Below are 115,343 nucleotides of genomic sequence, written 5' to 3' on the forward strand. Positions count from 1 at the left end.
GACAAGGTTGACCGCATGATAGGTGTTTACGGTACCAAAGAAGGTTTGGAAAACGAGCCTGATGGTATCTTCCTTCCGCCACCAAAACCCAGGTTAAATGAATTGTATATTAAACAAGGAGCTATAAAAGCGGGCGTCACTACAATTGCTGGTCGTGGTTCGGTTTTAACCGAGGCACTGCCAGGTAATAAAGATCGTGGCGCATGCTTCTTCTGCGGACAGTGCGGTCGGAGCTGTAAGGTTTACGGCGATTTTTCGGCATCATCATGTTTAGTTATCCCTGCTGTAAAAACCGGCAATCTAAAGGTGATTACCAATGCCATGGTGCGTGAGGTGTTGACCAATAAAGAAGGCCTGGCTACGGGTGTGTCATACATCAGTAAAGAAGATATGCAGGAATACCAGGTAAATGCTAAAGCGGTAGTACTTGGTGCCAGCGCCGGTGAATCGGCACGTATCCTGCTGAATTCCAAATCAGCGGCGCATCCGGGCGGTTTGGCCAATAGCAGTGGTGTAGTTGGTCGTTACCTGCATGATTCAACCGGATCAAGTGCGGGTGGTTTCCTGCCGCAACTGATGGATCGCAAACGCTACAACGAAGATGGTGTGGGCAGTGTGCACATTTACTCGCCATGGTGGCTGGATAATAAAAAACTGGATTTTCCTCGCGGCTACCACATTGAATATGGTGGTGGCTTACACATGCCATCATACGGTTTTGGCGGCGGCATCCATAATATGAATGGCGCGGTGCCCGATCGTAATGGCAAAAAGAAAGAAGCCGGTGGTTATGGCGCTTCATTAAAAGATGACTACCGTCGTTTTTATGGTACACAATTTGGTATGGCCGGTCGTGGTACAGCCATTGCCCGCTATGATAACTATTGCGAAATTGACCCCAATGTGGTAGATAAGTACGGTATCCCGGTACTGCGTTTTCATTATAAATGGGCCGATGACGAGATTAAGCAAGCCAAACACATGCAGGAAACCTTCCAGGAGATCATGCATAATATGGGCGCCATTTATGGGCCTCCTCAGGGTGCCGATACCAATTACGGCTTAGAGGCCCCGGGTAAGATCATCCACGAAGTAGGAACCATACGTATGGGCGATGATCCTAAAAAATCGGCTTTAAACAAATGGTGCCAGGCGCATGATTGCAAAAACCTGTTTGTGGTTGATGCGGCTCCGTTTGTTCAGCAAGGTGATAAAAATGCCACCTGGACTATCCTGGCCCTGTCTATGCGTACCGCCGAGTATATTTTACAGGAAAGAAAAAAATTAAACGTTTAACAAGCCCCAATAAAAATTAGTTATGAACAGACGTGACTCCCTAAAAGCTATAGGCTTTGGTACACTCTCAGCAGGATTATTACTGGAAGCCTGTAAAACCGATACTAAAAAAACAGGTGAAGAGGCAGCATCCGCGCCAGCAGCACCTGAAGCCGGTCGCCAGCCATTTGAGGTTGAACGCGATAAAAAGCTGAATGCCGATAAATTCTTTACACCGGCAGAAATGGCTACCATAACCGTATTGGTAGATATTATTATTCCCAAGGACGAGAAATCGGGCAGCGCGACAGATGCCAAAGTGCCTGACTTTATTGAGTTTATTGTAAAAGATATGCCTTACCACCAAACGCCTTTGCGTGGTGGTTTGCGTTGGCTCGATCTGCAATGTCTCAACCGCTTTGGCAAAACATTTACCGATAGCAGCCATGCACAGCAAATAGAGGTGATTGATGATATTGCCTATCCCGCAAAAGCAAAGCCTGAAATGGCTCAGGGCGTAGCATTTTTTAACCGCATGCGCGATTTAACCGCATCAGGCTTTTTTACCAGCGAAATGGGTGTTAAAGATATTGGCTATGCAGGTAATGCCCCAGGTAAATGGACAGGCGTACCAACCGATATACTGAAACATTACGGTATGGAGAATGTATAATATGGCGTTTGCCAACAAATAGTATTAAAACGCCGGGTGATTTGTCGCCCGGCGTTTTTTTGTATAAAATTCAAATCAGGGGTAAATTTTTTCACCTTTAGGAAAATTTACAAATATCTGATAATTAGGTTGTTAATATGGATTTGGTGGTTTAATTATCATTATTTTGTCAATTAGTGGCAGGTTAATATACCATTTTGGCAATTTGATACGTTTATCTACTTTGTAGGTTCACACCTGCAAATAGTGATAAGGTTTAGGTTTAAAGCCCCCAAGCAGCGAGTGCAAGGGGGCTTTTATTTTATTTTATACCGGATTTTGTCTCTTTCCTCCTGATAATAAATTGCTTTATTTGCTTTTTGGGAAATAAATATAATGTCACCGTATGATAGCTTTTCATTATTTCCTTACTGTTGAAATTTAATCATATACATGAGCGATCTGAAAAAGAAATTGCATGAGGCCTGCGTAAATTATGTACGCAAAAGCATGGATGCTGCCGAGCTGGGGATCAAAGAAGCACAAAAAGCATCAAACGAAGATACCAAAAGCAGTGCCGGGGATAAATATGAAACCGGCAGGGCCATGATGCAGCAGGAAACCAACCGTAATTTAACCCAGCTGAATGAGGCCAATAAACTCATGGTGGCCCTTAACCGTATCAATACTAATGGCATAAGCACTAAAGCCGAAACCGGCAGTGTGATCACAACCAATAATGGTAATTTTTACCTGGCTATAAGCGCCGGAAGCCTCTCTGTTGAAAGTAAAAGCTACTTTGCAGTGTCCCCTGCCTCCCCTATTGGTACTCTGCTCATGGGTAAAACAACGGGAGATAGTTTCAATCTCAATGGCAAACTTTACATCATTGAGTCTGTAAATTAGACGATTGGGCCCAAATTGCACGAGTGTTTTTAAGGGAACCCTTTAACGCAAATGGGTGTTATTTTGTTTTAGTTAAATGATATTTTAATTATTAAAAAAAAATAAAAACGTTCATTCACAAATTCTTGCAGTAATCATCAAATATCTATTACTATATTTGATGTTAACAAAACGAGGCAAGTAAAAAAGAACCTTGCTATTATAAATTAAAAATTGATGAACATATTTGCAGGAAGTCTTCCTTTTCAATTAGAGGAAGCCGATTTAAAAGAGCTTTTTGAAGCGTACGGTGAAGTAAGCACTGTAAAAATAATTATTGACAGGGAATCCGGAAGAAGCAAGGGTTTTGGATTTGTTGAAATGCCTGATGACGAGGCTGCCCAATTAGCTATTACCGGCTTAAATGGCTCTGAAGTTAGAGGTCGTTCAATAGCAGTAAGCCAGGCCGAAGAGAAAAAAGCAACCGACCGCAGAGGCGGTGGTGGCGGCGGTTACGGTGGAAACCGTGGCGGCGGTGGCGGCTACGGCGGTGGAAACCGTGGTGGTGGCGGCGGCTACTCAAAAGATAGTAACAGAGGCGGCGGCGGTGGCGGTCGTTGGTAAATTATAAGTTAAAACAAAACACCGGGGCTACATTACCCGGTGTTTTGTTTTAAAAAAATACTGTCCCTGGCTTATTTTTGATCATTTTTGTCGCTGGTTAACATACCGGCAGTATATTCCTATATACAATTGGTAGTTTAGGTTTTGCTCCAGTTACTTATATTCCTGAAAAGGATCTGTTTGCTTGCTACTCTGGCAAAACAGCTTTTTTTAAACATCCCCTCCCTCCTTATTTTTTGGCTGTATACTGAATGGTTTTGTGAGGTGCAAAATAAATACCGGGCACGAACTAATTAAACCGGTTAACGTTGTAAATTTATTTACACAAACACACAACCAAAACCGTTTAGTCACGTATTGTTATTGTATCACTTATACTATTAACACTAAAAACCGTCTATGAAAAGATTAACTTTTTTAACCCTGTTTATTTGCTTGGGCGTTGTTGCCTTTGCACAGCGCAGGGTAGTTTGCTGCAGCAAACCTTCGGCAACCAGGCAGTTTGCCATGCTGGCATCCAGCGAGAAATTCAGAGCTGCCCACAAAAATCCGTTGCCCATTCATTTTCAAAGTACCATTGGTACAGCTATCACCTATAAAACCGCTGATGGTAAAGAATCAACCGCGTATTTGCTGAAAGCCAAAAAGGCCTCCAATAACTATGTCCTGGTAATACACGAATGGTGGGGATTGAATGATTTTGTAAAGAAAGAATCTGAAAAGATCTACAACGACCTGGGCAATGTCAACGTGATCGACCTTGACCTTTACGATGGTAAAGTGGCCACCACAAAAGAAGAAGCGGGTAAATTTATGCAGGCTGTAAACGAAGACCGCGCGAAGGCTATCATCAATGGAGCCATCGCTTATACGGGTCCTAAGGCACATATTGCTACCGTTGGCTGGTGTTTTGGTGGTGGCTGGAGCCTGCAAACCAGTTTGCTGGCTGGTAAAAAAGCTGCCGGTTGCGTAATGTACTACGGAATGCCGGAGCAGGATGTTAACCGGTTAAAAACATTAAATGCTGATGTATTAGGTAATTTTGCCAACAAAGATCAATGGATAAACCCTAAGGTGGTTGCTAAATTTGATGCCGACATGAAAAAGGCCGGTAAAAAGCTATACCTGCATCAATATGATGCCGATCATGGTTTTGCAAATCCCAGCAATCCTATTTACGACAGTAATGCAACCAAAGATGCCTATGCCAATACCATAGCTTTTTTAAAAACGCGATTAAAATAAACAAAACATATACTATAATGTGATGTTATACCGGGCAAGCGAAAAGCTTGCCCGGTTTTTTTGTAACATTGCATAAAATTTACCTTTGACTACTTCTACAAAAAAAATAATTTCCATTTCGCTTAAAGCGGCTGTGTTGGTCATGGCCGGCTGGTATATATATCACCAGTTTTATAAAAAGAATAACGATCTCAAACAGTTTCAGACTTTAACCGCTCAAATAAACAGTACCCATGTGTTAGTAGTTATGGGCATAGTGGTTTTACTCATGGTAGTTAACTGGGTGCTGGAGGCGTTTAAATGGCAATACCTGGCCAAAAGATTGGTCAATATTTCTATATGGGAATCAATAGAGGCTGTCTTTTGCGGACTTACATGGGCTATTTCCACACCGAACCGGGTTGGTGAATATGGCGGCCGGGTTATGTTTTTGCCCAACCGTAAACGGATACATGGTGTTTTTGCCATGGCAGTTGGCGCTTTTGGGCAAATTATTATGACCAATCTTTTAGGTTTGATAGCCATAGTGTGGCTTTTTTATAATTACATCCCGGTAAGTACCTGGTTATTTGTGGCCATCATCCTGATATCAGCGTTAACCCTTGCCATATTGCTCATCTGCTTTTTTCACATCAAAGGCATCATTAATTTACTTAACCGGATAGCTTTCCTCAGAAAATATAACAAGTTTTTTGAGATCATGGGGCGGTATAGAACCAATGAATTGGTGCGTATTCTGGGCTTTAGTATGGCCCGTTATGTTACATTTACCATCCAGTACTGTATTGTGTTTCACCTGCTTATTCCGCAATTTGCGTTTTTCCCGATGGTGATGATGCTGTTTGTTTATTTCTTTGTAACCTCGGCTGTTCCCTCGCTTGATCTGCTCGATGTGGGTGTACGCAGCTTTACCGCCTCGCACTTGTTTGCCTATGTAACCGATCAAAAAATAGCTATAATTGCAGGCGTATCGTCTATATGGCTTATCAATTTAATTATTCCGGCCATTTTAGGGTCTTTATTCGTTTTTAAACTCAAATTCTTTGATCGCACTGCATAGTTTCGTTTCGCTGTTTTTAACAGGTATTTACCTGCTATTATTAATTTATTTGATACGTGGGTGGAGCAGGGTAAAGGTTACTCCAGCGAAGAACACACCCTTTCAAACCAAAGTTACCATATTGATAGCGGCCCGGAACGAGGAAGAGCGGATCAGTTTAACCATTGATGATGTTTTAGCACAGGATTATCCTAAACACCTGTTTGAGGTGATCATTGTTGACGATCATTCTACTGATAATACCGCGGCCATTATCAGCAGTTATGCCGACCGTGGAGTTAAATTGTTGCAATTGCAGGAAGAACGCGCGCTCAATTCTTATAAGAAAAAAGCCATTGCCGAAGCCATCAAATTATCTACTGGCGAACTCATGGTGGCCACCGACGCGGATTGCCGTATGGGGCAGGCCTGGCTATCATCTATAGTGGGTTATTACGAAACCAATAACCTGGTCATGGTATCATCGCCGGTAACTTATTTTGAGGAGCGTTCGTTATTTGAATTGATGCAAACCCTGGAGTTTGGCTACCTGATAGGAATTGGCGCCGCATTTATTGGCAATGGCCGTGCATCAACTTGTAACGGGGCAAATTTTGCCTATCGTAAAGATGTATTTTATGAAGTTGGCGGCTTTGCCGGTATTGACGACCTGGCTTCGGGTGATGATGAACTGTTATTGCAAAAAGTTGCTGAACGCTATCCCGGCAGGATCGGATTTTTAAAACGAACCGAAGCTGTGGTGTATACCCACGCCAAACATACTCTGCAGGAGTTTATGCAGCAAAGACGGCGCTGGGCATCCAAATCAACCAAGTACAAGGATAAAAAAGTGGTGGTCTTTGGCTTATGTATTTGGCTGTTTAATGTTTCCTTGCTGGTTAACGCCGCATTGGGTTTTTATGACCTGTACTTTTTAAAGCTTTTCCTGGTTCAATTTTTACTAAAATACCTGTTCGAGATCCTTTATCTGCTCCCTATAACTACATTTTTTAAGCGTACCTATCTGGTAAGTCTGCTTATTTTACTGATCCCATTGCACATTGTATATTTTGTGGTAATTGGGCTGATGGGCAACAATCGCAAATACTTGTGGAAAGATAGAGTTGTGAAATAATAAGGCAACGTAAAAAGCCTCGCCTAACCGGTACAGCCCTCATGTAATAATCCTCTCCAAAGGAGCTATTGTGTGGACACATCTCGAAAATAACCAACAGGATAATATGCTCCGTTAGGAACTACCTGTTCGTATCACTTAAAATTTATACCTCTTTGCCTCTACGAGCAATGTCATTAAATTAAAGAATTTTGCAAACCCCATCGGGGTTAAAGCTTTGTAGAAAAAAGGCAATTCCAATTCAGTGCCGTAGGTACTGCACTCAGGTTGCATACCTACGGCATGCTAAATGATTGTTGTTTGTTTTCTACAAAGCTTTTACTCCTACGGAGTATCCTTAAATAATGACATTGCTCTACGAGGCTACCCCATAATGACAAATGCGATTATCTGTTAATTAGAGGTTGCACCTACGGAGCAATCTTGTTTTTTGATTTGATCTGCTACAAACAGGTAGCTCCTAACGGAGCATAGCAACTTGTTTACGCACGGTAACCAAAGGAGAGAGAACATAAGCACGGCCAAAAAACAAGCCATTGTAAAGATTGACTTACCCGTTTGTTAATTGTCTTTTTTTAAGTGATATTTAGCCGAAAGCAAAATTACTATTGGCAGAACTTACTCCATCAAAACGTACCTGGCAGGCGTTTAAACGCAATAAGATTGCCCTTGCCGGGCTTGTTTTTATTATATTGACCTTATTAGTGGCCATACTGGGTTATTTGATCATGCCCGATCAAAGTCCGCATGCCAATAATATGACCATACAGCTCAGTATCAAGAAACCAGGGTCTTCTTTCATGATGTTGCAGATACGTAAAAGTGAGCCGGTTGATACTGTTGGTTTCTTTAGCCGGATGCTTTTTGGCCAGCCATCGTTTTACCGGGATGTTCCCATAACCTGGTATCATTTCGTTCAGGACTCTATCGTTGTAAATGAATACATAGGCGATGAGGACAAACCCGAAAGAAAAGCGTATAATATTTTTGAAGTGGTGAACGGTATTAAACCCCGGTATCATTATGGTTCGGTATTATTAAATCCTGGCATTTCGATCAACAGGAGCAAAGAGATATATAAACGTTTTACAGATAAGATAGTGGCCGACCAGATCGTTTCTCGCACCTTTTGGCTGGGCACCGATATTTACGGGCGGGATATGCTGAGCCGGATGTTGCTGGGTACCCGTATATCGCTGGCCGTAGGTTTAATGTCGGTACTAATCAGTATGCTGCTTGGGGTAACCATAGGGGCTATTGCAGGTTATTTTGGTGGTTGGATAGATGCTTGCCTGAGTTGGTTGATGAATATACTATGGTCATTACCCGCCCTATTGCTGGTTATTGCCATATCTTTTGCTTTAGGTAAGGGACTGTGGCAGATATTTATAGCGGTAGGCTTATCCATGTGGGTTGAAGTTGCCCGCCTGGTTCGCGGCCAGGTGATGAGCCTTAAACAGGTAGAGTATATTGAAGCAGCCAGGGCATTGGGGTTTAACAATACCCGTATCATTACCCGGCATATCTTACCTAATATAACCGGACCTATCCTGGTGCTGGCGTCATCTAATTTTGCCTCAGCTATCCTGCTCGAAGCCGGACTTAGTTTTTTAGGTTTTGGCGCGCAGCCACCCATGCCCACCTGGGGCGGAATGATAAAAGAACATTATGGCTATATTGTCATGAACTCGGCGTACCTTGCCATCATTCCGGGTTTGGCCATTATGTTATTGGTGTATGCTTTTAACCTCGTTACCGTTGGTTTGCGCGATGCCTTCGATATAAAATCACAAAGTACACGCATTTGAAAATATTTTTTTACTTTAGTCAGTGACTACTAACAACAGATGCAATACATAGAAGATAATTCTGGTGAAGATGAATTAATCAGCTTGTTGCTCAAAAGACAGTCGGAGTTAAACTCCCTGTTAGAGATTACCCGGGCCATTAATAAAAACACCGCTACTCCTATACTCATACAAATGCTCGAAGTGATCTTGCAGAGTTATCTGCAGGTTGGTAAGCTTCGCTTTTTTATTGAGAAGGAAAATAAGTTTGTCTGTATTTCCAAATATGGCGGTGAGATCGAGTCGGCCATTCTGTTGAGCCGCGCCTGTAATAAATTAAGCAAGATCAAATCGCCCGTTGCTATAACGGGTCATCACGATCCCCTTCTCCAAAAATATAATTACTTTATCCCCATACATCACAAAAGCAAAGTCTTAGCCTACGCGCTCATTGGTGATTTTAATACCTCTGGCGAGATGCTTAACAACGACCTGAACTTTATTCAAACGCTCATGAATGTGATCATTGTGGCGCTGGAGAATAAGAAGTTGTTTCGTGAACGTTTGCAATCAGAGCGTTTTCAGCGCGAAATGGAGCTGGCTGTTGAGGTACAGAATATGCTGATCCCGCTGCGGATGCATAAGGATGACAGTGTAGAAATTGGCGCTAAATATCTGCCGCATCAGAATATAGGGGGCGATTATTTTGACTTTATCAGGCTGAACGAAAACGAATTTTTATGGTGTATTGCCGATGTGTCTGGCAAGGGTATTTCAGCCGCTTTGCTCATGGCCAACTTTCAGGCCAGTCTACATGCCTGGGCTGCGGTAGAGGAAGACCTGACCAATATTATTGACCGTCTGAATAAAATAGTACTGAGCAACACCAAGGGCGAACGGTTTATAACCTTGTTCCTGGCCCGGTACAATGAAAAGAAACGCAAGCTCAACTATATTAATGCTGGTCATAATCCCAGCATCCTATACTCAGACGGAGAAGCCGTACATTTAAAATTAGGCACAACCATGATCGGGGTTTTTGAAGAGCTGCCGTTTTTAAATGAGGGCGAAATAGATATGGAGCCGGGTAGCCTGATATTTAACTATACCGATGGACTGATGGATTTTGAAACTACCAACACCAAGATCTGGAACGAAGATAAGTTGCTTGATTTTGTAAAAGCTAATGGTCACCTTTCACCCGATAATTTTAACGATACCCTCCTGGAGCATTTGAACCATGTAGTTAAAAGCAAATCCATTGATGATATTACCCTGCTTACTTTAAGGATTTTTTAGATGAAGTGATTTTTGGAGTAAGGATCCTTGGAGCAAAGAACAAGGACGAGAGGAGCAAGGACTTTGAGTGTAAAGACGATCTCTAAGCTATCCCTGTTTCTGAATCTATATATCTTTGTTCCTTGCTCCAAAAGTCTTTGTTCCAAAATCCTTACTCCCAAAGTCCTTGCTCCCAAAGTCCCAAACACCTATATTTGCCCATATGTTATCAGCCAGGTACCAGTATGATTTGATTGAGGCGGGATGTGATGAAGCCGGACGTGGCTGCCTGGCGGGGCCTGTATTTGCCGCCGCGGTAATACTTCCACCAGATTTTGACCATAACTTGCTGAACGACTCCAAACAACTATCCGAAGAGGTAAGATATCAGTTACGTACCGAGATAGAGCAATGTGCTATTGCTTATGCCGTGGCATCGGTTGATAACCTGGAGATCGACCAGATCAATATTTTAAATGCCTCCTTCCTGGCGATGCACCGGGCTATCGAAAAATTGCATTTAGTCCCTCAGTTTCTAATTATCGACGGCAACCGGTTCAAAAAATATCCTAATATCCCGCATGAATGTATTATACAGGGCGATGGTAAATTTTTCAGCATAGCCGCGGCTTCCATACTGGCCAAAACCTACCGCGACGACTATATGCTGCAGATAGCCACCGAGCATCCTGAGTATGATTGGCATAGCAATAAAGGCTATCCTACTATCAAGCATCGCGAAACCGTAATGAAGATAGGGTATACCCCATATCACCGCCGTACATTCCGTGTTACCGACCCGCAATTAAGTATTTTTTAACGATGCCTTTGATTAAGGCGTTTTGGTTGGTATTTTTGCACTAAACCAGGTATCCAATTGAAAATTCTTATTTTAACTCACCGAGTGCCGTTTCCGCAAAACGGAGGCTATGCCATTGTGGTGTGTAACACCATAAAAGGCCTTGTTGCGCTTGGACATAAGGTATCATTGGTAGCGTTGAATGCAAAAAAATATAACGGTAACCTACAAGAGGTTACTGATGAGCTGCTGACTAAAATAAATTATACCACTTACAATATCGATATCAGCGTATCTGTGCTTGATGGGCTGATAAACCTCATCAGTAAAAAGTCAAATGATATTGACCGGTACTATGATGCTGAGTTTGAAAAATTATTGATCCGCGAGCTCCGTCAAACAGCTTATGATGTTATTCAGTTTGAGGGTTTGTTTGTAACGCCTTATTTAGGGGCTATACGTAAACACTCCAAAGCCAAATTGATTTATCGCTCGCATAATATTGAGCATCAGGTATGGCAGCGGCTTGCGCAGCAAAAAAGCGATCTGTTTAAAAAATGGTACCTGCGCATGCTGGCCCGGCGGGTAAAAGATTATGAGCTGCAGCAACTCAATAAGGTTGATGCCATTGCCGTTTTTACAACCGAAGATAAAAACACCATCCTGTCATACGGAACCACTATCCCGGTTGAAATATTCCCCGTAGGGATCGATCTTACCCAATACCGGCCGGATTTTGAAAAAACAGAATTTCCAAGCTTGTTTTTCCTGGGGTCGCTGGATTGGCTGCCAAACCGCGAAGGTATCGAATGGTTTATTGACCATTTTCATAAAGACTTGACCGATGGCGATCTGCGTGTAAAATTTTATGTTGCCGGCCACAATATTCCGGAGCGCTTTGATGATTACGAGGTAATGGGTAAAATATTTATCCAGGGCGAAGTGGATGATGCTTTTGAATTTGTGAATAGCAAAGCTATTATGATAGTGCCGCTTTTATCGGGCGGGGGTATGCGGGTAAAAATCGTGGAGGGTATGGCCATGCAAAAATGTATCATTTCCACATCGCTCGGAGCCGAAGGCATAAATTTCGAGAATGGTACCAACATTATTATAGCTAATGACCAGGATGAGTTTTATGATGCCATTGAGCGTTGTATTACCGATGAAGAGTATTGCCGTACTATAGGCATAAACGCCCGGAAGCTGGTTGAACAACAACATGATGTAAATACCGTGGCCTATGACCTGGCACAGTTTTACGAAAAGCTCACTCCTTTTTATCAGGGTTAAGCGCCCTTACAAGATGCAATGAGCCGGTTGCTATCCGGTCTCAAAAATCAACCTTTATCGGGTCCGCAAAATTCCCGTCAGAATAATTACTTTTGCGCCATAAACGTTAACGATGAAGAACACTGCCTTAACAGATACACACATTAAAGCAGGTGCCAAAATGGTGCCCTTTGCTGGTTATAACATGCCTGTGCAATATGCCGGGATAAACGCCGAACACGAAACTGTACGTAAAGCGGTAGGTGTATTTGACGTAAGCCACATGGGCGAATTTATTTTAAAAGGCGACCATGCCCTTGACCTTATACAACAGGTTACCAGCAACGATGCTTCCAAACTATATGACGGCAAGGTACAATACTCCTGCCTGCCTAATGCGGATGGTGGTATTGTGGATGATTTGCTGGTTTATCGTTTAGATGAAAAAACCTATATGCTGGTGGTTAATGCTTCCAACATTGAAAAAGATTGGGACTGGATTTCCAAATATAACACCATAGGTGTGGAGATGAAAAATATATCAGATCGCACCTCACTGCTGGCTATCCAGGGCCCCAAAGCAGCCGAAGCATTGCAAAGCCTTACCGATGTTGACCTGGTATCGATGGAGTATTACACTTTTAACAGAGGGAAATTTGCCGGTGTTGATAATGTGATCATCTCCGCAACAGGCTATACTGGAGCCGGTGGTTTTGAGATCTATTTTGATAACCAATATGCCGATCAGATCTGGGAAGCTATTTTTAAAGCCGGCGAACCATTTGGTATTAAACCAATTGGTTTAGGCGCGCGTGATACCTTACGCCTGGAAATGGGTTTTTGCTTATACGGCAATGATATTGATGATGCCACTTCCCCACTGGAAGCCGGTTTGGGTTGGGTAACCAAATTCAACAAAACATTTACTAATTCCGAAGCCCTTCAGCAACAAAAACAAGCAGGCGTAAGCCGTAAGCTGGTTGGTTTTGAAATGATCGAGCGCGGTATCCCACGTCATGATTACCCTATTGTTGATGCTGAGGGTAACAACATAGGCAAAGTAACTTCCGGAACACAATCGCCATCCCTACAAAAAGCCATTGGCATGGGCTATGTGAATACAGAGTTTGCCAAGGAAGGCGCTGAAATATATATCAGCATCAGGGATAATAAAGTAAAGGCTAAAATTGTAAAGCCGCCTTTCTATAAGTAGAAACCCCTAACCCCCTGAAGGGGGAACTATAAACAGGGTCTCTTAATCATTTATTTAAAATTATGTCTGATAATATTGATAACCCAATACCCCCTTCAGGGGGCAAGGAGGCATACGTTTGCCTTACCCCAGCATTGCTGCCGTTGTATAATGTAGCAGAGTACATTGTAGTGGTTATTGATATTTTCAGGGCAACATCATCTATATGTTATGGTATTGAAAACGGTGCTGAGGCTATTATCCCGGTATCACAGGTTGAAGAGTGTTCCGCGTATAGAGAGAAAGGGCTGGATTACCTGCTGGCAGCAGAGCGTGATGGAAAAGTAGTAGACGGCTTTGATTTTGGCAACTCGCCATTCTCTTACACCGCCGAAAAGGTGGCCGGTAAAACGGTAGTGCTTACTACTACCAACGGCACTCATGCCCTGCATTTATCACGCAGTGCCAAGCGCATTGTTATCGGTTCGTTTTTAAACCTTACGGCACTAAGCAACTGGTTAAAAACCCAACACGAAAACATATTACTGGTATGTGCCGGCTGGAAAAACAATTTTAACCTGGAAGACACCTTGTTTGCGGGCGCTGTAATTGAACAGCTAAAAACCGAAGACTTTGTATTGGATGATGCAGCCATTGCCGCCAATGATCTTTTCCAATTAGGTAAGGATGATATTAACCTTTATCTCAAAAAAACATCACACGGAGAGCGGCTTAAAAAATTAGGTATCGAAAAAGATATTGAGTTTTGCCTGCAGGTTGATATTACAACCGCAATCCCCGTGTTAGAGGGAGAGCGGTTGGTGAGGTTGGTTTAGGTAAGGTTCTGCTTATTGTAGTCTAACCACCACGTCATTGCGAGGTACGAAGCAATCTCTATACTATACAGAGCGGATCTGCTTGCCGGGGATTGCTTCGTGCCTCGCAATGATGCGCGGAGATAATGGAGGCAATTATTCCACTTTTTTAGCTTCTCTTTTCTTTCCCGAGTTTTTAAATATGAAGTAAACAATCCCTATAATTATCAGTAGTGGCCATATCGAAATTATCCCGAAGAACACGTTTTTTATAAACACCCACCCGGCATTAATTGATGTTTTAAATTTATTGGTAAACCGGTCATCAACATTCTGGGCGGTTGCTTTAGTATAAAAAGTGATATCTAAGGAACTATAGGCAACTTGTTTATTCAGGTAGTTCAACTGGCCCTGGGCCGATTCAATATCGCTGCGGATCTCGGTTAGTTTATTTTCAATCTCCAGCAGGTCCGAGATTTTTGTCCCTTTTTTGAGCAGTTCCAGATACCGGTTCTCCAGGATCTTTTTATTGTCCAGCCGGGTTTTCATGTCGATGTACCGGGTAGTAACATCGGTTATAGAAATGTTTTTGGTATCGATCTTATCAGCCGATGCCGATACCGAATCAACCAGGAAATCGAAATACCCGGCCGGGATACTTATTTTTAAATTATACTCCTTACGGTTTATATCGCTGTTGGTGGTTTGATTATCCTCATCCACATAGCCCCCATATTTTTTGAGCGATTGCAGGATCTTTTTACGGGCAGCATTAATATTGCTGGCTTCAAACTGAATAGTGCCGGTTTTAACGATCTTTTTTGTGGTATCACGTATCTGACTGGTGTTATTAGAATTGCGTGATGGCTCCGCAAGGGCGATATCCTGCATAACAGGAGCTTTTTCAAGAGCTTCTTCATCAGCTTTTACAACTGGCGGAGCAAACAACCTGGTTTGTGCTTTTTCTTTTTGCTCTTCAGCTTTATGTCCGCAGGCAGACAGGGTAATTAATAGGGTAATCGAAATAAGATACGCTTTCATAACAAGGCTAATTAATGTGTTACCATAAATTCTGATCGGCCTTGTAAATCTACATAAAAACAAAATTAAATTCCAAATAAATTATTATTTCAAAATATAATTCTGTTTTGTTGCCTTATTTCAGCTTTTCATTATTCTTATGCCGGTCGGCATCACGGATGCTTTTCTTTTCCATATTCTTCTCCAGCGCATCCGTGAGGTCAATTCCGGTTTGGTTAGCCAGGCATATCAATACAAACAACACATCAGCCATTTCATCAGCCAGATTCACCTCTGTATCCGATTTTTTAAATGATTGCTCGCCATACTGCCTCGCCATAATGCGGGCCACCTCACCTACCTCTTCCATCAAAATGGCCGTATTGGTAAGCTCATTAAAATACCGGATACCCATGGTTTTTATCCACTTATCTACAAGATGCTGCGCTTCTTTGATTTCCATAAATTTTTTTCACTAATTACACGAATTTTGTCGAATTACACGAATTGACTGGCCTGGAGCCTGACTATTAGAATATTACTCTTTGATAATTTAAAGACGGTGCACCGAAATTAATGGTTCTCTTTATCCTTTGTATCCATAATGATGGTCACCGGTCCATCATTTACCAGGCTGATCTTCATATCTGCTCCAAAAATACCTGTGGCTATCCTTTTTCCGGTTAATGTTTCCAGCGTTTTGATCATTTGCTCATACATCGGTATCGCCTTATCGGGCCTGGCCGCCTTGATAAACGATGGTCGGTTGCCCTTCTTAGTTTGGGCAAACAGGGTGAATTGAGAGATAAGCAGTATCTCCCCGTCAACATCGGCCAGCGCTTTATTCATCAGTCCGTTTTCATCGCCAAAAACACGCATGCCCACAATTTTATTGGCCAGCCAATTCAAATCATCCTCTGTATCGGCCTCCTCAATACCCAATAAAACCAGGAAACCCAGCTTAATCTCACCTGTAATTTTGCCATCGACTGTACAGCTGGCCTGGGTAACGCGTTGTAATACTGCCCTCATAAATAATTATTAAATACGAATTAACACGAATGGGTTCGAATTTCACGAATAAAACATAAAATCATTCAAATTAGTGTCAATTCCAACCCATTTGTGAAATTCGTATCAGTCAGTTTGTGAAATTTGTGCCTATTTCATTAAGTTCGCAACCACTATTAATTAAGCATGAACTAACGCGAATAAGGCCGGACTACAGGAATTCAATATCAATTCGTGTACATTCGAACCTGTTTGTGAAATTCGTGTCTATTAAGATTATTAACATGACAACAAAAAGAGGCTTTACCACTACCATTTTACATGACGACCGTTTAGGTAAACCAGAGCACGGCTCATTGCACAAGCCCATACATACTTCGGTAACTTATGGGCATGAGGATGTGCAGGACCTGGTTGATATTTTCCAGAACAAGAAAAAAGGATATGCTTATTCGCGCCAGGGTAACCCTACCGTTACCGCTTTGGAACATAAGGTAACCAATATGGAAAAAGGATTATCATCTGTTGCTTTCTCAACCGGTATGGCGGCAATTTCGGCTACGGTAATGGCCCTTATAAAACATGGCGATCATATTGTGGCCAGCTCATTTCTGTTTGGTAATACCCGCAGCATATTTCAAACCTATATTGATATGGGGTTGGATATTACTTTTGTTGATGCTACAGATGTTGAAAATGTGCGCAACGAAATTAAAGCCGGCACCAAAATGGTATTTGTGGAAACCATTGCGAACCCAGCCACGCAGGTAGCCGACCTGGAAGCTATCGGCGAACTTTGCGCGCAAAAGGGGATCATATATATGGTTGACAACACCATGACCTCGCCTTATTTGTTTAACCCTATTGATGTTAAAGCAAGTTTAATAATCAACTCCTTAACTAAATACATTGGCGGTCATGGCGATGCTTTGGGCGGCTGTGTTACCGATACCGGTTTGTTTAACTGGAGCAACTACCCTAATATTTTCGAGACCTTTAAAAAACAGGTAAAACCAGAAACGTTGGGTCTTACCCAGATCCGCAAAAAAGGATTGCGCGATTCTGGTGGTACGTTATCGCCCGAGGCTGCACATACCATTTCTGTAGGTGCCGAAACACTGGCTCTGCGTTTGGAGCGTGCCTGTAACAACGCGTTTGCATTGGCACAGTATTTTGAGGCTCACCCTAAAATTAAAAAAGTATTTTACCCGGGTGTCGCAAGTCATCCGCAACATGAGCGTGCAGGCAAACTGTTCAGGAAATTTGGTGGTTTGATGAGCATCGAGCTGGATGAAAGCATTGATTGCCTGGAATTTTTAAATAAGCTGAAACTGGTTATAAAATCAAGCAACCTGGGCGATACCCGTACGTTGTCTATCCCCGTTGCCCAAACTATATTTTTTGAATTGGGCGCCGATAAACGTGCCGAAATGGGAATCCCCGAAACCATGATCCGCCTGTCGATAGGCATTGAAGACCTGGAAGATCTGATGGCTGATTTTAAAGCCGCTTTGGACTAAGATCAAGGACTTTAGGAGCAAAGAATAAGGATTCATGGAACAAAGATTTTTGGAATAAAGAACAAGGCAAATAAGACGCTAACGATGAAAAAGATTATCCAAAAGTCTTTGCTCCTTGTTCCAGAAATCGTTACTCCCCGCTCTCCTGTCCTTGTTCTTTTTATCTTTATTCTTTGCTCCATCATAGGCTCTTGCCTCTCCTCCTGCCACCGGCATGACCGGGTTGTTAATACCTCTTTTTATTTCTGGAAAACGGTTTATAAAAGTAACCAAACCGAACCAAGTTATTTGAATCATCTGCACGCTCACAAGCTGTATATGCGCATCATGGATGTGGATATGGACGAGAGTGGTATCATCCCTGTTCCCGTATCGCCTATCGCTTTTCAGACCAAGCTTCCAGATACGGTTGAAATGATACCTGTAATATTCATTGTTAACAATATTCTAAAAACCACAACCCACCCACAGCTTGATGCATTGGCCGCTAACATCGTTCGCTTTGTAAATGGCAAAGTGCAGCAGGCTGGTAAAACTTCTTTTACCGAATTACAGATAGATTGCGACTGGACAGCATCAACCCGCGAAAACTATTTTTACCTGTTGGAACAATTGCGTAAAGTTAAAGAGCTAAAGGGAAAAATCATTTCGGCAACGCTGAGGCTGCACCAGTTAAAAAATCAAAAGGGGAGCGGTATTCCGCCCGTAAACCGTGTAATGCTGATGTGTTATAACATGGGCAATCTGCGCAAATACGGAGAGCAAAATTCCATCCTGGAAATAAGCGAACTGAAAAAATACCTGGGCGACAATGTGACCGCCTACCCCATGCCGGTTGACATAGGCTTACCGCTGTTTAGCTGGGCGGTAGCTTTCCGGGATAAGGAATATATCGGTATTGCCAAAAGGATCTCGACAGAGGATCTGAATAATAAAAATCAGTTTATCTTTATAAAAAATAACATTTACCGGGCTAAAACCAATTTGCCCGATTACGGTTTAAAAACCAACGACGAGCTGCGCTGGGAAAATGTATCAGCCGGTAATTTACAGGCTGCGGCCGGTTATTTATCACCGCTGATAAAAGCGGATACGGTAAACGTTATTTATTTTCACCTTGACGAAGCTACTATAAAAACCTACACCTATGACAACCTCGAAAAAACTGCTCATTTGTTCCGTTAGTTTAATCGTTTTCTTTTTTGCCGAAATTGCCATCAATGTTGCCTGCGGCGGCGAGGGTGATCCTTATGATTATTATGTTTCTTTTTTTCATAATGACATACAACGTACGCAGGAATATAGGCCCTTTTATTTTACCTCCTACAGCTTTTTATATGACGATGAAGAACAGGTAAGCGAGGCTACCCTCAACTCAAGGGAGTGGGCAGCATATTTAGGCCACTCTGTAAAGGCCGAAGATGTTGAAAAAGCGATGTATCATTTAAAAGGCCATGCTGATACTGTGCTATATAATGGCTATTTAGATGGAAAAGGTGCGTTGCCCGATAGTTTAAAAAATAATAGCTTCCTGCAATCCCTTGCTTCAAATAAAAGCGCATTAAGTTATTATCAGTTCGCTAAGGGCGTTGAACCTATCGCAAACGTCAAATCTGAATACTGGAATCCAAAAGAAATGGATACGGACGCTTTGAAAAAGGCCGGCGAAGAGGCTTTATCAAATGCTAATACCGAAAAGGATAAATTTATTAAGCTGAGATATTTATACCAGGCACAGCGCCTGCTGCATTATGGTAAATATTATAAGGAAGCCGCTGACGTGTACGATAAATACCTGGTTAATTACAAAACCGACAGCCATGTAAAAGGGTGGGCATTGGCTTTAAAGGCGGGTGAGTCACGCTGGCTGGGCGATACGGTAAAATCGGCCTACCTATTTTCAAAAATATTTGCCGCATATCCCGAAAGGCGGGTTCAGGCTTATCGTAATTTCAATTATATCAATGCTAAAACAGAAAATGTTTTGGCATTGGCTGCCAATAAAAATGAGAAGGCCGTTATTCATGCTATTGATGGTTTCAATGACCCTGCACTTAATATAAACCCACTAAAAGAGGTTTATGAGTATGAGCCATCTTCGGATATGGTAGGTGTGCTGCTTATCCGTGAGATTAATAAGCTGGAGGAACAGTATTTAAGCGCAACGTTAATTCCGGGCCCAGCAGTGCCAAGCTATTATGGCAACCTGCCAGACAGCAGCAGGAACAAAGCTATAGCGCACATTAAGCAATTGAAAAGCTTTTGCCAAAAATTATCGGCCGAGAAAAAATATCCGGAATATAACTTAGGCAATCTTGCACAGGCTTATTTAGCATGGATGCAAAAAGATACCAAAGCCGGACTTGAATATCTGGCAGCATTAAACGGCGAAAAGCTAAGTTCAAAGTTTAACGATCAAAAACAGATTATACAGTTATTGTTAACCGCACAAGGAATACAACAATACAACGAGGTAAATGAGGCCACTCTGCTGCCATCATTAAAATGGCTCGATGAGAAGGTGGCACATGAAATCACAAGCAATACCTCGTATAATTTAGGCTATTATGGTCTGTCGCCATTTGCAATAACGGCCCGCAATTTTTACCAGGACATTATGGCGCCCGTTTATTTAAAACAGGGCGATACCAGTAAAGCAGCCATTGCTATGTTACAGGGTGATGCAAGCGGAAGTAAAGTTACTGTGGCCAGCAGTCAGACAATCAACTATTGGCAAAACTATCTGCATTCATCGGCATTAAATAAAATAATTGCCTGGAAAAAAACGCCTCCCGCAAATCCTTACCTGCATTTTTTAACACAAAAATTGGGTCGTTACCGTAATGATGACCTGTATGAGTTACTGGGTACGGCATATCTGCGCGAGCATAAATATCCCGAAGCGGCTACAGCGCTGAACCGGGTTAATGAAAAAGAACTGAATAAATTCCCGACCAATTTTTACGACGAAAAAGCAACCGGTGCCGATCCATTCATCAGCCAAATGCCTGATTATCCAAAACTGCTGCTGAATAAAAATGGCAAAGGATATAATAAGCGACAGTTTGCGCAAGCCATGGTGGCTTACCAAAAGCAAATTAAGGCTAATCCTAAAAATGCCGCGGTCAGTTACTTTAATATGGCTACTGCCATATACAATACCTCAACCTATGGTAACGCCTGGTATCTGATCAGCTATGACTGGTCGTCGACAGATTATGGCCGCAAATCGTTGTATTATTATGACACCGACTATGTAAAAACCAGCAATGCCGAAAAGCTGTTTTTACAAGCCAGGCAGTTAAGCACCAATGCCGAATTTAAAGCCAAATGCACCTTTATGGCGGCCAAATGCCGTCAAAAACAGATCAAGATGCCATCCTACTCAGATTTTCCGGATTACAACTATACCAAGCTCCAAAATGCTGAAAAGAGTTATGATCAGGCTGTGCGCAATAACCCTTACTTTGCCGAACTACAAAAAAACTATGGCAAAACAGCTTATTATAGGTTGGCGGTAAATGATTGCAGTTATTTGAGTGATTTTTTGAAAGCAAGTAAGAAGTAGTTTAAGATCAAAGATTGGGGCATGTCGAACTTTTTGCGGCATATCCACATGCCAAGTTTGTATTAACGAAGGTGGTTGTCCTGGGGACGACGACGACTTCTCTTTTGTCTTAATTCTTGACTCTTATCTCTTGTTTCCCCAACCTACGCTCTTGTATCATTACCATGATAAATGCTCAGGTAGCTTTCGTAGCGGGATAGTTCGATCTCGCCGTTTTCCAGGGCTTCCAGTACGGCGCAGCCGGGTTCGTTAATGTGTCGGCAATTGTTGAAACGGCACTGGTTCATTCGCTCACGCATTTCGGGGAAAAAGTGGCTTAGTTCCTGTTTTTCGATATCGATAACGCCTAACTCACGAATGCCGGGGGTATCGATGATAAAACCACCTTGCGGCAGCTCAAACATTTCGGCAAAGGTAGTAGTGTGCATGCCCTTGTCGCTCCATTCAGATACCATGTGTGTGCGCAGGCCAAGACTGGGCAACAGGCTGTTAATGAGGCTTGATTTGCCCACACCCGAATGGCCGGAGAACAGGGTCACCTTATCTTTCAATAGCTCCTGTACCTGGTCGATGTTGGTACCATCCAATGCAGATACCTCAAAGCAGGGGTAGCCGATATTTTCGTATATAGCTTTATAATCGGCCAGTATTTCCAGACCCTCGTCGCTAAACAGGTCGAGCTTATTAAATATCAATCTGGCTGGTATGTCATAGGCTTCGGCAGTCACCAGGAAACGATCAATAAAGCCCAGTGAGGTACGGGGCGATGCCAGGGTAACCACCAGCAGGGCCTGGTCAAGATTGGCGGCAATGATCTGCGCCTGCTTACTCAGGTTGATGGCTTTGCGAATAATATAATTTTTGCGCTGTTGCAGGTTGGTGATCACCCCGTTTTCGCTATTGGGCTCCATTTCAAAATCAACCACATCTCCAACAGCCACCGGGTTGGTGGTGGTAATACCGTTCATCCTGAACTTACCCTTAATGCGGCAGTCTATACGTTGCCCATCGGGGGTTTGTACCTGGTACCAGCTTCCGGTTGATTTGGTGATTAATCCCTGCATATTATAACCCCAAAAGTAATAATTAATTGGCCATTGCTTTATTTTAGGGTATAATGCTCAAAAATTATGGTAAAAGCCAGCAATTAGTATCCACTTTTTTAGCATTCAAGCAATTATATGATACAAATCAGCCTTTTTATTCGCTTTTTCATAAAAAATAAAATAATCCTTGCTAATTAAAGATTAATCTACTTACTTTACGGACATTATATATGACACTTAACAGCACCATTATTACCATTATTATTACCACCGGCATAAAACTCGGAGGAAGATAATCGTATGGTGTAAAACATAAAAAAAGAAACCAAATGAAAGCCTTCCTCCGCAAAGAGGAAGGCTTTTTTGTTTAACAGCCTCACCCTGCCCTCTCCGAAGGAGAGGGTTCTGGAAATAAATATGGAAGTCCTCTCCTTTGGAGAGGATTAGGTGAGGCAAATAGGGGATATAAAATTATTATTGATACTAAACCATAAATGAAAGTTCTAAAATTTGGCGGTACATCCGTAGGATCGATCAAAAGCATCCAAACTCTTTTAAACATCCTGGGCGATGAGTTTAAAAATCCGGAAAAACCGGTAGTCGTATTATCTGCCATGGGCGGGGTAACCAACCTGCTGGCTTCTATGGCCGAAGACGCAGCCAATGGCAACGAATTTACCGCTGCCCTGGCCGAACTGGAAAAACGCCATTTTGATGTGGTGAAAAGCCTGCTGGATGTGCAAAACCAAAATCCGGCGTTTACCCGTTTAAAAATTCACTTTAACCAGCTGGAAGAGTTGCTGCAAGGGGTACTGACCCTCCGCGAGCTGACCCCCAAAACCCGCGACCAGATACTGAGCTATGGTGAACGCTGCTCCACCATTATGGTGAGCAAAATAGCAGCTCAACATTTTAAAGACGTGCTTTTTGTTGATGCTGCCGAAGCGATTAAAACCGATAGCGCATTTGGAAACGCCAAGGTGAATACCGAACTATCCGAAATGCTGATCCGTAACCTGTACGAGGCTAATAAAGATAAAATGCTCATTGTGACCGGCTTTATAGCAGGCAACGATGCAGGGCAAACCACTACTCTGGGCCGGGGCGGCAGTGATTATACCGCAGCTATATTTGGCTCGGCGCTTAATGCTAAGGAAATACAGATCTGGACGGATGTTAACGGCATGATGACCGCCGATCCGCGGATGGTGAAAAAGGCATTCTCCTTAACGGAGCTTACCTATACCGAAGCTATGGAGCTTTCCTACTTCGGCGCCAAGGTGATCTATCCGCCAACCATGATCCCGGCTTTCCTTAAAAAGATCCCTATCGTGATCAAAAACACTTTTGAACCTGAATTTGAAGGTACGGTGATCCGTCACGATTGTAAGGCGTCGAGCCTGCCCATTAAAGGTATTTCCTCTATCAATAATATCAGCATCCTCAACCTGGAAGGCAGCGGCATGGTGGGTAAATCGGGCTTTAGCGGCCGGTTGTTTTCGTTGCTGGCTCGTGAGCAGATTAACGTGATACTGATCACCCAGTCGTCATCAGAACATAGCATCACCTTCGCGGTACAGCCTCAGGATACCGAACGCGCCAAACAAGTGATAGAACAAGAGTTTGAACTGGAACTGGCGGCCAAAAAGCTGGAGCATTTGGTGATTGAAAAGAACCTGGCCATATTGGCCATCGTAGGCGAAAACATGAAACAAACGCCGGGCATGTCGGGAAAATTATTCCATGCGCTGGGCCGTAACGGGGTTAACGTAAGGGCTATTGCGCAGGGTTCGTCGGAGTATAATATCTCGGTGATCATCTCGGCTAATGACCTATCCAAGGCCTTGAATGCGGTGCATGATGCCTTTTTTGTGCAGCTTACTAAAACGCTGCATGCCTTTTGCCTGGGGACCGGCAATATCGGCAAAACACTGTTTAACCAACTGAATGCCCATAGTCAGTATCTAAAAGATAACAACGGTATACAGGTAAAAATAGCGGGCATCAGCAATACCCGTAAAATGACTTTCAACAGCGATGGCATATCGCTGGATAGCTGGCAGGATGATCTGCAGGCTTCGCCTTATGAGGCCGATCTGCAGAGCTTCATCAGCAAGATGAAAGAGATGAACCTGCCCAACTGCGTGTTTATTGACAACACGGCCAGTCCCGTGCCGATAGGCTTTTATGAGCAGGTTTTTAAGGCCAATATTTCGGTGATCACCTGTAATAAAATAGGCAACTCGGGCAGCTATCAGCAATACCGCACCTTTAAAGATACCGCCCGTACCCATGGGGTCGACTTTTTCTATGAGACCAACGTAGGTGCCGGTCTGCCGATCATCAATACTCTGAAAAACCTGATGAACAGCGGCGACCGGGTACAACGTATCGAGGCTATTTTGTCGGGCACCATATCGTTCATCTTTAATAACTTTAAGGGCGATGCTAATTTCCACGATGTGGTGAAGGAAGCACAGGAAAAAGGCTATACCGAACCAGATCCGCGCGATGACCTGAGCGGCAAGGATTTTATGCGCAAAATGCTGATCCTGGCGCGCGATGCCGGTTACGCTATGGAAGAAGCCGATGTTGAGATAGAAAGCGTATTGCCTAAAGCCAGCCTGGAAGCAAAATCGGTAGATGATTTTTACGCCACGCTAAAAACTGAGGATGCTCATTTTGCCAAACTAAAAGATCAGGCCGAAAAAGATGGTAAGGTTCTGCGCTATATAGGTAAACTGGAAGATGGTAAAGTAACGATTACCCTGCAAATGGTTGATGAAAACCACCCGTTCTACATGCTGTCGGGCAGTGATAACATTATATCGTTTACCACAGATAGGTACAAGGAACGCCCACTGGTAGTAAAAGGCCCCGGCGCGGGAGCAGAAGTTACCGCCGCCGGCGTATTTGCTGATTTAATTAACATGGGTGCTGATTAGGAACCCCCTAACCCCCTGAAGGGGGAACTATAGTTTGATAAGTCTGGCTTTAAAAAGCTAAATAGTTTGATATTGAAAATGGAAAATAAAATAGAAGAGTTAAAAACCCCCACGCAAGTAGCACCCCCTTCAGGGGGTGGGGAGGGCATTCACGTTTTTGCCCCGGCCACCGTTGCCAACGTGGTTTGCGGTTTTGACGTGCTGGGTTTTGCCGTTAATGAGCCCGGCGATGAAGTGATCATGCGTATGACCGGCAAACCGGGCATCACCATCAGCAAAATTACGGGCGATGACGGTCGCCTGCCGCTTGATCCCGCTAAGAATACAGTGAGCGTAAGCGTGCTGCATTATTTGCAGAGCATCGGTCGCACCGATGTTGGGCTGGATATAGAACTGCACAAAAAAATGCCGATAGGCAGCGGGCTGGGTTCAAGCTCGGCCAGTACAGTTGCGGGCTTATTTGCCATTAAAACCCTGCTGGGTGATGAATCTGATCCGATAAACCTGCTACCTTTTGCGATGAAAGGCGAGGAAATGGCTTGTGGTCAGGGCCATGCGGATAACGTTGCCCCTGCCCTGTTTGGCGGCTTTGTATTGATCCGCAGTTATGAACCGCTGGACGTGGTAAGATTGCCGCATCCCAAGAATCTTTACTGCGCCATCGTATTTCCGGATGTAGATGTACCTACCCGTGAAGCCCGCCAGATCATCCGTAAAAACATCCACATGAAGGATGCTGTGACCCAGTGGGGCAATATTGCCGGCCTGGTAAGCGGTTTATTTATGCAGGATATTGACCTGATAGGCCGCAGCATGAAAGATGTACTGGTTGAGCCCGTACGCTCCATGCTGATCCCCGATTTTTATAAGATGCGCGAAATAGCTATGGGCATGGGCGCGGTAAGCTTTGGCATTTCAGGCTCTGGTCCGTCGGTTTTTGCATTTACCAGGGACGAGGAAACAGCCACGCTCATTACCCAAAAATTGCAGCAACATTTAACGGGATTGAAAATTGGCTCAAACACCTATGTATCCACCATCAATGATGCCGGACCGAAGGTAATAGCGCGATTTTAAGTTAAAATCAAAAGTTAAAATTCAAAAGCACAATACCCCACACGTCATTGCGAGGAACGAAGCAATCCCCAATATACAGAGCGAATAAGCATGTCCTAAAGAGATTGCTTCGTTCCTCGCAATGACGCGCGGAGAAGAAATAAATCAAAAATGAAACTCTACAGTACCAACAACACCTTATCAGAAGTATCTTTTAAAGACGCGGTTTTTAACAGCATGCCGCAGGATAAAGGTTTATATATGCCTTATAGTATCCCTCGTTTGGATGCTGATTTTGTTAATAACCTGGATAAATACAGCCTGCCCGAGATTGCATTTAAAGTAGCGCAAAATCTCCTGGGCAATTCTATTCCGGAAGCTGATCTGAAAGCACTGATAGATGATGCCATCAACTTCCCTGCTCCCGTTGTAAAACTGGATGATAACGTGCATGTGCTGGAGCTTTTCCATGGCCCGTCATTGGCTTTTAAAGATTTTGGCGCCCGTTTCATGAGCCGGGTGATGAGCTATTTTTTAGAAGAAGGCGAAAAGCAACTGGATGTGCTGGTAGCTACCAGCGGCGATACCGGCGGCGCGGTAGCTTTGGGTTTTTTGGGTGTACCCAATACGCGGGTAACCATATTATATCCGCAAGGCAAAGTAAGCGGTGTGCAAGAGCAGCAATTAACTACCAACGGCCAAAACATCCGTGCGCTGGAAGTGGATGGTACCTTTGATGATTGCCAGGCCCTGGTGAAACAAGCTTTTACTGATGCCGAGCTGAATGCGAAATTCCGTTTAACATCGGCCAATTCCATCAATATAGCCCGGCTGGTACCGCAAACTTTTTACTATTTTAATGCTTACGCGCAGTTGTTAAGACAAGGTGTTAAAAAAGTGATCTTCTCGGTACCGAGCGGAAACTTTGGTAATATCGGAGCAGGTTTACTGGCCTGGAAAATGGGCTTGCCTGTCGAAAAATTTATTGCTGCAACCAATGCTAATGATACCGTTCCGGAGTTTTTAAAAACGGGTGTTTATCAGCCAAAACCATCGGTGGCTACCTTATCAAATGCTATGGATGTAGGTAACCCAAGTAATTGGGTACGCATTGCCGATCTGTTTAAAGATGACATGGACGAGTTAAAAAAGCTGGTTGTTGGCTTTAAATATAACGACGAAGAAACCCTAAAAGCCATTAACTGGGTATTTGATACTTATGGCTATGTGGTTTGCCCGCATACAGCTATAGCCTGGCAGGCGCTAACAGATTATCAGCATGATCATAGTAGCGTGGATACCGCCGGCGTATTTTTGTCGACCGCTCACCCCTGCAAGTTCCCAGATGTTTTCAGCGAAGCCATAAGCGCTAAGATCGAGATACCGGAACAGGTAAAAGAGCTGCAGCATAAAACAAAACTGGCTGTACCGCTGAGTAAGGATTTTGCGGATTTTAAGGCGTATTTGCTGGGTGCTGAGTAAGGATCTTCTAAAAAAAAGGCGTCATTGAGGAGGAACGACGTGGCAATCCCCAATATGTGGAGCGCCTCTGTAAGTCGGGGATTGCCACGCTGCGCTCGCAATGACGATCGTTAGTAAAACGCTCTATTCTATCATTTACAAAGCTCGTTAATCGAATCTTACTATATTTGATCAATGATTTTTAATGCAATGTTTAATAAAAAAACAATCTTACTATTCTGTTTAATCGCCCTGTCTTTCGCGGCGTGTAAACGTAATATAAAATTTGATCGTGAAAATTGGGACTATGGCGATGGGTTGGAATTTCCAAACAGGGATAAAATGCTGAATGACCTGCTAAAAAACTATAAACTCAAGGGCTTAAAGTACCAGGAAGTGATCCATCTGTTGCACCGTCCGCAGGTGAGCAATACCACCGAAATGGTATATGATATTGATGAGATAACCAAGAAAGGTAAAACTACTTATGTTAAAAAGCTGATCCTTTCCCTGAAAGATTCCGTAGTGACCGATGTTAAAGTTTACGAACATTCCGATAAAAAGAAATGATCGATACCATCATATTTGATCTGGGTGCGGTCTTGATCGACTGGAACCCGCACTACGTGTACCGTACCTTGTTTACCAACGAGCAGGAAATGAAAGATTTCCTGGCAACGATTTGTACATCCGACTGGAACGAGGAACAGGATGCCGGTCGATCCTTGCAGGAAGGAACGGATATACTGGTGGCCCAATACCCGCAGCACGAAGCCTATATCCGGGCGTTTTATGACCGCTGGGAAGAAATGCTGGGTGAGCCCTTTTACGATACGGTTGAGCTATTCAGAAGGCTAAAAACAAGTGGTAAATACAAAATATATGCGCTCACCAACTGGTCGGCTGAAACTTTCCCGGTGGCCTTGGCCCGGTATGATTTTTTAAGCTGGTTTGATGGTATTGTGGTATCAGGTGTCGAGAAGATGCGAAAGCCCGCACCGGAGTTTTACCAGATCCTGCTTGATCGTTACCATGTTGATCCGCAAAACGCCTTGTTCATCGATGATAATTACCGCAATATAGTAGCCGCCGAAAAAGCAGGCATTAAAAGTATACATTTTACTTCGGCCGGGCAGTTGGAAAAGGAATTGGAAGCGTTGGAGTTGTTGTAATGGATATAAAAGAATTGCGCTGTTCGAAGCCTCTGACTTAGAACGATTATGCCCGTAGTCTTCAGACTACCTGGTAGTTGTAAACTACAAGCATAATGATCCGAAGTCAAAGACTTCGGATAGCGGACATGTCAGTCTGAGCTTGTCGAAGACTCGCGCGCAGAGCCTACCCACCATGCTTCGACGGGCTCAGCATGGCACCATAAAAAAAACAAAAAAGGCTTTGGAAATCTCCAAAGCCTTTTTACATATACTGTCCACTATCGCGGATTAACCACCGTGCTGTTCCTCATGAATTTCTTCCTGGCGGAACAGTTTGGCGCTGAAATAATCGTTATTCATACGTGCGATGTTAGTCAGCTTAATTTCTTTAGGACATTCCGCTTCGCAGGCACCGGTATTGGTACAGCTACCAAAACCTTCTTCGTCCATCTGGGCTACCATAGATTGTACACGACGGTAACGCTCTGGCTGACCTTGAGGTAACAGGCCCAGTTGCGTAATCTTGGCCGATACAAAAAGCATAGCCGAAGCATTTTTACAGGCCGCAACACAGGCGCCGCAACCAATACAGGTAGCCGAGTTAAATGCCTCATCAGCAATAACCTTTGGTATCGCTATCGCATTACCATCAGGTACGCCGCCGGTATTTACAGATACATAACCACCGGCTTGCTGGATACGGTCGAACGCCGAACGGTCAACAGCTAAATCTTTTACGATAGGGAATGCCGAAGCGCGCCATGGCTCGATCGTAATGGTTTCGCCATCATGAAAAGTACGCATGTGCAGCTGGCAGGTTGTAATGCCTCTTTTGGGGCCATGCGGGTGGCCATTGATATATAGCGAACACATACCGCAAATACCTTCGCGGCAATCATGATCAAAGTTAATGGGCTCATCGCCTTTATGGGTCAAACTTTCGTTCACCACGTCAAGCATTTCCAGGAATGACATATCAGGCGAAATGTTTTCGGCCTTGTAGGTTACGAATTTGCCCGCGGTTTGCGCATTTTTTTGACGCCATACTTTAAGCGTCAGGTTCATATTTCCGTTACTCATCTTTTTTGAGATTTAGTATCAAGTAGCTAGTGTATATAGTATCAAGTAGTTAGTATCAAGTGTCAAGACTTTTGCCAAGTATCTTAACAGATGCAGCTGTCTTGATACTTGATACTAATTACTTGATACCTCTTAAGCGTAATTCCTTTGTGATAAATGTACCGATTCAAATACCAGCGGCTCTTTGTTCAGTACTTCTGGTTGGTTTTCGCCTTTAAATTCCCAGGCGGCAACAAATGCAAAGTTTTCATCATCACGTTTGGCTTCACCATCTGGTGTTTGCGACTCAACCCTGAAGTGGCCACCGCATGATTCCTCGCGCATTAAAGCGTCATCAACCATCAGTTCGCCCAGTTCAATAAAGTCGGCAATACGGCCTGCGCGCTCTAAAGAAGCGTTTACTTCTTCATTCTCACCGGTTACAATGGCATTTTTCCAGAAATCAGCCTTCAGCGCCTGGATCAGGCCTTTGGCTTTTTTCAAGCCTTCTTCGGTACGTGCCATACCGCAATATTCCCACATAATGTGGCCAAGCTCGCGATGATATTCGTTAACCGTTTTGGTGCCTTTTAAAGCTAATAACTTATTTACGTGCTCAATCACCTCTTTTTTGGTTTGATCAAAAGCAGGGTGACTGGTATCCACCTTTTTAGGGCCGATGGTAGCCAGGTAATCGCCAAGCGTATAAGGGATCACAAAGTAACCATCAGATAATCCCTGCATCAGTGCAGATGCACCCAGGCGGTTAGCGCCGTGGTCGCTGAAGTTACACTCGCCCAAGGCATATAGACCTGGTATGGTGGTCATCAGGTTATAATCAACCCACAGGCCGCCCATGGTATAGTGTACCGCAGGATAAATACGCATGGGTTGTTTGTATGGGTTCTCGTCGGTGATCTGTATGTACATATCAAACAAGTTACCATACTTAGCCTTAACGGTTTCTTCGCCAAGACGCTTAATGGCGTCGGCAAAGTCAAGGAATACGGCAAAACCAGAACCGCCAACACCGCGACCGTCTTCAACCATTTCTTTGGCGTTACGTGAAGCCACGTCGCGCGGGACAAGGTTACCGAAGGCCGGATATTTACGTTCCAGGAAATAATCGCGGTCGTCTTCTTTAATCTGATCGGCTTTCAGCGTGCCTTTGCGCAATTGCTCGGCAAGCTCAACCGTTTTTGGAGCCCAAACACGTCCGTCGTTACGCAGCGACTCAGACATCAGCGTTAATTTTGATTGATGGTCGCCGGTTACCGGGATACAGGTTGGGTGAATTTGGGTATAGCATGGGTTGCCAAAGAAAGCGCCGCGTTTGTGGGCCCTCCAGGCAGCTGTTACGTTTGAACCGATAGCGTTGGTCGACAGGTAGAACACGTTGCTGTAACCGCCTGTACATAACAATACCGCGTGACCTGCATGTGTTTCAATTTCGCCGGTAAGCATGTTACGGGTAACAATACCTTTGGCATGGCCATCAACCACAACCACATCCAGCATTTCGGTACGGGTATACATTTTTACTTTGCCGGCATGTATCTGGCGGTTTAATGCCGAGTATGCGCCTAATAGCAATTGTTGCCCGGTTTGGCCGCGGGCATAAAACGTACGCGATACCTGCGAACCACCGAATGAACGGTTATCCAGCAAGCCGCCGTATTCGCGGGCAAAAGGAACGCCCTGTGCCACGCACTGGTCAATAATATTTACAGATACCTCGGCCAGGCGGTAAACGTTTCCTTCACGGGCACGGTAATCGCCACCTTTAATGGTATCGTAGAATAAACGGTAAACGCTGTCGCCGTCGTTCTGATAGTTTTTTGCCGCGTTGATACCACCCTGCGCCGCAATAGAGTGCGCGCGGCGAGGGCTATCCTGAAAGCAAAAAGATTTTACGTTATAACCCAGCTCGGCTAATGAAGCCGCGGCCGATGCGCCCGCTAAACCGGTACCTACAATAATAATATCGTATTTGCGCTTGTTGGCAGGGTTAACCAGCTTCAGGTTAAATTTATGCTTGCTCCATTTTTCGGCTAATGGGCCTTGAGGAATTTTAGCATCTAAACTCATTTCTCGTATAATTTATATTAGTGAGTGGCTGATGTAACTCAACCATTTAACTTAATCAACTTAAATTACCCTCTGTGGGTTATATAGTAATACCACAACGGCATAAGTGCAAAACCTATGGGTATAATAACTGCGAAGAACCATGCGCCAATGCCGTATACTATAGGGGTATACTTACGATGTACCCATCCAAGGGTGCGGAAAGCGCTCTGGAAACCATGCAACAGGTGGAAGGATAACGCACCCATGGCAATTACATAGATCAATACATACCAGATGTTGCCAAAGGTGTGCGCCACGCGTGCATGCAGGTCTTTTACCCTTACTATCTCTACATTGTTTTCGGTAGAAACAGAGTGGTTGAAATCGGCAGATACAGGTGTATAGTCCGATACAGTAGTTTGGTCTGTAGCCAGGTCGGTGCGGTACTCCTTAAAGCCAACTTCATGGGTGTATTTGTATTTGAACCAGAAATCGCCCATATGTATCACGATAAATACAAGCAGGATTGAACCCAGCAGCCCCATGTTTTTTGATGACCAGCTGGCGTCTGATTTTGCTGCTATGGCGTAACCAACCGGACGCGCCTTACGGTTTTTTACCGTTAAGATAAGCGCGTATACTGCATGTACCGCTATCGACGCGTATAAGAGCCACGCGATAACCTCAATTGGTGGAAAATGTGTCAGGAAGTTTGCATACACATTAAAACCAAAACCATTATCGTCCTTAAACAACAGCAGGTTGCCCCCAAGGTGTACAATTAAAAAAGTACACAAAAACAAGCCTGTTAAAGCCATGATCAGCTTTTTTCCCAGTGATGAGTTAAAGGTTTGTTTGAATTCGCTCATTATGAAATAGATTTATTTTAGGCAAAAGTATTTATTATATGCCAAAAGATAGAAATGCTTTCGGCTTATTGGCGGTGAAAAGTCTATTTAGAATCAATCTAAGAAATTACATTCAAATTACACAGGAGGAGGAGAATCAGGAATTAAGAATCAAGAGGTAAGATAAGCTTCACCGGGCGGGGGATGTAAGAAAATGCGTCATTGCGAGGTACGAAGCAAAAGCCTCTCCCAACCCTCTCCAAAGGAGAGGGCTTTGAAAGTTTTTTTTGATCCCCCTTTGGGAGAAATTATTACATGAGGGCTTCGCCGTTTAGAGGAGACTTTTGCTTCGTGCCTCGCAGTGACGCGTGAAGAAAGTTTTACCCTTGTATAAGTTTGGTTAATTTCTAAATCTCGCTCCCACTCTCACATCCCACTCTATTGTCTAATCAATCGCCAGCACCTTGTCTTTCAAAACCGCGAAGATCCTGTCGGTTTTTTGATTGCGGATAGCCACCTTGCCGGTAAATTTACCAAATGAAGGCAATACGGCCTGTTTACTGCCGAAGGCAAAACAAGGCAATGTGATGGATTGCCTGCCGCGGCCGCTCAGATTAACGCCCGGATGTATATGTCCGCAAAACACGTAGCCCTCCGCGTTTTGCAGGTGCTCATCAACACATGGATGGTGCTGCATTAAAAATGGGTGCATCAGCAATTCGTCATGCAGTTCAATATCTAATTGCTGGTAGTGTTTGTCGGGTATAATATCATGGTTGCCCCGTACCAGGATGATCTGCAGGCTGGGGAACTGACTTCGCCACAGGATAAACCAGTCCCAGTCGTTATTCATATCGCTGTGGAAAAGATCGCCCAGGAACAGTAATTTTTGAGGCTGATATTCATGGATCAGGTCTGATAGCGTAGCCAGGTCGCTTTGCTCCATATCCCGTGGAATAGCAATGCCCGCTTTGCGGAAATGCCCCACCTTGCCCAAATGCACATCGGCAATAATGAGGGCTTTTTGCTGCTCCCAATAAATCGCTTTTTGAGGGAGTAACAGTAGGTTTTGCCCAAGTAAATTAAATGAAGTTGCCGCACTGATCATCATACAAAAGCAAAGTTAAAATTTATTTCCGACGATGTGTATCGACCCACGATGTCGCTGCGCTTGTCACTTCTTCCATCCGCCAGCTGGCCGAGATAGACCGGTGTGTCGGCTCTGCGATTTTCTCCCGTTGCCTGTGTCCTCACAGGCAACTCATGGTTCCCAAATATAAAAGCAAATCGCCTGTGAGGACACAGGCGATGGCGGGGACGCAAGGGGCCTGCGCTATTCCCCTCTTGAGAAAGTAAGTTAACCCATAAAATCTAAATGAGAACTAAAGAGTACCTGGAAGGCATGTTCACGATCAGGAGACTCCGCCGGAGTCCAATTTCTTTAAACTTTTCTATAAACAGGAGGCTTCTCTGAGGCCGAATGGCGGTCCGAGTACACCATTATAGTATAATCGCACTGCCAGCCCCGACGGGCAATGTCATTAAGTTAAAGAAAAACAGAAGTAGAAATAATATCGAATAATGAATTTCGAATGCCCAATGTTGAATGTTTTACTTCATTATTCGATATTGGATGTTCAGTGTTCGATATTAAAACTAACCTTAAATCACTAACTTAATGACATTGCCCGACGGAGCCACGTGTTTATAGCCCTAAAACGGCATGCTTTTTGGCTCTGTAGGCGCCTCCTGTTGAAATTTTAGATTGGCCTTTTATGGGTTAACTTAAACTTGAGAGAGGTGGAGGGGTGTGTTCCGTTGCTTTATAAGCAAACCCTTACTACTACACAACCCTATGCGCGCCCTCCCCAGGGGTTACCGTGCGTACACAAGTTGTTATGCTCCGTTAGGAGCTACCTGTTTGTAGCAGATCAAATCAAAAAACAAGATTGCTCCGTAGGTGCAACCTCTAATTAACAGATAATCGCATTTGTCATTATGGGTAACCTCTACGATCAATGTCATTATTTAAGGATGCTCCGTAGGAGTAAAAGCTTTGTAGAAAACAAACAACAATCATTAGCATGCCGTAGGTATGCAACCTGAGTACAGCACTACGGCACTGAATGGGAACCGGGTTTTTTCTACAAAGCTTTAACCCCTAAGGGGTTTGCAAATTTTTTAAATAATGACATTGCTCTACGAGGCAAAGAGTATAATTTTAAGTGCTACAAACAGGGAGCTTCTAACGGAGCATATTATCCTGTCGGTTGTTTTCAAGATGTGTCCACGCAGCAGCCCTCAAGAGGGAAATTGTATACCCCCAACCTTAATTTTTATTATTTAATGTTAAGCAATGTTAACAGAATGTACAGGCTGCTATTGATGTATTTACTTTTATCTTCATCAATCCATTAATCATGAAAAGGAAACTTAAAATAGTACTGGTCTTAATAACAATATCGTTAACAGGCATAGTTATCTTCCAAACTTATTGGAGCGTCAATGCTTATGGAATAAACAAAAAAAGCTTTGATGGCAATATAGACGTCGCCATGCAGCGTGCTATGGACCGGTGTAAAAAGGATTATTTTGATTCGATCAGGATGGTATTAATAAGAAGGCTTTCTGAACCAAGCAGTATCATTACCATCGATACTCCAGCAAGGGTAGAGCCGGAAATGTATAAAGATAACCCCGGCCTTAAACCCGATGCTAAAAATCCCTCGCATAATAAATTGTTAAAACAGTTCCATTTTACTGCGGGCAGCTCTTATATACATTCAGGAGCAGCACTAAGAGCTAAACAGGACAGTGTAAACCCTTTGCTTAATATCTGGCTCTCCTTTCATGGATCAATAAACAGTAACCCATTTGAAACCGATGCTGGCGTATATAATTATTACAGAGCAAAGATCAATCACAAGGCCACCGTTCCCGAAGTGATCACCGAGATGTCCTTTTATGTTCCTGCGTTAATGACACAGCTTACCACATTTTTAGGTATTGATGAGATCATGCGCCCCTCGCAAAAAGATGGCATATACGCATTGCCCGGGAACTATAAACAGGCAGATAGTTTAAAGCTAAGCCGGTATTTTACAGATGAATTGAAGAAAATGCATATCTATGCGCCCTTTAATTTAAGTTTAACCAGTAAGCCTGCCCCATCGCAAAAACCAAATGCCTATTATAGCGAAACGAATGAATATACCTATCAATACCATGGCTTTATATTGGTTTTAAACCATTACACCAGGCAAAAGGAATTCACTTTATACGCTCGCGCTGTTTTCCACAATCCGCAATATGTAGTCATCAAAGGGATGATGATCACTCTGCTATTGTCGGCACTGCTGGTATTGTTCACCATATTTTGCTTTTATTATATTATCAAAATAATCAATCAGCAAAAAGCACTGGGCCAATTGAAAGATGATTTTATCAACAACATGACGCATGAGTTAAAAACACCCATAGCCACTATTACTGTAGCCATTGAGGGCCTGCAAAAATTCAACGCCCTTAATGATCCCGAAAAAACACAGCGCTACCTGCAAACCTCCCGTAATGAACTGGTGAAACTAAACGGGTTGGTGAGCAAAGTGCTTGATGTAGCGGCTTTTGAACGCGATAAAATAACTTTACTGAAAGAGAAAATACAGATTGATGCCCTGATGAATGAGCTGATAGCCACGGAAAAAGCCAAAGCCGGTAAAACGGTTACCGTTACCTATAATAACAGGGATCGGGTTGAGCAGATTGTAGCTGATAAATTGCACTTTGGTAATGCCATATTGAATATTTTAGATAACGCAGTTAAATATTCCACCGAGCCGGCCGATATCAAGATAGAGGTATACCGGGATGGCAACATGATCGTTTTTTCGATAAGCGATAAGGGCATGGGCATCCCGGCGGCGCATCAGGAACGCATTTTTGAAAAATTTCACCGGGTACCTACCGGTAATGTGCACAATGTGAAAGGTACCGGGCTTGGTTTAAGCTATGTGAAGTATATTGCAGAAGCGCATGGCGGCCAGGTAACTGTGAAAAGCGAAGTGAATACAGGCAGCCAGTTTATACTATCAATACCTATACAACATGATTAAAATACGCTTGTTGCTGGCCGAAGATGAGCTGGCTCTGGCTCACATTGTACGCGAAAGCCTGGAAGAGAATGGTTTTGAAGTGATTCTTTGTGCCAATGGCGAACAGGCCCTGCAAAAATATAAAAATGATAATCCGGATATTTTAGTGCTGGATATTATGATGCCAAAAATGGATGGCTTTGAGGTGGCCCACCGGGTAAGGGAAACCGATAAAATAACACCGATCATATTTTTAACGGCTCGCTCGCAGCCTAAGGATGTGGTGGCCGGGTTTGAATCGGGCGCTAATGACTATTTAAAAAAGCCTTTCGCTGTGGAGGAATTGGTGATACGCATTAAAGTATTGCTGAGCGATAACCGCCTGCTCCGTACCAGCAAGCCTCCGGGCGAAAGCCATCAGATAGGCAGTATTACTTTTAACCCACTTAAAAATACGGTTCAGCAGGGCGTAAACCAATGGACTTTAACCAGCCGGGAGAGTGAGATATTAAGATTATTGTGTAAAAACCAACAGCAAATATTATCGCGAAAAAACCTGCTTGAAACCATTTGGGGCGATGACAGCTTTTTTAACGCCCGCAGCCTGGACGTATTCATCAGTAAACTCCGCACACATTTAAAAGCCGACCCCAATGTGCAGATCATTACTGTACGGGGGCATGGGTATAAATTGGTTTGGTGATGGAATCACAAGTGCCAGGAAGAAATCAAAAGATTGTCATTTCGACGAGGAACGAGGAGAAATCTTCTGCGATGTGCAATTAGATTTTATATACATTAGAAGATTTTTCATTACTGCTCAAGAGATAGTTTCTCTTTCGTACGGGGCCTAACTATATGACTTCCGATGTGCAAATATGATCGGGGGATACATGTTGAAAGCACACACGATACGTGGCTGTTGCGCAACGAGGCTTTAGACAGGCGATAATTTTATCCGGAATTGATTGGTGGCAGTTTTAATAGCGATAAGGTTAAATATCGCTTGAGGCTCTAATAAGCTTATTATCGCATCCCAAAAGTTCGTTCCTCCGTATTTGATCAACTTCTTAAGGTTATATGCGATTCCTGCCATTATCATACACTTATTAGCCAGTTTTATCCCAATTGTATTTACTTTTCGCATACCCAGGTATTCGATCAGGTTCCCAATGACAGGTTCAACGGTACTTTTCCGTATGGTCATCATCTGTTTACCGTAATCATCGTTCATGCGTTTGTGCATTTCCTCAAATAAAGGTTTAGTTATGGAACTGGTCAACATTTTATAGGTTGACTTACCAAGACATTTCATGCGAATAGGGCACTTTTTGCAATCGGACCGTTTGCTCATGTATGTCTTTGAAACGCCATGATGATTTTTGTAACCAATGAACTTTAATGTGTTTCCCTGACTGCATTTGTAAACATCATTTTCTGCATCGTATGCAAACCCATCACGTTCCTGTTTATAAGTTCCGGTATTGGGAATATAGCCGGTAATACCTCGTGAGATAAGGCTTTCCAGTACGGATGAACTACTGTAGTTGGCATCAGCAATGACTTCTTCTACCGTTAAGCCATATTCCTTTAGGTTATTATCTATCTTGTCAATTACCGCATCAAGGCATTGGCTATCTTTCTTATCTGCATGGAAAGCCCCGATACTGGTAATAATATAGCTGGAGGTATCAACGCTAAGCTGGCTAAGGTAATTTAGCTTCATTACTTTGCCCGGCTTTACGGACATCCTTGAATCAGGATCGGTTGTGCTGACGCGATTTGCATTAGTGCGCTTTTGAGGTTTAGGATCTTCGGGCTTATCGGATATTTGATCATCATTATTACCCTGTTTTGATTCCTCATCTTTTAACTGACTGGTAAAGGCCATAGCGTCTTCCATGATAGCCTTCTCCTTTATACTGTCCAAAGCCGCATTGGCCTTTACATATACACTATCAACGGCCTGCCTTTTACCGGTTAACATTCCTTTGTCGATGCATTGCTTTAATACTTGTTTGAATAGTTGGTTAAATACATCTTCATCATAAAGCTGACGGGTACGGCTTAAAGTAGAGTGCCAGGGCAATTCTTCGTCAATATCATAACCAATAAAATAGAGAATATCAAGGCGCATAGCGGCTGCATTAACAATACGCCGGTCACTTGGTTGATTTTCTAAGTAACCAACAAGCAACAGCTTAAAGAAAACAATCGGATCAATGCTTTTTTGTCCATCTTTCCCGTAATACTTCGAGGTAGCAGAATATAAGAACTGTAAATCCAGTGTTTCCTTAAGTTTACGATATATATTGTCCACAGGAACACGGTCGGACAGTTGAAAATTAGTAAAGAGCTTCTCTTGATAATGCTTCTTTCCTTGCATGACATTAAGATACTAAAAACCAACATCTTGCCATAATTATTGTGTAAATAAATGATGCGTTGCGCAACAGCCACGATACGCGTGCGCCAGCAGGAAGCATTAAAGGCTTCTGAGACATTAGATGTCCTTTTTATTGAGTGGGTATAGAAAAAGACTTGCCTTTTCGTCCCATATTTATTGTATGATCAATCGAAAGTTTTTATTTTCAACAATGGATGATAAATACACTGTTTTTTTTGATGAGGTAAAAAAAATCATATTAGGTTTAGGCATTGAAACCAGGAAGGACGTAGAAGGATGCACAAAGAATGAGATTATAGAGATAGAAAGCAAGTTTGGTAAACTCCCACTTGCTTACAAAGCATATCTGAAAAGTTTTGGACGGAATTTTTTGTTTTCATTTTTTGATGGTGAACAATTTTCATACGATGACTATGACGATATAAGCGAATTTGTGAGCGATACGTTTGAGCGTGAAAATTTTGAGATAACAAGGCCATTCATGCCGATATCACATTATCGATATGATTATTTTCGTTTTATCTATTTAGATGAAATTCAAAATGAGAATCCTAAAGTTTGGATATATGTTCCGTATGCCCAGAAAGATGAAGAAAATCCTCAAACTACAGGGAATAGATTTACAGATATAATTCTTTCTTTTTTCAGAGGGACACTCATGAACCATACTGCAAGTTTTCATTGGGTAAGTCCTGATGAAAAAAGTATGAATGAAAATATAGTTCAAGATAGATACAAAGATTGGGCCCGCAAAATAATTAGTGTAATTGACTATATTAATGCAGTAGCCAATATAAACTCTTCTTCAACCGAAAATGAGTTTGTAAAGGACATTCATAAAACATTGCAATCCTATTTTGAACTTCAGGAAGAAAGTATCAAAAAACTTGCAAAGGGTGAGTCTTAGTTATTTTTTTTCCTCAGGCTCTCTTGAAAGGGCTCCTTTCATCAAGGAAAAGTAACTGGCCCTACCGCGGCCAAGAGCGGGTATACGCCATACATGCCCTTCCTATTCATCAATTCCGAAAAGGATTTTCATCAACCTGTTACACAAACGATCCATCAACCGTAATAATTAAAAAACCAAATTTATGAAAACCCCTGTCTTTTTAATTTTACTGTCCGCTACACTAAGTTTTACTGCGTGTACTAAAAATAAAGTAACTCCACTTTCTAAAAAATTAGATGGAAGCTATACCGGGGCATTTACCTCTTCTGGTCCCGGCTCAATTAATACAACAGCTAATGTTATTATTTCCGGTAAAGCCTACCAGGGATCATTGAATACCACCTTCGGCGTTTTAAGCCGGGGCAGTTATGTAGTTAATAATAATCAAATAACTTTTACCGACAGTACAGTACATACCGCCAATTTTAACTGGGGCCTGCTGCTTAACGGGATCTATACCGCAACAACTAAAGGCGATAGCTTGATCCTGGTGAAAAAAGGCACGGATTATACCTACCGGTTAAAAAGACAGTAGTTTGTTTTTACAAGGTTTAAGTTATCGATCAGACGCGATACGGAGTATTATCATGAAGGCCTTGTTGGGTTCATTTACGGCGCTTCGGCACCAGCGACGTCGACTCACCCCGACTACGCTACGCTGGTCGACCCTCTCTTCGCCTTTGGCGGAAAGAGGGTAGGGAAATAAAAAAAGAGTCTCCCAAACCCCTCTTTGCGGCGCAGCCGGAGAGAGGGTGCCCGAGCGAAGCAATGGGCGGGTGAGTCGATGCCGCCAGACAAATTACAACGTATCCCATTGTAATCCCCGAATATTTTTTATACATTTAAGTACATCATTCCGCGGCCCTGCTTACTTTGAAAAACGTAAGCAGGGCTGTTTGGTTAAATAGCAAAAACGACTCAAAGATCAACTGTTTGGTATGTTGTTATTTGAATATCAATCCTGTAAATCTTTTTAAATCATATAGATCCTGTTCAGAATTTGTTAAAAAGTGTTAAAATCGATGGTTTTGAATAAGTTTCGAACAGTTTTTAACCGGTTTTTGCCCTCATTTCGAACAAAAAAGTGTTAAAACAGAGCTTTAAAAAGTTTTTACGAAGGATAGGCAGTTTGAATTTTATAAGATTGATTTTTGCCGGACAAGGGAAAGGCGGAAGTCAAACATTGTATACTCGGTAACAAAATCCGAAATCAAATATCCGACATCCGAAATATTCACGGCTTTCTTATTACTTTTACGTCAACCAATACGGTTTACATGAGTAATACCTTTAACCGACCAATCCGTGTTTTAGTTGCCAAAGTAGGTCTTGACGGGCACGACCGCGGCGCACGTATTATTGCTACCTCTCTGCGTGATGCCGGGATGGAAGTAATTTATACCGGCCTGCGCCAAACCCCCGAAATGGTGGTTAACACCGCCTTACAAGAGGATGTGGACGCCATTGGCATATCCATATTATCGGGCGCGCACATGACGGTTTTTCCGCGCATCATTAAATTGCTGCAGGAAAAAGAGATGGATGATGTGCTGCTTACCGGCGGGGGTATTATCCCGCACGAAGATATGGTAGCGCTGAAACAATCGGGCGTGGGTGAACTTTTTCCACCCGGAACCAGTACGCAGGACATTGTAGCTTATATTACAGAATGGGTGCACCAGCACCGTAATTTTTAAATGAAACAATCCTATGGAATTTCAAAATCTGCTGATAGAAAATAAAGAGCGCATACAATACATCATCATTAACCGCGAAAGCAAGCTCAACGCGCTCAACAGGGAAACCCTGATGGAATTGCATGTGGCTTTTGCCGATGCTTTTAAGAACCCCGCTGTTGGTGGTATTATTATTACCGGAACAGGGGCCAAGGCGTTTGTGGCCGGCGCCGATATCAGCGAATTTGCCAACCTGAATGTTGATGAAGGTACGGCCCTTGCCCGCAAAGGACAAATAGAAGTATTTAACCTGATTGCCAATGGCAATAAACCCGTAATAGCCGCCATTAACGGGTTTGCACTGGGAGGTGGTTTGGAATTGGCGATGGCCTGTCATATTCGCATAGCTTCCGAAACCGCGAAGATGGGACTGCCCGAAGTAACCCTTGGTTTAATACCCGGCTACGGTGGTACACAGCGCCTGGCGCAGCTTATTGGAAAAGGCAAGGCGCTGGAGATGATACTGACAGCCGATATGATCACCGCTGTTGAGGCTCATCAGTACGGCCTGGTTACCCATGTGGTTTGCCCCGAAGATCTGTTGATCAAAGCCGAAGAGTTACTGCAAAAGATATTACAGCGTGCTCCGCTGGCCCTTGCAGCCGCTATAAACTCCGTAAATGCCGGGTTTACCGATGGTGTGGATGGTTATAGTATCGAGATAGCGCAGTTTGGAAAATGCTTTGGTACCAAAGATTTTAAAGAAGGTGTTAACGCCTTTTTAGAAAAACGCAAAGCCGCGTTTAAGGGAGAGTGACCTGCTTACCTGTTGTGTTAAGATTTTGTTAATAACATTCCCGATTGGTGCTCTTTGATCAAGGGTTGATACTGCCTCCTATCACCCAAAAACTAAAACCAGCTAAAAGCACGCAGAAAACAGGCTTTTTACCGGGCGAAAAGCTATGTTAATTCCATGTTAATTTGACACAAACAGGTGTGTAAACTTTCAATTTGACAATGGTCTGACCAAGATACCCGAATGGTCAAAAAATAAATCATTGTTAATCAATCGATTAAATATTCATGACTTTTGGATGAAAAATCATATATGATTCTGTGCTTTACTTTGCATTGTGTTTAAAAAACATATATCAAAAACACACAATTGTTATGAAAAATACATTTAAAATTTCGGCCCTTGTTTTAGCATTTGCAGGATTTGCATTTGGCGCTAAAGCACAAACAACTACCCCAACTACTACTTCTACATCAACCACCGCTAAAGACGGTATCCGTTACAGCATTGGTGTTGACGCAGGTATCCCATTGGGTAACTTTAAAGATAACTACAAATGGAATTTAGGTGGTTCGGTACAAGCGGACATCCCGGTTATTTCAAACCAGTTATTTGTTACTGTTAACGCAGGTTATAACAACATATTTGGTAAAAAAGATATCGGTGGTGTTGCTGGTTTTGATCAAACAGATTTTCACCTGATCCCTGTAAAAGCTGGTTTAAAATACTTTGTTATTCCAAACTTTTATGTTCAAGGTGAAGCAGGTGCAGCATTTTTGTTAAACAAAAAAGATGTTGGCGCTAACAAGTCAACCGCGTTTGTTTATGCTCCGCAGGTAGGTGTTCAATTCCCTGTTAGCGCAAACGGTAACTTTATTGACGCTGGTATCCGTTACGAAGCAACTACAAAATATGCTACTGGTATTGACCAAAGCAAAGTAAGCTTCTTAGGTATCCGTGTAGCATACGGCTTCTAATATGGCCCTACATGTACCTAATTAACAAAAAGGGAGGTCAATCGGCCTCCCTTTTTGTTTGCGTCTTTTTTGTGTTTAAAGGGCCATTTTTAAATAAAGCTCCATAAATTAGCAACATTGTTTGTAACTTAAACGCGTTTAATACATTTACCGTTATCAGTATTGCTCTTATGAAGAAAATCCTCATCATTGATGATGAAGTTAATGTGGCTTTATTGCTATCTAAATTTTTAACCCGCAATGGCTTTGATGTGAGTACCGCCTCCAGTGGTACAAGCGGCATGGAAGCCCTTAAAAATGACGAATTTAGCCTGGTGCTATGTGATTTCAGGCTGGAAGATACCGATGGCCGCGAAATGCTCAGGAATATCAAAACCCAATATCCTAAAACCGGGGTTATTATTATTACGGGCTACTCGGATATTAAAATGGCGGTTGAGCTGATCAAAATGGGTGCTTATGATTATATCACCAAGCCCTTATATCCCGACGAAATATTAAATACTATTAATAAGGCTGTTGAAACGCATTATGCCCTGGTTGAAGATACCGGGAGCGACAATAATGTAGTTGCTGAAAAGTCAAAAAGCCGCGATAATAAAAAATTGGTGTTTGCCAGCGAATTTGTTGCCGGCAGCAGCAAATCATCCAAAGAGCTGCAGCGTCAGATAGAGTTGGTGGCGCCCACCAATTACAGCGTAATTATATTGGGCGAAAGCGGCACGGGTAAAGAGTCGGTGGCTAAAAGCATACATTTGAACAGCCATCGGCATAATCAGCCTTTTATCGCAATGGACTGCGGTTCATTAACCAAAGAGCTGGCAGCCAGCGAATTCTTTGGACACGAAAAGGGCTCATTCACCGGCGCGCTGTATACAAAAATAGGGCACTTTGAAATGGCCAACGGCGGCACCTTGTTTTTGGACGAGGTAGGCAACCTCTCCTATGAGATACAGGCGGCCTTGCTGCGTACCGTTCAGGAACGCAAAGTTAAAAGGATCGGCAGCACTAAAGAGATCGATCTGGATGTGCGCATTATTATAGCTACTAATGAGAGCCTGCAGGATGGTATATTAAAAGGCAGGTTCAGGGAAGACTTGTACCACCGCTTTAATGAATTTACCATATATATGCCGCCCTTGCGCGAGCGTGGCGGCGATATTATGCTGCTGGCCGAACATTTTTTGAAAATAGCCAACAATGAGCTCGGTCGTAATGTAACTACGTTTGCACCCGAAGTGATCGATTGTTTTATGAACTACAGGTGGCCCGGCAATATCCGCGAGCTGAAAAATGTGATCAGGCGGGCAGCCTTGCTGGCCGAGGACAATGAGATCACGATGAAAGCGTTGCCGCTGGAGATCTCCAATTTTAAAGTACCATCGTTTGAACAGGCCTACAACCAAGTAAGCGAAGCGCCCGAAGTAAAGGAACCACGGCATGACCTCAAAAACGCGGCCCTCGAAGCCGAATATGAAACCATTATTAAAGTTTTAAGGGAGGTGAATTTTAATAAAACAAAGGCGGCCGAAATATTAAATATCGATCGTAAAACGTTGTATAATAAGATGAAGGCCATCAACCTTAAATAAAATGGAAGATCAACAGGCAAGAAGCAGCGATGATAACCTGCGTAAGCTAAAACATGATATTAAAAATCAACTCTCCAATATTCACCTGGCATTGGAACAGCTGAAATATGAGATACCTGATCTTTCTGACGATTGTTTATTTTACCTGGATACTATTTTAACAAGTTCAACCCAGATAAACAATTTGCTAAACGCTGAGTAGTATCAAGTAGTTAGTATCAAGTATCAAGATTTTTGTAAATTGACACTAAATGCCGGATGCTATAATTATCAAGCATTATCAAAAACAATTTTATCAGGAATCTGTAACTAAGGTCGTGATACTTGATACTAACTACTTGATACTAAATGTCAATTTTTAATTATAAGCAACGCAATAACATTATCCTGGTAAGTATCATTATACTGGGTTGTTTTTTGCTGTATGCGTTAAGCGGTTTATTCAGTTCCATATTGGGAGCCATTGTGCTGTTTACCATTTTCAGGCCGGTGTACCTGTACTTTGTTGAAAAAAAAGGCTGGAACCGGGTGGCGGTGGCTTTGCTTATCATATTTACATCACTTATAGTTATCGTTATTCCCTTCCTGTTGCTTAGTATCATGGTGGTGGGTAAAATATCCAGCATCGATATTAAATCCCTGCCCATTGAACAATGGACATCCAAGATCGATGCCTTTGCGGCAACTAATCTTAATCAGCCCCGTTTTGCCGAAAATACGCTTCAAAAACTTGGCTCATTTGGTACCGAACTTTTTCCGTCGATATTAAGCAGCGCGGCCAATATCATTATTACCTTATTGGTTCTGTACTTTTTGCTGTATTTCATGTTAACGCAAATCCGTGAATTTGAGGCAGGTTTATTAAAATATGCCCCATTTCGTGAACAGCATGCTCTGAAATTTGCATCGGCCCTACGCGATTCTACCTATTCAAACGTTTTAGGACAAGGAATAATTGCCGTAATACAAGGAACGCTGCTGGCCATAGGCTTTTACGCGTTTGGGATACCCGATGCTGTGTTTTGGGGCGTAATAGGCGCTTTTATATCCTTTTTGCCTGTGGTTGGCGCACCAACGCTTTCTATACCTGCCAGTATTTTACTATTTGCGCAGGGACATACGCTAAAAGGGGTTTTATTGCTCATTTACGGCTTACTGGTGATAGGCAATATTGATAATGTTTTACGCATGATCATCAATAAGCGTATAGCCAATACGCACCCTATTATTTCGGTTATAGGGGTGTTTATAGGATTACCGCTTTTTGGTATACTGGGTTTGGTTTTTGGTCCGGTATTATTGTCATATTTTTTATTGTTGCTGGAGATATACGAAACCAACAGGATGGCTGCCGACAGATTGGAACGGATACATACAATGCCCGAAAATTAGCAGGGCAAATTGAATACTTTTGTGAACATTGCCCAGGGCATATTGGGAGTTAAAAAAATAAATTATACAGAAATTTCAGAAAAAATGACCGATCTGTAATATTTGGCAGGATATTTAATCTATATATTGCGGTTCGAGGATCGAGGTGCGAGGATCGTGTGTCGAATGTGAGTATCCCGGTACTGGCAACACGAAACTCGGAACAGACAACACGGACCTGAAAAAAACAAATGTTCAACTTAAAATTATATTACAATGAATGATAACACAAAAGTAGTTGTTGCATTGCTTGCAGGTTTGGCAGCAGGAGCAGCCCTGGGAATTTTATTTGCACCAGATAAAGGTAACGAAACACGCGACAAGCTTACCGAATCATTAAAAAACCTGGGCGAATCAATAAAAGATACCGCAGCAGCTGAGATCGATAACCTGGTAGGTTTTAAAGATAAGGTGGTTGAAAATATAAAATCAAAGATCAGAGGGGCCGAAGAAGAGTATCAGGACGATCTGGAACATGCTTAATTAGGGACTAAAGATTTTTGGAGCAAGGAATAAGGAACAAGGATTTATAGATCGGTTTTTCTTGGTCCTTGTTCCTTGCTCCAAAAATCCTTGCTCCTTATAAATTGTCCGATTATATAAATTACATCTATGGAAGCTAAAAAAGAAACACCACCACCACTACCTCCCATTGTTGATCAGCTGAAGGAATATGCCGAAACGCGTTTTAAGCTTTTGAAATACGAGGCTATTGAAGGTGGAACTTCAATTTTAGCCAGTATGATCACCGATGCCATTACTGCTATCAGTATGGTACTGGCCTTTATGTTCGCCAGTCTTACTTTGGCTTTTTACCTGGCTTATTTGTTAGATTCCAATTGGGAGGGCTTTGGCTGTGTAGCGCTTATTTATTTAATAATCGCTATTGTTATCAAGCTCAATAAAGAGCGTATTGAAAAGCCGCTGATCAACCTTTTCATACAAAAACTATTTAAAAAATAAAGCATGGACGTTTCAATAAAAAACATCAGTGATTTGCAGGAAGAGATTGCAAGGATACGCGTTATTGAAGCCCGCCAGGGCGAAGAACTGGCCAAGCGCTTTAACAGTCCTTCGGCCATATTTGGCAGTATTATGTCTTTGCTAAATGCTGGTAACAGAGATGGAGATGATCAGCCCAGTATTTTTAACCAGGATTTTTTTGGTCTGCTGTCCAGAATCGTATTACCGGTAACCCTGAATAAAACGCTGTTTAAACGCTCCAATATTTTAGTTAAAACATTAGTAGGTTTGGTATCGCAAAAAGCCTCCAATTATATTAGCGGCGATTCGATACATGGCTTGTGGGATAAAATAAAATCTGCGGCCCTTTCTGTTATTAAAAGTAAGCCAGAAACTACACATAAAGGAGGGATGCCCAATGTGCCGCCGCCGGTGGTGATGTAGTTTTTCTAAGTCTTAAGTCTGAAGTAGAAAGACATAAGTAATTGATATAGAGACGCATATTTTGCGTCTTTTTTAGTTTATCACAGGTAATATTAATCGGCTCTACCTTGCAGAAGATATAATTTTTGAGAAAACGAAAAAAATGACCTTATGACTTGCGGCTAAGGGCTATAGACTTGATATTTGCACTTTATTTAAAAAAGTGGGAAAAGATAAAATTAGACGCTTTGCTGAAATTGACACTTTTAGCAATGTATTACAATTAGATGCCGGTAAACCTTTTAAAGGCGAATGGAGTAAGGGTTTTTTTAAGAACGATAAGCCGGTAGTGTTGGAGCTGGCCTGCGGTAAGGGCGAATACACCGTGAACCTGGCCACGTTATTTCCTGATAAAAACTTTATTGGTATTGATTATAAGGGCAACCGCATTTGGCGAGGCGCCAAAACCGCGCTGGAAGAGAATGTGCCGAATGTGGCCTTTTTGCGCATCCAGATAGAAAATTTACTTGATTACTACGCTCCCGGCGAAGTGGATGAGATCTGGATAACCTTCCCCGATCCACAGCCCCAATTGAGCCGTGAAAAAAAACGCCTCACCTCTCCCCGCTTTTTGGATAAATATATCGAAATATTAAAACCAGGCGGCTGTGTAAATTTAAAAACCGACAATGATGGCCTGCATGCGTACACTGCCGAAAAGATTGAAGATCTGAAACTCAAGCTCCATATCCGAACTGAAGATCTGTATCATTCGCCTTATGCCGATGAGGTACTATCCATTAAAACCTATTACGAAAAAAAATATTTAAAGGATAATAAGAACATTAACTACCTTAAGTTTTCGTTTGCATAATGGGACTTGGGGACCGTGGGATTATAAGACTGTAGGATAAAGAACCAATTCAGGCGTTTGCGAGGTACGAAGCAAAAGCCTCACCCAACCCTCTCCAAAGGAGAGGGCTTTAAATTACTTTTAGAGGGGGCTTTTACTTTGTATCTCGCAATGACGTAGCTCTTGAGTTTATAAACAATATCTTAGCTTTAAGCTTTCTGCTTTCGACTTTAAGCTTTTTATCATGGACGATATTAATTTTTTCGACAAAGTATACCAGGTGGCCCGGCTCATCCCGGTGGGTAGGGTAACCTCTTATGGCGCCATTGCCAGCTATCTGGGAACCAAAGGCTCATCGCGCATGGTTGGTTATGCCATGCAGGCGGCGGGCAAAGTGGTGCCTAAAGTACCCGCGCACCGGGTAGTGAACCGGCAGGGCTTGCTTACGGCTAAATTTCATTTCGGCGGCAACCTGATGGCCGAACTGCTGGAAAGCGAGGGCGTGAAAGTAATTGACGACCAGGTGCAGGATTTTAAAACCGTGTTCTGGGATCCGAATATCGAGCTGGCTTTATAATAGCTGCAACAGTTCCATCCGGTTACCGAACGGATCAATGAACGCAAAACGTTCGCGGCCAGCAATCGTGGGTTCTTCCAGTATTTCTAATCCATGGTTTTCCAGGTATTTGCGCGCGGCCAATACATCGCTAACCTTAAATGCCGTATGCCTGATAGAACGCGGCAGACTATCCTCTACCCCGATGTGCAGTTCAATATCCGCTATCCTGAACCAGTAACCTGCTGAAGAAAATACGGATGGACGCTCAATTGGTTCCAGACCAATAGTGTTGGTGTAAAACAGCCGGGCTTCTTCCAGCCTTTCGGGCGGAACACAGATGTGTATATGGTCGGCGCGTTTAAAGTTGATCATGGGCTTATGCTTGATAAAAATTCTACAGGTATAAAAAAGCCGCCTTCTTTACCCTGATGATCCAAAGATAAAAAAGACGGTCCTGAAATATAGGTCAGCTACCGGAAAATATAATTAATGCCTGCCTGGAATGCAGATTGATCTGCCGAATAATAAATGTATTTGGTGAGTGATGATGGCAGCCAGTAAGTTCCGTAAACTTCTATGCGTTTATTGATCTGTACGCCTGCTTTTACCGGCACTGCGAATTCAAAGCCCTGAAAAACGGGGTATTTGCTTTGACTTACCGTGGTTACAGTGCTAAAGTGATAAATGGTGGCATAATTGTAATTATTGTATTTATAAATATTCATGGCCACGCCAACATCAATAAAAGCTTTCAGGTTATCGGTAGAGTAAAAGTTATACATTACCTGCGGTATGGCAGCAAAGTGGTATATCTTAACATCAAGCGTTTTTGTAGTGGTGTATTCGCTTGATCCCTCAGAAAAATGATAACTGTTGATGGCTGCGGCTAACTCCAGTCTGAAAAGTAACTTCTCTGTATACTTATTGATCAGGACATCCATCCCGGCTGTAATAACCGGCGAAACGGAATTGTCATGTATGCCGTTGCTAAACGGACCGGCAGCGCCCGCCGAACTGTTAAACTGAAGCTTACTGTAACGTACCCCTGCCCCTGCAAAAAAACGAACGCCTGAATTGGAGTGGACCGACTGCTGTGTTGCGTTGCCCCCATTTAACGCGATGGCAGCTGCTGTAAGGTCTGTTTCGGAATAATCAGTCTTCTGTATCCTTGTAAGAATTTTAGTATCACCGGGCTGATATTGATGAGCTAACCTGAGTAATTGGTTGATATAGCTGTTAACGTTGGCAACAGATTGGCGATCCTCGTTGAAATACAGGTATTGCTTTAGGTTTTCAATAGTATGGCTGTGTTTGTCAAAAATATAGTAGCTCGATTTAATTTTGTCGGTCCACATATAAAGAGAAACGTTTTTACCGTTAACCAGGTTTTTTAAGAAAACAGTGTCGGTTGTATAAGCTGTATCAAGCGAGTGACTTAGTTGGGCCAGTTCAATCGTACTGGTACTTATGTTAAGGGTAAATTTGTCATAATACTCTGCTCCTGTTATAGCAAAGCCGTTGGCGTTTGTTACCGTAAATTTTTGCGGAGAGGCCGTCTGTGTTTGTTTAAAGGAGATTTCCCGGGGATTTTTTATCCACTCACGGTAATCTACAAACCCTTTAAGGGTATCGTTTTTACTGTCAATAACATAACCGGGCTTAAAATTGCTTTGTGCGTGTAAATAAAGGGAAGCCTGTGATAATAAAAATGCAAGGCAAAATAATCGTTTCATTTATAAGAATTAGGTATGTAAAAGTATATTAAATAAAACATAGTAATGCTATTAGCGAAAATTTCCTCAGAAAATTTGAGACCAGCGCTATTTAAATGCTAATTAATTTAGTAAGTTTGTATGAGTAACAGCCTGGCCTTTTATAAAGTCAGGCTGTTTGCTTGAAAGAAAAAGGTAACAAAAAAAAGCCGACGGTTTGATATTTAGATTATTGATTGGTAGTTATTTGTACTTTTTAAACCTTTCAAAACGCATTAAAAATTGTTAAAAGAGTTAAAAGAAATGTTTTTGAGTAAGTTTTAAGCAGTTTTTGATTCGTTTTGACAGAGTTTTTGAGCCAAAAAATGTTAAAATCATAACTTTAAAAAGTTTTACAATCACCAATTCACTAACTCAATAATTCACTAAATAAAAATTCCGTGGGAAAACTTGTAGAAGAATTTGACGCCTATCGTACTAAAATGAACGACAGGATCATGGAAACCGCCAACACCAATATTAAACGTTTTTTTGCGCTGGATACCACCAGTTACGCCGATGGTGCGCTGGATGTTAAAACCAAGGAAATGCTGGCCTGGTAGCCAGTATGGTTTTACGCTGCGACGATTGTATCAAATACCATTTGGGCAAATGCCATGAAGCTGGTGTAAACAACGAGGAAATGAACGAGATATTTATGATAGCTAACCTGGTAGGCGGCTCTATCGTAATCCCCCACTACCGCAGGGCGGTGGAGTATTGGGATGAGTTAAGTCTTGAGTCATAAGCAGGGAGTCTTAAGTCTTAAATTAAAGTTCAAAAGTATGTCTTCGTTTAGAGATTTGATAGTTTATAAGAAAGCATTTTCTTTATCGATGGAAATTTTTTGGCTGACGAAAGATTTTCCCAAGGAGGAAACTTATAGTTTGATTGATCAAATAAGAAGATCGTCGCGATCAGTATTTGCATCTATTGCGGAATCATATAAAAAGCGGAAATACCCTAATCATTTTATAAGCAAGCTTACAGATGCGGAAATGGAAAATGTAGAAACGCAAGCGTGGCTTGATGCATCATTAGCTTGTAAATATATTACAGCTGAGACATTCCAGGGACTCAATAAACAAAGTGAAGAAATATCTTATTTATTAATTTACATGATGAATAACCCTGAAAAGTTTCAATAGGCCTAATCCAGTTAAAGCTTTTCTTAAAACCACAATAAAATGACTTCTGACTCAAGACTTTCGACTTCCGACTTAAAACGCTGTTCCTGGGCTGGGACTGATCCGCTGTACATGGAGTACCATGATAAAGAATGGGGAAAAGAAGTCCATGATGATAAAACCCTGTTTGAATTCCTGATACTTGAATCGGCACAGGCGGGGTTAAGCTGGATCACCATTTTGCGTCGTCGTGAAGGCTACCGGAAGGCCTTTGCCGATTTCGATGTAAAAAAAGTAGCCTCTTTTACTGATGAGGACGTGGAGCGACTGATGCAGGATACCGGCATTATCCGTAACCGCTTAAAAATTCTGGCTGCTATCAACAACGCGCAGTTGTTTATTAAAGTGCAGGAAGAGTTTGGCTCATTTGATAAATATCTGTACAGTTTTATGCCTGATGGTAAGCCCCTGATCAATCACCCTGAAAAAAATATACCTGCCAGTACACCCATATCCGATGCCATTAGCAAGGATATGAAAAAACGGGGCTTTAAATTTTTCGGCACCACCATTTGCTATGCGCACATGCAGGCTACCGGAATGGTGAACGATCACCTGGCCAGCTGCGACTTTAGGTAGCATTAATTACATGAATGATATCGAATTACACGAATTAATTATAGAGCTGATAAATGATTCCTTTGTGCCTATAAATACTATTTTTGCATATAACCATTGTGCCCTAAATTCGTGTAATTCGAATAAATAAGTGCAATAAGTGTAAAATATCAATGAAAAAACTATTTCTTTTGGATGGCATGGCCCTTATTTACCGGGCGCATTTTGCATTAAGTAAAAGTCCGCGGTTTACCTCGAATGGCTTAAACACTTCGGCTGTAATGGGTTTTACCAATACCTTGCTGGATGTTTTGAAAAAAGAAAAACCAACACATATGGCCGTGGTATTTGATACCGAAGCGCCAACCGAGCGCCATACCGATTATGAGCATTACAAGGCCCACCGTGAGGCCATGCCCGAGGATCTGTCCAAGGCGCTGCCCTATGTGATCAAGGTGATACTGGGTTTCAATATTCCGGTTATTACTTCTGACGGTTATGAGGCTGATGACATTATAGGTACCCTGGCCAAAAAAGCCGAACAAAAGGGCTACCAGGTGTACTGTATGACCCCAGATAAGGATTTTGCCCAGCTGGTATCCGAAAATATCCGTATCTATAAACCAGCCCGCATGGGTAACGAAATGGAGATCCTGGGCGTGAAAGAGGTATTGGAGAAATGGGAAATCGAACGCGTAGAGCAGGTTATTGATATTTTGGGCTTATGGGGTGATGCGGTTGACAATATCCCCGGCATCCCTGGCATCGGCGAAAAAACAGCCAAAGCCCTCATCAAACAATATGGTTCGATGGAAGAGATCATTGCCCATAGCCATGAGTTGAAAGGCAAACAGCGCGAAAACGTGGAGCAGTATGCCGAACAGGGATTGTTGTCTAAAAAGCTGGCTACCATTCTGCTGAATGTTCCGGTTGAACTGGACGAAGAAGGACTGCAAATGGGCGAACCAAGCAAAGATTTGCTGGAGCCGCTTTTTGCCGAGCTGGAGTTCCGCACCTTAGGCCGGCGGGTTTTTGGCGACGATTTCAGCGTGACCGAAATGAAAGCCGTATCGGTACAAACCGATCTGTTTGGCGAACCGGTAGCTACCGCCCGTACCACCATGACTGTTGATGTGGAGGACATTTATGAACCGCCTGCTACTGCTGCTAAAAATATCGACAACGTACCGCATGAATATCACCTGGCTGATACACTGGAGAAACGAGCAGAACTTATAGCTACATTGCTTAAACAGCAAACTATTTGCTTTGATACCGAAACTACAGGTACCGATGCCAACCATTGCGAATTGGTGGGACTATCCTTCGCGGTAAAACCGGGCGAGGCCTGGTATGTGCCCGTTCCCGAAAATCAGGACGATGCCAAAAGTATAGTGACTGAATTTAAGCCGGTGCTGGAGCATGAAGGCATCAGCAAAATTGGGCAAAACATTAAATTTGATATCCTGATACTCAAATGGTATGGTGTTGAAGTAAAGGGCGCGTTGTTTGATACCATGATGGCGCACTATGTGATCGATCCGGATACCCGCCATGGTATGGATATCCTTTCAGAAAATTATCTAGGTTATAAACCGGTTTCCATTACTACGCTTATTGGTCCGAAAGGTAAAAACCAGGGCAATATGCGCGATGTGGAGATAGAAAAGATCAAAGAATACGCCGCCGAAGATGCCGATATTACCTTACAGCTTAAAGATATTTTTGAACCTAAACTGAAGCAGGTAGAAAGCGAAAAGCTGATCAACGAAATTGAGCACCCGCTGATATATGTGCTGGCTGATATGGAGTTTGAGGGCGTAAAGATTGACCATGATACCCTGCGCGAATTTTCCAAACAGTTGGAAATCGATATTGCCGGCTTTGAAAAAACAGTGTATGAAAAGGCAGGCGTAAGATTCAACATCGCATCGCCAAAACAACTGGGTGAGGTACTGTTTGAAAAACTGATGCTTGACCCTAAAGCCAAAAAAACCAAAACCGGTCAGTATCAAACCGGCGAGGATGTATTGTTATCCCTTGCTGCCAAAAGTGATATTGTCAGGGACATCCTGGATTTTCGCCAGTTGCAAAAACTCAAATCAACCTATGTAGATGCGTTGCCGACGATGGTAAATCCTAAAACCGGGCGTGTGCATACCTCCTACAACCAGGCAGTGGCCGCAACCGGCCGTTTGAGCAGTGTGAACCCCAACCTGCAAAATATACCTATCCGTACTGAGCGTGGCCGTGAAGTGCGCAAAGCTTTTATTCCGCGTGATAGCGGGCATAGCATTGTATCGGCGGATTATTCGCAGATAGAGCTGCGCATTATTGCCGAGATCAGTAAAGACCCTAACATGATGCAGGCCTTTATTGATAACCTGGACATTCACACCGCCACGGCTGCCAATGTATACGGAGTGGCATTAAATGAAGTAACCAGCGACCAGCGCCGTAATGCCAAGGCAGTGAACTTTGGTATCATTTACGGACAATCGGCATTTGGCTTATCGCAAAACCTGGGTATCCCGCGTAAAGAAGCCGCCGACATTATTGAGCAGTATTTCGCGCAATTCCCAGGTATTAAGCAATACATGACCGATACTATGAACTTCGCCCGCGAAAACGGTTATGTATGTACACTGATGGGCAGGCGTAGGTACCTGCGCGATATCAATTCGGCTAATGCAACCGTACGCGGTTTTGCAGAACGAAACGCCATTAACGCCCCCATACAAGGTTCGGCAGCTGATATGATCAAGATAGCCATGATCAACATTCACCGGGAAATAAAAGCCCAAAAGCTGGATGCCAAAATGACCATGCAGGTACATGATGAGTTGGTGTTTGATGTGCCCAATCATGAAATTGAGCTTATTAAACCCATCATTATGCACCATATGAAAACCGCTATTAAAACCGAAGTGCCTATTATGGTGGAAATTGGTACGGGATTGAACTGGCTGGAAGCGCATTAAAATAGAATCAAGAGATAAGGAACTCTTTCGCAGTTGTGGATGATGTATCATCAATGGGAAAAAAGATTTATTGGCGTGGGCAAGGCTATAACTCGACTATCCTAAAAAATTATTCCTAATTCATGAGTATCCAATTAAGACGGCATATTGAACAGATAATTACGCTTACGGACGGAGAGTTTGATTATGTGCTGTCTCACTTTAAGCATAGGAAGTTTAAAAAATACCAATACCTTATACAGGAAGGTGACCAGGTGCCAAATGATTTTTTTATACTGAACGGACTGTTAAAAGCATCCCGAACAGATGAGCAGGGTAAGGAGTTTATTGTTCAGTTTGCGGTTGAGGATTGGTGGATTTCTGACCCCCAAGCTTATCATAACCAAACTGTCGCTACGCTGAATGTCGTATGTCTTGAAGACTGTGAAACACTTTCGTTATCCTTGCAAAATAGGGAGAAACTTTGTGCGGAACTACATAAAATGGAACACTTTTTTCGAAAGAAAACAACAGCAGGATACGTTGCCCTTCAAAGGCGCATACTATCACTTATCAGCACCAATGCAAAACAACGTTATGAACTGTTCGTACAGCAGTATCCCAAACTGGTACAGCGTGTTCCCAAAACACTGATCGCCTCCTACCTGGGTGTGACACGTGAAACCCTGAGTCGCCTGGATTCGGACTAGTGTGATATTTATCACGTGTATTTTGTGAGGTTTGTCCTTTAAGGGCAAAAGGCGTTGCACGAGTTTTGTGTTATGGAAAATTCTGCAATTACACAAACCTCAAAGGCGGGTAAGATTCCGTCGGCATTATGGGCGCTTACCATTAGTGCGTTCGGGATAGGTACCACAGAACTGGTCATCGTTGGCCTTTTACCTACCATAGCGCGAGATCTGAATACATCCATTTCGTATACCGGCTTATTGGTTACACTTTATGCTATGGGAGTTGCCCTCGGCGGGCCGATACTAACTGCACTTACAGGAAAGATAGCGCGAAAGAAACTCTTACTCGGCGTTATGATCTTATTCATCACAGGCCATGTACTGGCGGCTCTTGCACCTGGGTTTTTTGTATTGGTACTTGCTCGCATATTGTCCGGCTTCGCCCATGGTGTTTTTTTTGCTGTTGGCGCAACAATAGCCGGGAGTCTTGTATCTGCCGATAAAAGAGCCACCGCCATTTCGATCATGTTTGCCGGGCTAACCTTGGCTATGGTCACCGGGGTGCCGTTAGGTACTTTTATCGGTCAGCATTTTGGCTGGCGTGCCACCTTCGCCGGGGTAGCTTTGCTTGGTGTCATAGGCTTTATCGCCAATTTTTTATTGCTGCCTCCAGACATACCTATGGGACAACCGCTAAAATTAAAAGACCAATTCAAGGTATTGCAAAATGGCCCAATTTTGCTGGTCCTTGCCATCACGGCGCTGGCCTTCGCAGGTACTTTTACCGCATTTACTTATCTGGCTGTTTTGTTGGGGAAATTGTCGAACTTTTCCGAAAATGAAATAACCATTTTGCTTTTAATATATGGTATAGCTATTGCATTGGGTAATATCATCGGCGGCAGGGCTGCCAATAAAAAACCAATAAAGGCTCTTACTATTATGTTTTTGCTCCAGGCCGTCGTGCTTATAGTATTAACATTTGCAATTCCCTATAAAACAACTACGAGTATCACCCTGTTTTTTATGGGGATACTGGCATTCTCTAATGTACCCGGCTTACAATTGTATATCGTTCAACTGGCAGAAAAATACCTGCCCGGAACACAAGATGTAGCATCCGCTCTAAATATTGCTGCTTTCAATGTAGGTATTGCCGTTGGGGCTTATGTGGGTGGAATAGTAATAGACTCTTCATTAGGTGTAGGCGCTACACCGTGGATCGGAGCCATCTTTGTAGGAATTGGCTTAATACTCAGTTTTGTTAGTTGGCGGAATAAAGAATAATTAAAAAAACTAACATTGATAAGCTGTAGCCAATAGCTGACGACAATTTATTTAGGAATAATAAGAGCTTTTAGAACCGCAAAGCCCGCTTAGTTTATCCAAAGTCTCAATCCGGTATTGGCTGTTTTCTGTGTTTTTGGTGCAAATACCGCAAAGTAAGGTGCAAAACCTTAGTAAGTTTTTTACAATAATCTGTCTAAATTTCAAAAACTATATTAATTCTTATAGGTTTCTCTTTTAGCAATCTTTGCTTAAATTGAACCAATAAAACCTTAATGAAAATATTCCATCTGAGTGCCGAATGTTACCCCGTTGCCAAAGTTGGCGGACTTGCTGATGTGGTTGGGGCATTACCCAAATACCAAAATCAGGCGGGTTTGCAGGCAGCCGTTGTGATGCCTTTTTACGACCGCAAATTCACCCGTGAAAACGAATTTGACGTAGTTTTCAGCGCCGCTACTCTGCTCGGCACCCGCAGGCTTTTTTTTGAAATACTAAAAGAGAAAACGGATAAACTGGGCTTTGAATTGTACCTGGTAAAAATACCCGGACTGCTTGATCGTGAAAACGTATATAGCTATCCGGATGAACGGGAACAGTTTATCGCTTTTCAGCTGGCTTTTTTAGATTGGATAAGTTATAGCGGGCAAACACCCGATGTGATCCATTGTCATGACCATCACTCCGGCCTGGTACCGTTCCTGCTGTACCACTCCAAATTATACCAGCGTTTGGCTAATACGCCTACGGTATTCACCATCCACAATGGGCAGTATCATGGCGCTTTTGGCTGGGATAACCTGTCGTACTTACCCGAGATTGACCTGACAAAAACAGGTTTGCTGGATTGGGCCGGAGGCATTAACCCACTGGCAGCGGCAGTAAAATGCTGCTGGAAATATACTACGGTATCGCCCACTTACCTGCATGAGCTTACGGTAAATTCAAACGGATTGGAGTATCTGTTCTGGACAGAAAGGATTAAAGGTTATGGCATTATCAACGGTATTGATACCGATGTATGGAACCCGCAAACGGATGCCATGATAGCCACAAAATTCACAGCCAAACAAATAGCTAAAGGAAAACAGGCTAATAAAAATGCGATCTGTGAAAGGTTTGCGTTGGATGCTGTTAAGCCTCTATTTGTGTTTATTGGCCGATTGGTAGTTGAAAAAGGAGCCGACTTGCTACCTGAGGCCATTGAACGGAGTATCAAAGATAATGAGGCGGAGGCCAGCTTCCTTATCCTGGGCTCGGGTGATAAGGAGATGGAAACCGCCCTGCTGGAATTGAAAGATAAATATCCCGGCTTCTGCAATGTATTTATCGGATATGATGAAGCATTGGCCCACCTGATTTATGCCGGTGCCGATTTTTTACTGATGCCGTCGCGCGTGGAACCTTGCGGTCTTAACCAGTTATACTCTTTAAGATACGGTACTATGCCGTTGGTTAGAAGCACAGGCGGCCTCATTGATTCGGTAATTGATTTTGGCGATGAGGATGGCTATGGTATCCGTTTTAATAATGCCAGTGTTGATGACATTGTCTATGCTATCTTCCGCGCCAATGTACTTTATCAAAACCCGGCTCAATTGCAGCAGTTGCGCAAACGCATGATGGCACTCGATTTTTCGTGGGACCGTTCGGCAAAAGAATATATTGATCTGTATGAAAGTTTAAACCCTACGAGATATGACATCTAAAGTAATTTCAATTGTACTTGGCGGTGGCCAGGGCAGTCGTTTATCCCCCCTTACGGCAACACGCTCAAAACCCGCGGTTCCTATTGCCGGCAAATACCGGTTGGTTGATATTCCTATTTCCAATTGCCTGCACTCGGGAATTACGCGCATTTATGTATTAACGCAATTTAACTCGGCGTCATTAAATAAGCACATCAAAAACACCTATCATTTTAGCAGTTTTAGCGATGCTTTTGTTGATATTCTGGCAGCAGAGCAAACACCAACAAGCGGTGCCTGGTTCCAGGGTACAGCCGACGCTGTAAGGCAAAGTTTGCACCATTTAGCCGTGCATGAGTTTGATTATGTGCTGATCCTGTCGGGCGACCAATTATACCAGATGGATTTTGAGGAAATGATCAACCATCATATGGATACCGGTGCCGATATTTCCATAGCCACCATTCCGGTCGACGCTGCAGATGTTCCGGGATTCGGCATATTAAAAACAGATGAAAACAGCATGGTGACCGCCTTTATTGAAAAACCAAAATCAGATTTTGAAAGCTGGGCATCAGATGTAAGCGACGAAATGAAAGCCGAAGGCCGCGTTTACCTGGCCTCCATGGGTATTTATATATTTAACCGTAAACTTTTATATGATCTGCTGGAAGGGAATGATCGTACCGACTTTGGTAAAGAGATCATCCCGCAATCTATCAATGAATATAAGGTAGCCAGTTTTCAATATGAAGGCTACTGGACAGATATTGGTACTATACCATCGTTTTTTGAGGCCAACCTGGGTTTAACAGATGATATTCCTAAGTTTAACCTTTTCGGCGAAAATCATATCTACACCAGGGCTCGTATGCTGCCGCCGTCAAAAATATCAGGTACAACGATGGAAAAATCCATTATTGCCGATGGATGTATCATTAATGCTAAACGGATTACACGTTCGCTGATCGGTATCCGTACGCGTATTGGGGTGGAAACTATTATTGAAAACTGCTATGTAATGGGTAACGACAGTTATCAAACCTTGGAGCAAATAGCCGAACTGAAATTAAGCAAAACACCAATAATGGGCATAGGCGAGCGGTGCCAGATCAGGAATGCCATTATTGATAAAAACACCTACATTGGCAACGATGTTAAAATAAACATGGGTAAAACACTGCCCGACGGAGATTTTGACACCCATACGGTACAGGATGGCATTGTGGTGATCAAGAAACGTGCGGTTATACCCGATGGTACAATTATTTAATTAAAAATTAATACAAACAATTCATGCTTGATTTGTTATAGATAAAATAACCATTTAAACGGAACAAGTATGAAAAAAGCAATTTGTATGATCGCTTTAGCGGCGATCTCTGCCAGCACTGTTTTTGCGTATGCCCCAGTAACTAAAAAAACGGATGGTACCATGCAAACGGATACCACCAAGAGCAAGAAAAAGTGGAAACACAAAAAAGAAAAGAAAGATTCTACTAAAAAAGATACCACAAAAATGTAGTGATCTTTTTTCACCAACAAAAAGGCCTTCTGATGTTTTCAGAAGGCCTTTTTGTTGATGAATTCCCAGGTCATCCTGTCCGCCGTTTGGCAAATTAGGACCTCACAGGACAGGTTAATTGCCCTGCATATGGTATGCCGAAACAAGTTCGGCACAACGGTTTTATAGTTTTTTACAACTCGATAGTTTCACCAATCGCAGGCAATTTCAGATTAAGACCAGCCTTAACAAATTTTTCCCTTACCTCATCTTTATTGATCACGATAACCGGGAACGAATCATAGTGCATCCCTATAATGTTTTTACAGTTAATAAATCCGCTTGCTTTGATGGCGTCATCGGCACCCATGGTATAGTTGTCGCCAATGGGTAAATAAGCCCAGGCCAGGTTATCATCGGCCAGCAATTTCATATCATAGGTAAGCGCGGTATCGCCGGCAAAGTATATGTTTTTACCCTCATTGGTATAGATCACAAAGCCGGCAGGGTTGCCGCCCGGCGCACCATCGGGCATAGTGCTGGAGTGTATAGCATTAACCATTTTAACACGCCCGAACTCGAAATTAAAGCCACCGCCAATATTCATACCATGCACATTGTCAATTCCTTTGCTGCCAAGCCAATTAGCGATCTCGGCTATACAGATCACCTTGGCGCCGCTGTTTTTTTGAACCTCGATCAGATCCGCAACATGATCGCCATGGCCGTGAGATACCAGGATATAGTCGGGCTTAATAGTGCTGATGTCGATGTGTTTAGCCAGCGCGTTATGGGTAATAAATGGATCAAACAGCAGTTTTTTGCCGCCGGTTTCTATCTCCACGGTCGATTGTCCATAATAAGTCGTTTTCATGTCAGTAGTTGTTTATTTGAATGAATCAAAGCTAAATACTTATAACTGAATGTTGCAACACATAAGTGCCTCATTGCAGAAAAGTTACAAAGATGATGCCCTTTTTGAGGGTTAGCTCATGAAAAAGACTTTACTCGAAGTGGCTGTCATGCTGAGCTTGCCGAAGTATGGTGGGCAGGCCTCTGCGCTCAACCCTTCGACGGAGCTCAGGGTGACATCTCTTGCAGTCGCCTCAGGGTCTCTGGCAGAGGACCCTGAGGCAATATAGTTAAGACAGAAGCAAACTCAGGGGGCTCTTTCAAGAGACTCAGGGTGTGTTTACATATAAACGCGCTATATTGAGACGAAGCGTATTTAAATATTTGATAATAAATAAATTACAAAAATGTTAACCGTAAACATGTAAACCTACTTTTGGGGCTTTATTGACCAAACATACCACCCAGGTTACCCAACATGCTCTTGGTCATGGCGGCCATTTCGCTCTGGCTTATATTTTCGGCCTGGTCCAGCGCTTTATTAATAGCTACTACCAGTAACTCTTCAAGCTCTTCCTTATCGGCATCGGCCAGGAAAGCATTATCGATATGTATGGATTGTACTACTTTATTGGCATTCGCGGTAACGGTGATCTTACCGCCTTCGGCCACGCCTGATACGGTGATACCGTCCAGTCGTTTTTTTACTTCACCAGCCTTTTGCTGGGCTTCCATTAATTTATCAAACATATTTTTTGATTTTAGATTTCAGATGTGCAAATATGCAGATGATTTTCAAACCATTTAAATCACATCAATTTTCATTCCGGTTCGATCATCTGCACAACTGAAATTTGCATATCTGCACATCCGGTCCTTAATCATCAGTTGTTTCGCCATTGCCGCTATAAGCGCTTTTACGTACAATGGGCATACCGGCAGCTTTAAACAAGTCATCCAGTTTTAACAGGCTGCCATTGGCTAAATTAGTTAACAGCACAATGGTGATATCGTTTTTCATATCGCGCAAATAAATATGCCTGAAACCGTGCCACCAACCGGTATGATAAATAACCTCCTGCCCTGGCGCGGTGAACGTACGCCAGCCGTAGCCATAACTAAAGTGGCCATGCACCATCGGGTTGCGCGGCACATAAGCCGAATCAAGCGTGGCCTGCTTTAATAAACGACCGGCACGCAAAGCGCGATCAAATAAAAACAGGTCGCCAACGGTGCTGTAAATGCCTTTGTCGCCTACAGGGCCGTCCAGGAAATTTTGCGCTACAGAATACCGCCACTGCCCGCGATCGTGTCCTACTACATCAACCGGTATTTTGTCGTACACGGCTTTGGAATATACATGGGTATGCGCCATGCTGGCCGGTTTAAACACATTTTCCTGCATAAATTGCGCGTAGCTCATACCGCTCACCTTTTCGATGATAGCACCCAACACCATAAAGTTGGAGTTGTTGTACAGGAAACGTTTGTTAGGTACGTTGAATGGCCGCGGTTTATAGTCGGCTATCATTTTCATGGCCTCGGCATTGGTGAGGCCTTTTTTCTGATTCAGATGCTGACTGCGGTATATATCGTCAATAAAATATACGTAGTTCATCATGCCCGAGCGGTGAGTAAGCAGCAGGCGTATGGTAACACCATTATACGGGAAATCGGGGAAGAATTTCTTTACATCATCGTCCAAGGTGAGTTTGCCGCGCTCCAATAGCATTAAAATGGCGGTGGAGGTCATGGTTTTAGTAACTGATGCAAGTTCAAATTGAGAGCCGATTTTCAGGCTGTCGCGGTGCAGATAATCGGCCCAGCCTATCGCGTTTTCGTATACTATCTTACCTTTTTTGGCCACCAGCACGTTGCCGTTAAAACCACGGGTGCGGTGAAGCTCTTTCATCACTTCGTCTATCTTTTTATCGGCATTTTTGGGGTTGTAAGCCAGCAGGGCGGCGGTATCTAAAGGTTTGCTTTCGGCAGGGCTTACACTTTTATTTTTATCATTGTTTTTTGACGAACAGGATGTTAATATCAGCAGGGAGGCGGTAAGGGTTAAAATGCTTTGGTACACTAATCTCATAAATGAATTTCTCAACTTAAACGAATGCGAAAATTAGAAATTATAACGCAGGTATGAATTAAAGTTTTAATTTTTTCTTTAAAGTAGATTCTCTTTGTATGTTTAGCTATGGATTTAGGTAAAAAACTCAAACTCATTATCCTACTTTTATTGTTTTCGGTTGCTGCCTCTGCGCAGAATGCAGATGTAAGCGCTTCGATAAAAGAAGGAATTGAGTTGAACAACGCGCATAACTACGCGGGTGCTATCGAAAAATATAAGCAAGCCCTAGCTTTCGATCCCGAAAATACCCAGGCTAATTACCAGGTGGCGTTTTCATTATTTTCATCGGGTAAGGGTACGGACGGAATTCCGTATTTAGATAAAGTAGTTAAAACAAACAACAATTTTACCGGACCGGCATATGAGCTCCTGGGAAGCATTTATGATGCTGCCAAACAACCCCAACAAGCCATAGATGCCTATAAAGCCGGTATAAAAATAAAGCCAGATTATCAGCCTTTGTACTTTAACATCGGGCTGGCCTATTTCCGGGCAGCTAAATATGCTGATGCGGAGCAGGCCGCGATTGAAGCCATCAAGCTTGATCCAAAACATGCTAACAGCCAGCGTTTGTATGCCCTGGTAACCTTTCATCAAAACAAACGGGCTCCCGCCCTGCTTGCCCTGTGCAATTTTTTATTGCTGGAACCCGATGGGCCACGATCTGCAGAAGCTTATACCAATATGCAAAGTATTTTAAAAGGCGGAGCGCTAAAAACAGAGAAGAAAACCGATGCTGAGAACGTTGCTTTAAATAAAGCCATAGCCACCGCGACAGCCACTACCGATAACAGAAGATACGCCTCTCCTGCCGATCTGCTGGCAGCCCAGTTGAAGGCGATATTTATGGCCATTGGCCAGCTATCCCAAAAACAAACCGGGAATGATTTCTTCCGAAATTATTATGCGGCATTCTTTTACAAACTGGCTCAAACAGAACACATGCCCGCCTTTGCCCGGTTGATGGATCTGAGCGCTAATAAAGCCGCCGATAATCAATGGCTGCAGCAAAATGAGGATAAGCGGAAGGCATTGGAAGCATGGGTGATGGCTGCGGAAAGAAAGTTTTAGGATATAATAGCATTAAGCTTTAGAGCGTTATATGTTATAAAACTTAGACCTATGAAACCTCTTATTCTACTGTTCCTGCTTTTTATGGGATACACTGCTGTTGGTCAGCAAAAGCTGAACTTGGCATTGAAAAAACAATTAGATAGTGCTCTGGTGCTTGATCAGAAGTATCGGGAGATCCTAACACTGCTGATGGATCCTAAACAACGCGATTCTGTGGCCAAAAAATTATCGCTCAGTGCTGAGCAAGCTAATGGGTACTATTGGAAATTGCAAAATAAAGCTGACTCGGCAAATGTTGTTTTTGTAGAAGATGTTTTTAAAAAATACGGTTACCCGGGGAAATCACTCGTTGGAGAACCAACCAATGAAGCAGCGTGGTATATTATACAGCACTCATCCAAAATAGATAAGTATTTACCCGTAGTGAAAAAGGCTGCAGATAAGGGGGAGTTACCTTACAGATTGTATGCGATGATGCTTGACCGGCAGTTGTCCAACCATGGTCAGGAGCAGATCTATGGTACTCAAGCTGTTTGTCGCCCACTTAAAAATGGGAAAAATATCGGTTGTTTTATATGGCCGATTAAGGATCCTTCAGGGGTAAATGCCCGCCGCAAAAAAGCGGGTTTCGACCAAACGGTTGAGCAGAATGCTAAAAGATTGGATGTGGATTATAAAGTGATAAGGATAGAGGAAGTTAGATAATCTCCTGTATTAAAAAGATTACGCTTAGCCGTTCCCTTGCATCATATAAAACCATAACTTTGCCCTGCTAAAATTTTAATACTACCATGAGTTTCAGAACCGAACACGATACCATGGGCGAGGTACAGGTACCTGCCGACAAATACTGGGGAGCACAAACAGAGCGTTCACGCAATAACTTTAAAATTGGTCCGGAGGCATCTATGCCCAAAGAGATCATTGACGCGTTTGCTTATCTGAAAAAAGCTGCCGCTTATACTAATACCGATCTGGGTGTATTGCCTGCCGAAAAACGCGACCTGATAGCGCAGGTTTGTGATGAAATCCTGACTGGCGCTTTAGCCAGCGAATTTCCGCTAGTGATATGGCAAACCGGCTCGGGCACACAATCAAACATGAACGTGAACGAGGTGGTGGCCAACCGCGCCCACGTATTGCAAGGTAATAAACTGGGCGAAGGCAAAACTTTCATCCACCCTAATGATGACGTAAACAAATCGCAATCATCAAACGATACCTACCCAACTGCCATGCACATCGCGGCCTACAAAATACTGATCGATGTAACTATCCCCGGTATTGAAAAACTGCGCGATACCTTGCAGGCTAAAGTAGAGGCATTTAAAAATGTAGTAAAAATTGGTCGTACCCACCTGATGGATGCTACGCCATTAACACTTGGTCAGGAGTTTTCTGGTTATGTATCGCAATTGAACCACGGCTTAAAAGCCCTGCGTAATACGTTGGATCATTTGTCTGAACTGGCTTTGGGTGGTACCGCTGTTGGTACAGGTATCAATACCCCTAAAGGCTATGATGTAAAAGTAGCCGAATACATTGCCAAATTCACCGGTCTGCCGTTTATCACTGCCGAAAATAAATTTGAAGCCCTTGCTGCACATGACGCCATTGTGGAGAGTCATGGCGCATTGAAACAGATAGCCGTATCATTAATGAAAATAGCTAACGATATCCGGATGCTGGCTTCGGGGCCTCGTTCAGGTATTGGTGAGATCCATATTCCTGATAACGAGCCGGGATCATCCATCATGCCGGGTAAAGTTAATCCGACCCAAAATGAGGCGGTTACCATGGTGGCAGCCCAGGTAATGGGTAACGATGTGGCCATATCCATTGGCGGATCAAACGGCCATTACGAACTGAATGTATTTAAGCCGGTAATGGCTGCCAACTTTTTACAGTCGGCCCGCTTAATTGGGGACGCCTGCGTTTCTTTTAACGATCACTGCGCAGTTGGTATTGAGCCTAACTACGAAGGCATTAAAAAGCACCTGGAGAATTCACTGATGCTGGTTACCGCGCTTAACCCGCACATCGGTTATGAGAACGCGGCCAAAATTGCCAAAACAGCCTTAAAAGAAGGTACATCACTACGCGAAGCTGCCATAGGCCTGGGCTTGTTAACCAACGAGCAGTTTGACCAATGGGTGCGCCCCGAAGATATGATAGGTTCATTAAAATAACCTCACCCCAACCCCTCTCCAAAGGAGAGGGGCTTTTTATTTACTGCTTTTATAGCAAATTTATGTTAAAGCCTTTTAGCATTTACTTTCCCTTCCTGGCTTTTCGCTTTAAGCTTTCTGCTTTTAGCTTACTTATTGCTTTAAGCTTTCTGCTTTTAGCTTTCGGCTCCTGTACCATAAACCCCGATAAGCAAAAGCCTGGCGAAAAATATATTCAGGGCGAATGGCGGCAGGACTCGGTACCGGCGCAAAAGCGGTTGGTTTCCTATTCGCTTTATGATCTTAAATTCAGCTGCGATTCGTTCTTTGTTAAGATCAGCTCCTATAGTAAGGTAAACTATGGAGCCGATAGTTGTATGAGCAGCGGCCGCTGGGCCGAATACATCAAAGGCACCTACACGCAAAGGCAAGACACCCTGCATCTAAAAGGGGAATTTTGCAATGCCGACGGCAGTTATAAAGACGAGAAAGGTTGTTTCCGCTCCGGCGATTATGAAGAATATTTTAAGGTGAAACAAAAAACCGACTCACTTATCCAATTTGCCAGCACATCCAACGTTATACCCATCAACGCCCATCTAATTAAACGAACAAGTTGCACACCAAAACCATTGTAACAATGCAAACCCAATTTTTCAAAAAGATCACCCTGCTTATTGCCGTATTTTATATTCCATTGCAAAGTATGGCCTGGGGCCCCACAGGTCACCGTGTTTGCGGACAGATAGCGGACAGCTATTTAACGCCCAAAGCGCGCAAAGCTATACAAGCCATTTTGGGTTACGAATCTATTGCCATTGGCAGTAACTGGGCCGATTTTATTAAATCAGACCCGGCCTATAACTACATGTACAACTGGCATTTTATCGATCTGGATAAAGCATACACCTACCCGGAATTGCAGGCCTATTTAAAAGCAGATACAGCTACCGATGCCTACACCAAAATGAATTTTTTAATAGCGGAGTTAAAAAAGCCAGGACTTGCCAAGGCTAATAAATTGGTTTACCTGCACATGCTGATCCATATTGTGGAGGATGTACACCAGCCGCTGCATACCGGCCATACCGGTGACAAGGGGGGTAACGACGTTAAAGTGCAATGGATGGGCAGAGAAAGCAACCTGCATTCGGTTTGGGATAGCGGCCTGATAGATTTTCAGCAACTGAGCTATACCGAATATTCCGCTATGATCAATCATACTACAGCTGCAGAACGGGCCAAATTACAAAGCGCCCCCATCAGCGAATGGCTGTTTGAAAGCAATCAACTTGCCGAAAAACTATATGCCGATACCAAAACCGGAGATAGCCTGAGCTATAAATACAATTTTAAATATATCGATATACTGAACCATCAGATGCTGAAAGCAGGCGTACGTCTTGCCGGTGTATTGAATAAGATATTTGGATAATTTTTTAAGCTAAAGGCCGAAAGCTTAAAGCAAAAAGCTTTTGGCCTTCGGCTTTGCGCTTTAAGCTTGATAGAATGAAGATACTAATGGTTTGCCTGGGCAATATATGCCGTTCGCCGCTGGCAGAGGGGATTATGCAGCACCTGAGCGATGAACAGGGTTTAAACTGGACGGTCGATTCGGCTGGTACCGGTAGCTGGCATGTAGGTGAAGGGCCTGACAGGCGTTCTGTTCGTGCTGCACGTAACCATGACATCGATATCAGTAAGCAGGTTTGCCGTCAGTTTAAAACAAAAGATTTTGATCGTTTCGATCATATTTTTGTGATGGATAAAAACAACCTGAACGATGTGCTGAACATGGCCCGTAACGATGATGACGCCCAAAAAGTAAAACTATTACTTGGCGATAAAGTAGTACCCGATCCTTATTATGATGATACCCAGTTTGAGCCCGTTTTTGAACTGATTGAAGGTGGTTGCAAGGATATTATTAGGGAGCTGAAGGGGAATTAATAAACGCGTCATTGCGAGGTACGAAGCAATCTCTATGCTTTATAGGGCGAAGTGACGTATCATCTTAATCTTCCTGTGTAGAGATTGCTTCGTACCTCGCAATGACGTGATGGTGAGAATGTCAGGTTAAAAAGTATTTCTACTTACCTTAAAAAAAGGAAGATCATCTCCATGCCAAAAAGCACGACCGTGCGGCTGAAAACCGGCTTTAAATAAAACCTTTTGGGAAGCTCTGTTTTCAGGGTGCGTAACCGCGCAGATCTCTTTAAGGCCTATCTCATTTAAACCGTATGATACCAATGCCTGGGCAAGTTCCGTAGCAATACCCGAGCCCCAGTATTTGAGGTGCAGGCGATAGCCGAGTTCGATGCTGCTGCTGTCAAATTCACTATAGTCGAGTATGCAAACGCCTATAAAATCATTATCTGCAAGGTTAAAGATGCCCCAGCGGCCCATACCTGTTTTCTTTTGATAATCCTTCAGTGTATCCTTAAAAACCTTTTTGCTTTCCTGGGCAGTACGTTTTTTTACGTAGCGGGTTAAACGCGCGTCGGCATCCAGGTCAAGTAAAAGGCTTTCGTCTTCGGGTGTAAACTCACGTATCAGCAAGCGCGGCGTTTGGGCAATAATGTTCATGGTTCTCAAAAATATATTTTTCCGCAAGCGCTTAGGTAAAAAGAGTGTCATTTAAGTGGAGTCATAAATAAAGGAGCGCTGCTTACCCGCGCGTCATTGCGTGGAGAAAGGATTGATGCCGTAAGAAGAAGAATAACCTCGTTACACGTAGCATGACAAAAAATGTAGCATAATTTGCTTTTTTGTACATTTGCCGCATGGCATCCATCAAACCATCCGTACCCAAAGGCACCCGCGATTTTTCACCAACTGAAATGGTGAAACGTAATTATATTTTTGATACCATTAAAAGCGTGTTCCGTAAATACGGCTATCAGCAGATAGAAACACCAACAATGGAGAATTTATCTACGCTTACTGGTAAATATGGTGATGAAGGGGATAAACTGATATTTAAAGTATTGAACAGCGGCGATTATTTGGCGAAGGTGGCTCCTGAAAAACTCACGACTCACAACTCACAACTCATCACTCAAGAGATCTCCGAAAAAGCCCTCCGCTATGATCTTACCGTACCTTTCGCTCGCTATGTAGTGCAGCACCAGAACGAGATCACTTTCCCGTTCAAGCGTTTCCAGGTGCAGCCGGTTTGGCGCGCCGACAGGCCGCAGCGTGGTCGTTACCGCGAGTTTTATCAGTGTGATGCGGATGTGGTAGGTTCTGATTCTTTACTGAACGAGGCCGAGTTTGTGATGATCTATGACGAAGCTTTAAGCAAGCTTGGTTTGAAAGATTTCAGCATTAAAATTAATAATAGAAAAATTCTATCCGGAATCGCACAAATTATAGATAAATCTGATAATGTCATCGATCTGACTGTAGCCATAGATAAGCTGGACAAGATCGGCCTTGATGGCGTGATCAAGGAATTGCTGGAACGCGGCTTTACCGAGGCTGATATAGACAAGATAAAACCGGTTATTTTACTGGAAGGCTCCAATACCCAAAAACTGCAAAGCTTGCGCCAGGCATTGGCTTTGTCGGAAGTTGGCCTAAAAGGATGTGATGAAATTGAAACGGTTTTCGGTTATATCGAAAAATGCCCCCTGCAAACTGCTAAACTGGAATTGGACATTACCCTTGCCCGTGGAATAAACTATTATACCGGCGCCATATTCGAAGTGAAAACCAATGAGGTGGTTATGGGCAGTATTGGTGGCGGTGGTCGTTATGATGACCTTACCGGTATGTTCGGTCTTAAAGGATTAACCGGTGTGGGGATATCCTTTGGTGCCGACCGTATTTATGATGTGCTGGAAGAATTGAACCTATTCCCGGCCGCAGCCAACCAAAGTACCCAGGTATTGATCTGTAATTTCGACAAAGAAGGCGAACTATATGGCTTGCCCCTATTACAACAACTACGCCACCAAAATATCAATGCTGAGCTTTATCCTGCGGGTGCCAAAATCAAAAAACAAATGGAGTATGCCAACAATAAAAACATCCCCTACACCGTAGTGATCGGCAGTGAAGAGATACAAAGCGGCTTGCTGGCTTTTAAAAACATGACCACTGGTGAGCAGGAGAAGCTGAGTGTTGAGGATATTGTGAAGCGAATGGTTGGATAAATATTAAAAAGGCCTGTCATCCTGAGCTTGTCGAAGGATCGTGCGTAGAGGCCTGCCCACCATGCTTCGACAAGCTCAGCATGACAGCTATAAAAACGGGCATCACTTTCAAGTGATGCCCGTTTTTGTTGTCAAAAGTTCCCCCTTCAGGGGGTTAGGGGGTTACTTAGGCCCGTAAGTAACTATCGGGATGATCATCTCTTCCAATGAGATACCACCGTGCTGGAAAGTTTCATTATAAAAATTCACAAAGTGATTGTAGTTGTTCGGATATACAAAATAGCTATCTTCCTTGGCAAATACAAAGCTCGAGCTGAGGTGCAGCTTAGGCAGCATGGCATCATGCGGATTGCGGATGTGGAATACTTCCTTGGCATTATAGTTCAGGTTTTTGCCTTGTTTGTAACGCAGGTTGGTATTGGTGTTGCGGTCGCCTACAATTTTGCTTGGGTTTTTAACGCGGATGGTACCGTGGTCGGTAGTAATGATTACGCGAACTTGTTTCTGGGCCAAAAATTTCAGCAGATCAAACAGGGGTGAGTGCTCAAACCATGATAATGTGAGTGAACGATAAGCAGCATCGTCGCTCGCCAGCTCGCGGATCATCTGCATGTCGGTACGGGCATGTGAAAGCATATCCACGAAGTTGTATACTACCACATTCAGCTCATTGTTCATGAGGTTGCTCACTGATTCGTTCAATGCGCGGCCTTCGTCAATGTTCAATATTTTATGGTATGAATACTTACAATCCTTGCGCAGTACACGTTTCAGGTGGTCGGCAATAAATTCCGATTCATATAAGTTCTTGCCACCTTCATCCTCGTCGTTTTGCCACATGGTAGGGTAGCGTTTTTCCATTTCCAAGGGCATCAGGCCCGAGAATATGGAGTTACGGGCGTATTGTGTAGCCGTTGGTAAAATACTGTAATACGTATCCTCCTCTTCCATCCTGAAATATTCGGATATTATAGGGTTGATCACTTTAAACTGATCATACCTCAAATTATCTATCAGGATAAAAAACAGGGGGCCGTTACCATCCAGTTTGGGGAATACTTTCTTTTTAAACAACTGCGGCGAACTTGTTGGCGCGAATTCCGGGTTTTTGATCCAGTTTAAATAATTGCGCTCCACAAACTTGCAGAATTGTACATTGGCTTCGGCTTTTTGCAGGGTCAATATCTCGTGCATGCCGGCGTCTTCCAGTTTTTCCAGTTCAAGTTCCCAGTAAATGAGCTTTTTGTACACATCAACCCATTCCTGATGGCTCAGGTTGTCGTTAAGCGTCATGCCCAGCGTACGGAAATCCATCTGGTAAGCCATGGTTGTTTTTTCGGTAACCAGGCGTTTATTTTCGGTCAGCTTTTTTATAGTGAGCAGAATTTGTTTGGGGTGTACCGGTTTAATGAGGTAATCATCAATCTTGGAGCCGATGGCATCCTCCATCAGGTATTCTTCCTCGTTCTTGGTGATCAGTACAATGGGCACATCATTATTAAGGTTCTTGATCTGCTGCAGGGTTTCCAGTCCAGTTAAGCCCGGCATATTTTCATCCAGAAAAACCAGGTCGAAATAGTGCTGTTTAAAAGCATCAACGGCGTCGTTGCCGTTGGTTACGGTAGTTACTTTGTATCCTTTTTCGTTCAGGAAAAGTATATGTGGCTTTAAAAGGTCAATTTCGTCATCGGCCCATAAAATGGTGGTGTCTTGCATAGTATATGTAGATTAAAAGTATTCTGAACCAGAATTTTTAGAATTAAAAAATTACCCGAATTTACTTAATAAAGGGATACTATATAATAGGATTCTATAAATTCACCTAATTCCAAAAATTTTGGTTCAGACGTTTAAATTCAGACATTAAACCTCAAAGGGAGTGATTTGTTGTTGATAAGTAAAGGTATTAACAAAAATTAACAAACATCATGCGCTTATTTTACCTTTGTTTTACATTTTTGCATCGTAAAGAACCAAGTTGAATAAAAAGAAAATTATAAACGATCCTGTTTATGGCTTTATCAGCATCCCTACCGAGCTGGTATTTGACCTCATCGAACACCCCTATTTTCAGCGGTTAAGATATATCAAACAATTGGGCATGACTCACCTGGTATACCCGGGGGCGCTGCATACCCGTTTTCATCATGCCCTGGGCGCTATGCACCTGATGGCCATGGCCATTGAAACCCTGCGTAACAAAGGGCACCAGATCAGTCATGACGAGGAAGAAGCTTTAACCATAGCCATATTGCTGCACGATATTGGTCACGGCCCATTCTCGCACGCGCTGGAGCGTACCATTATAGCAGGTGTAGCGCATGAAGACATATCGGCCATGTTGATGAATAAACTAAACGAGCAGTTTGGCGGTGATTTAACTATGGCTATTGATATATTTAACGATACTTATCCACGCCGTTTTTTACATCAACTGGTATCGAGCCAGCTGGATATGGACAGACTGGATTACCTGAACCGCGATAGTTTTTTTACCGGGGTATCCGAAGGTGTCATCAGCTCAGACCGCATCATCAAGATGCTGAACGTGAAGAACGATCATGTGGTGGTGGAAGAAAAAGGTATTTACTCAATCGAAAAGTTTTTGATAGCCCGCAGGCTCATGTACTGGCAGGTTTACCTGCATAAAACGGTTATAGCCGGCGAAGAGTTGCTTGTGAAAGTGTTTAAGCGAGGCAGGGAATTGATATTACAAGGTGAAGATTTATTTGCCACACCGGCTCTGAAACATTTCATCCAAAGCAAGATGAGCAGGGATGTTTTCATGAAGGAGGATCATCACCTGGATATTTTCGCCAGTTTGGATGATGCTGATATTATGTCGGCAGTGAAAGTTTGGGCAGGTCACCCGGATTTTTTGTTGTCGACCCTGGCCAAAAACCTGGTGCAGCGAAATCTTTACCATGTCGATATCACCAATGAAGAACCGGATGCCGAATTTGTAGCCCAGCTAACCAAAAAGGCGATGGAAAAATATGGCATCAGCGAGCAGGATGCCTCCTATTTTGTTTTTACCACGTCTATACGTAACAATGCTTACACAGCCGGCGATGGTAATATAGGAATACTGATGAAAAACGGGCAGGTAAGCGATATAACCAAGGCCAGTGATAATTCCAACCTGGAAGCGCTGATCAAAACGGTAAAAAAATATATTACCTGTTATAATAAGGATTTGCTGTAGGGGTAAATAACCGGTAAAGTGTCATAGGGTTCGAGTAAGAGGTTGCCGGTTTTGAGTAAGGAGTTTTATAAATAAAATAGGTTGAAAATGAAGAATTTATTAAGAGAGATACTTAAAACCAATAACTCAGCGCTCACAACTAATTAATAATTTGCTGCTTTAATTTTAACATTTAAATTTGTCGATGCAATTTACGGCTCAGGAAATAAGTTTATTGCTCAACGGGACTGTTGAGGGTGATGCTTTTGTGAAGGTTGATAAGCTGGCTAAGATAGAAGACGGCGATGCCGGAAGCCTTACATTTTTAGCCAATCCCAAGTATGAGCAGTTTTTATATACCACCAATGCTTCTGTGGTTATCATCAATCAGGATCAGCCACTTACGGGGCCGGTAAAGGCTACCCTAATACGTGTTGAAAATGCGTACAGCGCGTTTACGGTTCTTTTAGAACAATATAATACCCTAAAACTAAACAAAAAAGGCATTGAAGAGCCCTGCTTTATACACCCAACGGCTCAAATTGGCACCGACCCCTATATAGGCGCGTTCGCTTATATCGGTACCAATACAAAAATTGGCGATAATTGTAAAATATATCCAAATGTTAACATTGGCGATAATGTCACTATCGGCAATAATGTTACCTTGTTTTCTGGTGCTACCATTTATTTTGATTGTGTGTTAGGTAATAATGTTACTATACATTCAGGAGCGGTAATTGGCAGCGATGGTTTTGGCTTTGCACCCAATCCCGATGGTACGTACACTAAGATTGCCCAGATTGGCAATGTAGTTATCGGGGATGATGTTGAAATTGGGGCCAATACGGCTATTGATCGGGCTACCATGGGTTCAACCCTTATAGGCAAAGGTGTAAAGATCGATAACCTGGTACAAATAGCACACAATGTTGAGATTGCTGCGCATGTGGTTATTGCAGGTCAGGCAGGCATATCCGGCAGTACCAAAATTGGCAAAAATGCTGTTATTGGCGGCCAGGTAGGTATTTCCGGACATTTAAATATTGCCGGTGGCACACAGGTATCGGCACAAACAGGCATCAATAGCTCAATTACAGAAGAAGGTAAGGTTTGGGGCGGCACTCCCTATATGCCATTTAAGGATTATCTGAAGGCGCATTCTAAATTAAGGAGGCTGCCCGAGATTGATAAAAAGGTTTACGAACTTGAAAAATTAATTGAAGAACTGAGAAAAGAAGGTCATTAGTTCATTGGTTCATTAGTTCATTGGGGTTGCCAGTGAACTAATGAACTATTTACCAATGAACAATTGAACTAATGAACCAATGAACATTATAAAATGAATGTAAAACAAAGAACTATTAAAGCGCCGGTATCGGTTTCGGGTACAGGCTTACACACTGGTCAGCGTGTAACCATGACTTTTAACCCGGCGGCAGAAAACCATGGCTATAAATTCAGAAGGATTGATATGCCTGGTGCGCCAATCATTGATGCCGATGTGGATAATGTGACCGATACTTCGCGTGGTACCACCATTTCACAAAACGGAGCTACGGTAAATACAGTGGAACACGTGCTGGCGGCGCTGGTAGGTATGGAGATAGACAATGTGCTGATAGATATGGATGGTCCGGAAACACCTATTATGGATGGCAGCTCCATACAATTTGTTGACGTGATTATGGAAACCGGCCTGGTTGAACAAGAAGCCGACCGCGAATACTATCATATACCCTACAATATACATTACTCTGAAGCCGACCGCAAGGTAGAAATGGTGGCTATGCCGCTTGATGATTACCGCTTTACCTGCATGGTCGACTATAATTCGCAGGTATTGGGCAGCCAGCATGCCAGTATATCAACCATTGCCGAGTTTAAAAAGGAAATAGCTTCATGCCGTACCTTTTGCTTTTTGCATGAATTGGAAATGCTGTTAAAGCACGACCTGATCAAGGGTGGAGATCTGAATAACGCCATTGTAGTGGTGGATAAAGAGGTTGATGAAGATGAATTGGCACACCTGGCCAAACTATTTAACCGTAAAGACATTAAAGTTGCGCCGCAGGGTATATTAAATAATATTGAGCTCCGCCATCAGAATGAGCCGGCAAGACATAAACTGTTGGATATGATAGGCGACCTTGCCCTGGTTGGTGTTCCGCTGAAAGGACATATCATGGCTGCAAGACCCGGTCATGCGGCTAATGTAGCTTTTGCAAAAAAGATAAAGGCGCTTATTAAAAAAGAGAAGAGCCGCAAACACGTAAAAGTGTATGATCCTAATATGACTCCGGTGTATGATACCGTTCAGATCATGAAAATACTGCCTCACAGGCAACCTATGCTCATGGTTGATAAGATATTGGAGTTATCAAAAAGCCATGTGGTTGGATTAAAGAATGTAACCATGAACGAGGATCTGTTTATGGGACACTTCCCCGGTTCGCCGCTTTTTCCGGGTGTTTTGCAAATAGAGGCCATGGCACAAACCGGGGGCATCCTGGTGTTAAATACCGTACCCGATCCTGAAAATTATATTACCCTTTTTCTGAAAATAGAGAACGCCCGCTTTAAAGACAAGGTTGTGCCTGGTGATACCATCATATTCCATTGTAACCTGGTAGCTCCTATCAGACGGGGCATTGCCCAAATGAAAGGTATTGGCATGGTTGGCTCGCGTATTGTGGTAGAAGCCGAACTGATGGCGCAAATTGTAAAAGTTAATAAATCTAACGAAGAATGATCCAACCCTTAGCATACATACACCCGCAGGCCAAAATAGCCGATAACGTGGTGATAGAGCCTTTTGTGACCATCCACAAGGATGTGGAAATTGGCGAAGGTACCTGGATCGGCTCCAACTCCGTAATTATGGATGGTGCCCGCATCGGTAAAAACTGCCGTATATTTCCCGGCGCGGTAGTATCTGCCCCGCCACAGGACTTGAAATACAAAGGCGAGCAAAGCACCGTATCTATAGGTGATAACACCACCATACGCGAGTGCGTTACCCTTAACCGTGGTACCGCTTTGGATAAAAACACTACTACAATTGGTAGCAATTGCCTGTTGATGGCTTATGTGCACGTAGCACATGATTGTGTTATCGGCGATAATGTGATCATAGCCAACTCGGTACAACTGGCCGGGCACATCAATATTTATGATTATGCTTTTGTGGGTGGCTCATCGGCTGTGCATCAGTTTGTAGAGATCGGCGCGCACAGCATGATATCCGGCGGGTCGCTGGTGCGCAAGGATGTTCCTCCGTTTACTAAAGCTGGTCGCGAACCCTTATCATACGTGGGTATCAACTCTGTTGGTTTACGCCGCAGAGGCTTTTCGGCAGCCACCATTAACGAGATCCAGGAGATTTACAGGATCATATTCCTGAAAAAATATAATGTGAGCAAGGCTCTTGATATTATCGAGGCCGAGTTTACCCCAAGCATCGAGCGCGACGAGATCATTAACTTTTTGCAAAACTCGCAAAGAGGCATCATGAAGGGCTTCGGGAATACTTAAATAGTTCATGGATCATAGTTAATAGTTCATAGTAAAAGAATAACTATAAGTCATGATCCATGAACTATCAACCATGGGCCTTTCCATGATCTATGAACCATTATCTATAAGCTAAAATGAATATCACCCTTCAAAACATCGGCCGTAGATTTAACCGCGACTGGATTTTCAGAGGGGTTGATTATACTTTTAACAGCGGCCAGGCTTATGCGATATTGGGGCCTAATGGCTCTGGCAAATCGACCCTGCTGCAGATTTTAAATGCCAGCCTGACGCCATCTGCGGGTACCATCAGCTATACTTTTCAGAATAAACCGGTTCACCCAACGGAAGTATTTACCCACCTGAGTCTTGCCGCGCCATACCTGGAACTGATCGAAGAGTTTACGCTTACCGAGATGGTTGATTTTCACTTCAAGTTTAAATCATACAAACCAGATATTGATAAAAAGGAGTTGATAGATCTGTTAAGTTTAGCCAAAAGCGAAAACAAGCTGATCCGGTATTTTTCATCAGGCATGAAACAGCGGTTGAAACTGATACTGGCCTTTTGTGCTGATACGCCTATCCTCATGCTCGATGAACCCACATCCAACCTGGATACGCAGGGTGTAGACTGGTACCTGGGCCTTGTGGAGCAGTTTGCCACGGGCCGTCTTACTATCGTTTGCTCAAACCAGGAACACGAGTATGGCTTTTGTAATGAACGACTGAGTATTTCGGATTACAAGCAATAGAGATTTGAGATGTTAGATATGAGATTTGAGACATGTGATTATCAAATTGTTATGTATTCGTTTGGAATTTCCAGGTAAAAAAAATCTCAAATCTCATATCTAACATCTCACATCTAATAACTAATTTTGCGGGCTCAATATTATTTTATGGCTAAAGCATCAGATGTTAAAAATGGAAATGTGCTTCGCTTTAACGGCGAATTAGTGCAGGTTGAAGAATTTTTACACCGTACACCAGGTAACTTACGTGCATTTTACCAGGCCCGTATGCGTAACGTAAAATCAGGAAAGCTGGTTGAATACCGTTTCCGTACCGACGAAGAAGTAGATATTGCCCGTGTTGAAACAAGCGATTATCAATATTTATATGACGAGGGCGACTCATTGGTAGTAATGGATAATACTACTTATGATCAGCATAGCGTACCAAAATCATTATTTGGTCCGGCGGTTAAGTTTTTAAAAGAAGGCATGAATGTGATTGTGGCTTTTGAAAGTGATGAACCGATCATGGGTTCTGTACCAGGATCTGCCGAGCTGGAAATCACTTACACCGAACCGGCTGTTAAAGGTGATACCTCAAGCGGCGCCCTTAAAAATGCTACGGTTGAAACCGGTGCCGAGATCCGTGTACCATTGTTCATCAACATTGGCGATAAAGTAAAGGTAGATACCGCTACAGGCACTTACGTAGAGCGTGTGAAAGCGTAAGCCCCCCCTAACCCCCTGAAGGGGGAACTTTTTGATTTGCATATTACATTTTCAGTATAAAAAAAAGAGGCCCGATTCGGGCCTCTTTTTTTATACTTGTCCCACCACGTCATTGCGAGGCACGAAGCAATCTCTATGCTATACAGAATCGCTCTGCTTATCAGGGATTGCTTCGTACCTCGTAATGACGGTAGCGGTGCCGGGGTTATCTGCACATCTGCACATCTGAAATCTGCACATCAAAGAGCTCCCCCTTTAGGGTGCCGGGGGCTAAAACTCCAGCTCCAGCAGCACCGGGCAATGGTCGGAGTGTTTGGCTTCGGGTAAAATGGCGGCGCGTTTAATGTTGGCTTCCAGTTCGGTACTGGCCATGGCATAATCAATACGCCAGCCTAAGTTTTTGCCTCTTGCACCCGCTCTGAAACTCCACCAGGTATAGTTATGCGGTTCTTTGTTCAGATGACGGAAGGTATCGATAAATCCGCCTTCAATAAATTTCTCCATCCATTCGCGTTCCTCGGGCAAAAAGCCGGAAGAGTTGGCGTTTGATTTTGGGTTATGGATATCAATGGGGCGGTGACAAATATTATAATCGCCGCATACCACCAGTTTGGGGTATTGGCTTTTAAGTAGGGTAAGATATCTGCCAAACTCATCTAAAAAACGATATTTAAACACCTGGCGTTCATCGCCGCTTGAACCTGACGGAAAATAAACGCTCATGACAGATACTTCATCAAAATCAAGACGGATACAACGACCCTCACGGTCAAAATCAGGGATGCCGCAGCCATATTCAATATGTTTAGGTGTTAGCTTGCTAAAAATAGCGGTACCGCTGTAGCCCTTTTTTTCGGCAGGGAACCAATAATGTTTGTAGCCCAGCTGATCTACCAGTCCAAGGTCAGTTAGTACATCAGGGGTTGCTTTAATTTCCTGCAAACAAACCACATCGGCATCTGTAGCCTGCAGCCAGGCCAACCAGTTTTTGTTGATAGCTGAGCGGATACCATTAACGTTATAGGTGATTATTTTCATTTTGATTTAGGATGTTCGATTTGGGATTTTTTGACTTGCTAAAGTACGATATTTTGATTTCGGAATTGGGATGTTCGACTTCGGATTTTAACTGATTAAGCACGTAATTTAGAATTTGTCGACCCGTCAGTAAATTAAAAATCCCTAATCCGATATCAGCGCAGAATTTTATCCAATTGCCTGCATTCCTTTTTACTGAGCACTTCTACCGTCATCGGTACATCGGTAAGTGGACGGTCGCATTCATCCTTTTTTACGGCTGCAATACGGTCTACCATGTCTATACCAGAAATCACCTCACCAAAAACAGTATAATTTTGATCCAGATGTGGCACTCCGCCTACAGATTTGTACCACTCCCTTTGCCATACCGGTATCTTGCGGCCTTTTAAACGGGTTTTCTCCAGCGTATCCAGCTTGCCATCAGTAAAACGTTTACCTTCGGTGATATAGAACTGGCATCCGCTTGATGCTTTTTTGGGGTTTTCATCGCGCGCGGCAGCCAATACCCCACGTTTGTGGAACAAGCTGTCCCTGAACTCGGCAGGTACCGTATAACCCACATCACCATCGCCCAGTTCCAATTCGGGTATCGCCTTTTTAGAATCGGGATCGCCGCCCTGGATCATGAAATTTTGTATCACCCTATGAAATAAAGTGCCATTATAAAAACCCTTTTTAGCCAGTTTTATAAAATTATCCCGGTGCAGAGGTGTTTCATTATATAAGCGGATGATACAATCGCCATAACTGGTTTTAATACGCACATACTGGCTTTTGGGTGGCCCCGCAAATGCGGCAACGCTTAGCAGAAGCAAAGTTATAGTAAAGAGTTTTTTCATATATCGTTAGATCGGTTAGTACGAGCGTAGCGTGGCAATCTCCGATTTGTAGAGCCGCTCTGTATATTAGGGATTGCCACGCTACGCTCGCAATGACGTTATTTTTTACGTTTTTACGCTTTTTGCAGTGAAGCCGCAAAAAGCATCTAATTTCCCTCCAACTCCTCAAAATAATTGATCATCAATGATTTGAGGATCATCTCCTGTTCAAGCAGGGTATAGTTGGGTATCACTTTAACTCTTTTCCAATGCGGCCAACCGTCCTGGTCAAGGCCTTCCAGCTCATAAAAGCCCAGCATACTAAAAAGGCGGCAATTGGCAATATGCATCAGCTCTTCCTTTTGGCGCTTGCTAAATTTGCGCGGTCCCTGGCCCAATTCCTGCACACCAATTAAAAACAGCATTACTTTTAGATCGGGCTTTTCGTTATCAAAATCCTGGGCAATACGTTGCTGCAGCGCATCCCATTTCACATTAATTTCGGCAGGTGTCATATGGGCAAAGATAAGAATAGTTCATAGTTGATAGTTCATAGATCATGGTAAAAGAGTAATGGCAAATAGTACGCATGAGTTTAAAAGATCAATAAACTATAAATTCTTACCATAAACCATTATCCATGAACCATTAGCTTCCCATGATCTATGAACTATGAACCATCAACTGATATGCGATTATCATTAATGTTACAATGTTGCATTATTTTTAACATTTTATTAACTACTTTTGCATGATCTTTGAGAAAAGATATTTAAGGTGAAGAAAAACAAATTACATATCCTATACTCCTGGCTATTGCTTATTTGCTTTATAGCCGGGCAATATGTTGTTTATACTCACCAGCACCTGCTTGCCAAAACAACCGGAACGGTTTACGCCGCTCATGATCATCATCAGCAACAACAAGCCGTTAAGGAAAAATGTTACCTGTGCGATGCCATGTATCACCAGGCTGCCGTTATTGATCAGGCATTTTATTTAGTGCCACAAGTAGCTACCCCGCATTTTTTTAAAGCCAGCGACTATGACTTTGTAAGCATTGCACTTGTACTGGCGGCCGGTCGTGCCCCTCCAGTGCTTTCATAATATTAGTTTTTTCCTGCAAAATAGCGCCACCATTGGTGTGGTATTTATTGATCTCCAAATTTTTTTATTATGAAATTAAAGCTAATTAGTAGCTTATTATTGCTTGTTATAGGTTTTTCTGCTTTTGCCAATGCCCATACAATTACAACAAAAAACGCAGCCGTTGAAGAAGCTGCAGGTACATTAACCGGTACCGTTACCGATAAGGCCGACGGTAAGCCTGTTATTGGCGCTACCGTAAGTATCCCCGATCTGCATACCGGTGCCATTACCGATGCAAATGGTAAATATGTTTTAAACCATGTGCCCCGCGGCGTTTACCTGTTACAGGTAAGCTATCTGGGTTATGCCACCTTTAACCAAAAGGTTGATCTTTCAAAAACATCTGTGTTTGATGTGAAACTGCAAGCCTCATCATTAGAGGCAGGTGAAGTAGTGGTGACCGGTGTAAGTAAAGCTACCGAGATAAAACGCAGTCCTGTGCCTATGATAGCCGTAGGCAAAGCCTACTTGGAACAACGCGCGGCTTCGGGTAATATTATTGATCAGATTGCTACCCTGCCAGGGGTAAGCGCGGTTACTACCGGGCCAAACGTATCCAAGCCGTTCATCCATGGCCTGGGTTATAACCGGGTAATTACTTTACAGGATGGTATCCGGCAGGAAGGCCAGCAATGGGGCGATGAGCACGGTATTGAAGTTGATCAAAACTCAATAGATCGTGTAGAGATCATCAAAGGACCCGCCAGCTTAACCTATGGCTCCGACGCTATTGGCGGTGTGGTTAACCTGATTACGCCAGCTCCTGTTCCCGAAGGTAAAATATTAGGTTCGGTACAAGGTATTTATGGTACCAACCAGGGCCTGCTCAACGGATCATTCAGGCTGCAGGGCAACCAGAACGGATTGGTTTGGGGAACGGTAGTATCTGCCAAGGAAGCCAAAAATTACCAGAACCAGCAAGATGGCCGGGTATATGCTACCGGTTATCAGGAAAAAGATGCACGGGTAATGGTAGGTTTGAATAAATCATGGGGCTACTCTTATTTACATGCTTCGGTTTTTGACGATAAACAGGATATCCCGGATGGCAGCCGCGACTCGCTTACCCGTAAATTCACCAAGCAAATAACCGAAGACGGTGCCACTGCTATCGTTCCGGAATCTGAACTAAACTCCTACCGCATCCCGACCCTACATCAACGCGTTCAGCTTTACCGCATCTATAACAACAGTAACTTTATTTTAGGTGGTGGTAACCTGTTGGTTAACCTGGGCTATCAGCTTAGTCACAGACGCGAGTATACCCATCCTGAATATGGAGATATCCCAGGCTTAAACCTGCATTTGCACACTTACACCTATGATGTTAAATACAATTTTAACATCGGCGATGATTATGAAACCACATTTGGTGTAAATGGTCAGTATGGTAAAAATACCATCGACGGCGCCACCGATTTCCCTATTCCGGCCTATCATCAGTTTGATATCGGTCCGTTCTTTGTGATCAAGAAAAGCTTTGGCAAACTTGATCTTTCTGCCGGTGCCCGTTTTGATTCACGTTCTTTCACAGGCGATGCCGCTTATGTAGATACTATTGGTGGTCCGCATGGCTTTCCGCAATTATATAAAGGCCCTAACCCTACCACTGCCCCCAATGTTACATCACAATTTGATGCCTTGAGCAAAACTTTCACAGGTTTTTCGGGTAGCTTTGGTGCAACCTACAATGTGTCCGACCAGTTTTTGGTGAAGGCTAATCTTGCCCGTGGTTTCAGGACGCCAAGTATTGCCGAGTTATCTGCCAATGGTCCCGATCCTGGATCACAGATCTACCACGTCGGCGACAAGAACTTTAAGCCGGAGTTCAGTTTTCAACAGGATATCGGCGCGTTTTTAACATTGCCAAATATCTCGGCCAGTGTAGAGTTGTTTAATAATGAAATTTCGAACTATATATTCCAACAGCAGGAATTGAATCCTGATGGCAGCCCGGTGATCACCCAAGGTTATAATACTTTCACTTATGTACAAAGCAAAGCCAGGATCTATGGTGGTGAAGTTAACGTCGACCTGCACCCACTGCCATGGTTACACTTTGAAAACTCATTGAGCTTAACTTATGGTGAAAACAAAGGTAATGGTGGTCCGGTGGCTGATAGCTTAAAATATTTACCCTTCATTCCACCACTGCATACCCACTCAGAGCTGCGCGGGGCGTTTAACGGTGGCTTTGGCGACTTTAAAAACCTGTATGTTTTTGTTGGCTTTGATCATTACAGCGCCCAAAACCGTTTCTTTTCCGCTTACGGTACAGAGACTGCTACACCGGGTTATAATCTGTTGAGCGCGGGCTTTGGTGGTAACATTGTCAACAAATCTGGTCAGCCTGTGCTTAAACTGTTTATTGAAGGCACCAACCTGGCTAATATAAATTACCAGTCGAACATGAGCCGGCTTAAATATTTCGGCAATCCTACTGCCCCCGATGGTATTAATCATGGTATTTTTAATATGGGCCGCAATATCAGCTTTAAGGTGGTTGTGCCGTTTGGCTTTAACACCGGTAAAAAATCATCATAAGTTATTTTATATATATGATTTTAAAGAGGCCCTGCTGGCAAAGCAGGACCTCTTTTGTTTGGAGTCGACTCACCCGCCTGCGCTTCGCGCGGAGAGGAGGCTTTTAATAATAAATAAAGATTATGTCATACGAGCGCAGCGTGGCAATCTCGTAGCTATTTTATGGGTGAGAACGCGAGGAGATTGCTTCGTCGTACCTCCTCGCAATGACATGACTTAATAATTTCTTCTGTCAGAAGAACATCTTCTCCTGAAATCATAATGACTTTTTCCTGACCCAATCCCTTAAACAATTACACACCTCAATCGTATTAATCTCATGCGCTTAAAAATCATCCTACTATTCACCATACTCACTATATCAGCTGTTGTACATGCGCAGCCGGATACGCTTTCCATCACCCTCGAAAATGTAAAATATCCCTACCCGGTAAGCTTTATGCCCACTAAGGTAGAAGGTCAGGATATCCGCATGGCTTATATGGATGTAAAACCGGCTAATGCCAATGGCAAAACCGTGATCTTATTTCATGGCAAAAACTTTGGTGGGTATTACTGGACAAACGTGATCAAGACGCTTACCGCTAAAGGTTACCGCGTCATCGTGCCCGATCAGATCGGCTTCGGAAAATCGTCAAAGGCTATTATCCATTACAGCTTTCACCAGTTGGCCCGCTTTAATAAAAACCTGCTCGATACGTTGGGTGTGCAGAAAGTAACCATCCTGGGCCATTCCATGGGTGGTATGCTGGCAACCCGTTTTACCTTAATGTACCCCGAGCGGGTGGAAAAACTATTGCTGGAAGATCCCATTGGTCTGGAAGATTACCGCACGTTTGTACTTTACCAAAGCGCCGAAGATGATTATAAAACAGAGTTGAAAACCACCTTTGAATCGGTAAAAAAATATTACCAGACATCATATTTTACCAGTTGGAAACCGGAGTATGATTACCTGGTTAAAATAGGATCGGGCGTAAGTAAAAGCGCCGATTTTCCGCGTTATGCTAAAGTGGCCGCGCTTACTTTTGAAATGATATATGAGCAGCCGGTTTGTTATGAGTTTAGTCTCATCAAAGTACCTGTCGTATTGTTTACCGGTAAAGAAGATAAAACCATTGTAGGCAAGGGTCTGTTAAGCAATGCTGAAAAAGCGAAACACGGGCAATACAAAATATTAGGCCCCGAAACCGCAAAAAAAATACCGGGCTGCAAACTCATAGAGTTTGATAATTGTGGGCATATACCACATATTGAAGTGCCCGAAAAGTTTTTAAAAGCGCTGGATGATAATATTTAATTATTTTTGAAGGATAAAATAAAAGAAGGGTGTCATGGTGAGCCTGTCGAACCATGGAGCAGAGGGCTTCTACGCGCGATCCTTCGACAAGCTCAGGATGACAGACCAGTAAATAATAAAATTAAATGCTCTTAACTGTTCAATCACTGGCAGATCTGCCTGCCGCCGCCGAAACGATCATAACCCATGCGGCCAATAACAGGATCTTTCTTTTTTATGGCGATATGGGTGCCGGTAAAACCACCTTGATCAAAAGCCTGTGCAGTTTTTTAGGCACTGCCGACGCGGTTACCAGTCCTACCTTTGCCATTGTGAATGAGTACCAGGGGCCCAAGGATAAAATTTATCACTTTGATTTTTACCGGCTTAAAGACCAAACAGAAGCGCTGGATATGGGTTACGAAGAATATTTTTATGCCGGCGCTTACTGCTTTATTGAGTGGCCCGAAAAAATACCCGACCTGCTGCCATTCCATTATACCAGCATCAGTATCAAGGCTTTGAATAATGGCTCACGAGACGTTACTATTGAGAATTTTTAGTAAAAAGTGAAAATGAATGTGGAGATGGGTTCTGGACTTTAAAAAAATCACTAAATCAGTAATTCAATAATTAATCGAATTCGCTAATTCGCCAATTCAATAAATCAATAATTATTTTTATCTTCATCAGCCACAATTAAAACATCATGAGTTCAGGGATATACAGTGGGTTTTCTGACGTTGCCAAGCAGGCAATGATGCAGCCTCAGGAGTCGATGCTGGAGGTTAAAAACAAAAAGAACAAATTATACATCGGCATTCCAAAAGAGGTATCTTTCCAGGAAAACCGTATTCCCTTGACCCCGCTTTCGGTTGCTTTATTGGTGAATAACGGGCACGATGTTATTTTGGAAAGTAACGCGGGGCAGGCGGCCAATTTTTCGGATAAAGATTACAGCGAACAAGGGGCCCGGATTGTGTACGATACCAAATCGGTTTATCATGATGCCGATATCATCATCAAAATAGCGCCCCCCATAATGGCCGAAATTGAGCTGATGAAGGCCGGGCAAATACTGATATCGGCTTTGCAGCTGGCTACGCTCAAGGCAGAATGCCTGCATGCCTTGATGGCCAAAAAAATTACCGCGCTTAGCTTTGAACATTTACGCGATGAGGGTAATACCCTGAGCGTAGTGCGGGCTATGAGTGAAATTGTTGGCGCTACATCCATATTAATAGCAGCTGAATATTTAAGCAATGTGTTTGATGGTAAAGGCCTGATGCTTGGCGGCATCACCGGCGTACCCCCTACCGAGATTGTGATCCTGGGAGCGGGCACGGTTGGCGAATACGCGGCCCGTACTGCCATATCCCTGGGCGCCGAAGTGAAGGTTTTTGATCCGTCTATATACAAACTGCGTCGGTTGCAAAATAACATTGGCAGCCGGGTTTTTACTTCGGTAGTGCAGCCTATTGTGCTCGAAAAAGCCATTACTACCTGCGACGTAGCCATTGGAGCCATGAGGGCCGAAGACGGGCGAAGCCCGTGTATTATTACCGAAGCCACCGTAAGCCGTATGAAGCGCGATTCGGTGATCATCGATGTCAGCATTGATCAGGGCGGCTGTTTTGAAACATCAGAGGTTACTAACCATACCCACCCCGTATTCCGTAAGCACGATGTTATCCACTATTGCGTACCCAATATAGCCTCGCGGGTGGCCCGTACGGCTACTTACGCGCTTACCAATATATTTGCCCCCATACTGCTGGATATCGGCGACCAGGGCGGCATTAAAAACGTGATATGGCAAAAGTCGGGTGTACGTAACGCGGTATACATTTATCATGGACATCTGACCAATAAGCATATCGGCGAGCGATTCACCATCCCATGTAAAGACCTGGACCTGCTTATCGTATCGCACCGATAAACCCTATCCTATGCACCGTTATATCATGGTATTGTTTTTTGTTTTAACAGGTGCAAGTGCCAGCGCGCAGCATTATAAATATATTGACAGTGCCAAAATAAGCGGCCCGGCCCGGTATAAAAAACAGGTAAAAGCTAATCCCGATAAGCAGTTGGTGGAGATAAAGCGTTACATCCCGCAAATTGCGCTGGATATCAGGTACGCCACCGCCAATAACTTTATGCATAGGCGCATGTATCGGCAGGCAAAAGCTTATGCCCGCTTGCCCGTTGTAAAGGCTTTACAGCAGGTAGAGACCGATCTGCAAACCCGTGGCCTGGGACTTAAAATTTATGATGCTTACCGCCCGTACTCGGTTACCGTTAAATTTTATGAGATGACGAGCGATACCAATTTTGTAGCCGACCCGCGCAAGGGCTCTAAACATAACCGGGGTTGCGCGGTCGACCTGAGTCTGATCGATCTGAAAACAGCAAAAGAACTGGATATGCCTACCAGCTTTGACAGCTTTAGTAGAAAAGCCGCGGCCAATTATCCTGCCCTCAGCAAAAAACAGTTAGACAATCGCGAATTATTAAAAACAATAATGCAGGCCCATGGCTTTAAAGTGCTGAACACCGAGTGGTGGCACTATGATTTTAATGGCTGGGCTAATTACGAATTGCTTGATGTTCCATTTTCAGGACTATAGGATTTTGGGAGCAAGGATTTTGGGAGCAAGGAGCAAGGATTTATGGAGCAAGGACTTTAGGATTTTAGGAACAAAGAGCAAGGATAGGAAAAGATTTTCCCCTGTCCTTATTCCCCAAATCCTTGTTCTAAAGTCCCCAATCCAAAAGTCCCCAAATCCTTACTCCAAAGAAGGCATTAAAATTGCTAAGCATTAATTCGATACATCAAAATTAAGCAGACACGAATAAAGTTTTTGAGCAAGGAATAAGCATTTGGAGCAAGAAATAAAGACTTAGATGGTCCTTGATCCTTGCTCGCAAAATCCTTACTCCCTAACAGGTCAATTAAAATAAGCGCTAATGAGGTTTTTCAGAAAAGAACATTTAAAACGATTATGGAAAATACTGGTAGCTACCTTTAACGGTTTTATAGGCGATAACGGCTTAAAACTGAGCGCGTCATTAGCTTATTATACCATTTTTTCCATAGCGCCGCTGCTCTTTCTGGTCATCGCGGTAGTTGGTTTAATCCCCATAGCCAAAACAGATACGCTATATCAGCAAATAGGCACCTATATAGGTACTAATGCGGCTAATCAGATCCATAGTGCGGTAGCAAGTCTTAAATTGAATGGCAAAAGCGGGTTTGGTTTTGCAATAGGCATTGTAACTTTGCTGGTTGGCGCCAGCAGTATATTTGTGGAGATACAGGATTCATTAAACATTATATGGCGCGTTAAGGCCAAACCCAAAAGCGGCTGGATCAAATTACTCCGGAACCGTTTTGTATCGTTTTCGCTCATTATCAGTTTGGGGTTTTTACTGTTGGCATCGTTGCTGGTTAACTTTATTATTGATGCCGCAGGAAGTAAAATAGAGGAGTTTTTGCCTGTATTAAAGTTCACTAAATTACTGGTGCAGGGTGTTAACCTGGGTGTAACGCTGATTGTGATCTCGGTTTTATTCGGTATCATATTTAAATTTTTGCCAGATGTGAAAATAAAGTGGCGGGATGTACGTACCGGCGCGTTCTTTACCGCGTTGTTGTTTATGCTGGGGCAATATCTGATAGGGCTATATATCCAGTATACCGCGCAAGGATCGGTATATGGTGCCGCAGGCTCGCTCATCGTTATCCTGGTGTGGATCTATTATACATCGGCAATATTATACATCGGCGCGGAGTTTACCCAGGTTTATGCCGAAGCTATCGGCAGCCATATTGAACCTGCGGAGTACGCCGTGCACGTACAACAAACGGAAGTAGAACGGCATGTAAAAAACCTGCCTGCTCAAAACCCGGAGCTGGTGAAAAAGAGCAAGGATCTGGAGAGCAAGGAGCAAGGATAGGTGGAGCATGGATTTTGGGAGCAAGGAAAAAGACAAAAACAAGCCCATAGTGTTTTTTCTTCCCCAGTCAGCAGATAAGCTTCGGACGAAAACGGGCAGAACAATGGTGGCCTGTGCGGCTGCAGGGGCATAGCGAACCTTACCTGAAGTGGGGATAATGAGCGAACGAAGTAGGGGTAAGGTTTAGCAGCCCGTGGTTCTGGCTGATTTGCAGGGTAAAAGCATAGTGCGGCAAAGAAGCATTTCTGCTGAAAGCCTTTATGGTTACTTTTGTGGCGACAAAAGTAACTGGTCCTCCCGCGGCCAAGAGCGGGTATACGCCAAGGTTTTTTTTCCGGGCTCTTGACTCTTACATCTTGACTCTATTCCTCCCCCTACTCCTTCACCAGATATTCACATTTTATTCGTAAATTTGAGTATTAATTTATTTTAATATAAAATGGAAACTAAAGATCCTGAATACGTTTATAAAAACGTAATACAATTAAACGAAACAGACGCATCGCGTAAATTCATAGCCAATGTGTTTTTATGGATGTTTGTTGCCCTGGGGCTTTCTGCTGTTTGTGCATTTCTGTTTTCACAGAACCAGGCCCTGCTTAATATGCTTATTGATCCGGCCACAGGCCGTAATACCGGTTTAGGCACTATTACAATGTTTGCACCGCTTGCATTCGTATTGATCATCTCTTTTGGTTTTAACCGACTATCTTACGGAGTGTTAGCGTTCCTGTTTATTGCGTTTTCGGCAATAATGGGTATTAGCCTAAGCTATATATTATTGGTTTTTACTGCTGGCTCAGTTTTAGGCGTATTTATTACCACATCGGTAGTATTTGGTGTAATGGCTATCGCCGGTTATACCACCAATACCGATTTGACCAAATATGGCCCAATCCTGATGATGGGACTGATTGGTATTATCGTAGCATCTTTACTTAATATGTTTATGCACAGCAGTGGCTTAGATTATGTCATTAGCTATGTAGGTGTAGCTGTATTTGTAGGTTTAACCGCTTATGACGTACAGAAATTAAAACGTATTGGCGCAGGTTTAGAATACGGTGATGCATCGGCCTCAAAAATGGCATTGATGGGCGGCTTAACCTTATATCTTGATTTCATCAACCTTTTTCTGATGATTCTGCGTTTATTCGGCAGAAGAAGATAATAGCTAACAAAAAAGTATACAACAGCCCGGCTCTCTGAAAAGAGAGCCGGGCTGTTTAGTTAAAGTAAAGCCGGGTCCCAAAATCAATCGTTTGGTATTTTGTTATTTGACAGGCAATAAATTAAAACTTTTTAAACTTTTCAAAACCCATCAAAAATTTGTTAAAAAGTGTTAAAATCGATGGTTTTGAGCGCGTTTTAAATGGTTTTTGAGTTGATTTTGCCCCGATTTTAGTCCGAAAAGTGTTAAAATTTAAGGTTTAAAAAGTTTTTCCATTCGTCCGCCGGCTTGTTTCCATCAGATAATGCCTAATGTCGTACCCCTGAATATTCATGCAATTGTAAACACGTATAAAGTACACAATTGGCGGGCTAAAACTATTGCATATTAAAGCTTTATTGTGCACCTTTGCATTGCTTATAGAGAAAGGCGGAGGGATTAGACCCTGCGATGTCTTAGCAACCTGTACTATACAAGGTGCTACATTCTACTCAACAAATACACAATAGGTTGGGAAAGATAAGCGAAAGTCAGTCACATACCCGACTTTTCGAGATAAGCTGTATTTTTTTAGTATCAAGTATTTAGTAGCAAGTAGTAAGACAGCTTCTGTCTTTATCCCTGCTATACTACCATCAAGCGCTGAATTTTCGGTACTTGATACTTGATACCAGCTACTTGATACCAACATGGATATTAGAAAAGAATTAGAGAAACGCATACTGGTAATTGACGGGGCAATGGGTACCATGATACAACGGTACCAATTATCCGAGCAGGATTTTCGTGGCGAGCGTTTTAAAGATCATAGCTCTGATCTGCAGGGAAATAATGACCTTTTGAACATCACCCGCCCGGATATTATCAAGGCCATACATGCCGAATACCTGGATGCTGGTGCTGATATTATTGAGACGAATACCTTCAGCACGCAAGTAATTTCCCTGGCAGATTATAAGCTGGAAGAGCTGGCCTATGAGCTGAGCTATGAAGGCGCACGCCTGGCCCGTGAAGTGGCTCAGGAGTATACCGCCAAAAATCCGGCTAAACCCCGTTTTGTGGCCGGTGCAATCGGGCCAACCAACCGTACCGCCTCGCTATCGCCCGATGTAAACGATCCGGGATATCGGGCAGTAACATTTGATGACCTGGCTGATGCCTATTATGACCAGGTGCGTGGCTTGGTTGATGGCGGGAGCGACCTGCTGCTGGTAGAAACCATATTTGATACGCTGAATGCTAAAGCGGCATTGTTTGCCATCAATCGCTATGCAAATGAGTCGGGTAAGTATTTGCCTATCATGATCTCTGGTACTATAACCGATGCTTCGGGTCGTACGCTGTCTGGCCAAACGGTTGAGGCTTTCTGGAATTCGGTACGGCATGCCAACCTGCTTTCGGTAGGTTTAAATTGCGCTTTGGGTGCCAAAGAAATGCGCCCTCACCTGGCCGAGCTTTCCGAAAAAGCTGATGTATTTATATCTGCTTATCCAAATGCTGGATTACCCAATGAGTTTGGTCAGTATGATGAAACTGCGCACGAAACGGCCCATCAGGTCGACGATTTTATAAAAGCCGGTCTGGTAAATATTGTAGGCGGTTGTTGTGGTACTACACCAGAGCATATTCAATGTATCGCCGAAAAGGCGGCCAAATACCCGCCAAGAATAGTTCCAACGGTTGAACCGCATTTGCGCCTGAGTGGATTGGAAGCCGTTACTATAACTCCTGAAAGTATTTTTGTGAACGTGGGTGAGCGTACCAACATTACCGGATCGCCTAAATTCTCCAAACTGATCCTGGCCGAAGATTATGAAGCGGCCCTGGCCGTGGCCCTGCAACAGGTAGAAGGCGGCGCCCAGGTGATCGATATCAATATGGATGAGGGTATGATCGATTCGGAAGCGGTGATGGTGAAATTCCTGAACCTGGTAGCTTCTGAGCCTGATATTGCCAAGCTGCCCATCATGATCGACTCCTCTAAATGGACAGTTATTGAAGCTGGCTTAAAATGTATCCAGGGCAAAGGCATCGTGAACTCTATCTCTCTGAAAGAGGGTGAAGATAAATTTAAAGAGCATGCCCGTAAAATATTAAGCTATGGTGCCGCTACAGTAGTAATGGCTTTTGACGAAACCGGTCAGGCCGACTCCCTGCAGCGTCGTATCGAAATCTGTAAACGCTCCTATGATATCCTGGTGAATGAAGTGGGTTTCCCTCCACAGGACATTATATTCGACCCCAATATATTAACCGTAGCCACCGGTCTCGAAGAGCATAATAACTACGCTGTAGACTTTATTGAAGCCACACGCTGGATAAAACAAAATCTGCCTCATGCAAAAGTAAGTGGCGGGGTAAGTAATATTTCGTTCTCCTTTAGGGGTAACAATGTAGTGCGCGAGGCTATGCACTCGGCATTTCTGTATCACGCCATCAGGGCGGGTATGGATATGGGGATTGTGAATGCCGGTATGCTGGAGGTTTACCAGGAAATTGATAAGATCCTTTTGGAACTGGTAGAGGATGTATTGCTTAACCGCCGAGATGATGCCACCGAACGCCTGGTAGAATACGCCGATACCATTAAAAGTAAAGGCAAAGAAGTGGTGCGCGACGAAGAATGGCGCAAAGGTACCGTTCAGGAGCGGCTTTCACACGCATTGGTAAAGGGTATCATCGAGTACCTTGATGACGATGTGGAAGAAGCCCGCTTGGCTTACAACAAACCGTTGGAAGTGATTGAAGGCCCACTGATGGATGGCATGAACATCGTGGGCGACCTGTTTGGTGCCGGTAAAATGTTTTTGCCCCAGGTAGTAAAATCGGCCCGGGTGATGAAAAAGGCTGTAGCCTATCTGCTGCCTTTTATCGAACTCGAAAAACAACGGGTTATTGATGCCGGCGAAGATTCAAGCGATAACCGAGCCAATGCAGGTAAAATATTAATGGCCACCGTTAAAGGCGATGTGCATGATATCGGCAAAAATATAGTGGGTGTAGTTTTGGCTTGTAATAATTTCGAGATCATTGATCTTGGGGTGATGGTTCCAGCCCAGCGGATAATTGAGGAGGCCAAAGCCCAGAATGTAGATATTATAGGATTAAGTGGCCTGATCACCCCATCGCTGGATGAAATGGTGCATTTTGCCAAGGAAATGGAGCGGAACGGTTTTACTATTCCGCTGATTGTAGGGGGCGCCACAACATCGCGGATACACGCGGCGGTAAAGATTGATCCGAATTATTCCGGACCGGTGATACATGGTATAGACGCTTCGCGAAGTGTTACCATGTGCAGCAATTTAATGAGTAAGGATAACAGAGATGCCTATATTCAGGGTATTAAGGAAGAGTATGCCAAAGCCCGGGAAGCGCACCTGAACAAAAAATCAGACAAACGTTTTGTAACCATTGATGATGCCCGTAAATCAAAATTCCAGATCAGTCTGGATGGCGACGTGGCTATAAAACCAACATTCACCGGTACAAAAGTATTTGAATCATACCCGCTGGAAGAGCTGGTGCCCTATATCGACTGGACGCCGTTTTTCCATACCTGGGAACTGCGCGGTAGCTACCCGAAAATATTTGCCGATAAGTTTGTGGGCGATGAAGCTAAAAAACTATTTGATGATGCGCAGGAACTGCTGAAAAAAATAGTGGATCACAAACTATTAAAAGCCAGCGGCGTGATCGGTTTTTGGCCGGCCAACAGCGTAGGTGATGATATTGAACTGTATACTGATGAAAGTCGTTCACAGTTGTTAACCCGTATACATACCCTGCGCCAGCAAACCGAAAAGATGAAAGGCGAGCCATACTATGCGCTATCAGATTTTATCGCTCCAAAAGAAAGCGGTGTGCCCGATTATATGGGGGGCTTTGCCGTTACAACAGGTATAGGTTGCGATGAACTGGTAGCCGAATTTGAGCGCGATCATGACGATTATAACAGTATAATGGCCAAAGCCCTTGCTGACCGACTTGCAGAAGCCTTCGCCGAAAAGATGCACGAACTGGTGCGCAAAGAGCACTGGGGTTATTCAAAGGGCGAGCGTTTAAGTAACGAAGACCTGATTAAGGAAGAATACCAGGGTATTCGTCCGGCACCTGGATATCCCGCTTGTCCCGATCATACTGAGAAAACCACTTTGTTTGAGCTGTTAAAAGCCGAAGACAATGCCCACATGCACCTCACCGAAAGTTTGGCCATGATGCCGGCGGCGTCCGTAAGCGGTTTCTACTTCGCGCATCCACAAGCCCGGTATTTTGGCCTGGGCAAGATCAGCAAAGATCAGGTAGTAGATTATGCTACTCGTAAGAACATGGATCTCGAAACGATTGAACGTTGGCTTGGTCCAAATATTAACTATTAAATAAGGTACGAGGCTCGCGTTGCGGGGTTCGTGGAAAAAGACAGAATGATTTATACCGACCTGGATGCCTGGAAAGAAGCTAGAGTTTTAGCTAAGCTTGTTTATACAAGTATGAGCAAGTTTCCAAAAGATGAAATTTTTGCTCTACAATCGCAAATAAAACGTGCGGCAATTTCTATTCCATCTAATATCGCGGAAGGTTCAGGAAGAAACCATGGTAAGGATTCTTTGCAGTTTTTTTTATATCGCCCGAGGTTCTGCCTACGAATTAGAAACACAATTTTACCTTTCTTTTGATCTTAATTTTATAGATAAAGAGACCTTGGATATTTTATTAACTCAACTCGAAAAAGTAAGAAGATTATTAGCAGGTCTTATTAATTATTATAAATCAAATTTAACAAAATAGGGAGGCTTCACGCAACCCGAGCCTCGCAACCCGCCCCATGAAAATTACAGACCACATCAAGAACGCAAACGGTAAAACACTTTTTTCTTTTGAACTGATACCACCTTTAAAAGGACAAAGCATACAAGGCATTTACAATGCTATTGACCCCTTAATGGAATTTAAACCGCCGTTTATTGATGTGACTTCGTTGCGTGAGGATTATATTTATAAGCAGCACCCCAATGGTTTGCTGGAGAAACTGAGCTATCGCAAACGCCCGGGCACTATTGCTATTTGCGCGGCTATCATGAACCGGTATAAGGTAGATACCGTTCCGCATTTGCTTTGTGGTGGCTTCACCCGCGACGAAACGGAGAACGCGCTCATCGAACTGGAATTTTTGGGTATAGAGAATGTCCTGGTATTGCGAGGTGATGCTCGCAACAGCGATTCGTCCTTTGTACCAACTCCCAATGGTCATGCTTATGCTACCGATCTGCTGCAGCAGGTAGTGAACATGAACAACGGTATTTATTTGCATGAGGATTATGATAACATCGCCAAAACTAATTTCTGTATTGGGGTGGCGGGCTATCCCGAAAAACATTTTGAAGCCCCCAACCTGAAAACCGATTTTAAATACCTGAAACAAAAGGTAGATATGGGCGCCAATTTTATTGTTACCCAAATGTTTTTTGATAATCAGAAATATTTTGATTTTGTAAACAACTGCCGCGCCAACGGCATTAATGTGCCTATTATACCGGGTTTAAAACCTATCACCACATCAAAGCAGTTGGTTAACCTGTCCAAAACTTTCCATATTGATATGCCTGAGGATCTGTGCGATGCTATTAATGGATGTAAATCGGAAAAAGATGTAAAAGATATGGGTATTGAGTGGATGATTAACCAGTGTAAAGAGCTGGTGAAATTTGGCGTACCTGTACTGCATTTTTATACCATGAGCAACGCTGGCCCAACCAGGCGTATTGCCGAGGCGATATTTTAATATAAGACTTATAAAATGTAAAAGGGGTCATAGTAATACGGCCCCCTTATTTTATAAGATCAGTTAATAGTTATGATAAACCTAAATAATAAATTTAATATTAACAATGTTTGCTTACTAAGTATTGTTAATAATTGTTGCATCGATTGCATAAGTGTTTATCATAAATACTTTATATTGCATGATATATGCATATAATATACCCCTGCGTAATATTACAGTTTTTAACACGTAAAATTACGTGATATTAGAGCGTCTCTTGCCTGGTTAAAATTCGTTATTTGCTGCTTATGAGATTGTTACATGGTTATTAATAAGGGGATAAGTTTTAGGTCTCAACCTCAACTTGTTGAATAAATTACTAATTAATGTTAGTTTTATCATCTAATCCCAAACCCTATTAATTAAAATCATGGAAACAACAACTACAGCAACAGAAACACAACAAGCAAGAGGTGTTATCACCGGCAACGAAGGCGCCGTTATAAGCCTTGATGATGCTGCATTATACACAGCCAATCACAGGCATCGTAGTCCAAGAGGGGCTGCTATTTCTCAACTTTTCGGGCAGGTTATTGTCAATAAGATCCTTGCACAGCCGGGCTGTCTTGCTCTGCGTATTTATTATGCAAACAGGCAACAGTTAACCGGTTTTCAGCGCTTTTTTGTGGCCATAGGTAACTTTTTTATTAAAACCATTGCTCATGCTGATGGCGATATGCGCTTTGTAATATCGGGTGTTACCGAAGACGGAGAAGATATGCTGCCGCATGATATGAAAGGCGAAACCGTTATGTCTACCACTTTTTCAACAAACGTAAAGACATTTAAATTGATGGCAGCGCAAGATGATAGTTCTTTGGGCGATGATTCATATCCTTGTCCAGGCTCAACAGGTTGCCCAAAAAACAAGTTGACTGGCGGTTGATTATTTGAGGATTTTGATAAATATTCTATAACCCTAAGGTATGGCTATCGATCTTACATTGGTCATTGTTTCTACAATATCAGGTTTTTTTCCTGTAATTGCAGCAATATATAATTACAAATATCTTGATAATGTATTAAAAATAGCCGCAGCCTTTTTTCTTGTTGAATCTCTGTTTGATCCGATTATGTGGATTTTACCACATTGGTTCCATGCGAAGAACAACATGCCGTCTATTCATATCAATATTATAGTAACGGTTTCGTTTTTCACGGTTATTTATTATAAGTTATTCTTAAAACCGGTTTTAAAGAAGATTACTATCGCTCTCTCCACAATTACTTTAATTATAGCGTTATATCATAGTTTGAACTTGCAAGAATATCCTTCTGTTTCAAAAACAGCGATGGGTATTTTACTTATATTTTTATCATTGACTTATTTTTATCAACTACTGAATCCAGAAAAATTTGTTGATATTGAAAAGCAAGGGCTTTTCTGGATAAATGCGGGGGTTCTGATATATTATGCAGTAAATATCTTTCTTTTCATGATATTTACACAAATACCGCTTGATGACCGGCCCAATTATTATATCATTAACAGCATAACTAACATAATAGCAAACATATTATATTCAGTAGGATTATTTTGCAAGCCACAGAAAACAACCTGATCCCGGTACTCATTATCGGGACTTTGGTGGTTGTTATATTAATTACTTGTTTGTTTTTCTTCGTGATCATTTATCAGCGTAAAATGATAAAGAATCAGGTAGAATTACGTACGCTGCATGATCAGCGGCAAGGCGATTTGATGAACGCTGTTTTTGAAACACAGGAGAGCGAACGCAAGCGCCTTGCCGAAGATTTGCATGATAGTGTGGGGCAGGTATTATCAGCTATTAAGCTTAATATGCACCGGTTGGATAAAAATTGCATCAGCGAAAGTTCCCAGCCCCTGCTGGCCGATACCCGGAGACTTATTGACGAAAGTATCCAGGAAATACGCAACATTATCCACAACGTTTTGCCCCCCGTGCTTACCGACTATGGTTTTTTGATAGCCCTGGAAGCCCTGGGCAATAAAGTCGAGCAGGCCACCCGTATCAAAGTAAGGTTCGAAAAAAAAATAGCCGATCAGCGCTTTCCAAATGAAGTTGAGCTGGCGTTATACCGCATAGCCCAGGAGCTTTTTGGTAATGCCATTAAACATGCCGATGCCACCATTATCCACCTTTCGGTAAAGCAGGAAGGCGATTTTATGATCATGGAATTTAAGGATAATGGTGTTGGGTTTAAGCTAACTGAAGTAAAACAAGGGTTTGGTATCAAGAACCTGGAAAGCCGTGTACAACTCATCAACGGCGAAATTAACATTATAAGCAAACCCACGGCCGGCACATTTACCACTATAAAATTAAAAATAGCATAATTTGGTATCAAGTCGCTAGTATCAAGTATCAAGACATTCTTGTATGGTGCTGTATATAAAGTCGCTAATAATCGTAATGCTTGATACTAATATGTTGATTATAAGGTATATTTGTTTTAAAGCCGCGGAGAATCGTGATACTTGATACTAACTATTTGCTATATTAGCCAACTATTTGTTACACAATGAGTACGATAAAATTAGGCATTATTGATGATCATAAAATTTTCAGGAACGGATTAAAAGCAACGTTAGAAGATTGTGAAGATTTTGACCTGATATTGGAAGCATCAAATGGCAAAGAACTGGTGGGTTTATTAGTTGATAAATCGCCGGATGTATTATTGATGGATATCAAGATGCCCGAAATGGATGGCATTCAAACCGCTGATTATGTGCATCAACATTATAAGCACATCAAGATATTGGCGCTATCCATGTTTAATGAAGACAAATATATTGTGGATATGATGAAAGCCGGGGCATCGGGCTACCTCCTTAAAAATGCTGAGCCGGAGGAGATCATAGAAGCTATATCAACGGTATATCACAAGGGTTTTTATTTTAATGAACACCTGTCTATAACGTTGATCAAACAACTGGTTACTAATGAGCACGGCGATAACCTCCCTAATAATAAAGCCGACCTTAACGAACGAGAAATTGAGGTGTTGAAACTGGTTTGCCAGGAATACTCCAACCAGGAAATAGCCGATAAAATATTCCTGAGCGTGCGAACCGTAGAAGGATATCGGGCACGATTGTTTGAAAAAACATGCTCAAAAAACCTGGTGGGCCTGGTTATATACGCTATTAAGCGTGGTATAATCAGTGTATAGCGCCTCTGGTGTTAAGCTGATAGTTTTTTGCCGTCGTTGAGCAGGTTGCGCATAAACCTTTTGCGGTAATTAAGCGGACTCAGGTGCATTTTAGCCTTAAACATTTTATAAAAGTGCGATACATCGCCAAAACCGCTTTCAAATGATATTTCTGATATGGGCTTGTCTGTTTGTACCAACTGTTGTATGGCATAGTTGAGTCTGTACTCAATAATGGTTTCCATAAATGTTTTACGGGTTACCTTTTTAAAGTACTTGCAAAACGCGTTGGTGGTCATGTTGGCTATACCTGCCGCGGCATCTAATGAAACCTGTTTCCTGAAATTTTCAACCAGATAGGCTAATACCGGGTTTATCCGCTCGCGCTCGGCCAGGGAGCGTTCTGCTATCACCCTGTGCTGGTCAAGCAGAATATATTCCTCGGATGAGGCCATGCGCTGCAGTATTTCCAGCAGGGATATCAATATCCGGAAGTTACTTTTTTCATCAGCCAGTTTTAGCAAAAGCTCCTTTACTTCTTTCTGGGTATCAGAGTGAAATAAAATGCCGCTGGCGCTTTTTTGAAAAAGTTGCTTAATATGTTGTAGTTCAAATTTATTAAAAAACTCATCGCCCAAAAAAGCGTCGTTAAACTGTATCACTATGGCGCTGGCGTCCTCAATAGATATTTCTCCGGATTCCAGTTTCCAGCAATGCGGCAAATTGGGGCCGAGCAATACCAGGTCGCCGGAAACAAAATCTTCCATGTGGCTGCCTACGTAGCGTTTACCTGTGCCTCTTATAACACATGTGAGTTCGTATTCTTCATGAAAATGGTAAGGGGCGTCAAATGCCAGTTTATCAAACTTTCTGACAAGGAATGATTGACTGTTCGCGGGCTGAAGGACTTCGTAAGAGGCTTTGATCATTGCAAATATTAACGTAAAGTAATGAATTTTATTGATGAGTGGATAATATACGCCACTTTCCTGCCATTCATTTCATTTTTTTTTATATAAAGATAAGCTTCCTTTGAAAAAAAAGCTAATAAAATTATGATTAGTGCATTTACCTATCTGCCTGAGCTGGATGATTTTAAGAAATTGCCAGATGAAAACAAGCAAGAGTTTCAAAAAAAAGGGCATACATTAATTCAGAATATTCTTTCTGAAGAAGAAATAAATGCCTATCGACCTGTGATCGTGGGCGCCGCGGAAAGATATAATACGGAGAAACGCAAACTGGAAGAAAGGGATACCTATGGGAAGGCATTTTTACAGATCATGAATTTGTGGCAGGTTGATGAGCCCAGTAAAAAGTTTGTTACGGCCAAACGAATGGCCAAAATAGCTGCCGATTTGATGGGGGTTGACAATGTGAGGATATATCATGATCAGGCTTTGTTTAAAGAGCCTGGCGGTGGCCCTACTCCATGGCACCAGGATCAGTACTATTGGCCAATTGATACCCATAATACGGTAACCATGTGGATGCCGCTGGTTGATATTGATGTGGATATGGGCATGTTAACTTTTGCTTCAGGATCATATGTTAACGGCGCTGTTTTTAATCATGAAATTTCGGATGAATCGGAAACCTTGTTTGATGATTATGTAAAGCAAAAAGGGTTTGAAATCAGTAGGGCTAATGCCATGAAGGCAGGCGATGCTACCTGGCACCGCGGTTTTACCATACACAACGCGCCGGGTAATAATTCTGGTCAGATGCGTGAGGTAATGACCATTATTTATGTGGCCGACGGAGCCCGGATAACCCCCTATAAAAACGAATGGCAAAAAAATGACCATGAAAAATGGCTCATGGGCAAACCTATAGGTGGCCTGATAGACTCGGAACTGAACCCGAAACTATTATAATGTTTTATCTGGCCATGATTTTCCTGGTTATAAGATGGTTTGCACTTTAAAGCCATTATGTGTAAATGGATATCAATTATATATATATAAATGTTAGCCATAAAAAGTGTAAACCATGTAAACCCACCTTTACGATAAAATGGCCAGGCTGTTCAAACAATTAGGCGGCTACCCAAATAGCGTCAATAAACCATTTTTTGGTATCGAAAAATTGCCCTACCGGTACAAAGCCTGTATTGATAGCTATTTGATCGGCCTGCATAATGGTGAATTTCTGAGATATCTCCATATAGATATACTCATCCTTTAAAAACGAGATGGTTTCTTTACCATTGATAGTTACCTGCTGATCAACGGTACTGATCAGATAGCTTTTGCAGGCTCCTGTTTCGGGATCATAGGTAGGGTAATGTTCAAATTTAGAAACATCAAAATTGGAGTTCAGCTCACGGTTAATACGCTCCAACAGATTCAGGTTGAACCGTTTGGTAATACCTTCTTTATCATTGTAAGCAGCCAGTACCACTTTGGGGTCTTTTTTAAGATCCATCCCGATGAGGGCCATGTCGCCGGGTGATAGATGTTTACGCAACTCCCTGCAAAATTCAATAGCATCGCTTATAGGCATGTTGCCAATGTTTGATCCGAGGAACAAAACCACCTTGCGCCTGGAAGAAATGGTAGCGGCTTTGGTGAGCATGTGAAAATATTCGCCGTTTAGCCCCGTAATTTGCAAGCCTGGTAAGGTAACTGGCAAAGTCATGTTCAGATACCCTATTACATTTTCAGAGATATCGATGGGCAAATAGGTGAAATCAGCCTTTTTCTCCAGTAAATATTTAAGCAGATAAGTTGATTTGGTGGCATCACCTGCACCTAATTCGATAAGATCAAAAGCATCGCCATCGGCAATAAGAGCGTCCGCGATTTCGGCAGTTTTTTCAGAGAATATTTCCAGCTCACAGTCCGTCGGATAATATTCCGGACTGTTCATAAGCTCCTGGAAAAGCTTATCGCCATTGGCATCATAAAAATATTTTGAATTTAACCGCTTGGGTGTTGATTTTAACCCGGTTATCACATCATTATAAAACAAGTTCGTTTTTGTTTTTGATGGGTCGTTCAATTCCGTGTGCGCTAAGGTTGAGTCCATATCTCCGTATTTATGCAATTACTTTGCAAGCCTGATGCCTGTAAATTGCCAGCGTAAATTTGTTTGAAAAAAATTGCGATAAGTAATGCGGCTATGTCCCGGAGATGTAGCTTCCGAAGCGCCACGCAATACTTTTTGGTTCACCATGAATTTGCCGTTATACTCACCAATGGCGCCCGGGGCTTTGGCAAAGCCAGGATAAGGCAGGTATGCGCTTTCTGTCCATTCCCAGCTTTTGCCCCAGTTAAATTGAGGTGCCGCGGCTTCCCATTCAAACTCTGTTGGTAAACGGAAGCCTTTCCACGAGGCGTACGCATATGCTTCAAAATAACTGATGTGGCATACCGGATTGTTCGGGTTAAGCAGTTCCAGGCCATGAAAAGTGTAATTATGCCATTCCTCGTCAATTAAATGCCAGTAAAGCGGCGATTCTATCTGGTTGGTTTTAACCCAATCCCATCCCTCGGCATGCCAATGGCGGAAATCATGATAACCTCCGCTATTGATAAACTCCAGATATTCTGCATTGGTTACCAGGTTTGGGCTTATTTCATAACTGTTTAAATAAACCTTATGCCGGTTTAGCTCATTGTCAAAACAAAAACCCTCCCCGGTGAATCCTATCTCATAAATGCCTTCGCTTAATTTAATAAAATCAGTTTCCACGGTTTCTGCCTTTGGTGAATGATAACTGCTTGAATAGACTGGAAACAAGGGGTTATGACCTAAAATATATTTAATATCGGTTAGTAGCAGTTCCTGGTGTTGCTCTTCATGATTGAAGCCCAGTATCAGGAGCTCTTTAACATCCGCAGCAGGCTCTACACAGAGGAACTTCTCCATAGCTTCGTCCACATAAGCGCGATACTGGTAAATATCATTAACGGTTGGGCGACTTAAATTGCCCCTGTCTGTACGGATTACGCGATTGCCAACAGTTTCGTAATAGCTGTTGAAAACATAGTTGTAATTAGGATTGAATTCCTGGTAGCCCATAAAATAAGGTTTCAGGATAAAAGTTTCAAAAAACCAGGTAGTGTGCCCGATGTGCCATTTAGGCGGACTAACATCTACCACCGGCTGTACCACATAGTCTTCCGTTTGCAAAGGACTGCAAATATATTCGGTACGTTGGCGTACTTTTTTATAACAATCAACTAAATTCATGAAACTATTTACTATTCAAATATCGTTTGAGGTTAGAAATTGTTTTAATATTTAAATTTTTGGCCTGTTGTTCTCTCATCATTAAAGCATAAGCATTATTAAACCCGATAGGTTTTAGCCAGCTTATCTGGTACTGTTTTTTAAATTCGCGCTGCACATAATTGTAAGTGCTATCCTTATTTTTTGTTACCTCACTTATTGTTTTTGATGAGGCTTGTAATATGGCCAGTAAACCAGTTCCCGTATATTCCGGGTAAAAATCTATCTGGTCATTTGTTAGAGCGTCGAAACAAATTTTTGTTCCACCAAGTCCTGTTTTTGTTGATACGCCATAATTGGTATATCCTTTTATAAGCATGCTGTACATGTTGGCCAATATATATTGTTCGCCAAATATTTTGGAACCAATGCGTACTGTGTTCTCTTCATTGCTTTTGCGGGCGGATTTAAATAATTTATGACTCACTAAGAAATCCCGGGCCACCCGCTCCGGGCTTTGGTGAAGATAGTCAGTACGGTAATTTAAATCAGTCATCACGGAATCATTTATTTTGCCCGATATTAAATTCAACGTTTTTTCCAGTTCCGGAAATTTCTTCAACGCATCATTCCTTACAATTGGCGCGGCATAGTAAGGTGGAAATATGCCCTTGTCATCATCCAAAACTACCAAGCCGTAAGCTTTTAGCCGTCCATCAGTAGAGTACCCGCTGATCACATCCAGTTCTTTTTCATAGGCGGCCTTGTACATTACCGCATCGCTGATCACAATGGTATGGATCTTTAGTCCGTATTTACTTTCCAGGCCGAGGTTGCCATCCTGCCGGCCCATAAACTCGGGTGTAAAACCCGCTGTAAGTTTGCTGCCGTACGCGGTAGGAATAAAATAGAAAGATGATAACAATAGCAATACAACGGGCAATGCATAACTGCTTCGTTTTAGTTTCCTGAAGTTGAGCTTTTGTACCAATGATAGCAGGAAATCGAAAATGATGGCCAACAATGCTGCCGGAATGGCCCCGGCAAGGATCATGTTGGTATTGTTGAGCGATATACCGCCGAAAATAAACTCGCCTAAGCCACCTGCAGCAATGAAGGATGCCAGGGTTGCCACACCCACATTAATAACCGTAGCGGTACGGATACCGGCCAAAATAACAGGCATAGCCAGCGGAAGTTCTACTTTGATCAATATTTGCCATTTACTCATGCCCATGGCCGTGGCTGCCTCTTTCACTGCAGCATCGATACCGGTAATGCCGGTGTAGGTATTCCGAATAATGGGAAGAAGGGCATATAATAACAAAGCAACAATAGCTGGCTTAGGTCCGATCCCTAATAGGGGGATCATAAAGCCCAGCAGAGCTATGCTCGGTATGGTTTGCAATATTCCGGCAAAGCCCAAGACAGTACCGGAAAGGTTTCTTTTACGGGCGATAATAATACCCAGCGGCAAACCCACAAGCACTGCAAAAAAGAGCGAAATAAAGGTAAGCCCGATGTGCTGCATAGTTTGAACCGCCAACTTATCGGCTTGCTGCTGCATAAATTCCAGTAAAGTTTGCTGGTGCTCATTCATGCCCTTGCTTGTTTTTGTATTGATTAAAAGCCGACATGAGCTGCTCAAATCCAACGGTTTTTATTTCGCTTTTATCCTTGCTGATGTTGATAGTCTCAGAATCAATAAACTTAAAATGTTCCAGCGCCGTCCACAAATCAGTATCAGTTGATAATGACGAGGTATGAATTTCCTTATGGTGCTTGGACAATAGATCCCATATATCCAGCAATTGTATTGCCTTAAATTCCAGTTGCAGACGTTGATCTTTCAAAAAGTCTTTTACAAATTTATTAGCTGGGGTAAACAGTAAATCGGCAGGTGTGCCCGATTGTACAATCTTTCCATGGTCCATAAGGCATATCCTGTCGCCTAATTCAAAAGCTTCCTGTACATCATGGGTAACCATAATAATGGTTTTTCTTTTCAACTCATCAAGCGCCTTAAATTCTTTATGAATAGCGGCTCGTGTAACGTTATCCAGGGAGCCAAAAGGTTCGTCCATCAATAAAACCGGCGGATCAGATACCAGAGCCCGGGCCAGGCCAATACGCTGTTGCTGACCACCACTTAATTCATGAGGGTAAACATGCAGGTAATCGGGACTGAGGTGCAGCTTCTCCATCAGCTCGGCAGTACGATGGGCTATTTTCTTTTTATCCCACTTTAACAATTGTGGTACCACTGCTATATTTTCGGCCACCGTATAATGCGGAAAAAGACCATTGTTTTGTAAAACATAACCAATGCCGCGTCTTAATATTTCCGGCTGTTCATCGGCTATATTTTCCCCTTTGATAAAAATACTGCCAGAGGTTGGCTCAATAAGCCGGTTGATCATTTTAAGCGTAGTGGTTTTGCCGCAACCGCTTGTACCTAACAAAATAAGGTTTTCTTGTTCCTGAACTTCAAAGCTAATGGTATCAACAGCCTTTATTTTACCGAAGTGTTTACTTATGCCTTCAACCTTTATCATAAACAGTAATCTTCCAGGGTCATAAATAGGTTATTCAATGATTCTGAATACAACGGATGGGCGAACACGCAATAGCGTATTCGGTCGTAAGTAATACCGCCCTCCATCGCCATTTGCAACACGGTCATGATCTCACCGCCTTCGGGGCCCAAAACAGTAGCGCCTAATATTTTTTTTGTTTTTGGATCAACAATAGCCTTCATAAAACCACGTGTATCTCCTGTCTCTATAGCGCGGGCTACATAGGCCATCGGTAGTTTGGCCACTTTATAGTTCAATCCTTGTTTTTTAGCTTCAGTTTCATCTAACCCTATCCGGCCCAATTGCGGATCTGTAAACATACAATATGGTACCGGTCGGTCGTTTATATTCAGATCTTGTTTCTCGATCAGATTACGGTAAACAATGGTATAATCATTATAGGAGATGTGTGTAAACGCCGGACCTCCTTTCGCATCACCCAGGGCATAGATGCCAGGAGTGGAGGTTTCCAGTTTGTCGTTCACCTTTATATTTCCTTTTTCATCTGTCGCTACGCCTGTTTTGATTAAGTTAAGCGCTTCTGTTTGCGGAGTGCGGCCAACGGCTACTAATACATGAGTACATTTGACTTTCTTTTCTTCACCATTTATTGATATGGTGACGGTTATTCTGTCGCTTTTATTCTGCTTGAATCCGATAGCTTGCGTTTGATTATAAATAATGATAGACTCTGCCTCCAGGATTTTTTGCATCTCGGCAGAGACGTCTTCATCCTCGTGTGATACAATTCTGGCTGATTTTTCCAGTATAGTTACCTTGCTGCCAAACCGGCGAAACATCTGCCCAAATTCCAACCCAATGTAATTGCCTCCCAATATCAATAAATGTTCAGGAACGTAATCCAGATCGAGTATGCTCGTTGATGTCAGATAGTCAATATCATTCAGGCCTTCTATCTCCGGGACAAAGGGCTTTGCGCCCGGGTTCAGAAAAATAAGATCGGCCTTTAAGATTTCTTTTTTGCCATTATTTAGCGCTATTGAAATGGTTTTATGGCCGGTGAAAGTGGCTTCGCCAAACAATACATCAAGATTTGGGGTCTTTTCAGCAGCATGCAGCCCCCCGTTGCGCGAACGAAGCACGATTTCGTCCTTGCGTTTTTTAATTTGGGGCATATTAACCGAGAACTTTTTTACGGGTACGCCAAGTTCCGCACTTTTGCCTGCCATATAAGCTGCTTTCGCCGATGCCACCATGGTTTTTGTAGGCGTACAACCGTCGTTTACACAGGTACCACCATAAAAACGTTTTTCAATAATAGCCGTTTTTTTGCCTGCATTAGCCAGCTTTTTAGCTAATGGCGCACCCGCTTGCCCGGCGCCAATGATAATGGCATCGTATTTCTTCATGTTATTCGATTATTTTAACACCTTTCCAGAAAGCCACATAATTGGTAATGTGGTTGGCTGCCTCTTTGGGTTGTGGATAATACCAGGCGGCATCCTGATTTTTTTTACCATCAACATTCAAGGTATAATAGGATGCCAACCCTTTCCATGGACAAGTAGTATGGGTGTCAGTATTTTCAAGATATTCAGCCTTAACGCTTTCTATAGGGAAATAGTGATTGTTTTCAACCACGATAGTATCATTGCTTTCAGCTATGATCTGATCGTTCCAGATTGCTTTCATAAAGTATGTTTTATTTATTTATAAAGATAGCTTTAACAGGCCAAAGATTTACAATGCTAAAGGCATGATTTGTTTGAAATCCCTCTAAAAGGTGCAGTATTTACAGCTAAAATATTTTTTTTAAATTTTATTTTTAATTTATCCATAAAGCTATATCTTTGCAATCCCAAAACAGGGGAAAGCAAATAAAAAATGGCCCGTTCGTCTAGGGGTTAGGACAGGAGATTTTCATTCTTCAAACAGGGGTTCGATTCCCCTACGGGCTACTTAAGGAAACGTACATAATTGTATGTTTCCTTTTTTTATGCAGTTAACATCTTGGTTACCACAAACCTATAACTTCTTTTAAGCCCGAAAACGGTGTTCGATGTTTTAATGGAAACTTTTGCTGAATTCTTTTCTGTCAAAAAAAGCGTCCTGGGAGTATTTAATCAAATAGCTTACAAGAACTTAAATTTAGTATGTAATGCATTAGCCGTATTGACTTCGACACGCCTACTGCGAATTTTCATCTCTCAAATGAAAACAATACAATTTTAAAGGACGAAATTATTGATTGCTAATATCAGGTAGTTTCTGGCAATTCAAGATTCATCTCCAGCAGTGCATAACTTAATGTTTTGCCGTGGGTATCCATCACCAACGAAGTAGTAACCCCGCCGGCCAAAGCCTGTAGGCATACAAACTGCACCGCGCAAATATTAGGAAGCTCATACCGGACAATTTCGCCATGTATGACCTCTTTGAAATGTTCCTTCACTTTATCCGCAGTCACCAGATTACGGAGCAGCTCATAATCTTTTTCATCGTAGGGTATCAGTGATAAAATCAAGGTATTGCCTTTATCACCTGCTCGGCTGTGCGCTATTTCATAAAGTTTAATGCTCATAATTTTTCACTATTACCGATGACTTTACTTTATTCCTGTCAACCAGGATCGACACGATGCCGATCACCTCGTTAATATATTTACGCACACCACCTCCGCCGGCAGGGCCGTTGGTATAAAGTGCTTCCACTTCCTCTCCTATGATAGCTGCTTCATCAGCGGTATCGGTCTTGCCGGCTACGCGTAAACGTACTTCATAAGGTTGATAGCCATTTGCCAGCGAAGAAGGATGAACCGATGTATGGCCGATATAGTCGGTCCTTAAATCAGGGAATTGGCTTTTTAATCGTTGCTGAATGATTTCACCTGCTAACTGCGCCCTTTCCCGTGCGCTTGCGCCCGCATAAGTGATCTCCCCTTCGCCGGTAAAGCCTGCTTTATACCCGATGCTGACTTTCAAGGTGGATGGCTTTTTATTGCCGCTGCCGCCGGTTACCTTGATGCGATTTTTTCCATCCTGTTTCAAATATACCGTGGTGAAATCTGCTGATACGTCGGGCGTGAGGTATTGATAAGGATTTGTTACTTCGTACAACAGTTGTTCTTTAACAGTCGCTAAGGTTATATTGCCTCCCGTCTTACCCACTTTGCTTATAGTTGCACTGCCGTCCGAACAAACGTCTGCAAAAGGATGGCCCAATGTGCTCATATTCTCGATTGGCTTTTTAACCGGATCGGCAAAATAGCCACCGGTTATTTGTCCCGCGCATTCCATCAGATGCCCAATTACAGTTCCTTTGGCAATGATATCGACATCATCCAAAGACCAGCCAAACTCATGTACCAATGGCGCGACAAATAAGGAAGGATCGGCTACACGCCCGGTTATGATAATATCGGCGCCTGTTTCCAGCGCCGGTAAAATTGCATCAGCACCTAAATAAGCATTGGCTGAAATGACTTGTCCTGACCGGGAAATGGGATTGCCTGTTTCCATAGCGATCTCATCGCCGCTGATAGATTTCAAAACATCGTCGCCGGTAACTGCCGCTACCTTGACGGAGATTCCTTGTCTTTTTGCTATTTCAATAATTTTACCCGCCGCTGCGACAGGGTTTGCAGCCCCCATGTTGGTAATGAGGCGGATTTTATTTTTTTTAAGCAAGGGCAATAACAACGCTATTCGTCGCTCAAGCAGCGGATCATACCCTTGTGCCGGGTCTATCGCTTTTCTTTTTTGAGCTAACGCGATGGTACGCTCGGCCAGGCACTCCAGCACCAGGTAATCCAGATCGCCCTTTTCTGCAAGAATAACAGCTGGTTCCAGGCGGTCTCCCGAAAAGCCCGCCCCACAGCCTATACGTATTTTTTCTTTTTGCTTCATTTATATGCTTATCGCTCCGGTTAATATGGCTATGAGTGTCATTATTAATGTTGTACCAAATGCCCATTTAAAGGTGAATTTTTGATGATCAGCCAACTCCACTTCTGACAATCCCACCAGCACAAACGTTGAGGCGGTTAAAGGGCTTAATGGGAACCCAGTGGTCATCTGCCCTAAAATTGCAGCTCGGCCAATTTCTATAGAATTTATGCCATAATGGGTAGCCGCTGTTTTTAAAACCGGAATCACGCCAAAATAATAGGCATCGGGGGTAAAAACCAAACTCAATGGCATACTGGTAACGCCGACCAATGCCGGCAAATAACCCGCATGCTCTTTGGGAATGATGGAAACCATCGATAAAGCCATAGCGTCGATCATTTTAGTTCCGGTGAGTATACCGGAAAATACCCCGGCTGCAAAAACGATGATGGAAACCGAAAACACATTGGCTGCATGCGCCTGTATCCTTTTTCTTTGTTCGGCCTGCGAGGGATAGTTAATCAGTATCGCTACGGCAAAACCGATAATGAATAAAGCCGATGGAGGCGCCAGCGACAAAATAAGCGCTCCGATCAAAATAATGGTCAGAACCGCATTGAACCAGAATAACGAGGGCCTGCGGCTTTCTTTTTGTTCTTCAGACAATTCCTGGTGATGATCATAATCCAGGTGAACAACGCCTAAACGCTTACGCTCTTTTTTGCCAAGCCAAAATGCCACAAATAATACCCAAAGAATTCCGCCGATCATGGATGGGAGAATCGGAATGATCAAATGTGCAGGGTCAGTTTTCATCACATTTAAAGCCCTGGCTACAGTGCCCGACCACGGCACCAAGTGCATAACGCCCACGCTGAGCGCGACAATGCAGGGGAGTATCAGCTTCTTCATTCCCAACTTTTTGTAAATAGGGAATAAAGCAGTGATGGTGATCATAAAAGTGGCTGTACCGTCTCCATCAAGGTGAACCAGCATGGCCAATATGGCAGTTCCCAGGGTAATTTTCAACGGATCGCCTTTGGCAAGGTTAATAATGCTCCTGATCACCGGGTCAAATAACCCTGTATCAATCATCAGGCTAAAGTATAATACGGCAAAGATCAACAGGATTCCGGTGGGTGCTACTTGTTTGATCCCGCCCAGTACCATTTCGCCTATCTCCTTCGCCCCAAAACCACCAATCAATGCAAATAAAACCGGTACCAGGATCAATGAAAGCAGTACCGACAGGCGCCTGGTCAGGATCAATCCTAAAAAGACACAAATGGTCAAAAAGCCGAGGATGGATAGCATAGATTAGAGCATTACGCCATTGGCCTTTAAACGTTTACTAAAATACAAAACCTGATAAGGCAAGGCATCCTGCCAGAATTCCCAGGTATGGCCGCCCGGCCGTTCTGTATAATCATGCAAGGTATGGTTATATACCAGGCGCCGGTGCAATTCGCGGTTGGGTTCAAGCAGAAAATCTTCTACCCCGATATCCATTACGATGGGCAATCCGTTTTTCCTGATTTGATCGGCCATATTTACCACAGAGTAAGGCAGGTAACTATCCGGCGTCATCGGCCCCATTATTTTATCCAGAAACTTTGTAAGACCATTAAACCGTTCCGGGGTCAGGTTCCAGGTGGTCATATTTGGGTCGAGCGCCCCGCTCATGCTGCCGGCAGCCGCGAACAAATCAGGATGGCGCGTGGAAAGGTAAAGCGAGCCATAACCCCCCATCGACAAGCCCGTGATCACCCGGCCTTTTTTATCTTTCATAGTGTGGTACTTGCTATCTATAAACGGGATGACCTCTTTTATAATGTAGGTCTCAAATTTGCTGTTGGGGTCAACCGGGCTATCGATATAATAACTGAATATTTCTCCTTCCGGCATTACAATAATCATATTGTATTGGTCGGCCAGGTTACGCACCAGCATTTTATCAGGTGTTTTGAGCAGCCAGTCATTAAAGTGGCCGAATCCGCCATGCAACAGGTAAAGCACGGGGAAGTCCTTTTTACTTTTTGCATAAGCATCGGGAAAAGCGATGGCAGCTTTGTAAGTTTTATTCATAGCTGCGCTGGGGATTTCGACAGTATCCAGCTTGGATGCGTAAGATAAAGTGCTGCAAAGCATGGCGAGCACAAAAACGTAGCTGAGTTTTCTCATAGTTGATATTTTTGGTCTTATTTTAACACGTCACTTTTATCGGCTCGCTGATAATGTTTTGGCTATCTTCCGGCAACCCGGGTATAAAACAACCATGCCGCAATCAGGCCGAAAATAAAAATGCGGTTACTTCATTTAGCAGTTTATTGTTTTTTTGAAGCGTTTACTATTTTCAGCAATTCAGCATCCGGGTGACTGCGCATTTCGCATTTATTATCAAGGATCATCGTTGCGCCATTTGCAGACGTATAGGCTGGCCATTTTGGCAAACCTGGCGTATTGGGATTACCACTCCGGGCAAAACTGATCCAGGCACTGCTTATTTTCGAGGCAAGTGCATAGGCATCCTTGCCACCGCCGGTCATTTCCTCGCAGCGGCGTATATTATCAAACTGAAAAGCGATATCCATACAATGCATAGCTTTGTACCTGCCATCGTTAACCGGAGACTGCCAGGTAAACAGGTACATGTAAACCGGTGCCGCACCGCTCAACCCGGATTTTTGATCGGCTTGCTTGATGGCTAATGAGCGAAAACCGAATTCGATATCATTGTATTCAAACGGCTTGCTGGTATTTGGGTAAGCTTGCTTCACTGCTGCCATATAAGCGTCGGTCTGGTCGCCATATTTTTTCTGTAAAATAACTTTCACATCTTCTATGGTCTGGCCCTTCGGGCTCGGTGCGAAAGCCGCAAACTCATTTTTAGTGGTACCCACCAGTAGCGGTATATTTTTTGAAAGGTCCATGGCGGCCTGATCGGTCGGCTGATTAGGGAACATATCGCCATCCAGTACCGCGTTCCAGCCAACGTTTGCCGGTTTTCCTTCTTTTCTCAACGCTGTTCCTACTTTTCTTAGCGCCCTGTTACCGGCGGCATTCAATTGATCATAGGGTATTTTTTGCAGGGAGTCGACCTGGGAAGCCTGTAAATGTAATTCCTCCAGTAAAGCTGCCGCAACCCGTTGCGAAATGGATTTTTCGGTAAAAGAAGTGATGTAACTGCCGCTTTCTACAATAGCTTTGTTAAATAGTCCTTTTGCCTTTGGCGTATTCATCATACAGGTTACCTTTCCGCCGCCGCCCGACTGCCCGAATATCGTGACGTTATCCGGGTCGCCGCCAAATTGCGCGATGTTGTCTTTCACCCATTGCAAGGCCGCAACGATATCAGCCAGACCGGCATTTCCAGAGTTTTTATATTTATCACCATAAGCAGAAAGGTCCAGGAAACCCAGGATATTCAACCGGTGATTTATGGAAACAAGTACAACGTCCCCTTTCTTTGCCAGGTTCTCCCCATCATAGGATGGCAGTTCAATAGACGAGCCGGCCGTAAAGCCGCCGCCATGCAGCCACACCATTACCGGGCGTTTTTTACCATCGTTTAATTTTTGTGTCCATACATTCAACGTCTGGCAATGCTCATTGGCATATCCCAGATCATGGTTAAAAGCAAATTCAAATGTATCGTTTACTGTTGTAGTCGGATCGGTTGGGCAAACCGGACCGTAGGCCATTGAGCTCCGCTCGTCATTCCAGGCTTTGGGTTTGCGTGGTGCCGTAAACCGGTCAGCTTCCGCATAGGGGATTCCTTTAAAGGTAAAAATTCCGTTATGAATATAGCCCCTGACTTTTCCGTTATCAGTAGCGGTGACAGCAATGCCTTCACCGCTTTTTATTGGATCTTCCGTTTGGCAAAATGCATACATGTTATAAAAGCAAATTGCCAACATAAGCAGTAATGTTGTTTTTCTTTTCATCATAATTGGTTTTATCAGGAATGACAAATCTAAATTTACATCTTCAATTCCATCTTTTTTTATATTGCTGAATTGTATATAAATTTATCGCTTGTTTTCCGAAACGTTTCCGAAACCGGGAGCAAACCTGAAATGCTAAAAATCATATGAAGCTCAAAACGGGAAAGGACGAAATTGTATACCTGCTTACAAAGGTCGTGCTGAAATACGAGGCAACAACCGGC

General features: G+C 43.1%; 107 protein-coding genes, 1 tRNA gene, 1 pseudogene and 1 riboswitch (2 of these 110 only partly in view). Of the genes and pseudogenes, 77 read left to right on the forward strand and 32 right to left on the reverse strand.

Annotation, left to right across the window (positions count from 1 at the left end):
- The 13 genes from ACNURT_RS03045 to ACNURT_RS03105 form a co-directional block, all read left to right on the forward strand.
- On the forward strand, positions 1-1,296 hold the 3' portion of the coding sequence (locus ACNURT_RS03045; RefSeq protein ID WP_370995931.1) for a GMC family oxidoreductase. 438 nt of this gene lie to the left of the window's left edge; the window shows 1,296 of its 1,734 coding nt (coding positions 439-1,734); its start codon lies off the left edge, out of view; the stop codon is at positions 1,294-1,296.
- 22 nt (positions 1,297-1,318) lie between these two features.
- Positions 1,319-1,948: a gluconate 2-dehydrogenase subunit 3 family protein gene (locus tag ACNURT_RS03050; RefSeq protein ID WP_419700494.1), complete on the forward strand. Its 630-nt coding sequence runs from the start codon at positions 1,319-1,321 to the stop codon at positions 1,946-1,948.
- A gap of 432 nt (positions 1,949-2,380) precedes the next feature.
- Complete coding sequence (locus tag ACNURT_RS03055) at positions 2,381-2,833, forward strand: 3-oxoacyl-ACP synthase (RefSeq protein ID WP_419700495.1); 453 nt, start codon at positions 2,381-2,383, stop codon at positions 2,831-2,833.
- Positions 2,834-3,049: 216 nt separating this feature from the next.
- Positions 3,050-3,436: an RNA recognition motif domain-containing protein gene (locus ACNURT_RS03060; RefSeq protein WP_370995934.1), complete on the forward strand. Its 387-nt coding sequence runs from the start codon at positions 3,050-3,052 to the stop codon at positions 3,434-3,436.
- 399 nt (positions 3,437-3,835) lie between these two features.
- Positions 3,836-4,681, forward strand: a complete 846-nt coding sequence (locus ACNURT_RS03065; RefSeq protein WP_419700496.1) for a dienelactone hydrolase family protein — start codon at positions 3,836-3,838, stop codon at positions 4,679-4,681.
- Positions 4,682-4,766: 85 nt separating this feature from the next.
- Entirely contained in the window at positions 4,767-5,741 is a 975-nt protein-coding gene (locus ACNURT_RS03070) for a lysylphosphatidylglycerol synthase domain-containing protein (protein WP_419700497.1), read from the forward strand.
- Positions 5,725-6,855 (forward strand): glycosyltransferase family 2 protein, encoded by a 1,131-nt coding sequence (locus ACNURT_RS03075; RefSeq protein WP_419700498.1) that lies wholly within the window; start codon positions 5,725-5,727, stop codon positions 6,853-6,855. The genes ACNURT_RS03070 and ACNURT_RS03075 overlap by 17 nt, the downstream gene beginning before the upstream one ends.
- 608 nt (positions 6,856-7,463) lie before the next feature.
- Positions 7,464-8,663, forward strand: coding sequence for an ABC transporter permease (locus ACNURT_RS03080; RefSeq protein ID WP_419700499.1), 1,200 nt, complete (start codon positions 7,464-7,466; stop codon positions 8,661-8,663).
- 39 nt (positions 8,664-8,702) lie between these two features.
- Complete coding sequence (locus tag ACNURT_RS03085; RefSeq protein ID WP_419700500.1) at positions 8,703-9,941, forward strand: PP2C family protein-serine/threonine phosphatase; 1,239 nt, start codon at positions 8,703-8,705, stop codon at positions 9,939-9,941.
- A gap of 202 nt (positions 9,942-10,143) precedes the next feature.
- Entirely contained in the window at positions 10,144-10,740 is a 597-nt protein-coding gene (locus ACNURT_RS03090) for a ribonuclease HII (RefSeq protein WP_419700501.1), read from the forward strand.
- A 57-nt stretch (positions 10,741-10,797) separates the two neighbouring features.
- Complete coding sequence (locus ACNURT_RS03095) at positions 10,798-12,012, forward strand: glycosyltransferase family 4 protein (RefSeq protein WP_419700502.1); 1,215 nt, start codon at positions 10,798-10,800, stop codon at positions 12,010-12,012.
- A 112-nt stretch (positions 12,013-12,124) separates the two neighbouring features.
- Positions 12,125-13,204 (forward strand): glycine cleavage system aminomethyltransferase GcvT, encoded by a 1,080-nt coding sequence (gene gcvT / locus ACNURT_RS03100; RefSeq protein WP_419700503.1) that lies wholly within the window; start codon positions 12,125-12,127, stop codon positions 13,202-13,204.
- A gap of 62 nt (positions 13,205-13,266) precedes the next feature.
- A complete protein-coding gene (locus ACNURT_RS03105; RefSeq protein ID WP_419700504.1) occupies positions 13,267-14,019 on the forward strand; it encodes a 2-phosphosulfolactate phosphatase in 753 nt (250 codons plus the stop codon).
- Positions 14,020-14,154: 135 nt separating this feature from the next.
- Here ACNURT_RS03105 and ACNURT_RS03110 read toward each other — a convergent pair whose 3' ends face one another.
- The 3 genes from ACNURT_RS03110 to dtd all read right to left on the reverse strand — a co-directional run bounded on the left by ACNURT_RS03110 (position 14,155) and on the right by dtd (position 16,050).
- A complete protein-coding gene (locus tag ACNURT_RS03110) occupies positions 14,155-15,039 on the reverse strand; it encodes a DUF4349 domain-containing protein (RefSeq protein WP_419700505.1) in 885 nt (294 codons plus the stop codon).
- Between the two features lie 115 nt (positions 15,040-15,154).
- Positions 15,155-15,481, reverse strand: coding sequence for a nucleotide pyrophosphohydrolase (locus tag ACNURT_RS03115; RefSeq protein WP_090472907.1), 327 nt, complete (start codon positions 15,479-15,481; stop codon positions 15,155-15,157).
- 110 nt (positions 15,482-15,591) lie between these two features.
- Positions 15,592-16,050 (reverse strand): D-aminoacyl-tRNA deacylase, encoded by a 459-nt coding sequence (dtd, locus tag ACNURT_RS03120; protein ID WP_419700506.1) that lies wholly within the window; start codon positions 16,048-16,050, stop codon positions 15,592-15,594.
- A 263-nt stretch (positions 16,051-16,313) separates the two neighbouring features.
- On the opposite strand from dtd, the gene ACNURT_RS03125 reads away from it, so the two are divergent.
- Positions 16,314-17,549, forward strand: coding sequence for a cystathionine gamma-synthase family protein (locus ACNURT_RS03125; protein WP_419700507.1), 1,236 nt, complete (start codon positions 16,314-16,316; stop codon positions 17,547-17,549).
- Positions 17,550-17,627: 78 nt separating this feature from the next.
- Here the strand turns inward: ACNURT_RS03125 and ACNURT_RS03130 are convergent, their stop codons facing one another.
- Positions 17,628-17,846, reverse strand: a complete 219-nt coding sequence (locus ACNURT_RS03130; RefSeq protein ID WP_419700508.1) for a hypothetical protein — start codon at positions 17,844-17,846, stop codon at positions 17,628-17,630.
- Between ACNURT_RS03130 and ACNURT_RS03135 the strand changes: the two genes are divergently transcribed.
- Both ACNURT_RS03135 and ACNURT_RS03140 read left to right on the forward strand, forming a co-directional pair.
- On the forward strand, positions 17,838-18,734 hold the full coding sequence (locus tag ACNURT_RS03135; RefSeq protein ID WP_419700509.1) for a hypothetical protein: 897 nt from the start codon (positions 17,838-17,840) through the stop codon (positions 18,732-18,734). The genes ACNURT_RS03130 and ACNURT_RS03135 overlap by 9 nt on opposite strands.
- Complete coding sequence (locus ACNURT_RS03140) at positions 18,697-21,117, forward strand: hypothetical protein (protein WP_419700510.1); 2,421 nt, start codon at positions 18,697-18,699, stop codon at positions 21,115-21,117. The genes ACNURT_RS03135 and ACNURT_RS03140 overlap by 38 nt, the downstream gene beginning before the upstream one ends.
- A 143-nt stretch (positions 21,118-21,260) precedes the next feature.
- On the opposite strand, the gene rsgA is transcribed toward ACNURT_RS03140, so the two are convergent.
- Positions 21,261-22,181 (reverse strand): ribosome small subunit-dependent GTPase A, encoded by a 921-nt coding sequence (rsgA, locus tag ACNURT_RS03145; protein WP_370995952.1) that lies wholly within the window; start codon positions 22,179-22,181, stop codon positions 21,261-21,263.
- 476 nt (positions 22,182-22,657) lie between these two features.
- On the opposite strand from rsgA, the gene thrA reads away from it, so the two are divergent.
- The 5 genes from thrA (at position 22,658) to ACNURT_RS03170 (ending at position 28,797) form a co-directional block, all read left to right on the forward strand.
- Entirely contained in the window at positions 22,658-25,108 is a 2,451-nt protein-coding gene (gene thrA, locus ACNURT_RS03150) for a bifunctional aspartate kinase/homoserine dehydrogenase I (RefSeq protein WP_419700511.1), read from the forward strand.
- Positions 25,109-25,186: 78 nt separating this feature from the next.
- Positions 25,187-26,185, forward strand: a complete 999-nt coding sequence (locus ACNURT_RS03155; RefSeq protein ID WP_419700512.1) for a homoserine kinase — start codon at positions 25,187-25,189, stop codon at positions 26,183-26,185.
- Between the two features lie 150 nt (positions 26,186-26,335).
- The gene (thrC, locus tag ACNURT_RS03160; RefSeq protein ID WP_419700513.1) at positions 26,336-27,646 is read left to right on the forward strand and encodes a threonine synthase; all 1,311 of its coding nucleotides are present in this window, start codon (positions 26,336-26,338) and stop codon (positions 27,644-27,646) included.
- A gap of 189 nt (positions 27,647-27,835) precedes the next feature.
- A complete protein-coding gene (locus ACNURT_RS03165; protein WP_419700514.1) occupies positions 27,836-28,195 on the forward strand; it encodes a hypothetical protein in 360 nt (119 codons plus the stop codon).
- Positions 28,192-28,797 (forward strand): HAD family hydrolase, encoded by a 606-nt coding sequence (locus ACNURT_RS03170; RefSeq protein ID WP_419700515.1) that lies wholly within the window; start codon positions 28,192-28,194, stop codon positions 28,795-28,797. Before ACNURT_RS03165 ends, ACNURT_RS03170 begins: the two co-directional genes overlap by 4 nt.
- 270 nt (positions 28,798-29,067) lie before the next feature.
- Here ACNURT_RS03170 and ACNURT_RS03175 read toward each other — a convergent pair whose 3' ends face one another.
- The 4 genes from ACNURT_RS03175 to pdeM all read right to left on the reverse strand — a co-directional run bounded on the left by ACNURT_RS03175 (position 29,068) and on the right by pdeM (position 33,867).
- The gene (locus ACNURT_RS03175; RefSeq protein ID WP_419700516.1) at positions 29,068-29,859 is read right to left on the reverse strand and encodes a succinate dehydrogenase/fumarate reductase iron-sulfur subunit; all 792 of its coding nucleotides are present in this window, start codon (positions 29,857-29,859) and stop codon (positions 29,068-29,070) included.
- A gap of 132 nt (positions 29,860-29,991) precedes the next feature.
- Positions 29,992-31,926 (reverse strand): fumarate reductase/succinate dehydrogenase flavoprotein subunit, encoded by a 1,935-nt coding sequence (locus ACNURT_RS03180; protein ID WP_419700517.1) that lies wholly within the window; start codon positions 31,924-31,926, stop codon positions 29,992-29,994.
- A 65-nt stretch (positions 31,927-31,991) separates the two neighbouring features.
- The gene (locus ACNURT_RS03185; RefSeq protein WP_419700518.1) at positions 31,992-32,777 is read right to left on the reverse strand and encodes a succinate dehydrogenase cytochrome b subunit; all 786 of its coding nucleotides are present in this window, start codon (positions 32,775-32,777) and stop codon (positions 31,992-31,994) included.
- A gap of 424 nt (positions 32,778-33,201) precedes the next feature.
- Positions 33,202-33,867, reverse strand: coding sequence for a ligase-associated DNA damage response endonuclease PdeM (gene pdeM / locus ACNURT_RS03190; RefSeq protein WP_419700519.1), 666 nt, complete (start codon positions 33,865-33,867; stop codon positions 33,202-33,204).
- Between the two features lie 1,309 nt (positions 33,868-35,176).
- On the opposite strand from pdeM, the gene ACNURT_RS03195 reads away from it, so the two are divergent.
- Together ACNURT_RS03195 and ACNURT_RS03200 are read left to right on the forward strand one after the other, a co-directional pair.
- Complete coding sequence (locus ACNURT_RS03195) at positions 35,177-36,868, forward strand: sensor histidine kinase (RefSeq protein WP_419700520.1); 1,692 nt, start codon at positions 35,177-35,179, stop codon at positions 36,866-36,868.
- On the forward strand, positions 36,861-37,550 hold the full coding sequence (locus ACNURT_RS03200; protein WP_419700521.1) for a response regulator transcription factor: 690 nt from the start codon (positions 36,861-36,863) through the stop codon (positions 37,548-37,550). Before ACNURT_RS03195 ends, ACNURT_RS03200 begins: the two co-directional genes overlap by 8 nt.
- Positions 37,551-37,784: 234 nt before the next feature.
- On the opposite strand, the gene ACNURT_RS03205 is transcribed toward ACNURT_RS03200, so the two are convergent.
- Complete coding sequence (locus tag ACNURT_RS03205; RefSeq protein ID WP_419698974.1) at positions 37,785-39,233, reverse strand: IS1182 family transposase; 1,449 nt, start codon at positions 39,231-39,233, stop codon at positions 37,785-37,787.
- 211 nt (positions 39,234-39,444) lie between these two features.
- On the opposite strand from ACNURT_RS03205, the gene ACNURT_RS03210 reads away from it, so the two are divergent.
- The 13 genes from ACNURT_RS03210 to ACNURT_RS03270 all read left to right on the forward strand — a co-directional run bounded on the left by ACNURT_RS03210 (position 39,445) and on the right by ACNURT_RS03270 (position 49,491).
- Positions 39,445-40,161 carry an SMI1/KNR4 family protein gene (locus tag ACNURT_RS03210; RefSeq protein ID WP_419700522.1) on the forward strand — a complete coding sequence of 239 codons (717 nt, stop codon included), beginning with the start codon at positions 39,445-39,447 and terminating at the stop codon, positions 40,159-40,161.
- A 184-nt stretch (positions 40,162-40,345) separates the two neighbouring features.
- Positions 40,346-40,738, forward strand: a complete 393-nt coding sequence (locus ACNURT_RS03215; protein ID WP_419700523.1) for a hypothetical protein — start codon at positions 40,346-40,348, stop codon at positions 40,736-40,738.
- A gap of 742 nt (positions 40,739-41,480) precedes the next feature.
- Positions 41,481-41,900: a cobalamin B12-binding domain-containing protein gene (locus tag ACNURT_RS03220; RefSeq protein WP_370999312.1), complete on the forward strand. Its 420-nt coding sequence runs from the start codon at positions 41,481-41,483 to the stop codon at positions 41,898-41,900.
- A 13-nt stretch (positions 41,901-41,913) separates the two neighbouring features.
- Complete coding sequence (locus ACNURT_RS03225; RefSeq protein WP_419700524.1) at positions 41,914-42,696, forward strand: enoyl-CoA hydratase/isomerase family protein; 783 nt, start codon at positions 41,914-41,916, stop codon at positions 42,694-42,696.
- A gap of 353 nt (positions 42,697-43,049) precedes the next feature.
- On the forward strand, positions 43,050-43,652 hold the full coding sequence (locus tag ACNURT_RS03230) for a hypothetical protein (protein WP_419700525.1): 603 nt from the start codon (positions 43,050-43,052) through the stop codon (positions 43,650-43,652).
- A 170-nt stretch (positions 43,653-43,822) separates the two neighbouring features.
- Positions 43,823-45,244, forward strand: a complete 1,422-nt coding sequence (locus tag ACNURT_RS03235) for a sigma-54-dependent transcriptional regulator (protein WP_419700526.1) — start codon at positions 43,823-43,825, stop codon at positions 45,242-45,244.
- A gap of 1 nt (position 45,245) precedes the next feature.
- Positions 45,246-45,446 (forward strand): hypothetical protein, encoded by a 201-nt coding sequence (locus tag ACNURT_RS03240; RefSeq protein WP_419700527.1) that lies wholly within the window; start codon positions 45,246-45,248, stop codon positions 45,444-45,446.
- A 146-nt stretch (positions 45,447-45,592) separates the two neighbouring features.
- Positions 45,593-46,636 (forward strand): AI-2E family transporter, encoded by a 1,044-nt coding sequence (locus ACNURT_RS03245; protein ID WP_370999307.1) that lies wholly within the window; start codon positions 45,593-45,595, stop codon positions 46,634-46,636.
- Positions 46,637-46,891: 255 nt separating this feature from the next.
- On the forward strand, positions 46,892-47,158 hold the full coding sequence (locus ACNURT_RS03250; RefSeq protein WP_172334398.1) for a YtxH domain-containing protein: 267 nt from the start codon (positions 46,892-46,894) through the stop codon (positions 47,156-47,158).
- A 129-nt stretch (positions 47,159-47,287) separates the two neighbouring features.
- A complete protein-coding gene (locus ACNURT_RS03255; protein ID WP_370999306.1) occupies positions 47,288-47,638 on the forward strand; it encodes a phage holin family protein in 351 nt (116 codons plus the stop codon).
- Positions 47,639-47,641: 3 nt separating this feature from the next.
- Positions 47,642-48,082 (forward strand): hypothetical protein, encoded by a 441-nt coding sequence (locus ACNURT_RS03260; protein WP_419700528.1) that lies wholly within the window; start codon positions 47,642-47,644, stop codon positions 48,080-48,082.
- Between the two features lie 202 nt (positions 48,083-48,284).
- Positions 48,285-48,935, forward strand: a complete 651-nt coding sequence (trmB, locus tag ACNURT_RS03265) for a tRNA (guanosine(46)-N7)-methyltransferase TrmB (RefSeq protein ID WP_419700529.1) — start codon at positions 48,285-48,287, stop codon at positions 48,933-48,935.
- Between the two features lie 223 nt (positions 48,936-49,158).
- Positions 49,159-49,491 carry an MGMT family protein gene (locus ACNURT_RS03270; RefSeq protein WP_419700530.1) on the forward strand — a complete coding sequence of 111 codons (333 nt, stop codon included), beginning with the start codon at positions 49,159-49,161 and terminating at the stop codon, positions 49,489-49,491.
- Here ACNURT_RS03270 and ACNURT_RS03275 read toward each other — a convergent pair.
- Together ACNURT_RS03275 and ACNURT_RS03280 are read right to left on the reverse strand one after the other, a co-directional pair.
- A complete protein-coding gene (locus ACNURT_RS03275; protein ID WP_419700531.1) occupies positions 49,486-49,845 on the reverse strand; it encodes a VOC family protein in 360 nt (119 codons plus the stop codon). The two genes, ACNURT_RS03270 and ACNURT_RS03275, sit on opposite strands and share 6 nt — an antisense overlap.
- A 98-nt stretch (positions 49,846-49,943) precedes the next feature.
- Positions 49,944-51,206, reverse strand: a complete 1,263-nt coding sequence (locus ACNURT_RS03280; protein WP_419700532.1) for a hypothetical protein — start codon at positions 51,204-51,206, stop codon at positions 49,944-49,946.
- 419 nt (positions 51,207-51,625) lie between these two features.
- Between ACNURT_RS03280 and ACNURT_RS03285 the strand changes: the two are divergent.
- The 9 genes and pseudogenes from ACNURT_RS03285 (at position 51,626) to ACNURT_RS03325 (ending at position 61,121) form a co-directional block, all read left to right on the forward strand.
- Positions 51,626-51,972: pseudogene (locus tag ACNURT_RS03285) on the forward strand (carboxymuconolactone decarboxylase family protein).
- A 37-nt stretch (positions 51,973-52,009) separates the two neighbouring features.
- Positions 52,010-52,372 (forward strand): four helix bundle protein, encoded by a 363-nt coding sequence (locus ACNURT_RS03290; protein ID WP_419700533.1) that lies wholly within the window; start codon positions 52,010-52,012, stop codon positions 52,370-52,372.
- 39 nt (positions 52,373-52,411) lie between these two features.
- Complete coding sequence (locus tag ACNURT_RS03295) at positions 52,412-52,990, forward strand: DNA-3-methyladenine glycosylase I (protein WP_419700534.1); 579 nt, start codon at positions 52,412-52,414, stop codon at positions 52,988-52,990.
- Positions 52,991-53,142: 152 nt separating this feature from the next.
- Positions 53,143-55,950 (forward strand): DNA polymerase I, encoded by a 2,808-nt coding sequence (gene polA, locus ACNURT_RS03300; protein ID WP_419700535.1) that lies wholly within the window; start codon positions 53,143-53,145, stop codon positions 55,948-55,950.
- A gap of 122 nt (positions 55,951-56,072) precedes the next feature.
- The gene (locus ACNURT_RS03305; protein ID WP_419700536.1) at positions 56,073-56,639 is read left to right on the forward strand and encodes a Crp/Fnr family transcriptional regulator; all 567 of its coding nucleotides are present in this window, start codon (positions 56,073-56,075) and stop codon (positions 56,637-56,639) included.
- Positions 56,640-56,711: 72 nt separating this feature from the next.
- Positions 56,712-57,908 carry an MFS transporter gene (locus ACNURT_RS03310; protein ID WP_419700537.1) on the forward strand — a complete coding sequence of 399 codons (1,197 nt, stop codon included), beginning with the start codon at positions 56,712-56,714 and terminating at the stop codon, positions 57,906-57,908.
- A gap of 275 nt (positions 57,909-58,183) precedes the next feature.
- The gene (locus ACNURT_RS03315) at positions 58,184-59,617 is read left to right on the forward strand and encodes a glycogen synthase (protein ID WP_419700538.1); all 1,434 of its coding nucleotides are present in this window, start codon (positions 58,184-58,186) and stop codon (positions 59,615-59,617) included.
- Positions 59,607-60,869 (forward strand): glucose-1-phosphate adenylyltransferase, encoded by a 1,263-nt coding sequence (locus ACNURT_RS03320; RefSeq protein ID WP_370999294.1) that lies wholly within the window; start codon positions 59,607-59,609, stop codon positions 60,867-60,869. Before ACNURT_RS03315 ends, ACNURT_RS03320 begins: the two co-directional genes overlap by 11 nt.
- 69 nt (positions 60,870-60,938) lie before the next feature.
- A complete protein-coding gene (locus ACNURT_RS03325; protein WP_419700539.1) occupies positions 60,939-61,121 on the forward strand; it encodes a hypothetical protein in 183 nt (60 codons plus the stop codon).
- 172 nt (positions 61,122-61,293) lie between these two features.
- On the opposite strand, the gene ACNURT_RS03330 is transcribed toward ACNURT_RS03325, so the two are convergent.
- The 3 genes from ACNURT_RS03330 to ACNURT_RS03340 all read right to left on the reverse strand — a co-directional run bounded on the left by ACNURT_RS03330 (position 61,294) and on the right by ACNURT_RS03340 (position 64,044).
- Positions 61,294-61,974 (reverse strand): metal-dependent hydrolase, encoded by a 681-nt coding sequence (locus ACNURT_RS03330; protein WP_370999435.1) that lies wholly within the window; start codon positions 61,972-61,974, stop codon positions 61,294-61,296.
- 422 nt (positions 61,975-62,396) lie between these two features.
- Positions 62,397-62,702: a YbaB/EbfC family nucleoid-associated protein gene (locus tag ACNURT_RS03335; protein ID WP_370999436.1), complete on the reverse strand. Its 306-nt coding sequence runs from the start codon at positions 62,700-62,702 to the stop codon at positions 62,397-62,399.
- A 127-nt stretch (positions 62,703-62,829) separates the two neighbouring features.
- Positions 62,830-64,044, reverse strand: coding sequence for a serine hydrolase domain-containing protein (locus tag ACNURT_RS03340; RefSeq protein ID WP_419700540.1), 1,215 nt, complete (start codon positions 64,042-64,044; stop codon positions 62,830-62,832).
- Positions 64,045-64,152: 108 nt separating this feature from the next.
- Here ACNURT_RS03340 and ACNURT_RS03345 point away from each other — a divergent pair, with 108 nt between their 5' ends.
- From ACNURT_RS03345 to ACNURT_RS03370, 6 genes are all read left to right on the forward strand, one after another.
- Entirely contained in the window at positions 64,153-65,157 is a 1,005-nt protein-coding gene (locus tag ACNURT_RS03345) for a tetratricopeptide repeat protein (RefSeq protein ID WP_419700541.1), read from the forward strand.
- 51 nt (positions 65,158-65,208) lie between these two features.
- Positions 65,209-65,865: a DUF6624 domain-containing protein gene (locus ACNURT_RS03350; protein ID WP_370999439.1), complete on the forward strand. Its 657-nt coding sequence runs from the start codon at positions 65,209-65,211 to the stop codon at positions 65,863-65,865.
- An 86-nt stretch (positions 65,866-65,951) separates the two neighbouring features.
- Positions 65,952-67,349: a class II fumarate hydratase gene (fumC, locus tag ACNURT_RS03355; RefSeq protein ID WP_370999440.1), complete on the forward strand. Its 1,398-nt coding sequence runs from the start codon at positions 65,952-65,954 to the stop codon at positions 67,347-67,349.
- A gap of 62 nt (positions 67,350-67,411) precedes the next feature.
- Positions 67,412-67,966 (forward strand): fumarate hydratase, encoded by a 555-nt coding sequence (locus ACNURT_RS03360; protein ID WP_419700542.1) that lies wholly within the window; start codon positions 67,412-67,414, stop codon positions 67,964-67,966.
- Between the two features lie 2 nt (positions 67,967-67,968).
- The gene (locus ACNURT_RS03365; RefSeq protein ID WP_419700543.1) at positions 67,969-68,763 is read left to right on the forward strand and encodes a S1/P1 nuclease; all 795 of its coding nucleotides are present in this window, start codon (positions 67,969-67,971) and stop codon (positions 68,761-68,763) included.
- Positions 68,764-68,837: 74 nt separating this feature from the next.
- The gene (locus ACNURT_RS03370) at positions 68,838-69,278 is read left to right on the forward strand and encodes a low molecular weight protein-tyrosine-phosphatase (protein ID WP_419700544.1); all 441 of its coding nucleotides are present in this window, start codon (positions 68,838-68,840) and stop codon (positions 69,276-69,278) included.
- Positions 69,279-69,404: 126 nt separating this feature from the next.
- Here ACNURT_RS03370 and ACNURT_RS03375 read toward each other — a convergent pair whose 3' ends face one another.
- Entirely contained in the window at positions 69,405-69,914 is a 510-nt protein-coding gene (locus tag ACNURT_RS03375) for a GNAT family N-acetyltransferase (protein WP_370997283.1), read from the reverse strand.
- A gap of 197 nt (positions 69,915-70,111) precedes the next feature.
- Here ACNURT_RS03375 and hisS point away from each other — a divergent pair, with 197 nt between their 5' ends.
- Positions 70,112-71,485 carry a histidine--tRNA ligase gene (hisS, locus tag ACNURT_RS03380; protein WP_419700545.1) on the forward strand — a complete coding sequence of 458 codons (1,374 nt, stop codon included), beginning with the start codon at positions 70,112-70,114 and terminating at the stop codon, positions 71,483-71,485.
- A 162-nt stretch (positions 71,486-71,647) separates the two neighbouring features.
- On the opposite strand, the gene ACNURT_RS03385 is transcribed toward hisS, so the two are convergent.
- On the reverse strand, positions 71,648-73,201 hold the full coding sequence (locus ACNURT_RS03385; RefSeq protein WP_370997287.1) for a PglZ domain-containing protein: 1,554 nt from the start codon (positions 73,199-73,201) through the stop codon (positions 71,648-71,650).
- A 262-nt stretch (positions 73,202-73,463) separates the two neighbouring features.
- Here ACNURT_RS03385 and ACNURT_RS03390 point away from each other — a divergent pair, with 262 nt between their 5' ends.
- The 6 genes from ACNURT_RS03390 (at position 73,464) to efp (ending at position 79,651) form a co-directional block, all read left to right on the forward strand.
- Positions 73,464-74,690, forward strand: coding sequence for an HD domain-containing protein (locus ACNURT_RS03390; RefSeq protein WP_370997289.1), 1,227 nt, complete (start codon positions 73,464-73,466; stop codon positions 74,688-74,690).
- A gap of 184 nt (positions 74,691-74,874) precedes the next feature.
- Positions 74,875-75,918, forward strand: coding sequence for a UDP-3-O-(3-hydroxymyristoyl)glucosamine N-acyltransferase (gene lpxD, locus ACNURT_RS03395; RefSeq protein WP_419700546.1), 1,044 nt, complete (start codon positions 74,875-74,877; stop codon positions 75,916-75,918).
- A gap of 93 nt (positions 75,919-76,011) precedes the next feature.
- Positions 76,012-77,421 carry a bifunctional UDP-3-O-[3-hydroxymyristoyl] N-acetylglucosamine deacetylase/3-hydroxyacyl-ACP dehydratase gene (locus ACNURT_RS03400; RefSeq protein WP_370997291.1) on the forward strand — a complete coding sequence of 470 codons (1,410 nt, stop codon included), beginning with the start codon at positions 76,012-76,014 and terminating at the stop codon, positions 77,419-77,421.
- Positions 77,418-78,203, forward strand: a complete 786-nt coding sequence (gene lpxA, locus ACNURT_RS03405) for an acyl-ACP--UDP-N-acetylglucosamine O-acyltransferase (RefSeq protein WP_076371333.1) — start codon at positions 77,418-77,420, stop codon at positions 78,201-78,203. The genes ACNURT_RS03400 and lpxA overlap by 4 nt, the downstream gene beginning before the upstream one ends.
- Positions 78,204-78,319: 116 nt before the next feature.
- A complete protein-coding gene (locus ACNURT_RS03410) occupies positions 78,320-78,940 on the forward strand; it encodes an ABC transporter ATP-binding protein (protein WP_419700547.1) in 621 nt (206 codons plus the stop codon).
- Positions 78,941-79,087: 147 nt separating this feature from the next.
- Positions 79,088-79,651, forward strand: coding sequence for an elongation factor P (gene efp, locus ACNURT_RS03415; RefSeq protein WP_419700548.1), 564 nt, complete (start codon positions 79,088-79,090; stop codon positions 79,649-79,651).
- 270 nt (positions 79,652-79,921) lie between these two features.
- On the opposite strand, the gene ACNURT_RS03420 is transcribed toward efp, so the two are convergent.
- The 3 genes from ACNURT_RS03420 to ACNURT_RS03430 all read right to left on the reverse strand — a co-directional run bounded on the left by ACNURT_RS03420 (position 79,922) and on the right by ACNURT_RS03430 (position 82,025).
- Entirely contained in the window at positions 79,922-80,689 is a 768-nt protein-coding gene (locus ACNURT_RS03420; protein WP_370997298.1) for an exodeoxyribonuclease III, read from the reverse strand.
- 155 nt (positions 80,690-80,844) lie between these two features.
- Positions 80,845-81,531, reverse strand: coding sequence for a peptidylprolyl isomerase (locus ACNURT_RS03425; RefSeq protein WP_419700549.1), 687 nt, complete (start codon positions 81,529-81,531; stop codon positions 80,845-80,847).
- A gap of 146 nt (positions 81,532-81,677) precedes the next feature.
- Positions 81,678-82,025, reverse strand: a complete 348-nt coding sequence (locus ACNURT_RS03430) for a hypothetical protein (protein WP_166092174.1) — start codon at positions 82,023-82,025, stop codon at positions 81,678-81,680.
- A gap of 262 nt (positions 82,026-82,287) precedes the next feature.
- Here ACNURT_RS03430 and ACNURT_RS03435 point away from each other — a divergent pair, with 262 nt between their 5' ends.
- The 16 genes from ACNURT_RS03435 (at position 82,288) to ACNURT_RS03510 (ending at position 100,596) form a co-directional block, all read left to right on the forward strand.
- On the forward strand, positions 82,288-82,617 hold the full coding sequence (locus ACNURT_RS03435) for a hypothetical protein (RefSeq protein WP_419700550.1): 330 nt from the start codon (positions 82,288-82,290) through the stop codon (positions 82,615-82,617).
- A gap of 69 nt (positions 82,618-82,686) precedes the next feature.
- Positions 82,687-85,203 carry a TonB-dependent receptor gene (locus tag ACNURT_RS03440; RefSeq protein WP_419700551.1) on the forward strand — a complete coding sequence of 839 codons (2,517 nt, stop codon included), beginning with the start codon at positions 82,687-82,689 and terminating at the stop codon, positions 85,201-85,203.
- Positions 85,204-85,522: 319 nt separating this feature from the next.
- Positions 85,523-86,503, forward strand: coding sequence for an alpha/beta fold hydrolase (locus ACNURT_RS03445; protein WP_419700552.1), 981 nt, complete (start codon positions 85,523-85,525; stop codon positions 86,501-86,503).
- 125 nt (positions 86,504-86,628) lie between these two features.
- Positions 86,629-87,045 (forward strand): tRNA (adenosine(37)-N6)-threonylcarbamoyltransferase complex ATPase subunit type 1 TsaE, encoded by a 417-nt coding sequence (tsaE, locus tag ACNURT_RS03450; protein ID WP_419700553.1) that lies wholly within the window; start codon positions 86,629-86,631, stop codon positions 87,043-87,045.
- Positions 87,046-87,191: 146 nt separating this feature from the next.
- A complete protein-coding gene (locus tag ACNURT_RS03455; protein ID WP_370997307.1) occupies positions 87,192-88,421 on the forward strand; it encodes an alanine dehydrogenase in 1,230 nt (409 codons plus the stop codon).
- 10 nt (positions 88,422-88,431) lie between these two features.
- Positions 88,432-89,112 carry a M15 family metallopeptidase gene (locus ACNURT_RS03460; RefSeq protein WP_419700554.1) on the forward strand — a complete coding sequence of 227 codons (681 nt, stop codon included), beginning with the start codon at positions 88,432-88,434 and terminating at the stop codon, positions 89,110-89,112.
- A gap of 340 nt (positions 89,113-89,452) precedes the next feature.
- Positions 89,453-90,442, forward strand: coding sequence for a YihY/virulence factor BrkB family protein (locus tag ACNURT_RS03465; protein ID WP_419700555.1), 990 nt, complete (start codon positions 89,453-89,455; stop codon positions 90,440-90,442).
- A 439-nt stretch (positions 90,443-90,881) separates the two neighbouring features.
- A complete protein-coding gene (locus ACNURT_RS03470) occupies positions 90,882-91,613 on the forward strand; it encodes a Bax inhibitor-1/YccA family protein (RefSeq protein ID WP_419700556.1) in 732 nt (243 codons plus the stop codon).
- A 414-nt stretch (positions 91,614-92,027) separates the two neighbouring features.
- Positions 92,028-92,139, forward strand: a riboswitch (SAM riboswitch).
- 163 nt (positions 92,140-92,302) lie between these two features.
- A complete protein-coding gene (gene metH / locus ACNURT_RS03475; protein ID WP_419700557.1) occupies positions 92,303-95,992 on the forward strand; it encodes a methionine synthase in 3,690 nt (1,229 codons plus the stop codon).
- A 30-nt stretch (positions 95,993-96,022) separates the two neighbouring features.
- Positions 96,023-96,289 (forward strand): four helix bundle protein, encoded by a 267-nt coding sequence (locus ACNURT_RS03480; protein ID WP_419700558.1) that lies wholly within the window; start codon positions 96,023-96,025, stop codon positions 96,287-96,289.
- Entirely contained in the window at positions 96,207-96,401 is a 195-nt protein-coding gene (locus ACNURT_RS03485; protein WP_419700559.1) for a four helix bundle protein, read from the forward strand. The genes ACNURT_RS03480 and ACNURT_RS03485 overlap by 83 nt, the downstream gene beginning before the upstream one ends.
- A gap of 37 nt (positions 96,402-96,438) precedes the next feature.
- Complete coding sequence (gene metF / locus ACNURT_RS03490; protein WP_419700560.1) at positions 96,439-97,395, forward strand: methylenetetrahydrofolate reductase [NAD(P)H]; 957 nt, start codon at positions 96,439-96,441, stop codon at positions 97,393-97,395.
- A 412-nt stretch (positions 97,396-97,807) separates the two neighbouring features.
- On the forward strand, positions 97,808-98,323 hold the full coding sequence (locus tag ACNURT_RS03495; RefSeq protein ID WP_419700561.1) for a hypothetical protein: 516 nt from the start codon (positions 97,808-97,810) through the stop codon (positions 98,321-98,323).
- A 40-nt stretch (positions 98,324-98,363) separates the two neighbouring features.
- Positions 98,364-98,999 (forward strand): hypothetical protein, encoded by a 636-nt coding sequence (locus ACNURT_RS03500; protein ID WP_419700562.1) that lies wholly within the window; start codon positions 98,364-98,366, stop codon positions 98,997-98,999.
- Positions 98,975-99,757 (forward strand): sensor histidine kinase, encoded by a 783-nt coding sequence (locus ACNURT_RS03505; protein WP_419700563.1) that lies wholly within the window; start codon positions 98,975-98,977, stop codon positions 99,755-99,757. The genes ACNURT_RS03500 and ACNURT_RS03505 overlap by 25 nt, the downstream gene beginning before the upstream one ends.
- A 185-nt stretch (positions 99,758-99,942) precedes the next feature.
- A complete protein-coding gene (locus ACNURT_RS03510; RefSeq protein ID WP_370997324.1) occupies positions 99,943-100,596 on the forward strand; it encodes a response regulator in 654 nt (217 codons plus the stop codon).
- Positions 100,597-100,607: 11 nt separating this feature from the next.
- Here ACNURT_RS03510 and ACNURT_RS03515 read toward each other — a convergent pair whose 3' ends face one another.
- Positions 100,608-101,504 carry an AraC family transcriptional regulator gene (locus ACNURT_RS03515; RefSeq protein WP_370997325.1) on the reverse strand — a complete coding sequence of 299 codons (897 nt, stop codon included), beginning with the start codon at positions 101,502-101,504 and terminating at the stop codon, positions 100,608-100,610.
- 126 nt (positions 101,505-101,630) lie between these two features.
- On the opposite strand from ACNURT_RS03515, the gene ACNURT_RS03520 reads away from it, so the two are divergent.
- On the forward strand, positions 101,631-102,452 hold the full coding sequence (locus ACNURT_RS03520) for a phytanoyl-CoA dioxygenase family protein (RefSeq protein ID WP_419700564.1): 822 nt from the start codon (positions 101,631-101,633) through the stop codon (positions 102,450-102,452).
- 160 nt (positions 102,453-102,612) lie between these two features.
- Here the strand turns inward: ACNURT_RS03520 and ACNURT_RS03525 are convergent, their stop codons facing one another.
- The 6 genes from ACNURT_RS03525 to ACNURT_RS03550 are packed head-to-tail and all read right to left on the reverse strand — an operon-like array spanning position 102,613 to position 108,980.
- Complete coding sequence (locus tag ACNURT_RS03525; RefSeq protein ID WP_419700565.1) at positions 102,613-103,605, reverse strand: L-histidine N(alpha)-methyltransferase; 993 nt, start codon at positions 103,603-103,605, stop codon at positions 102,613-102,615.
- Between the two features lie 18 nt (positions 103,606-103,623).
- Entirely contained in the window at positions 103,624-104,772 is a 1,149-nt protein-coding gene (gene egtB, locus ACNURT_RS03530; RefSeq protein ID WP_419700566.1) for an ergothioneine biosynthesis protein EgtB, read from the reverse strand.
- Between the two features lie 4 nt (positions 104,773-104,776).
- Positions 104,777-106,351 carry an ABC transporter permease/substrate-binding protein gene (locus tag ACNURT_RS03535; protein WP_419700567.1) on the reverse strand — a complete coding sequence of 525 codons (1,575 nt, stop codon included), beginning with the start codon at positions 106,349-106,351 and terminating at the stop codon, positions 104,777-104,779.
- Positions 106,344-107,306, reverse strand: a complete 963-nt coding sequence (locus tag ACNURT_RS03540; RefSeq protein ID WP_419700568.1) for an ABC transporter ATP-binding protein — start codon at positions 107,304-107,306, stop codon at positions 106,344-106,346. The genes ACNURT_RS03535 and ACNURT_RS03540 overlap by 8 nt, the downstream gene beginning before the upstream one ends.
- Positions 107,303-108,697, reverse strand: coding sequence for a mercuric reductase (locus tag ACNURT_RS03545; RefSeq protein ID WP_419700569.1), 1,395 nt, complete (start codon positions 108,695-108,697; stop codon positions 107,303-107,305). The genes ACNURT_RS03540 and ACNURT_RS03545 overlap by 4 nt, the downstream gene beginning before the upstream one ends.
- A 1-nt stretch (position 108,698) precedes the next feature.
- Positions 108,699-108,980 (reverse strand): DUF427 domain-containing protein, encoded by a 282-nt coding sequence (locus ACNURT_RS03550; protein WP_419700570.1) that lies wholly within the window; start codon positions 108,978-108,980, stop codon positions 108,699-108,701.
- 194 nt (positions 108,981-109,174) lie between these two features.
- On the opposite strand from ACNURT_RS03550, the gene ACNURT_RS03555 reads away from it, so the two are divergent.
- Positions 109,175-109,246 (forward strand) — tRNA-Glu (locus ACNURT_RS03555).
- Between the two features lie 299 nt (positions 109,247-109,545).
- Here ACNURT_RS03555 and ACNURT_RS03560 read toward each other — a convergent pair.
- The 5 genes from ACNURT_RS03560 to ACNURT_RS03580 all read right to left on the reverse strand — a co-directional run bounded on the left by ACNURT_RS03560 (position 109,546) and on the right by ACNURT_RS03580 (position 115,068).
- Entirely contained in the window at positions 109,546-109,869 is a 324-nt protein-coding gene (locus tag ACNURT_RS03560) for an AtuA-related protein (RefSeq protein ID WP_419700571.1), read from the reverse strand.
- On the reverse strand, positions 109,859-111,193 hold the full coding sequence (locus ACNURT_RS03565) for an acyclic terpene utilization AtuA family protein (RefSeq protein ID WP_419700572.1): 1,335 nt from the start codon (positions 111,191-111,193) through the stop codon (positions 109,859-109,861). Before ACNURT_RS03565 ends, ACNURT_RS03560 begins: the two co-directional genes overlap by 11 nt.
- Positions 111,194-112,489, reverse strand: coding sequence for a CitMHS family transporter (locus ACNURT_RS03570; protein WP_419700573.1), 1,296 nt, complete (start codon positions 112,487-112,489; stop codon positions 111,194-111,196).
- 3 nt (positions 112,490-112,492) lie between these two features.
- Positions 112,493-113,356: an alpha/beta hydrolase gene (locus tag ACNURT_RS03575; RefSeq protein WP_419700574.1), complete on the reverse strand. Its 864-nt coding sequence runs from the start codon at positions 113,354-113,356 to the stop codon at positions 112,493-112,495.
- Between the two features lie 143 nt (positions 113,357-113,499).
- Positions 113,500-115,068, reverse strand: coding sequence for a carboxylesterase/lipase family protein (locus tag ACNURT_RS03580; protein ID WP_419700575.1), 1,569 nt, complete (start codon positions 115,066-115,068; stop codon positions 113,500-113,502).
- A 197-nt stretch (positions 115,069-115,265) separates the two neighbouring features.
- Here ACNURT_RS03580 and ACNURT_RS03585 point away from each other — a divergent pair, with 197 nt between their 5' ends.
- Positions 115,266-115,343: the 5' portion of a hypothetical protein gene (locus ACNURT_RS03585; RefSeq protein WP_419700576.1), read on the forward strand. It continues 1,131 nt past the right edge of the window; 78 of the gene's 1,209 nt are visible here — the first part of the coding sequence; it begins with the start codon at positions 115,266-115,268; its stop codon lies beyond the right edge, outside the window.

This window comes from Mucilaginibacter sp. NFX135, assembly GCF_048565145.1.
Classification (GTDB): Bacteria; Bacteroidota; Bacteroidia; order Sphingobacteriales; family Sphingobacteriaceae; genus Mucilaginibacter.

What these genes read in the sequence shown, in the direction of transcription:
- gcvT (WP_419700503.1), top strand. Translation starts at nt 12,125, where the DNA reads ATGAAGAACACTGCCTTAACAGATACACACATTAAAGCAGGTGCCAAA.
- ACNURT_RS03350 (WP_370999439.1), top strand. Translation starts at nt 65,209, where the DNA reads ATGAAACCTCTTATTCTACTGTTCCTGCTTTTTATGGGATACACTGCT.
- ACNURT_RS03520 (WP_419700564.1), top strand. Translation starts at nt 101,631, where the DNA reads ATGATTAGTGCATTTACCTATCTGCCTGAGCTGGATGATTTTAAGAAA.
- ACNURT_RS03260 (WP_419700528.1), top strand. Translation starts at nt 47,642, where the DNA reads ATGGACGTTTCAATAAAAAACATCAGTGATTTGCAGGAAGAGATTGCA.
- hisS (WP_419700545.1), top strand. Translation starts at nt 70,112, where the DNA reads ATGGCATCCATCAAACCATCCGTACCCAAAGGCACCCGCGATTTTTCA.
- ACNURT_RS03115 (WP_090472907.1), bottom strand. Translation starts at nt 15,481, where the DNA reads ATGGAAATCAAAGAAGCGCAGCATCTTGTAGATAAGTGGATAAAAACC.
- ACNURT_RS03430 (WP_166092174.1), bottom strand. Translation starts at nt 82,025, where the DNA reads ATGACACCTGCCGAAATTAATGTGAAATGGGATGCGCTGCAGCAACGT.
- ACNURT_RS03400 (WP_370997291.1), top strand. Translation starts at nt 76,012, where the DNA reads ATGAATGTAAAACAAAGAACTATTAAAGCGCCGGTATCGGTTTCGGGT.
- ACNURT_RS03470 (WP_419700556.1), top strand. Translation starts at nt 90,882, where the DNA reads ATGGAAACTAAAGATCCTGAATACGTTTATAAAAACGTAATACAATTA.
- pdeM (WP_419700519.1), bottom strand. Translation starts at nt 33,867, where the DNA reads ATGATGATCAGTGCGGCAACTTCATTTAATTTACTTGGGCAAAACCTA.
- ACNURT_RS03230 (WP_419700525.1), top strand. Translation starts at nt 43,050, where the DNA reads ATGAAAAATACATTTAAAATTTCGGCCCTTGTTTTAGCATTTGCAGGA.
- ACNURT_RS03220 (WP_370999312.1), top strand. Translation starts at nt 41,481, where the DNA reads ATGAGTAATACCTTTAACCGACCAATCCGTGTTTTAGTTGCCAAAGTA.
- ACNURT_RS03330 (WP_370999435.1), bottom strand. Translation starts at nt 61,974, where the DNA reads ATGAAAACGACTTATTATGGACAATCGACCGTGGAGATAGAAACCGGC.
- ACNURT_RS03455 (WP_370997307.1), top strand. Translation starts at nt 87,192, where the DNA reads ATGAGTTCAGGGATATACAGTGGGTTTTCTGACGTTGCCAAGCAGGCA.
- ACNURT_RS03175 (WP_419700516.1), bottom strand. Translation starts at nt 29,859, where the DNA reads ATGAGTAACGGAAATATGAACCTGACGCTTAAAGTATGGCGTCAAAAA.
- ACNURT_RS03185 (WP_419700518.1), bottom strand. Translation starts at nt 32,777, where the DNA reads ATGAGCGAATTCAAACAAACCTTTAACTCATCACTGGGAAAAAAGCTG.
- ACNURT_RS03110 (WP_419700505.1), bottom strand. Translation starts at nt 15,039, where the DNA reads ATGAAAGCGTATCTTATTTCGATTACCCTATTAATTACCCTGTCTGCC.
- ACNURT_RS03195 (WP_419700520.1), top strand. Translation starts at nt 35,177, where the DNA reads ATGAAAAGGAAACTTAAAATAGTACTGGTCTTAATAACAATATCGTTA.
- ACNURT_RS03425 (WP_419700549.1), bottom strand. Translation starts at nt 81,531, where the DNA reads ATGAAAAAACTCTTTACTATAACTTTGCTTCTGCTAAGCGTTGCCGCA.
- ACNURT_RS03485 (WP_419700559.1), top strand. Translation starts at nt 96,207, where the DNA reads ATGGTAAGGATTCTTTGCAGTTTTTTTTATATCGCCCGAGGTTCTGCC.
- dtd (WP_419700506.1), bottom strand. Translation starts at nt 16,050, where the DNA reads ATGAGGGCAGTATTACAACGCGTTACCCAGGCCAGCTGTACAGTCGAT.
- ACNURT_RS03240 (WP_419700527.1), top strand. Translation starts at nt 45,246, where the DNA reads ATGGAAGATCAACAGGCAAGAAGCAGCGATGATAACCTGCGTAAGCTA.
- tsaE (WP_419700553.1), top strand. Translation starts at nt 86,629, where the DNA reads ATGCTCTTAACTGTTCAATCACTGGCAGATCTGCCTGCCGCCGCCGAA.
- ACNURT_RS03270 (WP_419700530.1), top strand. Translation starts at nt 49,159, where the DNA reads ATGGACGATATTAATTTTTTCGACAAAGTATACCAGGTGGCCCGGCTC.
- ACNURT_RS03310 (WP_419700537.1), top strand. Translation starts at nt 56,712, where the DNA reads ATGGAAAATTCTGCAATTACACAAACCTCAAAGGCGGGTAAGATTCCG.
- ACNURT_RS03215 (WP_419700523.1), top strand. Translation starts at nt 40,346, where the DNA reads ATGAAAACCCCTGTCTTTTTAATTTTACTGTCCGCTACACTAAGTTTT.
- ACNURT_RS03340 (WP_419700540.1), bottom strand. Translation starts at nt 64,044, where the DNA reads ATGAGATTAGTGTACCAAAGCATTTTAACCCTTACCGCCTCCCTGCTG.
- metF (WP_419700560.1), top strand. Translation starts at nt 96,439, where the DNA reads ATGAAAATTACAGACCACATCAAGAACGCAAACGGTAAAACACTTTTT.
- ACNURT_RS03050 (WP_419700494.1), top strand. Translation starts at nt 1,319, where the DNA reads ATGAACAGACGTGACTCCCTAAAAGCTATAGGCTTTGGTACACTCTCA.
- ACNURT_RS03255 (WP_370999306.1), top strand. Translation starts at nt 47,288, where the DNA reads ATGGAAGCTAAAAAAGAAACACCACCACCACTACCTCCCATTGTTGAT.
- fumC (WP_370999440.1), top strand. Translation starts at nt 65,952, where the DNA reads ATGAGTTTCAGAACCGAACACGATACCATGGGCGAGGTACAGGTACCT.
- ACNURT_RS03420 (WP_370997298.1), bottom strand. Translation starts at nt 80,689, where the DNA reads ATGAAAATAATCACCTATAACGTTAATGGTATCCGCTCAGCTATCAAC.
- ACNURT_RS03170 (WP_419700515.1), top strand. Translation starts at nt 28,192, where the DNA reads ATGATCGATACCATCATATTTGATCTGGGTGCGGTCTTGATCGACTGG.
- ACNURT_RS03580 (WP_419700575.1), bottom strand. Translation starts at nt 115,068, where the DNA reads ATGTATGCATTTTGCCAAACGGAAGATCCAATAAAAAGCGGTGAAGGC.
- ACNURT_RS03345 (WP_419700541.1), top strand. Translation starts at nt 64,153, where the DNA reads ATGGATTTAGGTAAAAAACTCAAACTCATTATCCTACTTTTATTGTTT.
- ACNURT_RS03065 (WP_419700496.1), top strand. Translation starts at nt 3,836, where the DNA reads ATGAAAAGATTAACTTTTTTAACCCTGTTTATTTGCTTGGGCGTTGTT.
- ACNURT_RS03235 (WP_419700526.1), top strand. Translation starts at nt 43,823, where the DNA reads ATGAAGAAAATCCTCATCATTGATGATGAAGTTAATGTGGCTTTATTG.
- ACNURT_RS03560 (WP_419700571.1), bottom strand. Translation starts at nt 109,869, where the DNA reads ATGAGCATTAAACTTTATGAAATAGCGCACAGCCGAGCAGGTGATAAA.
- thrC (WP_419700513.1), top strand. Translation starts at nt 26,336, where the DNA reads ATGAAACTCTACAGTACCAACAACACCTTATCAGAAGTATCTTTTAAA.
- ACNURT_RS03290 (WP_419700533.1), top strand. Translation starts at nt 52,010, where the DNA reads ATGTCTTCGTTTAGAGATTTGATAGTTTATAAGAAAGCATTTTCTTTA.
- ACNURT_RS03545 (WP_419700569.1), bottom strand. Translation starts at nt 108,697, where the DNA reads ATGAAGAAATACGATGCCATTATCATTGGCGCCGGGCAAGCGGGTGCG.
- ACNURT_RS03540 (WP_419700568.1), bottom strand. Translation starts at nt 107,306, where the DNA reads ATGATAAAGGTTGAAGGCATAAGTAAACACTTCGGTAAAATAAAGGCT.
- thrA (WP_419700511.1), top strand. Translation starts at nt 22,658, where the DNA reads ATGAAAGTTCTAAAATTTGGCGGTACATCCGTAGGATCGATCAAAAGC.
- ACNURT_RS03090 (WP_419700501.1), top strand. Translation starts at nt 10,144, where the DNA reads ATGTTATCAGCCAGGTACCAGTATGATTTGATTGAGGCGGGATGTGAT.
- ACNURT_RS03305 (WP_419700536.1), top strand. Translation starts at nt 56,073, where the DNA reads ATGAGTATCCAATTAAGACGGCATATTGAACAGATAATTACGCTTACG.
- ACNURT_RS03495 (WP_419700561.1), top strand. Translation starts at nt 97,808, where the DNA reads ATGGAAACAACAACTACAGCAACAGAAACACAACAAGCAAGAGGTGTT.
- ACNURT_RS03295 (WP_419700534.1), top strand. Translation starts at nt 52,412, where the DNA reads ATGACTTCTGACTCAAGACTTTCGACTTCCGACTTAAAACGCTGTTCC.
- ACNURT_RS03180 (WP_419700517.1), bottom strand. Translation starts at nt 31,926, where the DNA reads ATGAGTTTAGATGCTAAAATTCCTCAAGGCCCATTAGCCGAAAAATGG.
- ACNURT_RS03125 (WP_419700507.1), top strand. Translation starts at nt 16,314, where the DNA reads ATGACAACAAAAAGAGGCTTTACCACTACCATTTTACATGACGACCGT.
- ACNURT_RS03335 (WP_370999436.1), bottom strand. Translation starts at nt 62,702, where the DNA reads ATGTTTGATAAATTAATGGAAGCCCAGCAAAAGGCTGGTGAAGTAAAA.
- ACNURT_RS03140 (WP_419700510.1), top strand. Translation starts at nt 18,697, where the DNA reads ATGACAACCTCGAAAAAACTGCTCATTTGTTCCGTTAGTTTAATCGTT.
- ACNURT_RS03275 (WP_419700531.1), bottom strand. Translation starts at nt 49,845, where the DNA reads ATGATCAACTTTAAACGCGCCGACCATATACACATCTGTGTTCCGCCC.
- lpxD (WP_419700546.1), top strand. Translation starts at nt 74,875, where the DNA reads ATGCAATTTACGGCTCAGGAAATAAGTTTATTGCTCAACGGGACTGTT.
- ACNURT_RS03360 (WP_419700542.1), top strand. Translation starts at nt 67,412, where the DNA reads ATGTTAAAGCCTTTTAGCATTTACTTTCCCTTCCTGGCTTTTCGCTTT.
- ACNURT_RS03055 (WP_419700495.1), top strand. Translation starts at nt 2,381, where the DNA reads ATGAGCGATCTGAAAAAGAAATTGCATGAGGCCTGCGTAAATTATGTA.
- rsgA (WP_370995952.1), bottom strand. Translation starts at nt 22,181, where the DNA reads ATGCAGGGATTAATCACCAAATCAACCGGAAGCTGGTACCAGGTACAA.
- ACNURT_RS03465 (WP_419700555.1), top strand. Translation starts at nt 89,453, where the DNA reads ATGAGGTTTTTCAGAAAAGAACATTTAAAACGATTATGGAAAATACTG.
- ACNURT_RS03500 (WP_419700562.1), top strand. Translation starts at nt 98,364, where the DNA reads ATGGCTATCGATCTTACATTGGTCATTGTTTCTACAATATCAGGTTTT.
- ACNURT_RS03515 (WP_370997325.1), bottom strand. Translation starts at nt 101,504, where the DNA reads ATGATCAAAGCCTCTTACGAAGTCCTTCAGCCCGCGAACAGTCAATCA.
- ACNURT_RS03550 (WP_419700570.1), bottom strand. Translation starts at nt 108,980, where the DNA reads ATGAAAGCAATCTGGAACGATCAGATCATAGCTGAAAGCAATGATACT.
- ACNURT_RS03130 (WP_419700508.1), bottom strand. Translation starts at nt 17,846, where the DNA reads ATGATTCAAATAACTTGGTTCGGTTTGGTTACTTTTATAAACCGTTTT.
- ACNURT_RS03210 (WP_419700522.1), top strand. Translation starts at nt 39,445, where the DNA reads ATGGATGATAAATACACTGTTTTTTTTGATGAGGTAAAAAAAATCATA.
- ACNURT_RS03365 (WP_419700543.1), top strand. Translation starts at nt 67,969, where the DNA reads ATGCAAACCCAATTTTTCAAAAAGATCACCCTGCTTATTGCCGTATTT.
- ACNURT_RS03385 (WP_370997287.1), bottom strand. Translation starts at nt 73,201, where the DNA reads ATGCAAGACACCACCATTTTATGGGCCGATGACGAAATTGACCTTTTA.
- ACNURT_RS03575 (WP_419700574.1), bottom strand. Translation starts at nt 113,356, where the DNA reads ATGAGAAAACTCAGCTACGTTTTTGTGCTCGCCATGCTTTGCAGCACT.
- ACNURT_RS03245 (WP_370999307.1), top strand. Translation starts at nt 45,593, where the DNA reads ATGTCAATTTTTAATTATAAGCAACGCAATAACATTATCCTGGTAAGT.
- ACNURT_RS03105 (WP_419700504.1), top strand. Translation starts at nt 13,267, where the DNA reads ATGTCTGATAATATTGATAACCCAATACCCCCTTCAGGGGGCAAGGAG.
- efp (WP_419700548.1), top strand. Translation starts at nt 79,088, where the DNA reads ATGGCTAAAGCATCAGATGTTAAAAATGGAAATGTGCTTCGCTTTAAC.
- ACNURT_RS03375 (WP_370997283.1), bottom strand. Translation starts at nt 69,914, where the DNA reads ATGAACATTATTGCCCAAACGCCGCGCTTGCTGATACGTGAGTTTACA.
- ACNURT_RS03315 (WP_419700538.1), top strand. Translation starts at nt 58,184, where the DNA reads ATGAAAATATTCCATCTGAGTGCCGAATGTTACCCCGTTGCCAAAGTT.
- ACNURT_RS03320 (WP_370999294.1), top strand. Translation starts at nt 59,607, where the DNA reads ATGACATCTAAAGTAATTTCAATTGTACTTGGCGGTGGCCAGGGCAGT.
- lpxA (WP_076371333.1), top strand. Translation starts at nt 77,418, where the DNA reads ATGATCCAACCCTTAGCATACATACACCCGCAGGCCAAAATAGCCGAT.
- ACNURT_RS03440 (WP_419700551.1), top strand. Translation starts at nt 82,687, where the DNA reads ATGAAATTAAAGCTAATTAGTAGCTTATTATTGCTTGTTATAGGTTTT.
- ACNURT_RS03370 (WP_419700544.1), top strand. Translation starts at nt 68,838, where the DNA reads ATGAAGATACTAATGGTTTGCCTGGGCAATATATGCCGTTCGCCGCTG.
- ACNURT_RS03085 (WP_419700500.1), top strand. Translation starts at nt 8,703, where the DNA reads ATGCAATACATAGAAGATAATTCTGGTGAAGATGAATTAATCAGCTTG.
- ACNURT_RS03200 (WP_419700521.1), top strand. Translation starts at nt 36,861, where the DNA reads ATGATTAAAATACGCTTGTTGCTGGCCGAAGATGAGCTGGCTCTGGCT.
- ACNURT_RS03460 (WP_419700554.1), top strand. Translation starts at nt 88,432, where the DNA reads ATGCACCGTTATATCATGGTATTGTTTTTTGTTTTAACAGGTGCAAGT.
- ACNURT_RS03250 (WP_172334398.1), top strand. Translation starts at nt 46,892, where the DNA reads ATGAATGATAACACAAAAGTAGTTGTTGCATTGCTTGCAGGTTTGGCA.
- ACNURT_RS03565 (WP_419700572.1), bottom strand. Translation starts at nt 111,193, where the DNA reads ATGAAGCAAAAAGAAAAAATACGTATAGGCTGTGGGGCGGGCTTTTCG.
- ACNURT_RS03570 (WP_419700573.1), bottom strand. Translation starts at nt 112,489, where the DNA reads ATGCTATCCATCCTCGGCTTTTTGACCATTTGTGTCTTTTTAGGATTG.
- ACNURT_RS03325 (WP_419700539.1), top strand. Translation starts at nt 60,939, where the DNA reads ATGAAAAAAGCAATTTGTATGATCGCTTTAGCGGCGATCTCTGCCAGC.
- polA (WP_419700535.1), top strand. Translation starts at nt 53,143, where the DNA reads ATGAAAAAACTATTTCTTTTGGATGGCATGGCCCTTATTTACCGGGCG.
- ACNURT_RS03525 (WP_419700565.1), bottom strand. Translation starts at nt 103,605, where the DNA reads ATGGACTCAACCTTAGCGCACACGGAATTGAACGACCCATCAAAAACA.
- ACNURT_RS03410 (WP_419700547.1), top strand. Translation starts at nt 78,320, where the DNA reads ATGAATATCACCCTTCAAAACATCGGCCGTAGATTTAACCGCGACTGG.
- ACNURT_RS03225 (WP_419700524.1), top strand. Translation starts at nt 41,914, where the DNA reads ATGGAATTTCAAAATCTGCTGATAGAAAATAAAGAGCGCATACAATAC.
- ACNURT_RS03445 (WP_419700552.1), top strand. Translation starts at nt 85,523, where the DNA reads ATGCGCTTAAAAATCATCCTACTATTCACCATACTCACTATATCAGCT.
- ACNURT_RS03165 (WP_419700514.1), top strand. Translation starts at nt 27,836, where the DNA reads ATGTTTAATAAAAAAACAATCTTACTATTCTGTTTAATCGCCCTGTCT.
- metH (WP_419700557.1), top strand. Translation starts at nt 92,303, where the DNA reads ATGGATATTAGAAAAGAATTAGAGAAACGCATACTGGTAATTGACGGG.
- ACNURT_RS03280 (WP_419700532.1), bottom strand. Translation starts at nt 51,206, where the DNA reads ATGAAACGATTATTTTGCCTTGCATTTTTATTATCACAGGCTTCCCTT.
- ACNURT_RS03205 (WP_419698974.1), bottom strand. Translation starts at nt 39,233, where the DNA reads ATGCAAGGAAAGAAGCATTATCAAGAGAAGCTCTTTACTAATTTTCAA.
- egtB (WP_419700566.1), bottom strand. Translation starts at nt 104,772, where the DNA reads ATGAATTTAGTTGATTGTTATAAAAAAGTACGCCAACGTACCGAATAT.
- ACNURT_RS03060 (WP_370995934.1), top strand. Translation starts at nt 3,050, where the DNA reads ATGAACATATTTGCAGGAAGTCTTCCTTTTCAATTAGAGGAAGCCGAT.
- ACNURT_RS03535 (WP_419700567.1), bottom strand. Translation starts at nt 106,351, where the DNA reads ATGAATGAGCACCAGCAAACTTTACTGGAATTTATGCAGCAGCAAGCC.
- ACNURT_RS03155 (WP_419700512.1), top strand. Translation starts at nt 25,187, where the DNA reads ATGGAAAATAAAATAGAAGAGTTAAAAACCCCCACGCAAGTAGCACCC.
- ACNURT_RS03510 (WP_370997324.1), top strand. Translation starts at nt 99,943, where the DNA reads ATGAGTACGATAAAATTAGGCATTATTGATGATCATAAAATTTTCAGG.